Raw genomic sequence first — 112,714 nt, 5'->3', positions numbered from 1 at the left:
GATGCCCATGGTGACGAAGCCCATATGCGCCACCGACGAGTAGGCGATCAGCTTCTTCATGTCCTCCTGCATCAGCGCCACCAGCGAGGTGTAGATGATGGCGATGGCCGAGAGCGTGAAGATCAGCGGCGCGAAGTCGTGCGAGGCCAGCGGGAACATCGGCAGCGAGAAGCGCAGGAAGCCGTAGCCGCCCATCTTCAGGAGGATCGCGGCGAGCACCACCGAGCCCGCGGTCGGCGCCTCGACGTGCGCGTCGGGCAGCCAGGTGTGCACCGGCCACATCGGCATCTTCACCGCGAACGAGGCGAAGAAGGCGAGCCACGCCCAGGTCTGCAGGGACCGCGGCACGGCGGTGTGCATCAGGGTCGGGATGTCGGTGGTGCCGCCGTTCCAGTACAGCGCCATGATGGCGAGCAGCATCAGGACCGAGCCGAGCAGCGTGTAGAGGAAGAACTTGAACGAAGCATAGACCCGGCGCGGGCCGCCCCATACGCCGATGATCAGGAACATCGGGATCAGGCCGCCCTCGAAGAACAGGTAGAACAGCACGAGATCGAGCGCCGAGAAGGTGCCGATCATCAGCGTTTCCAGGATCAGGAACGCCATCATGTATTCGCGGACGCGGCTCGTGATCGCCTTCCAGCTCGCGATGATGCAGAACGGCATCACGGCGGTGGTGAGGATCACCAGCGGCAGCGAGATGCCGTCGACGCCCATGTGGTAGGTGATGCCGGTGGCGAGCCAGTTCGCCTTCTCGACGAACTGGAAGTCGGGGTTGCTGGGGTCGAAACGCATGACCAGGATCACCGACACCGCGAAGGTGATCAGCGTGGTCCACAGCGCGATCCAGCGCGAATTGCGCCGGGCCGCCTCGTCATCGCCGCGGCTGAGATAGACGATCAGCGCGCCGACCAACGGCAGGAACGTCGTGACCGAAAGTATGGGCCAGGTTGTCATTTACTGGCCTCCAAAGCCGAACATGAACCAGGTGATCAGGCCGGCGGCGCCGATCAGCATGGCGAATGCGTAGTGATAGAGATAGCCGGTCTGGATCTTCACGACGTTGCGGGTGACGTCCAGCACGCGGGCGGAGACGCCGTCGGGGCCGAAGCCGTCGATGATGAAGCCGTCGCCCTTCTTCCAGAGCTGATAACCGATCCACTTCGCCGGACGGACGAAGATGAGGTCGTAAAGCTCGTCGAAGTACCATTTGTTGAGCAGGAACTGGTACAGCATCGGCTGCGTCTTCGCGAGCTCGACCGGCAGATAAGGCCGGCGGATGTAGAACAGGTACGACACCAGGAAGCCCAGCACCATCATCACCGTCGGCAGGAAGGCGATGGTCTGCGGGATGTGGTGCATCTCCTCGATGATGTGGGGGTTCATCTTCACGGATTCGCGGAAGAACTCCTCGACCCCGTGACCGGCGAACAGCTCCTTGAACGGCAGCCCCGCGACGAACGAGCCGACCGCGAGCACGCCGATCGGGATCAGGATCCAGAGCGGGGCCTCATGCGCGGCCTCGTAGTGATGCTCGTCATGCGGCTCGCCGTGGAAGGTCTTGAAGATCAGGCGCCAGGAATAGAACGAGGTCAGGCCGGCGGCGACGACCGTCATCAGGAAGCCGTACACCGCGAACGGATTGTGCGAGGCGTAGGCGGACTCGATGATCGCGTCCTTGGAGAAGTAGCCGGCCGTCAGCGGGAAGCCGGTGAGCGCCAGGGTGCCGACCACCATCACCGCATAGGTGTAGGGGATCTTCTTCCAGAGGCCGCCCATGTTGCGGATGTCCTGCTCGTGGTGCATCGCGTAGATCACCGAGCCGGAGCCCAAGAACAGCAGCGCTTTGAAGAAGGCGTGCGTGAACAGGTGGAACATGCCGACCGAGTAGGCCCCTGCTCCCATCGCCACGAACATGTAGCCGAGCTGCGAACAGGTCGAATAGGCGACGATGCGCTTGATGTCGTTCTGAACGAGGCCGATGGTTGCGGCGAAGAACGCGGTGGTGGCGCCGAAGAACATCACGACGGCCTGGGCGTTCGGGGCGAGCTCGAACAGCGGCGACAGGCGCGCCACCATGAACACGCCGGCGGTGACCATGGTCGCGGCATGGATCAGCGCCGAGACCGGGGTCGGGCCTTCCATCGCGTCCGGCAACCAGGTGTGCAGCAGGAACTGCGCCGACTTGCCCATCGCGCCCATGAACAAGAGGAGACAGGTCAGGGTCAGCGCGTCGGCGTGCCAGCCGAGGAAGTTGACGGTCTTGCCGGTGAGGCCGGGCGCCGCGTGGAAGATGGTCTCGAAATCGGTCGAGCCGACCAGCATGAAGATCGCGAAGATGCCGAGCGCGAAACCGAAATCGCCGACGCGGTTGACCACGAAGGCCTTGATCGCGGCCGCGTTCGCCGACGGCTTCTGGTACCAGAAGCCGATCAGCAGGTAGCTCGCCAGGCCCACGCCTTCCCAGCCGAAGAACAGCTGCACGAGGTTGTCCGCCGTCACCAGCATCAGCATGGCGAAGGTGAAGAGGCTGAGATAGCCGAAGAAGCGCGGCCGGTTCGGGTCCTCGTCCATGTAGCCGATGGAATAGAGGTGCACGAGCGAGGACACGGTGGTCACCACCACCAGCATCACGGCGGTGAGCGTGTCGACGCGCAGCGTCCACCAGACCTGGAGGTCGCCGGAGAAGATCCAGGGCAGCAGCTGAATCCTGTAGTCGTGGTGCATGAAGCCGACATCGACCAGCGTCATCCAGGACAACGCCGCCGAGACGAACAGCAGCGCCGTGGTGATCAGCTCGGCGGGGCGCGAGCCCGCCGCGGCGGGCTCGGTCGGACCGTGATCGTCGTGGGCATGGTCGTCATGGCCATGGTCGTCATGGGCCGCCGAGGCGTGAGCGTCGCCGTGGCCATGCCCGTGGTCGCCGTGATGCTCGACCTCGTCGCCCGAGGGGTTGCGGGCATGCGCGCCGAACAGCGCAATGAGGCCGGCCAGAATGGCGCCCAGCAGAGGCAGGAAAACGATTGCCTGAACCATTTGAGAGCTCAGCCCTTCATCAGATTGACGTCCTCAACCGCGATCGAGCCGCGGTTGCGGAAATAGACCACCAGGATGGCGAGACCGATCGCAGCTTCAGCAGCCGCAACCGTCAGCACCAGCAACGCGAAGACCTGGCCGACGATGTCGCCGAGGAAGGTCGAGAACGCCACGAGGTTGATGTTGACCGAGAGCAGGATCAGCTCGATCGACATCAGGATGACGATGATGTTCTTGCGGTTCAGGAAGATGCCGAGAATGCCGAGCGTGAACAGGATCGCGCCGACCGCCAGATAATGTCCGAGCCCGATCGTCATTTCACCCACTCCGCCGCATCGGCGTCCGAGAGCCCCTGCCCCGGCGCCACCTTGCGCATCGCCATCGCCATTTCGGGCGTCCGTGCGTTCTGAACGTTGATGTCCTGCCGCTTGACCTTCGCCTTATGGCGCAGGGTCAGCACGATGGCGCCGATCATAGCGACCAGCAGCACCATGCCCGAGAGCTGGAAGTAGTGGATGTACTTCGTATAGAGCACGAGCCCGAGCGCCTCGGTGTTGGAGACGTTGGCCGGGATCGCCGCCGTGATCGTCTTGGAGACGCCGGGATTGATGACCCAGAAGCCGACCGTGAGCAGCAACTCGAACAGGAAGATGCCGCCGATCACGAGGCCGACCGGCAGGTACTCGATGAAGCCCTCGCGCAGCTCGAGGAAGTCGACGTCGAGCATCATGATCACGAACAGGAACAGCACCGCGACCGCGCCGACATAGACGACGATCAGCATCATGCCGAGGAACTCGGCGCCCATCAGCACGAACAGGCCGGAGGCGTTGACGAAGGCAAGGATCAGGTACAGCACGGAATGCACGGGATTGCGCGAGACAATCACCATCACGGCCGAGGCGACGCAGACGCCGGCGAAGAGATAGAAGAACAGCGCGGGAAGGATCATCGAGAAACTCCCGTCATTCCGGGGCGCGCGCCAGCGCGAACCCAGAATCCAGAGGTTGTGGCGCGAGATTCCGGGTTCGCGCTTCGCGCGCCCCGGAATGACGAGGAGATGGCGGGAAGGATCATGCCCTCACCTCACCGGTACGGCGCGTCGAGCTCGATCGCTTTCGCGATCTCGCGTTCCCAGCGGTCGCCGTTGGCGAGCAGCTTGGCCTTGTCATAAAACAGTTCCTCGCGGGTCTCGGTCGCGAACTCGAAGTTCGGGCCTTCGACGATGGCGTCCACAGGACAGGCCTCCTGGCAGAGGCCGCAATAGATGCACTTCACCATGTCGATGTCGTAGCGCACGGTGCGGCGGGTGCCGTCGTTGCGGCGCGGCCCGGCCTCGATGGTGATGGCCTGCGCCGGGCAGACCGCTTCGCACAGCTTGCAGGCGATGCAGCGCTCCTCGCCGTTCGGATAGCGGCGCAGCGCGTGCTCGCCGCGGAAGCGCGGCGAGATCGGGCCCTTCTCGAACGGATAGTTCAGCGTCGGCTTCGGCTGGAAGAAATAGCGCATGGCGAGGAAGAACGCCGAGACGAACTCCGACAGCAGAAGCGAGCGTGCAGTGGCGTTGACGTTGATACCCATGACGGCCCTCACTTCGGCGCGATGCCGGCGAAATGCAGCACGCCGGCCACCACGATCACCATCACCAGCGACAGCGGCAGGAACACCTTCCAGCCGAGGCGCATCAGTTGATCGTAACGGTAGCGGGGCACGATCGCCTTCGCCATCGCGAACAGGAAGAACATGAAGAACAGTTTCAGCGAGAACCAGATGATCCCCGGCACCCAGTTGAAGGGCGGCAGGTCCACCGGCGGCAGCCAGCCTCCGAGGAACAGGATCGTCGCCAGCGCGCACATCGTGACGATCGCGACATACTCGCCGAGCATGAACAGCAGGTACGGAGTCGAGCCGTATTCGACCATGAAGCCGGCGACGAGCTCGGATTCGGCTTCGACGAGGTCGAAGGGCGGACGGTTGGTTTCCGCCAGCGCCGAGACGTAGAACACGACGAACATCGGGAACAGCGGCCAGACGTACCAGTTCAGGATGGTGAGCTGCGGCAGCCCGATCAGGCTGGCGAGGCCGCGCGCGTGCTGGGCCTCGACCACGGCCGACAGGTTCAGCGTGCCGGCGCAGAGCAGCACCGTGATGATGACGAAGCCGATCGAGACTTCGTACGACACCATCTGCGCCGCCGAGCGCAGCGCGGCCAGGAACGGATACTTCGAGTTCGACGACCAGCCGGCCATGATGATGCCGTAGATCGACAGCGACGAGATCGCGAAGATGAAGAGGACGCCGACATTGATGTCGGCGATCACCCAGCCGAGATTGGTCGGGATCACCGCCCAGGCGGCGAGCGCGAGCACGCAGGACACCAGCGGCGCCAGCAGGAACACGCCCTTGTTGGCGCCCGCCGGGATGATCGGCTCCTTCAGCACGAACTTCAAAAGGTCGGCGAAGGATTGCAGCAGGCCCCACGGGCCGACCACGTTCGGGCCGCGGCGGATCTGAACCGCCGCCCAGATCTTGCGGTCGGCGAGCAGGATGTAGGCGATCGCAACCAGGAGGACGACAAGCACCAGGACGCTCTGCGCGACCATGATGATCAGCGGCCAGAGGAACCCGGTCCAGAATGCGCTTTCGAAGAATTCCATCAGATCACGCTCACTCCGCTGCGGTCAGCATATGCCCGGAGGCGAGGCGCGAGCTTTCCGCCATCACGGCGGACGCACGCGCGATTGGATTGGTCAGGTAGAAGTCCTCGACCAGAGGCTTGAACGGCGCCTTCTCGGGCGAGCCGCCCTTCCCCGCCAGCTTCTTGATCTGGTCGGCGGTGCCGGCCTCGATCTGGTCGAGACGGATCAGATGCGGCACGGCCTTGAAGATCGCCTGGCGCAACTGCGCGAGCGAGTCATAGCCGAGCTTCTTGTCCAGCGCTTCCGACAGCGCGCGGATGATCGCCCAGTCCTCGCGGGCTTCGCCCGGCGGGAACGCGGCGCGGCCGGTCATCTGCACGCGGCCCTCGGTGTTGACGTAGATCGCGGACTTCTCGGTGTAGGCGGCCGCCGGCAGGATCACGTCGGCGCGATGCGCACCGCGGTCGCCATGGGTGCCGATATAGACGACGAAGGTGCCGTCCGGCGCCTTGATCTCGTCGGCCCCGAGCAGGAACAGCAAGTCGAGCGTGCCGAACGTCGTCATCTGCGCCGCGTTCAGGCCTCCGCTCGTTGCGGAGAAACCGATATCGAGCGCACCAACGCGCGAGGCGGTCTCGTGCAGCACGCCAAAACCGTTCCAGCCGTCCTTCACGGCCCCGACGTCGAGCGCGAGCTTGGCAGCGGCGGCGAGAATGGCGGCACCATCGTGACGGGCGGCCGCGCCCGCGCCGACCATGATGATCGGGTTCTTGGCGTTCTTCAGCACGTCCATGAAGGAGTGCTTGCCGGCCGCGAGCTCGGCCAGCGTTTCGGTGCCGGCACCGAGATGGTCGAAATCGTAGGTCAGGTCGACCTTGGCACCGATCACCCCGACCTTGAAGCCGCCGGCACGCCAGCGCTTGCGGATGCGGGCGTTGAACACGGCCGCCTCCTTCCGCGGGTTGGCGCCGATGATGAGCAGCGCATCCGCGTGCTCCACGCCCGCGAGCGTCGGGTTGAAGATGTAGGAGCCGCGGCCGAGTGCCGGATCGAACGCATCGCCGCCCTGCACCGCCAGATTGCTGGAGCCGAACCTGGCGAGTAGATCCTTCAGCGCGAACATCTCCTCGATACCGGCGAGGTCGCCGGCGATCGCGCCGATGCGCTTGCCGTCGGTGCGCGCCGCCTTGACGGCGATCGCGGCGAAGGCCTCGGTCCAGCTCGCCGCGCGCAGCTTGCCGGCTTCGCGGATATAGGGACGGTCAAGGCGCTGGGTGCGCAGGCCGTCGACCACGTGACGGGTCTTGTCGGAGATCCACTCCTCGTTCACGGCCTCGTTGATGCGCGGCAGAATACGCATCACCTCACGGCCGCGGGTGTCGACGCGGATCGCCGATCCCAGGCCGTCCATGACGTCGATCGACTGGGTCTTGCCGAGCTCCCACGGACGCGCCGCGAACGCATAGGGCTTCGAGGTCAGCGCGCCGACCGGGCAGATGTCGACGAGGTTGCCCTGCAATTCCGACGTCAGCGCGTGCTCGAGATAGGTCGTGATCTCCATGTCCTCGCCGCGGCCGGTCGCGCCCATCTCGGGGGCGCCGGCGACTTCCGCCGAGAAGCGAACGCAGCGCGTGCACTGGATGCAGCGGTTCATCGAGGTCTTGACCAGCGCGCCGAGATATTTGTCCTCGACCGCACGCTTGTTCTCGGCGAAGCGGCTGGTGTCGACACCATAGCCCATCGCCTGGTCCTGGAGGTCGCACTCACCGCCCTGATCGCAGATCGGGCAGTCCAGCGGATGGTTGATGAGAAGGAATTCCATCACGCCTTCGCGCGCCTTCTTCACCATCGGCGAACGGGTGGAAATCTCCGGCGGCTCGCCCTTGGGGCCCGGACGGCAGTCGCGCACGCCCCAGGCGCAGCTGGCAACCGGCTTCGGGCCGCCCTTCACCTCGACGAGGCACATCCGGCAGTTGCCGGCGATCGACAGCCGCTCGTGATAGCAGAAGCGCGGAATTTCGGCACCGGCCGCCTCGCACGCCTGGAGCAGCGTGTATTCGGCGGGGACATCGATCTCCTTGCCGTCGATGATGAGCTTGGTCATGTCTCTTACTCCGCCGCGACCATGTTCACGGGATCGCGGACGCCGATATCGTCGATGTCGGCCTTGTGCGAATACTGGTCGATGCGCGCTTCGATCTCGTGACGGAAATGCGTGATCAGGCCCTGGATCGGCCATGCCGCCGCGTCGCCGAGCGCACAGATGGTGTGGCCTTCGACCTGCTTCGTCACTTCAAGCAGCATGTCGATCTCGCGCTTGTGGGCGCGCCCCTCGGCCATGCGGGTCAGGACCCGCCACATCCACCCCGTACCCTCGCGGCACGGCGTGCACTGGCCGCAGCTCTCGTGCTTGTAGAAATAGGAGATGCGGGCAATGGCGCGGATCAGATCGGTGGACTTGTCCATCACGATCACGGCCGCGGTGCCGAGGCCCGAGCGCAGCTTGCTCAAGGAATCGAAATCCATCGGCGTGTCGATGATCTGCTCGGCCGGCACCATGCGCACCGACGAGCCGCCGGGGATCACGGCCTTGAGGTTGTCCCAGCCACCGCGAATGCCGCCGCAATGCTTGTCGATCAGCTCGCGGAACGGGATGCCCATGGCCTCTTCGACGTTGCAGGGCCGCTCGACATGGCCGGAAATGCAGAAGAGCTTGGTGCCGACGTTGTTCGGGCGGCCGATGCCGGCGAACCACGCCGCGCCGCGGCGCAGGATATCCGGCGCAACGGCGATCGACTCGACGTTGTTGACGGTGGTCGGGCAGCCGAACAGACCGACGTTCGCCGGGAACGGCGGCTTCAGGCGCGGCTGGCCCTTCTTGCCTTCGAGGCTTTCGAGCAGCGCGGTCTCCTCGCCGCAGATATAGGCGCCGGCGCCGTGGGCGACGTAGATGTCGAACGGCCAGCCGTTGACGTTGTCCTTGCCGACCAGCTTGGCGTCGTACGCCTGGTCGATCGCGGCCTGGAGGTGCTCACGCTCGCGGATGAACTCGCCGCGGACATAGATGTAGCACGTGTGCGCGTTCATCGCGCAGCTCGCGATCAGGCAGCCCTCGATCAGGAGATGCGGATCGTGCCGCATGATCTCGCGATCCTTGCATGTGCCGGGCTCGGACTCGTCGGCGTTGACGACGAGATAGCTCGGCCGGCCGTCGGTCGATTCCTTCGGCATGAAGGACCATTTCAGACCGGTCGGGAAGCCTGCGCCGCCGCGGCCGCGGAGCCCCGAGGCCTTCATCTCGTTGATGATCCAGTCGCGGCCCTTGTCGATGATGTTCTTCGTGCCGTCCCAGGCGCCGCGGCGCCGCGCGCCCTCGAGCCCCCAATCGTGGAGGCCGTAGAGGTTCTTGAAGATGCGGTCCTTGTCCTCGAGCATATCAGTGCTTTCCGATCAACGATTGGACTGCTTGTAGGCAAGTCCGGCGGCGCAGATGCCAAACGTCAGCGCCCAGAGCGAAGCCGATTCCAGCGATGCGTTCAGGGCGAAGCGCTGCAACAGGAAGATGAAGGCGGCCGCCACCACGGCGTGCATCGCGATGAAGCCCCACTTCTTCATGCCACCGCTCCCCTGCGCTATCGACGAAGCGAGATCACGCATCAGGTGGTCTCCTTCAGCGTGGTCGGTCCGGTGATCGGCGCCGAGAACTGGCGGCCGTTCTGCGGACCCGGCTTGGGCGGGTTGCCCGAAGCAAAACCGTCGAGCACCTTGCCGAAGCTTTCCTTGGTCAGGTCCTCGTAAGTATCCTTGCCGATCAGCACCATCGGCGCATTCACGCAGGCGCCGAGGCACTCCACCTCTTCCCAGCTGAAATTGCCGTCCTTGGAGAGATGGAAGGGCTCGTGATGGATGCGGTGCTCGCAGACGTGGATCAGATCCTCGGCGCCGCGCAGGCGGCACGGCGTGGTGCCGCAGACCTGGACATGGGCCTTCTTGCCGACCGGGGCGAGCTGGAACATGGTGTAGAAGGTCGCGACCTCCAGCACGCGGATATAGGGCATGTCGAGCATGTCGGCGATGACGCGGATCGCGGCTTCCGAAACCCAACCGTCGTTCTGCTCCTGCGCGCGCCAGAGGATGGCGATGACCGCGGAGGCCTGGCGGCCGGCGGGATATTTCGCGATCTGCTGCCTGGCGAATGCGAGGTTCTCCTCCGTGAACGCGAAGCTCGCGGGTTGGACTTCCTTCGGTGCTAATCGGCGAACGGACATCTCTAATCTCTCACTGCATACGGCGCGCGGACTTCGCACTCAAGTTCTTGGCATTCATGGCTTCGATCCTGTCCTGCCAGAATGCGCTTGCGGTGCCGAAAACGTTGTAGCCGACGTGGGTCGAGACCTTGATGCGGTCGAGGATCGACAGCTCGGTCACGGTCTCCATCCGGTTGCTGCGCGGATCGAACACGATCAGCTTCAGCGGGGTCTGTTCGAGGATGTAGCGCGACACGGAGTGATTGCGGTCGCTGCCGTGCTCCTCGCACATGACGACGCTGTCGGCCTCGAGCAGCCGGGCGCCGCCCTTGATCGCCTCGATCTCGACGCCCTCGACGTCGAGCTTGATCAGGTATTTGCCGGTGGCCGCGACCTTGCCGTCGTCGATGAGGTTGTCGAGCGCGATCACGGACACTTCTTCACCGCCCGCCGACGGATCGCCGGCGATGCTGAAGGCTTCGTGCTTGGTGCCCGACAGCCGCGCGGTGCCGCGGGCCGCGCCGATGGCGCATTTCATGGTCTCGAAGCGATTGCCGTTGACGCGGGCGTTGTTGGCGAGCTTCGGATAGTTCTGCCCCGACGGCTCGATCGCGATCGCCTTGTGCGAACCAAACGGCTTGCTCGACACCAGCACCGACCAGTAGCCGTAATTGGCGCCGCAATCGAGCAGCGTGTAGTCGACGTCGATGGAATCGGCGAACAGCAGCTCGAGCTCGTCCTCGTAATTGTAGGAGCGGTTGAGCAGCTTGCTCCAATAGCCGTCGCCGTAGGGGAATTCGAACACGGCGTCGGGATTGAGCCTGATCGCGATGTTGCGCTCCGGCAGCGTCCTGCGCAGCAAATTCGCGCAGGCGATATAGCCCATGTGCGAGAAATGCGAGGAGATCTTCGATCCCGTCACCAGCGCCAAGGCAGCCGTCCGCTCCCACAGGTTGGCCCCTTCCAGGGCCCCCGAGGCGCGGTCAAACTGGATTGGCGCCTGCTGGCCCATCACCGATCGACCTCTCCGAACACGATGTCGAGCGAGCCGAGGATTGCCGAGACGTCGGCGAGCAGATGGCCGCGGCAGATGTGATCCATCGCCTGGAGATGCGCAAAGCCCGGCGCGCGGATCTTGCACTTATAGGGCTTGTTGGTGCCGTCGGAGACGAGATAGACGCCGAACTCGCCCTTGGGCGCTTCGACCGCGGCGTAGACTTCGCCGGCCGGGACGTGGACGCCCTCGGTGTAGAGCTTGAAGTGGTGGATCAGCGCTTCCATCGAGCGCTTCATCTCGCCACGGCGCGGCGGTGCGACCTTGTTGTCCTCGACGACGACGGGGCCCCTGCCCTCAGGCGCGTTCAGCTTCTGGATGCACTGCTTCATGATGCGCACGGACTGGCGCATCTCCTCCATGCGGATCAGATAGCGGTCGTAGCAATCGCCGTTCTTGCCGATCGGAATGTCGAAATCCATCTCGGCGTAGCATTCGTAGGGCTGCGACTTGCGCAGATCCCAGGCCGCGCCCGAGCCGCGCACCATCACGCCGGAGAAGCCCCACTCCCAGGCCTCCTTGAGCGGCACCACGCCGATGTCGACGTTGCGCTGCTTGAAGATGCGGTTGGCGGTGAGCAGCCGGTCGAGGTCGTCCACGACCTTGAGGAACGGATCGCACCAGGCCTCGATGTCGTCGACCAGCTTCTGCGGCAGGTCCTGGTGCACACCGCCGACGCGGAAGAAGGCTGCGTGCATGCGGCTGCCCGAGGCACGCTCGTAGAACACCATCAGCTTCTCGCGCTCCTCGAAGCCCCATAGCGGCGGGGTCAGCGCGCCAACGTCCATCGCCTGCGTGGTGACGTTGAGCAGATGCGACAGGATGCGGCCGATCTCGCAATAGAGCACGCGGATCAGCTGGCCGCGGCGCGGCACCTCGATGCCGAGCAGCTTTTCGGCCGCGAGGCAGAAGGCGTGCTCCTGATTCATCGGCGCGACGTAGTCGAGCCGGTCGAAATACGGGATCGCCTGGAGATAGGTCTTCTGCTCGATCAGCTTCTCGGTGCCGCGGTGAAGCAGCCCGATATGCGGATCGACGCGCTCGACCACTTCGCCGTCGAGCTCCAGCACCAGGCGCAACACGCCGTGCGCAGCCGGATGCTGGGGGCCGAAATTGATGGTGAAGTTACGGAGATTCTCGGGTTGCTCGTTCATGATCAGACCTTCGGCCCCGCCTTCTCGTCACCGGGCAGCGGATAGTCCGCCCCTTCCCACGGCGAGAGGAAATCGAACTTGCGGAATTCCTGATTGAGCCGGACTGGCTCGTACACCACCCGCTTCTCCTGGTCGTCGTAGCGGACCTCGACGAAACCGGTCGTCGGGAAATCCTTGCGCAGCGGATGGCCCTCGAAGCCGTAGTCGGTGAGGAGGCGGCGCATGTCGGGATGACCGACGAAGAAGACGCCATAGAGGTCGTAGGCCTCGCGTTCGAACCAGTCCGCACCCGGGAATACGTCGATCAGCGATGGCACCTGCGTGGTCTCGTCCGCCTGGGCACGGAGCCGGATCCGCGTGTTCAGCGTCGGCGACAGGAAGTGATAGATCACGTCGAAACGCTTCTCACGATCGGGATAGTCCACTGCCGTGATGTCAGTGATGTTGACGAAACGGCAGTTCGGATCGTCGCGGAGGTACTTGACCACCTCGACGATCTTGACGGCCTCGACATCAACCGTGAGCTGGTTGAAGGCCACCGTATGACCGGTGGCGGCGCCCGGAAGCGCGCTAACGATCGTCTGCCCCAGGGCGTCGAGCTTGGCGTCGTCCATGACGTAAAACCTTAGCGTTCGATGGTGCCGGTGCGCCGGATCTTCTTCTGCAGCAGCAGCACGCCGTAGAGCAGCGCTTCCGCCGTGGGCGGGCAGCCCGGCACGTAGATGTCGATCGGCACGATGCGGTCGCAGCCGCGCACGACCGAGTAGGAATAGTGATAGTAGCCGCCGCCATTGGCGCAGGAGCCCATCGAGATGACGTAGCGCGGCTCGGGCATCTGGTCGTAGACCTTGCGCAGCGCCGGCGCCATCTTGTTGGTCAGGGTTCCCGCGACGATCATCACGTCGGACTGGCGCGGCGAGGCGCGCGGCGCGAAGCCGAAGCGCTCGACATCGTAGCGCGGCATCGACACCTGCATCATCTCGACCGCGCAGCAGGCGAGGCCGAAGGTCATCCACATCAGGGAGCCGGTGCGCGCCCAGGTGATGAGATCGTCGGTCGCTGCCACGAAGAAGCCCTTGTCGGACAGCTCGTGGTTGACCTCGAGGAAGAACGGATCGTTGGCGCCGACCGGCCTGCCGGTCGACGGATCCAGAATGCCCTTCGGGGCCGGCGCAATGACCGGACCGGCGGACGGTGCAGGGGTCAATCCCATTCCAGTGCTCCCTTCTTCCACTCATAGGCGAACCCGACCGTCAGCACGGCGAGGAACACCACCATGGACCAGAAGCCGGTCGCGCCAAGCTTGCCGAACGCCACCGCCCAGGGAAACAGGAACGTCACCTCGAGGTCGAAGATGATGAAGAGGATGGCGACCAGATAGAAGCGGACGTCGAACTTCATGCGGGCGTCGTCGAAGGCGTTGAAACCGCACTCATACGCCGACAGCTTTTCCGGGTCCGGCTGCTGAAACGCCACGATGAAGGGCGCGATCAGCAGCACCAGGCCAATGAGGCCCGCTACCCCTATAAAGACGACGAGTGGTAGATAGTTCTGAAGAATGCCGCTCATTGACGAGCCCTTTTTCCCGCAGCCTCAGGACAGCCACGGATTCGTCCGATTTGGAATTATTCTGAGCCTTAGCGCAGTGCACCAATGGGCGCAAGACACGCTCTTTTCAGGCCCTTTGCCGCTCTCAGAACGGTGAAAATCCCGGAATCACCCCGCGGCTGGTATGGAGCAGATCGCTTGACCCAGCAAGGGCAGTCACGGCTTCGCAGGTCAGCAGTTCTGAGATTGCGGCGCAGGGCCCAAGGCAGCTATCGGCTGCGCCTTGACCGAGCAAAATGTACGGTTTTTCCCGGTGCGGCGGAGCGTCCAACCCCGGCAACGACCGGCGCAGGCACCCTCCGCCGCTTCTTGACATAATTTGCCGAGGGTCGTTTTGCCAGGGGTCCCTAGAGCAGTGCAGCCAAGGAGTCATTGAGGGCGCCACCGCGATCAGGACAGGTGCAGCAAAGCACACCTATCCACAGCTGCGCACGATCACAGAGCCATGCGCCACGAAGGGGCCGGGGTTCGTCTGGCGAATGCGTCGGCGGTCAGCTGCAAACCGGCCGCGAGCGCGGCGACGGCGACTTGCTGGTTGGTCGCTCGCGCCGCGCTCGGATGAGCTTCGGGCCGGGGGGCATAGCCCATGAGCTCATCGATCTCCTGAGGGAAGATCAGTGGCGGTCCGGTCAGGCGAAGCAGATGATCGTCGCGATCGGCCGCCCCCAGAGCCGGCCCGCCACGAGGTCCTGCCCTCGCCTGTCCTCACCATTTGTAGGAGACGCTGGCGGTGACGCGCCGGCGGTCGCCGTAGAAGCAGGATGTGGCTGATGCGCAGCTCGCCACATAGATCTTGTCGGTCAGGTTGATCACGTTCAGGGCCGTGCGCCAGTTCTGCCATTCGTAGTGGACCGCGAGATCGCCGAGCACGACCGCGGGAACTTCGAGGGTGTTGGCCTGGTCGGCCCAGGACGAGCCGACATAGCGCACGCCGCCGCCGAAGCCGAAGCCAGTCAGCGGCCCTTCCTTGAAGGTGTAGTCCGCCCAGCCCGACACCAGCATCTCGGGCGTGTTGGTCGGCGTCTTGCCCACCAATGCCGGATTGAGATCCTTGCTGGTGAAGAGATGATAGGCCGTGAAGGCGCCGATGAACTTCAGCTCCTTCGTGGCGTTGGCCACTGCTTCGAGCTCGATGCCGCGCGAGGTCACCTCGCCGGTCTGGTTCTGCAGCGTGGAGATCACCGGATCGGTCGTCGGTATGTTCTGGCGCTTCAGGTCGAACACCGAGGCCGTGAAATAGCCGTCGAACCCCTTCGGCGCGACCTTCACACCGATTTCGGTCTGTTGGCCGGTCTCAGGCTGGAACAACCGGTTCTGCGCATTGAGGCCGATGATCGGATTGTAGCTGGTTGAATAGGAGACGTACGGCGCGATGCCGCTATCGAAATTGTAGATCAACCCGGCACGGCCGCTGAACCGGCTGTCGTTGATACTGGCCAACGTCGCCCCCGTGTCGCGCGCTTCCTGCGTGGTCTCCACCCAGTCATTGCGCCCGCTCAGGACCAGCGTGAAGTTACCGAGCTTCATCTGGTCCTGAAGGTAAGTGCCGGCCTGCTTCTGTGTGATCAGGAAGTTGCGGAACGGAGCGCCTGCGAGCGGAATGTTAATACCGTAGGCGGGATTGAAGACGTTGATCGGGGGAACGGTGCCGAAATTGAAAGCCTGATAGTCGTCGATCTGGTACCCTCTCAGGTCAACTCCAAACAGCATCGTGTGCCTGACTGCACCGGTGTTGAAGCGGTACTCGAGCTGGTTATCAAGATTGGCTTGGTTCGCGGTGTTCTTCGCATACCAGTTATAGCGGCCCATCGTGGCCGTATTGATGTCGTCCCAACCGTTGCCGATATAGCCGCGATAGCTGATATCGACATGCGCGAAGCGGGCGTTCTGACGAAACGTCAGATCGTCGGTGAGATTGCGTTCGAACTGATAGCCGAGCATCTCCTGCTCGCGCGTGAACTTGTCCACGCTGGGATCGCCGACGAAGAAGCTGGTCGGGATCTTGCCGAACGGCGCATTGGTCACCGTGCCCTGGTAAGGCAGGAAGTTGATGCCGCGGGTGTCCTGCTTCGAGGCCGAGGCCAGCACCGTGAACGTCGTGTCGGCATCCGGCTTCCAGGTGAACGACGGTGCGATGAAATAGTTGTTGTCGGGCGTAAAATTCACCTGGGTGGGGCCATTCTGGACTTGGCCGACGAAGCGGTAGAACAGCTTTCCGTCCTGGGGCTGCGTTGCAACCGGTCCACCGACATCGAAGCTGACATAGGCGTTGCCGAAATTGTTGACGCCGGTCTCGATGTAGCGGATCGGCTCGGCCGGCGGCATCTTGCTGATGACGTTGACGATGCCGCTCGGGCTCGATCCGCCATAGAGCACCGCTGACGGACCGCGCAGCACCTCGACGCGCTCCATGTTGGGCGTCTGCAGCTTCCAGCTCGCATAGGACGTGTAGAACAGCTGCATGCCGTCGAGAAACAGTCCGATGTCCTCGGACTTGAAGCCACGTATCAGCCACCAATCATTTCGTGTATCCGTGCCGAAGGTCCCTGCCCGCACGCCGGCGGTGTAGCGCAAGACCTCATCGAGCTTGTTCGGCTTCTGGTCGCGGATCTGCTCGGCGCCGATGACGGACACCGATTGCGGTGTTTCCATAATCGGCGTGTTGGTCTTGGTGCCCGAGGAGCTGCGGTTTGCGACATAGCCGTGCACTGGGCCGCGCGGCGTCTCGACGAAGCCGACGTCACGCTGCGGCTGGGGCCTGTTCCTGTCGGCGGTCTGCACCGACGATGACCGCGGCGCACGGCGCTGAGGGGTCGCGGCCGCGCGGCGGCGCACTTCCGGCGCGGTGACTGTCACCGCCGGCAGGTTCTGCGCGCCACTCTGCGTGGACGATTGTGCGAGCGATGCCTGCGGCATCAAGATGCAAGCGGATGCGGTCGCCAACACGGCCGACCGCAGCATTCCAACACTATTCAACGCGCCACCCCAAAACTGCATGTTTGATGCAACATGCCGCCTGTCCCAGAACGGCATGCGCTTGCGATGACGATTATGTGAGAGCGCGCGGAATTCCTAATTGAAAGCTTCTTAGAAAAACTCTTAGAAGCGCTCCAACATTTCCCGTTATTGCAGCGAGATCAGCGCGCATTCTCCTCGCTCTCGAGCATCCCGGCGGCGATCACCGCGAGCTCATCGACCTGTCGCAGCACTGCAGGGAGTTCGGTGCACTGAGGCCACCGCGATCAGGGAGGTCAGGTTCTCGCCGCAACTTCGGACTTCGGATTTCACGATCAGCTTGCGCGACAATGGATCTGCGAACTTGGGGCTGATCTGTTCCTGTCCTGGCCGACGGCCTAAACGCCGCTGTTCGTCCGGGCTCGCTTCCGGTCCCCGGACGAAACCGGCCGGGCGGAGAGATGAAACCATTTTGCGGAACCCGCGAAACGATCCGGAAACAGATCGTCCTTAAGACAGAGCCCATAGACGGCGGCAAAGCCCGTCGGGAGGCTCAGATGAACCACTCAATTCACTCCGCTGATCGTGCGACCCACCTGAAAATCGTGGTGGTGGCGCTGGTGGCCGGTATCGTCGTGGCCGGCTTCGGGATCGCAGCCCGCACCCATGCCGATTACGGCCAGACGGCCCAGTCGACGCCTGTGATCAAGGCCGGCAAGCCGGTGGCGGTGACGAGTGCGGGGACGTCGGAGATTCGCTGATACGTCCCTTGTCCGGGCTGACCAATGGCCGCCCCCGGGGCGGCCTTTTTGTTTTCCAGGGCAATGCTTAGCCGAGACAGACCGGTAAAGCGCAACGTCCTTGACTTCACCATGTCCCCCCTTTAAGTCCCCCCTCGTTCCGCGCGCGTCGAGCGAACCACGCGGGAGTAGCTCAGTTGGTTAGAGCGCCGGCCTGTCACGCCGGAGGTCGCGGGTTCGAGCCCCGTCTCTCGCGCCATTTTGGCAATCCCTTCATAGCCTTAGCCAGAATTTCTCCACGCCTGTCGCATCTGCCGGCGTCCGGCGGGAACTCTCGGCATAGTCAGCCCACGCCCGAATCGTCTACGCCTTCCGAGACTTAGAGGGATCCCCACGCGTTTCCGGCTTTTCCGGGGCTTCCTGTGGAATCGAGGAGGCCAGTCATGGCTAAGAAGGATTCGGCCAAGAAGGATTTGGCGAAGAAGGCAGCCGCTGCCGCGACCATCACCCTCAAGCACCTCGCCGCAGACATCGCGGAGCGCCAGGATCTATCGAAAAAGCACGCCGAAGCCGTCCTGACCGATATGGTCGAGCTGATCACCAAGCACCTCAAGAAGGGCGACCGTGTCCGTATCGTGGGCCTTGGCATCCTCCAGGTCCGCAAGCGCGCCGCCCGCACCGGCCGCAATCCCGCCACCGGCGAAGCGATCCACATCAAGGCCAGCCGGAAGGTCGCGTTCCGCCCGGTGAAGGAACTGAAAGAGGCGATCTAGTGCTTACGATTCATTAGGCCTGATCGGAGCTCGTTCGGCCGCATCGCGGCCGGCTTTTCTGGTATACCGCCTGCTTCCCTCAATCTCGGCGGTTCGACCAGAAATGTCCTCTCTCACCTTTTCGCACACCGTGACCGAGCGCTTCCTGCGCTATGTCACGATCGACACCCAGTCCGATCCGGAATCCCCCAGCTCCCCCTCGACCGAGAAGCAGAAGGATCTCGGCCGCGTGCTCGCCGCCGAGCTGAAGGCCATGGGCGTCGAGGACGCGCATCTCGACGATTACGGCTATGTCTACGGCACCATCCCGGCCAACACCGACAAGAAGGTGCCGACGATCTGCTTCTGCTCGCACATGGACACATCTCCCGACGTCACCGGCAAGGACGTCAAGCCGCAAATGGTGAAGAACTATCGCGGCGGCGACATCGTGCTGCCCGGCGACACCAGCCAGGTGATCCGCCTTGCCGAGCACCCGGCGCTGAAGAACCAGATCGGCAACGACATCATCACCACCGACGGCACCACGCTGCTCGGGGCCGACAACAAGGCCGGCGTCGCCGAGATCATGGATGCCGCACATTTCTTCCTCAACAACCCCGATGTGAAGCACGGCACCATCAAGATCCTGTTCACGCCGGACGAGGAGATCGGCCGCGGCGTCGACAATGTCGACATGAAGAAACTGGGCGCCGATTTCGGCTACACCATGGACGGCGAGAGCGCCGGCTGCGTCGAGGACGAGACCTTCTCGGCCGACGGCGCCACCATCACCATCAACGGCGTCAGCGCCCATCCCGGCTACGCCAAGGGCAAGATGGAGCACGCGATCAAGATCGCCGCCGCCATCGTCGAGCGGCTGCCGAAGGAAGGCTGCTCGCCGGAGACGACCTCAGGCAAGCAGGGTTTTCTGCATCCGATCGGCATCGAGGGCGCGTTGGAACAGGCGACGCTCTCCTTCATCGTCCGCGACTTCACCGAGGAAGGACTGAAGGAGAAGGAGGTTCTGCTCGAGGGCATCGTCAAGGACGTGATGAAGGACTATCCGCGCTCGACCTACACATTCGAGGTCAAGGAGCAGTACCGCAACATGAAGCAGGTGATCGATCGTCACCCGCACGTTGTCGAGTACGCCGTCGAAGCCATCCGACGCGCCGGCCTGCGTCCGATGCGCACCGCCATCCGCGGCGGCACCGACGGCTCCCGCCTGTCCTTCATGGGACTGCCCTGCCCTAACATCTTCGCCGGCGAGCACGCGTTTCATTCGCGGCTCGAATGGGTCAGCCGGCAGGACATGGAAAAGGCGGTGCAGACCATCGTCCACCTCGCCATGATCTGGGAGGAACGGGCCTAGCGCCCCTCACCATCGTAAATATTGAAACGGCCGGGCTCATGCCCGGCCATTTGCTTCGAGACTACGGCACCGGCATCGCGCGCGGAGTGCGGTGGAAGCGATTTGAACTCGCCATCCAGTTCGGCAGCGGTGCGCCGTCGCGGTGCCGCCCACCGGCGGCGGCCGCCGCCCAGGCCACCACCGCTCCGATCAGGGTCGCGGCTGCGACCGAGAACGCGACGATGATCGAGTTGCGCCGCGCCCGGTTGATGGCCGTCCTGGACTCCGCGATCAGCGCATCGACCCGTTTTTCGGAATCGGGCGCCGCAAGACCCGTGAGCGCGGCCACCTGCTGCACGAGATAGGCCCTGTCGTCGCTGGTGACGCCGCTGTGGCTGGACGACGTCATCAGGATGCGTCCCGCTTCGGCGCGCGGTTCGCGAAGGTCCGTGTTAGGCGGACGCCGCGGCGCACGGAACAGCTTGTCGAGCTCATAGCTCAACAGAGGTTCGGCCACGGACGTGTTGCCGGCCGAGCTGCGCAACGGCGAACGGTCAACCGCAGATGCGCCGAGCAGCGCGAGCAGAGCGGCTCCGAGCAGCACGGCGAGCGCCCAGGACGTCAGCCCATGCAGCCCGTCCCGCCGCTCGCCGTCGTCCTCGATGGTCGCCAGCGCGGGTGCCGGCCGCGTTGTTCGTCCAGCGATGTAGCCGCCGAAACCGAAGCTGATGACCGCCTGGATGATCAGATACAGCCCGGAGAGCAGCGCCAGCGCAGCCGAGGCATCGCGCCAGGTCGGCGAGGCCGAACTGACACCAAGGCCGATCGCAACACCAAAGCCCAGCAGAATGAACGACATTGCGCCCGCCGCAAGCGCGCCTGCGAACACCGAGCTCCACTGGATGGTTCGAGGAGTCTCGCCCTCGATGCCGCCTTCCATGATCTCTTCGCGCATCAGCGTTTCGATCGTCATCGCGGCGCTCTTAGCGCAGGCCGAAGAACGACAGGATCGCCATGATGACGACGATCAAGCCGATCAAATAAATCAGTCCGTCCATTGTTGATCCTCCTCGGTTTCTTCCGGTCCGCTAATCGCGAGGTGTGAGGAACGTTCCTAATTGGACGGAGCGGCGGGAACGAACTGCGGAATGGATGGTTATCGGCTCAAGTCCCAAGGATAGAGATTGTGAGCACACAAGGCCTCAGCCGGTTCGTTCGGGCTGGGGCCTTTTCGCGTTGCAACCAGCTGCCCGTGCCTGTCCTATGCATGCGCCGCGGCAATTGTTCCAGTGACGTAACAATGTTGCGGGTCGACACTGTTCCCGCGCTTATGCTAGGCCGGGCTCAGACCGCAACCAGAGAGACGTCGTGCTCGCAAACCGCCAGCCCTCAGGATCCTGCCGCCCGCGCAACTGGCGCGGGCTGCTGTCCGTGCTGATCGCGGCCGTCTATCTGCTCGCGAGCGCGCTGCACGGCTCGCATGACATCGACGTCACCACGCCCGGCGGCGGCTCCGAGATCGTGGCGGCCCTTGATGGCCCCGCAGGCCATGGCGACCACAAGGTCATCGGCAGCCATCACTGTCATGGCTGCTTCTCGCTCACGGTGACACAGCCGGCACCGTCGACCGCATCGGTCGCGCTTGTTTCCGCACCGAGCCCGCAACGTGCACCCCGGCTCGCCGGAATTGTCCCCGACACCGACTCGCCGCCTCCCAAACATATTGCCTGAACGGATTGGTCGGGCGTCCCGCGCCCTTTGGGTTCATCCTTCACAGGTCGGCTTGATGTTTTTCAGAGGAATGGCCGCGCGCCTGGCGTGCGCGGCGGCGTGTCTGATTGCCGGACTCGCGATTGCGCCGTCTCACGCCCAGACTTTGACGATGCGGAGCGCGTTGTCGCGCGCGCTGGCCACAAGCCCGCGGCTGACGGCGGCCGAGCGCGACGTCGGCATCGCCACGGGCCAGCGCATCCAGGCGGGCGCCCTCTTCAACCCGGAACTGTCCTACGAACAGGACGATTCCTTCGGCTCCGGCAAATATCGTGGGACGCGATCGGCCGAGACCACGCTGCAGATCAGCCAGGCCTTCGAGTTGTTCGGCAAGCGCGATGCGCGGATTGCCGCAGGCGTCGCCGGCGTCGAAGTGGCCGCGATCCAGCGCAAGGCCGTCAGGCTGGAGCTGCTGTCGGAGACCGCGATCGCCTTCCTCAGCGTGCTCGGCGCGCAGCGGCGCATTCAGATCCTCGACGAGCAGGTTGCCGCCATCGACCGCCTGACGCCGCTGCTGCGCCGGCGCGTCGAGGCCGGCGCCTCCTCGCCCGCCGAGACCGGCCGTGCCGAGGTCGCCTCCGCTCTGGTGAAAGCCGACCGCGAGCGCCTCAAGGCGATGCTGGCCAGCACCCGGCGCGAGCTTGCGGTGCTGATGGGCGATCCAGCCGCGAAATTCGGCGAAGTGTCCGGCCGGCTCGACACCACGGGACGCCCGCCTTCGTTTCAGGCGGTGGTTGCCGCCATCGATGCCAATCCGCAACTGGTGCGCTGGACCGCCGTTTACGCGCTGCGCAATGCCGAGCTGCTGCTGGCGCGGCTCAAACCCTATCCCGACGTGCGGATCGCCGCCGGCTGGCGCCACTTCAACGAAACGGGCGACGATGCGGCGCGCCTGACCGTCTCCGTGCCGATCCCCGTGTTCGACCAGAACCAGGGCAACATCCTCTCGGCGCAGGAAAGCCTCGCCAAGACCAGGGCCGAGCGCGAGGCCAACCGCAACACGCTGATCGTGATTGCCGGCCGCGCCTATGACTCGGTCCAGGGGTCGCTGCGCGAGCTCGCCGTGCTGCGTGAGACCGCGATCCCCAAGGCCGTCGAGGCGTCCGAGGCGATCTCGCAAGGCTACGGCCAGGGCCGCTTCACCCTGCTCGAGGTACTCGACGCCCAGGCCAGCGTCACCCAGGCGCGGCTGCGCGAGCAGGAGGCGCTGCAGAATTTCCACGCCGGCGTTGCGATCATCGAGGGCCTCGTCGGCAATCCCTTCACGCTGGCGCGGGAGAGCGCACGATGAGGACGTCCTCTGCCATCGTCGTTGCCATCGTTGCCGCCGCGCTCGGTGCTTACGGCTATTCCCTGCTCGCCCCGGCCAAGCTCGCACACACCGAGCATGCCGAGCATGCCGAAAAGAAGCCGAACGACCATGTCGAGCAGGACGAGCACGGCGCCGACCGCATCCGCATCTCCGACGTCAAGCTCGCGGCTGCGGGCGTCACGCTGGCCGAAGCCGCGGGCGCCACGCTGACCGACACGCTCGCCTTCAACGGCATCCTGCGCGCCAACCAGGAAGCCGTGGTGCAGGTGACGCCGCGCTTTCCGGGCGTCGTCAAATCCATCCTGAAGCGCATCGGCGACAAGGTCGCCAGGGACGATCTGCTCGCGGCGATCGAGAGCAACCAGAGTCTCACCGTCTACGAGCTCAAGGCGCCGATCGCCGGCACCGTCATCGAGCGGCAGATCTCGCTCGGCGAATACGCCTCCGAGCAGAAGCCGGCCTTCGTCGTCGCCGACCTCTCCACCATCTGGGTCGATCTGTCGATCTATCGGCAGGACTTGAGGCGCGTCCGCATCAACGACGAGGTGCTGATCGATCCCGACGACGGCCGCGGCGAGATCAAGGGCACGATCTCCTACATGGCGCCGATCGGCAGCAGCGAGACCCAGACCGCGCTGGCGCGCGTGGTGCTGGCAAATCCGGACGGACGCCTGCGTCCCGGTCTGTTCGTCACTGCGCGGCTGATCCTCGCCGCCCGCAACGTCGCGGTCGCCGTGCGCCGTAGCGCGATCCAGACGCTGGAGAACAGGACCATCGTGTTCGTGCGCGAGGACGGCGACAAGATCGAGGCGCGCCCGGTCGAAACAGGGGATTCCGATCCGAGGTTCGTCGAGATCAAGGCTGGGCTCGCGGCCGGCGAGCACTATGTCGCGGAGAACAGCTTCGTCGTGAAGGCGGAGATGGGCAAGGGCGAGGCCGAGCATGATTGAGCGTCTCATCGCCGCCTCGCTGCATCAGCGCTGGCTGGTCCTCCTGCTCGCGCTCGGCGCCGTCGCCTTCGGCGCCTGGAATTTCCAGCGCCTGCCGATCGACGCCGTTCCCGACATCACCAACGTCCAGGTCCAGATCAACACCCGCGCGCCCGGCTACTCGCCGCTCGAGACGGAGCAGCGCATCACCTTCCCGGTCGAGACCGCCATGAGCGGGCTGCCGAAGCTCGACTATACCCGCTCGCTGTCGCGCTACGGCCTCAGCCAGGTGACGATCGTCTTCAAGGACGGCACCGACATCTATTTCGCCCGCCAGCTCGTGGGCGAACGCATCCAGCAGGTGAAGGACCAGCTCCCGGCCGGCGTCGAGGTCGCGATGGGCCCGGTCTCGACCGGGCTCGGTGAAATCTTCATGTACACCGTCGAGGCCAAGGTGGGCGCAAAGACCCAGGGCGGACACGACTATTCGCTGACCGATTTGCGCACTGTGCAGGACTGGATCATCCGGCCGCAGCTCCGCAACGTGCCGGGCGTGGTCGAGGTCAACACCATCGGCGGCTTCGAGCGGCAATTCCACGTGCTGCCGGACCCCGGCAAGCTGATGGCCTACCGGCTCGGCTTTCGCGACGTCATGACGGCGCTGGCCGCCAATAACGCCAATGTCGGTGCCGGCTATATCGAGCGCAATGGCGAGCAATATCTGGTGCGCTCGCCGGGGCAGGTCGGCAACATCGCCGAAATCCAGGACATCGTGATCGGCTCGCGCGGCGGCAATCCCGTCAGGATCAGGGACGTCGCGACCGTCATCGAAGGCCGCGATCTGCGCACGGGCGCGGCGACGCGAGACGGCGAGGAAACCGTGCTCGGCACCGCCATGCTGCTGATCGGCGAGAACAGCCGCAGCGTCGCCCGCCGGGTCGCAGCCCGCATCGAGGACATCGCCAAATCGCTGCCCGAAGGCGTCGTGACGCGGACTGTCTACGATCGCACCGATCTGGTCGAGGCCACCATCCGCACGGTCAGGAACAATCTGCTGGAAGGCGCGGCGCTGGTGGTGGCCGTGCTGTTCCTGATCCTCGGAAACATCCGCGCCGCACTGGTCACCGCCTGTGTCATTCCGCTCTCGATGGCGATGACGATCACCGGCATGGTCGAGACCAAGGTCAGCGCGAACCTGATGAGCCTGGGTGCGATCGACTTCGGCATCATCGTCGACGGCGCCGTCATCATCGTCGAGAATTGCCTGCGCATGCTGGCCGAGGCCCAGCGCGAGAAGGGTCGCCTGCTCACGCTCCCGGAGCGGCTGCGGGCGATCCAGCGCGGGTCGAGCGAGGTCATCAAGCCGAGCCTGTTCGGAACACTGATCATCGCCGTGGTCTACCTGCCCGTGCTGACGCTGACCGGCGTCGAAGGCAAGATGTTCACGCCGATGGCGCTGACCGTGCTGATGGCGCTGGGCGCCGCCGTGCTGTTCTCCATCACCTTCGTGCCGGCGGCCGTTGCAATCTTCGTCACCGGCAAGGTGTCCGAGCACGAAAACCTGTTCATGCGGGTCGCCAAGCGCGCTTATCTCCCCCTGCTCCGTTTTGCCATCGACAATCGCGCCGCGGTCGCCATCATGGCCGTGGTCATCGTGGTTGCGAGCGGCATCGCCGCCGCGCGCATGGGTGGCGAGTTCATCCCGAGCCTCGACGAAGGCGACGTCGCGCTGGCCTCGATCCGGATTCCCGGCACCAGCCTCACCCAGTCGCTGGACCTGCAGAAGGCCTTGGAGAAGCGCATCAAGCAGATCCCGGAGGTGAAGGAGTTCTTCACCCGCATCGGCACCGCGGAGATCGCGACCGACCCGATGTCGCCGGCGCAAACCGACGGCTACATCATGCTCAAGCCGCGCGCCGAATGGCCCGACCCGGACAAGCCGAAAGCCGACGTGATCGAGGCGATCGATCATGCTGCTGACGAGATTCCGGGTAGCGCCTACGAGATCTCCCAGCCGATCCAGTTCCGTGTCAACGAGCTGATTTCCGGCGTGCGCAGCGATGTCGGCATCAAGGTCTTCGGTGATGACCTCGACATCCTCCAAGGCGCCGCAAGACAGGTGGAGGCCGCGATCCGGGGAATCCGCGGCGCCAGCGACGTCAAGATCGAGCAGGTCGCTGGCCTGCCGATCCTCACCGTGCGGCTCGACCGCCAGGCACTCGCCCGCTACGGCCTCAGCGTCGCCGAGGTGCAGGGCATCGTCGAGATCGCGGTCGGCGGCAAGTCGGCCGGCAAGCTGTTCGAGGGCGACCGCCGCTTCGACATCGTCGTGCGCCTGCCCGAGCATCTGCGCGGCAATCTCGAGGCGATCCGAGCGATCCCGATCCCATTGCCGCCCGGTGAGGAGGCCACGGCCAACACGCCGCTCCGAACAGCGTTGTCCGCCTCTTCCCTCACCCAGATGCGCTATGTGCCGCTGTCGTCGGTCGCAACCGTCGATGCGACGCCCGGGCCCAACCAGATCAGCCGCGAAAACGGCAAACGGCGCATCGTCGTCACCGCCAATGTCCGCGCGCGCGACCTCGGCTCCTTCGTGGCCGAGGCCGAGGCGGCCGTGGCCGAGAAGGTCAAGCTGCCGCCGGGCTACTTCATCGGCTGGGGCGGACAGTTCGAGCAGCTGGTCTCCGCGACCAAGCGGCTCACCATCGTCGTGCCGGTGGCGTTGCTGCTAGTGTTTCTGCTGCTTTTCATGGGCATGGGATCGGCGGCGGATGCGGCGCTGGTGTTTTCAGGGGTGCCGCTGGCGCTGACCGGCGGCGTCGCGGCGCTGCTGCTGCGCGACATTCCCTTGTCCATCAGCGCCGGCGTCGGCTTCATCGCGCTGTCGGGCGTCGCCGTGCTCAACGGGCTCGTGATCATCGCCTTCATCGAGCGTCTGCGCAGCGAGGGACGATCCGTTGCGGAGGCCGTTCGCGAAGGCGCACTGACGCGGCTGCGGCCGGTGCTGATGACGGCCCTCGTCGCCTCCCTCGGCTTCGTGCCGATGGCGCTCGCCACCGGTGCCGGCGCCGAGGTGCAGCGGCCACTCGCGACCGTGGTGATCGGCGGCATCATCTCCTCCACCATGCTCACCCTCTTGGTGCTGCCCGCGCTCTATGTGTTGTTCCGTCGTGACGTAGCGCGGGAAGCGCCTACAATGGGGCCCGACATGGCAGCTTCCGGGGAGCGCTAGAGGTGGGAAGCCACGACCATCACGGCCATCACCACCATGACCATGCCGGCCACGCCCAAGATCATGATCATGAACATGGCCTTGGCCTTGGCCATGCGCATGTCCACGCGCCCGCCAGCTTCGGCAAGGCGTTCGCGATCGGCATTTCGCTCAACATCGCGCTGGTCGTGGCCGAGGCGGTCTACGGCTATCTCGGCAACTCCACTGCCCTGCTCGCGGACGCCGGTCACAATCTGTCCGACGTGCTCGGCCTGGTCGTGGCCTGGGGCGCCTCGATCGCAGCGCGCCGCGCCCCGAGCGGCCGCTTCACCTACGGCCTGCGCGCCTCCACCATCCTCGCGGCCCTTGCGAACGCGGTGTTCCTGCTGGTCGCGACCGGCGCGATCGGCTGGGAGGCCATCCTGCGCCTGCAGCAGCCGGAGCCCGTCGCAGGCGTTACGGTGATGGTGGTCGCCGGCATCGGCATCCTCATCAACGGGTTTACCGCCATGCTGTTCGCAAGCGGACGCAAGGACGACATCAACATCGAAGGCGCCTACCTGCACATGGCGGCCGACGCCGCGGTCTCGCTCGGCGTCGTGGTCTCGGCGGCGCTGATCATCTGGACGGGCTGGCTCTGGCTCGATCCCATCACCAGCCTCGTCATCTGCGCGGTAATCCTCTGGAGCACGACGAGCCTCTTGCGCGGCTCGATCGACATGTCGATGGCGGCCGCGCCCAAAGGCACCGACCTCGCCGCGATCAGGGCCTTCCTGCTGGCGCGACCCGGCGTGTCAGGGATCCACGACCTCCACGTCTGGCCGATCTCGACCACCGAGACGGCATTGACCTGTCACCTCGTGATACCCGCTGGCACCGACGACGCATTCCTGATGCAGACGGCGCAACTGCTCAAGACATCCTTCCGCATCGGCCACACCACACTCCAGGTGGAAACGCATCCAGACAATGGCTGCGCGCTCGCGCCGGATGACGTGGTGTGAGGGGCACACAACGGCACGCCTGAATCTCCGCTGTCGTCCCGGACAAGCGCGCCTAAAGCGCGCGCTGATCCGGAACCCAACCACAGGGAATGGTTTGGCGAAGACTCGGAGTTACCAGCTTCGCGCCAAAGTTCTCCCTGTGGTATGGTTCCGCGCGTTCGCGGGGACGACACCGAGGGTGTGGCAACGACGTGTGCCACAATGCCCCTTAGTCGTGAACTTACGCCGCCTTCGCCGTCACGATCCAGATCGCGCCTTGCAACTCGACGGTCTGTCCCTTGAGGAACGGCGCGAGCGTTTCGCGGATCGAAGCCTTGGCGGCCTCGCAGGTCTCCGGCGGATGGCCCTGCAGGGCGCGGCTGGCTGGGCCGATCTGAAGCGAACCATCGACCGCAGCATCGAGGCCGCCGCCGATCGCGATGTCCATCGCCAGATTGTGCGGCTCCATCGCCACGTCCACGAAGCCTGCGCCTTTCAGGATGCGCATCACGCGCTCCTCCGAGGCGAAGGCGAACGGGCCCGGCTCTTCCGGCCCGACCGGCGGCATTTTCGGCACATGCTTGTAGACCGCCATCAGCGGCGCCATCATCCAGGGATTTTCCTTCGGCTCGCGCCAGCAGACGAAGGCGAGCCGCCCGGATGGCTTCAGCGCGCGGCGAAGATTGGTGAAGGACGCGGTGGGGTCGGCGAAGAACATCACGCCGAAGCGCGAGGCCAGCAGATCGAAGCTCGCCGGCTCGAACGGATAGACGGTCGCATCCGCCAGCACGAAATCGAGCGGCAGGCCCTTTGGCGCGAACGCGCGCGCCTGCGACAGCATCGGCTCGGACACGTCGAGGCCGAGCGCAAGGCCATCGGGAGCCACCGCCTTCGCGAACGCAAAGGTCGTCGCGCCGGAGCCGCAGCCGACGTCGATCACGCGCTCGCCCGGCTTCGGCCTGGCACGGTTGATCAGGAGATCGGCAATGGGCCCGAGCAGCTTCTCCTGCACCCCGTGGCGATCGGCCCAGCGCTGCCCGCTCGGGCCGTTCCAATAGGCGATCTGGTCGGCGTTGAGTTCGTGTCCGCTCGGCTGTTCCATCAGGTCTTTGATCCCTAGCATTGTCGATCCGCCGCTCCCGCAATTGCGGGGGTTCACCCTGCGTCGGGTCCCTGGCCGGATCGTAACGCAGTTTTCTGCAAGGACCACAGCCGCTGCTGCGAGAATTGGCTGCGGTTCCGGCGGGAGATGCTCGCATTGTGGCCGCATAGCTTTCACCGAACGGCCGCATCGGAAGCAGACGACAACCAGATTTCGTGGCTAGCGTTTTCAGGTTGCTCACCTTGGAAAGGCATGACCATGCGCAGCTTCATGGCACCCCTCATTATCGCAACCCTCTCCTTCGGGCCGCCGACTTTCGTGCAGGCGCAGGGAACATCGTCGCAACCGGGAGCAGAATCGCCGCCCGCTCAGAGCACCGTCATCCGACAGATCCAGGTTGTCGACATTAAGGACTTGCAGCCAGCGGTGCGCTCGAAGGTCGATGAGATCGTCGCACAGACAAGCGATGACGATATTCAATCGCTCCGGAAGACGATTGACGCTACTCCCCAGGCAGCATCCGCGCTCAAGGCGAAGGGTCTGACCTCGTCGCAGGTCGTTGCGATCAACATTGCCGAAGGCGTGCTGACACTATTCACCAAGACGGCCTGATACGTCCATCAGGAATGACGACGCGCCACTGTGGGGCAGGTGACCGCTCCACGGTGACTGTCGGCATGCCCGGCCGAGGGTTTGCAGGGTGATGTGCCCTTCGAACGAACCAGCCAGCCCCGACCGAATGGAGGCTTTGCGATGATGCCATGCACCAATTGGTCTCCCAGGCATGGCAGCCTGCTTGGCCCCGCAAAGCGAAAAGTGGTGGGCGGTCACGGATTCGAACCGCGGACCCTCTCGGTGTAAACGAGATGCTCTAACCAGCTGAGCTAACCGCCCCTCGCCGCCTGTTTATCCCTACCCGCCCTTGATGAGCAAGCCCGACCTCAATCCCCCGGCCTTCCCGGCAGCAGCGGCACGGCGTCGATCCACACCGCCGCCGATTGGCACCAGATCTGCCGAACCGGCCGCAATTGGTCGCGCTCGCGGATGCTGCCCCAGCGGACGCCCCAATCGTCGGCCTGGTCGCCCTCGCCGCTGGTGAACAGCGGGGAACCGCAGTCGGCGCAGAAGTGCTGGAAGCGCATCCGGCCGTTGTCGCCGCGCTTGCCGTAGATCTTTGGCGTGCCGGCGGTCAGGCGGACATCGGCCGCGGAACAGATCGCGGTGACCCGGAACGGCGAGCCCGTCAGCGTCTGACAGTCCCGGCAATGGCAGACCGAGACGGCCTCGGGGTCGATCTCGGCTTCAAAGGTGATCTGCCCGCAATGGCATTGCCCGTCGATGTGCATTGCCTCCTCCCCTTCCCCCAAACAAAAAACGGCGCCCGAAGGCGCCGTTTTATCATCTTTCGCCTGATCTCAGTGAGCGGTCAGGCCGCCGGCGGCCTCGTCGCCATCAGGCTTCACCGTGACCTTGGTGTCCTCTTCCCAGACGATCGGCACCGGCTTCCTCACCAGCGCCTTGGCGATGACATCGTCGAGGCGCGAGACCGGGATGATCTCCATTCCGCCCTTGATCGCATCGGAAATCTCCGTGAGATCCTTGGCGTTGTCCTCGGGGATCAGCACCGTCTTGATGCCGCCGCGGGCCGCCGCCAGCAGCTTCTCCTTCAGGCCGCCGATCGGCAGCACGCGGCCGCGCAGCGTGATCTCGCCGGTCATCGCGACATCGTGGCGGACCGGGATGCCGGTCATGACCGAGATGATCGCGGTGGCCATCGCGACACCCGCGGACGGGCCGTCCTTCGGCGTCGCGCCCTCCGGCACGTGCACGTGGATGTCGCGCCGGTCGAACAGCGGCGGCTCGACGCCGTAGTTGATCGCGCGCGAGCGGACGTAGGACGCCGCGGCCGAGATCGACTCTTTCATCACGTCACGCAGATTGCCGGTGACCGTCATCTTGCCCTTGCCGGGCATCATGACGCCTTCGATCGTCAGCAGCTCGCCGCCGACATCGGTCCAGGCAAGGCCGGTGACGATGCCGACCTGCGGCTCGCTCTCGATCTCGCCGAAGCGGTACTTCGGCACGCCGAGCAGCTCTTCCAGAGTCTTCTCGGTGACCTTGACCGACTTCTTCTTGGAGATCATCAGCTCCTTCACCGCCTTGCGGGCGAGTGTCGAGAGCTCACGCTCCAGATTACGCACGCCCGCTTCGCGGGTGTAGCGGCGGATCAGAAGCAGCAGCGCGTCGTCGTCGATCGAGAACTCCTTGGAGTCCAGGCCGTGCTTGGACACCGCGTTCGGGATCAGGTGCTTGCGCGCGATCTCGACCTTCTCGTTCTCGGTGTAGCCCGCGATCCGGATGATCTCCATGCGGTCCATCAGCGGGCCGGGAATATTCAGCGTATTCGCGGTCGTGATGAACATCACGTTGGACAGATCGTAGTCGACCTCGAGATAGTGGTCGTTGAACGTCGCATTCTGCTCGGGGTCGAGGACCTCGAGCAAGGCCGAGGACGGATCGCCGCGGAAATCGGCGCCCATTTTGTCGATCTCGTCCAGCAGGAACAGCGGATTGGACGACTTCGCCTTGCGCATCGACTGGATGATCTTGCCGGGCATCGAGCCGATATAGGTGCGGCGGTGACCGCGGATCTCGGCCTCGTCGCGCACGCCGCCGAGCGAGACGCGCACGAATTCGCGCCCCGTCGCCTTCGCGATCGACTTGCCGAGCGAGGTCTTGCCGACGCCGGGAGGTCCGACGAGGCACAGGATCGGGCCCGTCAGCTTGTTGGCGCGCGACTGCACCGCGAGATACTCGACGATGCGTTCCTTGACCTTCTCGAGCCCATAGTGATCCGAATCCAGGATGGCCTGCGCAGCCTCCAGATCCTTCTTCACCTTGGACTTCTTGTTCCACGGAATCGACAGCAGCCAATCCAGATAGTTGCGCACGACGGTCGCTTCTGCGGACATCGGCGACATCTGGCGCAGCTTCTTCAATTCATGCTGCGCCCGCTCGCGCGCTTCCTTGGAGAGCTTGGTCTTGGAGATCTTCTCTTCGAGATCGGCGAGCTCGTCGCGACCATCGTCGTCGCCGAGTTCCTTCTGGATCGCCTTCATCTGCTCGTTGAGATAATACTCGCGCTGGGTCTTCTCCATTTGTCGTTTGACACGAGAACGAATCCGCTTCTCAACCTGCAGCACCGAGATCTCGCTCTCCATCAGGCCCAGCACCTTCTCCAGGCGCGTGGTGACGGACAGCGTCTCCAGGATACCCTGGCGGTCGGCGATCTTGACTGCGAGATGCGAGGCAACGGTGTCGGCGAGCTTGGCGAAGTCGGTGATCGCCTGCACGACGCCGACGACCTCGGCCGAGATCTTCTTGTTGAGCTTCACATAGCTCTCGAAATCGGACACGACCGAGCGCGCCAGCGCTTCCGCCTCGACCGACTTCGCATCGGTGTCGGCGAGCGCGACCGCGGTCGCCTCGTAATAGTCGGCGCGATCGGTGTACTTCGCCACACGCGCACGCTCGAGCCCTTCGACCAGCACCTTCACGGTGCCGTCCGGAAGCTTCAAGAGCTGGAGCACGCTGGCAAGCGTCCCGGTCTCGTAGATGGCATCGGGCGCCGGATCATCGTCGGACGCGTTCTTCTGCGTCGCGAGCATGATCAGCGCATCGTTCTTCATCACCTCTTCGAGCGCGCGGATCGACTTCTCGCGGCCGACGAAGAGCGGCACGATCATGTGCGGGAAGACGACGATGTCGCGCAACGGCAGCACGGGATAAGCGTGCGTTTCGCCATGGACGATGGTTGGCCGGGGTTTGGGATTGGTCATGGCCTTTTCCTTTTGCTTTGCCCCCTTGCACGCAGCCCGCTGATCATGCGCAACCGCCACAAGGTGCCGAGGTGATCCGCAGAACCGATCGGTCCTCTACGAGTTGGACCGGCTCGCCGGATGGACTGAGGCGAATCTTGAAGAGAATTTTCGCTCGCCGCCGACATTAGGTGGCTATCGACCCGGGGGGTGTCAAGTCATTGAAAAACGCGCGCCATCAGGCGCTTACGCACGCAAACACGCGACGCAACACCGGCTGCGGAGATACAGTTCCGCAGCCCATCTTGAGAAGAGGATTGGAGCGCTCCAGCGCCGCCAGATCAGGCGCTGGCGTTCTCGACGGCGCGATCGGATCGATCGGCATAGATGTAGAGCGGACGCGCCGTTCCTTCCACCACTTCGCGGGAAATCACGACTTCTTCCACACCTTCCAGGCCCGGCAGGTCGAACATGGTCTCGAGCAGGATCGCCTCGAGGATCGAGCGCAACCCACGCGCGCCGGTCTTGCGCTCGATCGCCTTGCGGGCGACCGCACCAAGCGCCTCGTCGGCGAAGGTCAGCTCGATGTTCTCCATCTCGAACAGCCGCTGGTATTGTTTCACCAGCGCGTTCTTCGGCTCGGTCAGGATCTTCTTCAGCGAGGTCTCGTCGAGGTCCTCGAGCGTCGCCACGACCGGCAGACGGCCGACGAACTCGGGGATGAGGCCGTACTTCAGGAGATCCTCAGGCTCGACGTGACGGAAGATCTCGCCGGTACGGCGGTCCTCCGGGGCGAGCACCTGGGCGCCGAAGCCGATCGAAGTCGACCGCCCGCGCGCCGAGATGATCTTCTCGAGGCCGGCGAAAGCGCCGCCGCAGATGAAGAGGATGTTGGTGGTATCCACTTGCAGGAACTCCTGCTGCGGATGCTTGCGGCCGCCCTGCGGCGGGACCGAAGCCACCGTGCCTTCCATGATCTTGAGCAGCGCCTGCTGCACGCCCTCACCCGACACATCGCGCGTGATCGAGGGATTGTCGGACTTGCGGCTGATCTTGTCGATTTCGTCGATATAGACGATGCCGCGCTGGGCGCGCTCGACATTGTAGTCGGCGGCCTGGAGCAGCTTCAGGATGATATTCTCGACGTCCTCGCCGACATAGCCGGCTTCGGTCAATGTCGTCGCATCCGCCATCGTGAACGGCACGTCCAGGATCCGGGCGAGCGTCTGCGCGAGCAGCGTCTTGCCCGAGCCGGTCGGACCGATCAGCAGGATGTTCGACTTCGCGAGCTCGACGTCGTTGTGCTTGGTCTGATGGTTGAGGCGCTTGTAGTGGTTGTGCACCGCGACCGACAGGACCTTCTTCGCATGGCTCTGGCCGATCACGTAATCGTCCAGCACCTTGCAGATTTCCTTCGGCGTCGGAATCCCGTCGCGCGACTTGACCAGCGAGGATTTATTCTCCTCGCGGATGATGTCCATGCAGAGCTCGACGCACTCGTCGCAGATGAAGACCGTGGGACCCGCGATCAGTTTGCGGACTTCGTGCTGGCTCTTGCCGCAGAACGAGCAATATAGCGTGTTCTTGGAGTCGCTCGTGCCGACCTTACTCATTCCTGTCTCCGTCCGCGGTTCGATCCCGTTCCGCTCGATCGCTCCATTCCGACACGATGGCCGGCATGAAGCTTAAGTAGAGCAAATTCCGTACCAAAAAAGACCCTACGCATTACATCCCGTGCGAATCACGGTCACTCGATTCTCCCGCGATCATAGCCGATCAGTCGTAGCCAACCATGCTGTCACCCGACTATCAAGAATTCGCTAATCGGACGCCGCCGGCTACCCGTGACAATACCGTGATTTCCGGTCTTGGCACGGACGAAGTGATCGAAATCACCCCGGCGTTGCTGGATTGCCACGAAAAGAGCACGAAAGCGGAACTTTCTGCGTGTCGCAGCGCGCAAAACCGCGTTTTGCGACGCGTGCACCCGCACCTAGCGTGGGGGCACCCCGACGGGTCCACGGCGATCTGAGGGACCGCCGTGACGAGCCCGTAGTGCTACGGAGCCTTCGCCTGCGCCGGCTCCTCGGCGCGCTTGTCGATGACCTTGTCGACCAGGCCGAACTCCTTGGCGTCGTTCGCGGTCAGGAACTTGTCGCGTTCCAGCGCATCCTCGATCGACTTGTAGGTCTGGCCGGTGTGCTTCACGTAGATTTCGTTGAGCCGCTTCTTCAGGTTCAGGATTTCCTGGGCGTGCAGCATGATGTCGGTGGCCTGGCCCTGAAAGCCGCCGGAGGGCTGGTGCACCATGATGCGTGCATTCGGCAGCGAAAAGCGCATGTCCTTCTCGCCGGCGCAGAGCAGCAGCGAGCCCATCGAAGCCGCCTGCCCGGTGCACAGCGTCGAGACCGGCGGGCGGATGAACTGCATGGTGTCGTAGATCGCAAGGCCCGACGTCACCACGCCGCCCGGCGAATTGATGTACATCGAGATTTCCTTCTTCGGATTTTCCGCCTCGAGGAACAGGAGCTGCGCGACGATCAGCGTCGACATGCCGTCCTCGACCGGACCGGTCACGAAGATGATGCGCTCCTTCAGGAGGCGCGAGAAGATGTCGTAGGCGCGCTCGCCACGGTTGGTCTGCTCGACCACCATGGGCACGAGGTTCATGTAGGTTTCAACCGGATCGCGCATGAGTCACCTAGTGTTTCGGAGACGGACATCGCCGGGCAGGCTTGCCAAAGTTTGGCTAGATTTGCCGGGAGGCGAATGGACGTCCTGTGATGCAGGAACTTGGTAAGAAGTAGAAGGCGTACCGACAGATATAGCCCATTTCGCTTCTGACAAGTACGCAGCGCATTAAGGCTTAATCCGTAGGGGCAGTTGAAGCTGATTCGCACAAAGAGGCCCAGCCGGCCACCTGGCTAGCTGGGCCTCTTTGTTGATCATCATTAATAGATGGCTGCCTCAAACCCCTCAGGCTGCGGTCTTTTCCGCGTCGTCGTCCTTGTAGAGGTCCTCGCGCGAGACCTTCTTCTCGGTCACGTTGGCGAGTTCGAGGATGAAGTCGACGACCTTGTCCTCGTAGATCGGTGCGCGAAGCTGGGCCAGCGCCTGGGCGTTGTTGCGGTAATAGTCCCAGACCTCCTTCTCGCGGCCGGGCATCGAGCGCGCGCGCTCGATCACGGCGCGGCCGACCTCGTCGTCGGTCACGGTGATCTTGTTCTTCTCGCCGATCTCCGAGAGCACGAGGCCGAGCCGCACGCGGCGGTCGGCGATCTTGCGGTACTCTTCCTTCGCCTTGTCCTCGGTGGTGTCCTCGTCGGCAAAGGTCTTGCCTGCGGAATCCATCTCGGCCTTGACCGAGTTCCACATCAGATTGAACTCCTCGTCGATCAGCGAGGGCGGCGCCTCGAAGCGATGCGCCTCGTCGAGGCGGTCGAGCAGCGCGCGCTTGACGCGCTGGCGCGTCGCGGTCGCGAACTCGGCGGAAAGGCGCTCGCGTGCGGCTTCCTTGAGCTTGTCCAGCGATTCCAGGCCGAGCGACTTGGCGAACTCGTCGTCGATCGCAAGGTCCTGCGGCGCCTCGATCAGGGTCGCGGTGGTCTCGAACTCGGCCGGCTGGCCGGCGAGTTTGTCGTTCATGTAGTTCTTCGGGAACGACACCTTCAGCGTACGCATCTCACCCGCGCCGATGTCGATGAGTTGCTCCTCGAAGCCCGGAATGAAGGTGTTGGAGCCGATCAGGACCTGGATGCCCTCGCCGGTCCCGCCTTCGAAGACTTCGCCGTTGATGCGGCCCGTGAAGTTGATGGTGACGCGGTCGCCCGAGGCAGCCTTGGCACCCTCGCCCTTGTCGGCAAAGGTGCGGTTGGTATCGGCGATGCGCTTGATCGCTTCGTCGACGTCGGTGTCGGTGACGTCGGCGACGGGCTTCTCGACCTGGAAGGTCTTGAAGTCGGCGAGCGCGATCGCCGGCACGACTTCGATCGCGACCGTGTAGGTCAGATCGGTCTTGCCGCTCAGCAGCTCCTCGACATCCTTCTGCTCCGTCGGCATGGTGATCTTCGGCTCGGTCGCGAGACGGAAGCCGCGTTCGGAGAACAGCTGCGTGTTGGTGTCGCGAATGGTCTGGTCGATGGTTTCGGCCATCACGGAGCGGCCATAGACCTTCTTCAGGTGCGCGACCGGCACCTTGCCCGGACGGAAGCCGTTGATGCGGACCTTGTCCTTGAGGTCGACGAGCTTGGCGCCGGCCTTGGCATCGAGATCAGACGCGGGAACGCTGATCTTGAACTCGTGCTTCAAGCCTTCCGAGAGGGTTTCTGTGACCTGCATGGCGTCCAATCTTCTTCTCGTTCGGTCCCGGCACGTCGCGCGTCGGGACGCTGTCATTAATCGATCCGGCGCGAGGCAAACGCCTCACCACCGGTGTTCATCGGACCGGCTCCAGACGGACGATCATCCGCGAGGAGCAGGTCTCGTAATCCGTGCAAACGCGATAAGCGCTTGGTGCGGGCGGAGGGACTCGAACCCCCACAACTTTCGTCACTGGAACCTAAATCCAGCGCGTCTACCAGTTCCGCCACGCCCGCGTAAATTTGCATCAAGACCGGCCGCGATGCCGCGGGCGGCCGGGCTTATAGCATGTGCCTGACTGTTCGCAGCAAAAAAATGGCTGGTTGGAGGCATGCTTCAAGTAGGCACGATGGCTGGACTTATCCAGCGCGTCATGATCCGGATCGCCCCATGAAACCGCGGAATCTCGACCCGACCCGACGTGAGGTTTTGACCGGTCTCGGGGCCTCGGCGGCCGGGTTGATGTCCGGCGGCGCAGGGCCGCTCGTGACCGCCCAGCTTGCGCTTCAGGCAAGGCCGGCAACGCTGGCTTCGAAGGCGGGGCAACCAGCTACAGCAATCTGGGAGCTGGCCGCCGTAAGCCATCTCGGGACCGTCCGCCTCAAGCGCGGCGACCGCTGCGAAGTGGTGTTTCGCAACGACCTGCCTGTGCCACTTGCGCCGGTCTGGTACGGCCTCAATGGCGCGACTGCCCCAGACCCGCTGCGAGGGCGCGCGCCCGCCGCGCCGGACACGACCGAAACATCAATTATTTCAATGCCAAACGCGGGAACCCTGCTGGCGGACTTCCGCCTCTTCGAGGGCAGCCTGAAGCAGCCTGCGCGCCCGCTCCCGATCATCGTGGCCGAGACCGGCCGGGTTGCCGCCGACCGTGACGAGGTCCTGTTGATCGAGGAATGGCGTCTGCGGCCGGATGGCACCGCGGTCCCGCCGGGCCAGGACCCCAAGGACGCGACACCGCTCTACACGGTCAATGGCAGAACTTCATTCGAACTCTCAGCCGCGGCCAAAGAGCGGCTGCGGCTACGCTTCATCAATGGCTCCCAACGTACTGTTCTGGCGATCAAATTGGGAAGCCACGAGGTCCGCGTGATGGCCCTGGACGGCCAGCCGGCCGAGCCGTTCCCCGCCCGCAATGGCGCCCTGGTGCTGGCCCCGGGGGCGCGAGCCGACGCATTTGTGGATGCGGCGACATCGGCCCCATTCCTGCTCCATGACGGCAAGGAGGCGCGCCAGGTCGGAAGCCTCGCCATCTCCGGGAAGCTAGAGCGCGCGCCGCTGCTGCCGCCGCAGCCGCTCCCTTCGAACGACCTTCCCGAGAAGCTCGATCTGAGAGGCGCCCTGCGGTTCGATGTCGCGCTTGGCGCAGCCGACGCCGCCTGGACGCGGCCCGCGAACTTCTCCACCGCCTCCGCCCCCGTCTTCCGCGCCAAGCCCGGCCGCACCGTCGTGCTGACGCTGAAGAACTCCGGTCCGATCGCCACCATCTTCAATCTGCACGGCCACCATTTCCGCCTGCTCGACACGCTCGACGATGGCTGGAAGCCCTATTGGCTCGACACGCTCGCGATCGAGCCCGGCCAGACCCAGCGCATCGCATTCGCGGCAATCTCACCCGGACGCTGGCTGATCGAATCCGTCGCAACCGACTGGGCCGCACCACGTCTGGTGCGCTGGTATGGGGTGGAGTGAACGTTCAGTATTCGATGCCGAGCGCATCATAGACCCGCCGGTGCACGGCCGGCAGCGTCTCGGTCAGGTCCTCCGCGATCAGGCCCGGCCCGGCTTCGCTCGCCGCCTCGCCGTGCATCCAGACGCCGATGCTGGCGGCTTCGAACGCCGGGACGCCTTGCGCCAGGAGCCCTGCGATGATGCCGGAGAGCACGTCGCCGGCGCCTGCGGTGGCGAGCCAGGGCGGCGCGTTGGCGGCGATGGTGGCGCGACCGTCGGGGGCGGCGATGGTGGTGTCCGGGCCTTTCAGGAGCACGACGGCGCCGGAGCGCTCGGCGGCAGCGCGGACGCGCTCGAGCTTGGAGCGGCCCGGATGCTTGTTACTGAGGTCGGAGAACAGGCGCGGAAACTCGCCCTCGTGCGGGGTCAGCACCACCGCACTGTCCTGCGAGGACTTGATTGATTCGAACAGGCGCTCGGGGGTCGCGGCGAAGCTCGTCAGCGCATCCGCATCGAGCACCAGATGCCGCTGCGCGTTGAGAGCGGTGTGAACGAGGTCGCAGGTGCGCTCACCGATGCCCGCGCCGGGACCGATGATGCAGGTATTGTAGCGCTTGTCGCCGAGCAGCTCGCCGAACTCGATGGCGGTGTCGACGGGGCGAACCATCACCGCAGTCAGCGCGCCCGCATTGATCGCGAGCGCGTCGCGCGGGCTCGCCAGCGTCACGAGGCCCGCGCCGGCCCGCAGCGCTCCGCGCGCGGCAAGCCGGGCAGCGCCTGTCGCTGCCGCATCGCCGGACACCGCCAGCACGTGACCCCGCGCGTATTTGTGGCCATCGATGCGCGGCACCGGAAAGGCGGCGCCCCAGAGGTCCGGATCGTTCTCGAAGGTCTGCGGCGCGATCTCGTCCAGCACCTGCGCATCGATGCCGATGTCGGCGACGCGCACGCGGCCGCAATGCATGCGCCCGGGCAGAAGCAGATGCGCCGGCTTCTTGCGGAAGAAGGTGACGGTCTCGGTGGCGTTCACCGCCGCCCCCATCACGGCCGCGCTGGTGCCGTTGATGCCGCTCGGCAGGTCGACCGCGAGCACCGGGGCACCGTTGGCGTTGATCGCCTCGATCATTTCGCGGGCCTCGCCGTCGACGGGACGGCTGAGACCGGCACCGAACAGCGCATCGACGATCAGCGCAGGCTTTCCGATTGCCTGGGGGTTGAACGGAAGCACCGGATGCTTCCAGCCGCGCGCCGCGGAGGCCGCATCGCCCTGGAGCTGGTCGCGCTCGCACATCGGGATCACCGAGACCTCCCGCCCCTGGGCGGCGAGCTCGGCGGCCGCGACAAAGCCGTCGCCGCCATTGTTGCCCGGGCCGGCCACGATCAGGATCGGCCCCTCCTCCGCCAGCGCATGGGCGGCCTTGGCGACCGCCTGGCCCGCGCTCAGCATCAGCTTGAAACCGGGCGTACCGGCCGCAATGGCAAGCTGGTCGGCGCGCTGCATTTCGGCGTTGGTCAGAACTTCCATGCCACTTCCTAGTACAATCGCCTCTTCAACAGGCACCTTCCGTGCCGATCCGACGACGAAAACATTGATTTGCACATATATTGCACCATTTGCCTATTTCGTAGTCTTCGGTATTTTGTGCAGATCGGCGCCACCACCCAGGATGCTCGTTAAAAGGCTGATAACGCTCCAATAACCAGGGCATTTGCAACTTGGCATAGACCCTGCTTTCGAGGAAGCCGCTTCGGTTCGTCGTGCTCACTGGCATCTTACAGAGTGTGGCCGACCGTTGTTGCCGGACTGGTCAGGGATCCCGGCATAGAGAGGACAAGATCGTGCGTTGAGAAATGCGCATCCTGACGAAGACGTTGCTATTTGATCGAGAGGCCGGGAGTCGCGCAGTGAAGAAAATCGAAGCCATCATCAAGCCATTCAAGCTCGACGAGGTGAAGGAAGCGCTTCAGGAAGTTGGTCTTCAAGGCATCACCGTCACCGAAGCCAAGGGCTTCGGCCGGCAGAAGGGTCACGCCGAACTTTACCGCGGCGCAGAATACATCGTCGACTTCCTGCCGAAGGTAAAAATCGAGATCGTGATCGGCGACGATCTGGTCGAGCGCGCCATCGACGCGATCCGCCGCGCCGCGCAGACCGGCCGCATCGGCGACGGCAAGATCTTCGTCTCCAACATCGAAGAGGCGATCCGCATCAGGACCGGCGAATCCGGGCTGGACGCTATCTGAGCCGGGTGCTATCCCGCGTTTTGCGACACTCCGACAAGAAATAAGGCTGCTTCGGCGGCCTGATTTCGTTTGTGCGGTCGCGCAAAACTCGCCCAAAGCGAGAACGAGTTTGCTCATCTGGAAACCGATCCGCAGAGCCAAAAGGGGTATGCATGAAGACCGCCAAAGACGTCCTGAAATCGATCAAGGACAACGACGTCAAGTACGTCGACCTGCGCTTCACCGATCCGCGCGGCAAGTGGCAGCACGTCACGTTCGACGTCAGCATGATCGATGAAGACATCTTCGCCGAAGGGACGATGTTCGACGGGTCCTCGATCGCCGGCTGGAAGGCGATCAACGAGTCCGACATGTGCCTGATGCCCGATCCGGTGACCGCGACGATCGATCCGTTCTTCGCCGAGACCACCATGGTCATCACCTGCGACGTGCTCGAGCCGACCACCGGCGAGCCCTACAACCGCGACCCCCGCGGCATCGCCAAGAAGGCCGAGGCGATGGTGAAGTCGATGGGCGTGGGCGACGCCGTGTTCGTCGGCCCCGAGGCCGAGTTCTTCGTGTTCGACGACGTGCGCTTCTCGTCCACCCCCTACAACACCGGCTTCCGCCTCGACTCCTCGGAGCTGCCGACCAATTCCGACACCGAATATGAGGGCGGCAATCTCGGCCACCGCGTCCGCACCAAGGGCGGCTATTTCCCGGTGCCGCCGCAGGACTCCGTGCAGGACATGCGCTCGGAGATGCTCGGGGCCATGGCCAAGATGGGCGTCAAGGTCGAGAAGCATCACCACGAGGTCGCTTCCGCCCAGCACGAGCTCGGCATGAAGTTCGACACGCTGACGCTGATGGCCGACCACCTCCAGATCTACAAGTACTGCATCCACCAGGTCGCGCACATCTACGGAAAGACCGCCACCTTCATGCCGAAGCCGGTCTATGGCGACAACGGCTCGGGCATGCATGTGCACCAGTCGATCTGGAAAGACGGCAAGCCGGTGTTCGCCGGCAACAAATATGCCGACCTGTCGGAGACCTGCCTCCACTACATCGGCGGCATCATCAAGCACGCCAAGGCGATCAACGCCTTCACCAACCCCTCGACCAACTCCTACAAGCGTCTGGTCCCGGGCTATGAGGCCCCCGTGCTGCTCGCCTATTCCGCGCGCAACCGCTCGGCCTCCTGCCGCATCCCCTACACCGCTTCGCCGAAGGCCAAGCGCGTCGAGGTGCGCTTCCCCGATCCGCTCGCCAACCCCTATCTCGGCTTCGCCGCGATGTTGATGGCCGGCCTCGACGGCATCAAGAACAAGATGGATCCGGGTCCGGCGATGGACAAGGACCTCTACGACCTGCCGAAGGAAGAGCTGAAGCAGATCCCGACGGTATGCGGCAGCTTGCGCGAGGCGCTCGAAAACCTCGACAAGGACCGCGCCTTCCTCAAGGCCGGTGGCGTGTTCGACGACGACTTCATCGACGCATATATCGAGCTGAAGATGACCGAGGTCGAGCGCTTCGAGATGACGCCTCACCCGATCGAGTTCGACATGTACTATTCGGGCTGATCGGCTCGAACGCTTTTCGACAGGCAAGAGGCGCTCCGAAAGGGGCGCCTTTTCGTTTTGGACGTTGCGGCAAGCCTATCGCTACGGGTTATTTGGCCGCGGCATAAAGTGGTCGAGCAGGCCCGTCGGCAGCGGAAACACGACCGTCGACGACCGCTCGCCGGCGATGTCGTGCAGGGCCGCGAAGTAACGCAGCTGCATCGCCTGGGGCTCCTGCGCGAGGATCCTGCCGGCTTCGACCAGCTTTTCGGCCGCCTGCTGCTCGCCCATCGCGTTGATCACCTTGGCCCGCCGCAAGCGTTCCGCCTCGGCCTGTTTGGCAATCGCGCGAACCATGGTTTCGTTGATATCGACGTCCTTGATCTCGATGCCGGTGACCTTGATGCCCCAGACGTCGGTCTGCTTGTCGAGGATCTCCTGGATGTCGGCGTTCAGCCTGTCCCGCTCGGCAAGCATCTCGTCGAGCTCGTGCTTGCCGAGCACCGAGCGCAGCGTGGTCTGGGCGAGCTGGCTGGTCGCCGCCATGTAGTCGCCGACCTTGATGATTGCCCGCTCGGGATCGACGATGCGGAAGTACAGAACGGCATTGACCTTGACGGACACGTTGTCCCGCGAAATCACGTCCTGCGGCGGCACGACCTGCACCATGACCCGCAGATCAACCTTTACGAGCTGCTGCACGATCGGCACGAGGATGATGAGACCCGGGCCCTTCACGCCGGTAAAGCGGCCGAGCGTAAAGATCACGCCACGCTCGTATTCGCGCAGGATTCGAATAGCCTGGGACAGAAACACGACGACGAGCAGCGCAAGCGCCGCATATGTCAGATATTCGAGCATCATGACGTACCTCCCTCGCCTGTTCGGGCGGGTGTGCGGCGTATCAGCAGCGTCAGGTCGATGATGTTGGCGACTTCGACGATCTCTCCGGGCCTGAACGTCTCGGCGCCGCGCGCCTGCCAGCGCTCACCATGGGCGAAGACATGACCTTCGTTCCCGTTCCAGTCGAGAATCTCGGCAGGCAAGCCGCGCATGGCCTGTGCGCCGACCAGCGCAGGAGCTTTGCGGACGCGCCGAAGCGAACCAAGCACGATCAGCGCAAAGCCGCTGAACACTGCCGCAGTGGCGCCGATCACCCACCACGACACTTGGTAGCCAGGCGCCTCGCTCCTGAAAAGCATCATCGCTCCCAGCACGAAGGCGATGATCCCTCCGAAGCCGACCACCACGGTCGGGTTGAAGGCTTCGACGGTGAGAAGCACCAGTCCGACCAACATCAAGGCGAGACCGGCATAATTGATCGGCAGCAAATTGAGTGCGTAGAGGCCGGTCAGCAGGCAGATCGTGCCGACGACTCCCGGCGCGACCGCACCGGGAGATACGAACTCGAAGATCAGGCCGTAAATGCCGACCATCAGGAGAATGAATGCCACGTTCGGATTGGTGATGACTGCCAGGAAGCGGGATATCCATCCCGGCTCGATGGCTTCGACGACAGCATCCTTCGTCGCGAGGCGTTGCGTCCTGCCGCCGGCAACCTCCACCACACGGCCATCGAGCTGCCGCAGCAATTCAGCCTGATCGCGCGCGACGAGATCGATGGCATGTGCCTCCAGCGCGCCGTTGGCAGTGAGTGTTGCAGCCTCACGGACCGCCTTCTCCGCCCAGTCCGCATTGCGGTTACGCAGCTCGGCGAGGCTGCGGATGAAGGCGACGGCATCGTTCGTGGCCTTCGCCGTCATCGCGTCCTTCGGCTCATCCTTCTTGTCCTTGCCATCCTTGTCCGGTGTACCGCTTGGCAGGCCCGGCAGCGGCCCGCCGATCTGGACCGGCGTCGCCGCACCGATATTGGTGCCTGGTGCCATCACCGCGATGTGGGTCGCATAGAGAATATAGGTCCCGGCACTCGCCGCGTGGGCGCCGGAAGGAGCGACGTAGCCGACAACAGGAACGGGCGACGCGAGCACATCAGCGATGATCTCGCGCATGCTGGAATTGAGACCGCCGGGAGTGTTCATCCTCAGAAGCACGACCTCGGCGCGCCGTTCGCTCGCCTTGGCCAAAGCCTCCCGCACGTAGCTGGCCGATGCAGGGCCAATCGCCCCGTCGATCGTAACAACAACTGCAACACGGCTGCTCTCCTCCGCTGAGCTGGGAAGGAGGCAGCAGATCAAAGCCACGACGGTGATCGCCGCAACGAGGGCCGCCTTCATGGTCTGCACGGCAAGGGCTCCCTTTCAGGACATATGGTATTCTTCTTATGAACCTCAATGCTGCGCGTGGAGATCAACGTTGCGATTGTGCATCGCAACGGGAATGTCCATGCAGGATTGCCGACGCGCTCGGTCTCAGCGAGCGTACGCTGAGCCGCAAATTCCAGGAGCTCACGCACGAGCCGCCGCAATCCTTCATCATGCGCCGCCATGTCGAGCACGCGCGCACCCTGCTGGAATCGACGCTGCAGCCGATCAAGACCATTGCGCGCGCTGCCGGCTATGAGTATGAGAGCAGCTTCCGCGAGGCGTTCCGCAAGCTGACGCTGATGTCACCGCAAGCCTATCGCGCACGACGGATGGAGCGGGCGGTGTGAGGCTGGTGCCGGTGGCATGACCGATGGACGCAGTCTGGTCGCGACGCTCTCGCTGAGCACAGCCTGAGTGCATCTACGATTCAACACGGTAGAGAAACCCTGCGCCACGGAGTCGCCATCAGCTTTCGTTCCGCATCTGACTCCAGTTCGTTCTCGGAGAACAAATCAGAGCCGAAAAAATCTGAGCGGACCAATTCCTACCGATCAGTTTATTCCGTCGGAAATTTGGGATGCACCTTGGATAGCCAGTCCTCGTAGGGCGGATTAGCCGAAGGCGTAATCCGCCAACTGCGTGCGACGCTCACGCACGTTCGCCAAAGTTACCATCCGCGTTGCTATCTCCCGCCCAATCCGCCGGAAACAGTCCGGCCTCGACATCTCGGTGAAATGACGAATGCGGCCAATCCAACACGCGGGTCACATATCCGTGCTTGACTGGGTTGATGTAGCAATACTCGACATGGCGTGCGTAGTCGGTTTCGTCGCGGATGAGGTGCTCCCAGAACCGGTTCTGCCATACGCCACGCTCCCGTCTTGCGATCTGTACAGCGGTTAAAGGCTCTGTCTTCGGCAGGGACTTCGCGAAGCGCGTTTTGATCGATCTCCACCGCATCGAAAAGTCGGCATCGCCGCCGGGAAGCGTCCAGACCGCATGAAGGTGGTCCGGAAGAACGACAAACGCATCGATAGTGAACGAATAGTCCCGACGCGTCGCTGCAACGGCCGCGCGCAGCGCTGCGATGTGCTCGACGAGCAGCCGCTGCCTACGATCAAGAAGATTGACCGTGAAGAACCAGCAGCCACCTGGAACAAGTGCACGGCGGTAGTTCGGCATTTGCGGCCGCCCCATGAAGTAAAGATGGCGGATTACGCCTTCGGCTAATCCGCCCTACTCAGTCCAGGCCGAGTGTGCAACGTGGCAGAAGCTGGCTTCCCGGCTCTGCGCCGCAACGCTCCCGCGTTGCAGCGCGTCCGGGACACGAGCGCGAGCTACGCCGCCGCCTTCTGCCGCTCGACCAAGGCTTCGCCAAAGGCCTCGAACAGCTTGCGGTTGATCGGGTTGTGCTGCGGATCGTACTCCGCATGCCATTGCACGCCGAGCGCAAAGGCCGGGGCTTCGGCGATGCGGATCGCCTCGATCGTGCCGTCCTCGGCGACGCCCTCGATCAGGACGCGCTTGCCGGGTTCGAGAATGCCCTGGCCGTGCAGCGAATTCACCCGGATCTTCTCGCAGCCGAGGATTCTCGCGAACGCCCCGCCCGGCGTCAGGTCGACGTCATGGCGATCGGCGAACACCACCGTCGGATCGGGATGGATCTCGCCGTTCTCGAGCCGGGGCATGCGATGGTTCATGCGACCCGGGATCTCGCGGATCTCGGGATGCAGCGAGCCGCCGAAGGCGACGTTCATCTCCTGGAGACCGCGGCAGATGCCGAACAGGGGGATGCCGCGGGAGACGCAGGCGACGGAGAGCGCCAGCGCCACCTCGTCGCGGTGGATGTCGTAGGGCTCGTGCTTCTCGCAAGGATCGACGTTGAAACGGGTCGGGTGCACGTTCGCGCGGGCGCCGGTGAGAATGATGCCGTCCACGGTATCGAGCAGCGCCGCGATATCCGTGATGTCGGGCGAGCCCGCGAACATCACCGGCAAGCCGCCGGAGACCTCAGCCACGGCGCGCAGGTTTCGCTCGCCGACCATCTGGACCTGAAATCGATTTTCGACGCGATGGGAATTCCCGATCACGCCGACGACCGGCTTTCTCATCTGTCGTTCCGCGCCTCCAGGTAAGAAGATTCCGTCAACATGCCCCTCCGATGGAACAAATTCAACAGAAGGGATCGCGGGACGGCAATGCTATTTTCGCGCAAATACCCGGACTGGAGCGCCGTGGCAGGCCGGGCGGCGGCGAGTCCGATCGCTCGGAGGGGACTTACAGCCCCGCGTTGGCGACCAGCGCGCCGATCCGGCCCGTGTCCCGCTTGATCCGCGCCAGGATTTCGCGAAAGAGTGCGCAAGCGCCGCCGCCCTCGAAAAGGATCCAATGTGACGATTCCCAGAGATGAACGCCTCCGGACCCGCACCGACCTGGCTCGGGATCAGGCCTGGGCGATTTCGATCGGAGGCATCGGCGTCGTGCTGTTCACCGCACTGCTCGCCTTCACATGGTATTTTGCAGCCACCCTGCTGCTGATCTTCACGGGCATGCTGCTCGGACTCGGCCTCAACGCGCTGGTCCATGCGCTCGGCCGCCGGGTTCACCTGCCTCATACGGTCCGACTTGCGATCGTCTGCGTCGCGCTCGCCCTGCTTCTGGCGGGCATCGCCTATCTGGGCGGCGCCACCATTGCCGAACAGGCCTCGCTGCTGAGCAAGACCATCAAGTCGCAGATCGTGAATGTCAGGTCCTTCCTGGAAACCCACGGCATCGACACCAGCTTCTTCGATCTCGGCAACGCTGCGTCGGACGCCTCGGCCATGACGTCGCCGGACGCAACGCCCGCGCCAGCGGCGCCATCGCGCGGTCCCTTGCCCGGTGCCGGCGCGCTCGCCTCCAGCGGCGGGGCGATCGTGAGCCAGACCTTCAAGCTGCTGCTCGGCACCATTCACGGCGTCGGCAACATCTTCATCGTGCTGTTCCTGGGCCTTGCCTTCGCCGCCCAGCCGGGCGTCTATCATGACGGCCTGCTGTTCCTGGCACCGGCGAGGCACCGCACGCGTGTCGCCCTCGTCATCGACCGTATCAGCGAAACGCTGGAGCGCTGGCTGATCGCCCAGATCGTCGTCATGATCGCGGTCGGTGTCGTGACCTGGATTGGCCTCGCGATCATCGGCATCCCCGGCGCGTTCATCTTAGGGATCCAGGCGGGTCTGCTCGCCTTCATCCCCACCGTCGGAGCCATCATCGCCGGCGTCATCGTGGTGCTGGCAAGCCTCGCCTCGGGCTGGATCCCGGCCTTGTCGGCCTTTCTCCTCTTCATGGGCGTTCACGCCATGGAGAGCTACGTGCTGACGCCGATCCTGCAGCGGCAGGCGCTCGACATCCCGCCGGCCACGCTGTTCGCGTTCCAGATCCTGCTCGGCGTCGTGTTCGGCATCTGGGGCCTCGCGCTGGCGCTGCCGCTGGTCGCCATCGCCAAGGTCATGATCGACCACTTCAAGACCTATGAGGCGCCGCCTCTCGCTGAGGCGGCGTAGAGCATGATCCGGAAACGTGCGCAGCGGTTTTCCTTCGCGACAAACGCGGAACGCGTTTTCGCGGAGATCATGCTCCAGAAATAGAGCCGCTCAGGTCGTCAGCACGGTCTCGGTGTGCTCGACCTCGGGGGGCGAGGCAAAATACTGGCCGACGAGGCCGCGCCATTCGGTGAAATTCTCCGAGCCGCGGAAGTCGACGGTGTGGTTCTCCAGCGTCGCCCACTTCACCATCAGCCGGTAGCGCTGCGGCTTCTCGATGGATTTGTGCAATTCGAAGCCGTGAAACCCCTTGGAGCCGCCGAAGGCGGCCTTGGCCTTGGCGACGGCCGCCTCGAAATCCTTCTCGCTGCCCGGCTTGACGTCGATTTGCGCGATCTCGGTGATCATCGGTTTCCACCTTTTCGTTCGATCGGCGTGTCTACCGCAGACGGCGACAAAGAAAAAGGCGCCGAAAACGGCGCCTGGCTCCCTGGAATATGCAGGTCTCTTGAATGCAGGCCTGTCAGGCGAGCAGCAAAACGGTGCCCGCAACGATGAACACGCAACCGGCGAACATTGCGAACGGCCAATAGCTGCGGTGCTGGCCATAGCGCCCCTGCGCGCGACGCTCGGCGATCAGCGCCGTCTCGTATTCATCGGCGGTCGAGAACAGACAGGCGAAGCCTCCGCGTGCGGAGGCCGCGGCTGCTTCGAGCGACATCAGGGTGATTTGCGGATTCTGTCGACGGATCGATTCCATGCCCGCGATGGTAGGAATCGAACGGTAAACAGAGGATTACCGCAAGGCCCCTGCGATCAGGCGGTGGCCGGCCGCGCCCGCGGCGCGCCGATCCGTGCCGCGCTCTGGCGGCGCCAGTTCTCCAGCGACAGTGGCAGCTCCTCGGCCGCCTCGACGCGGTTACGGCCGCCGCGCTTGGCCTGGTAGAGCGCGGTGTCGGCCGAGGCCAGCAGCACTTCGAGTTCGGTGCCGGCCGGACCGCCGGCGACGCCGATGCTGACCGTGGTGTCGACCGGGCCCTCGTCGACCACGACGCCGGAGGTCTCGAACGCTTCGCGCACGCGCTCGGCGACCAGCACGCCCTCCTCCAGCGAACACGGCAGGAGCGCGGCGAACTCCTCGCCGCCGATGCGGCCCGAGAGGTCGGAGATGCGCAAATTGCTGACGACGACGGTGGAGAAAAGCTTCAGCATCTCGTCGCCGGCAGGATGGCCGAAGCGGTCGTTGATCGACTTGAAGTGGTCGATGTCGAAGATCATCACGGTCACGGGACGCCCGGCCTTGGCCTCGCGCTCGATCACGCGCGCGCAGGCCTCCGAGAAGCCGCGGCGGTTGAGCATGCCGGTCAAAGGATCGGTGGACGCCGCGGTCCGATGCGCGGTGACGGTGCGTTCCGACACCAGCATGAAGATCACGAACACGGTGCCGACGGAATAGAGTATGAGCTCGACCGCGAACACGGTGACCCAGATGCTCGAGGAGAAGCCGGCATCATGCGGGCGCAGGAAGCTGCCGATCAGGATCGGCAGCATCAACACGCAGCCGTGCATCACCGGAATCACGAAGGCGGGCCAGCGCCGTTGCACGCTCTTGCGCCGTTCGGTCCAGAGCTCGCTCGCGGTCAGCGCCGCATAGATCGAGACGATACCGGCACCGAGGAGCATGCGCAGCATGGACGCGGCGGGATCGAGCAGCGTCGCAGCAGTGACCCAGGCGAGCGCACCAAGCACGAGACCGGGCCAGTTCGGCTTGCGGCCGTGGAAGACGCGCGCCGCATTCCACACCATGCCGCAGGCGACGAAACCGACGGCGTTCAGCGCAAGATAAATATGGGGACCCAGCCTGTCGCCCGCCGCCGTCCACAGCGCGACCGAGGCGGCACCGAGCAGATAGGCGGTGCCCCACCATTTCAGCGCGGGGCTGTTCTCCTGCTTGCCGAAAAACACCATCATGGCGCCGAGCAGTGCGGCAACCATGGTGGCGACCAAATAGAGCGTGATGCTATCGAGCGACATCATGTCGGCCCCCTCTAGAACATAGCAGTTACGCGATCGGAACATCCGATTTGCGCGCCCTTCCGAAAGGCGACGCTAGGTCCGGCGAGTTCCATTCAGGTTTTCGCGGATCCCTAAGTTTTCGGGAAACACGCCATCAATTTGCATACAAACGAACAGCAAAAAGGGCGCTGAAATCAGCGCCCTTTTGCATCTCATTGAAGCCGCTTTCGCGGCGAATGCGACAAAAGCGATTAACGCTTCGAGAACTGGAAGGAGCGGCGGGCCTTGGCCTTGCCGTACTTCTTGCGTTCGACCACGCGCGAGTCGCGGGTGAGGAAGCCGCCCTTCTTGAGCACGCCGCGCAGCTCCGGCTCGAAATAGGTGAGCGCCTTGGAGATGCCGTGACGGACCGCGCCGGCCTGGCCGGACAGGCCGCCGCCGGCGACGGTGCAGATCACGTCGTACTGGCCCGAACGCTGCGCCACCGAGAACGGCTGTTCGATCATCATGCGCAGCACGGGACGGGCGAAATAGACCTCGACCTCGCGCGAGTTGACGGTGACCTTGCCGGCGCCCGGCTTGATCCAGACGCGGGCGACCGCGTCCTTGCGCTTGCCGGTGGCATAGGCGCGGTTGAACTTGTCGACCTTCTTCTCGTGCTTGGGCGCCTCGGGCGCTGCCGCCGTCTTGAGCTGCGAGAGCTGGTCGAGCGACTGGATGGATTCGGCCATGTTATGCGGCCCTCGTGTTCTTGCGGTTCAACTTGGCGATATCGATCTTCTCGGGCTGCTGCGCCTCGTGCGGATGATCGGCCCCGCCGTAGACGCGAAGGTTGCCCATCTGCACGCGGCCGAGCGGACCACGCGGGATCATGCGCTCGACGGCCTTCTCGAGCACGCGCTCGGGATGACGGCCCTCGAGGATCTGGCGCGCGGTGCGCTCCTTGACGTGGCCGACATAGCCGGTGTGCTTGTAGTAGGTCTTCTGCTCGCGCTTGCGACCGGTGAGGACCGCATGCTGCGCGTTGATGATGATGACGTTGTCGCCGCAATCGACGTGCGGGGTGTAGGTCGGGAGGTGCTTGCCGCGGAGCCGCATGGCGACGATGGTGGCGAGACGGCCGACGACCAGACCCTTGGCGTCGATCAGCACCCACTTCTTCGTCACCTCGGCCGGCTTTGCCGAAAAGGTTTTCATGTCAGAATTTCCGTGAGGGAGACATCGGCGCGAACACCGCACCGGACTGCGCGGTTTTCTAGAGAAGAGACGCGCAACGGTCAATGCCCAAGGACGGAAATTACATTCGTAAAATCAGTCACTTACAAATATGGTGCCATATTACCTGCAAAAACATCAAACATTTGGAATGGAATAGGTGGAGGTGACATGGGCAATCGGGTCGGGTGAGGTTCCCGACAGCAGGTTCACTTCCCCGACCGCGAGGCGCTTGCCGAGCTTGAGCAGCCGCGCCTCCGCCAGCACATCCTGCCCGGGTTGGCCCTTGCGCAGGAAATTGATGTTGAGATTGGTGGTGACCGCGAGCCCGATCGGCCCGATCGCCGACAAAAGCACCACGTACATCGCGAAATCGGCCAGCGCCATCAGCGTCGGGCCGGACACGGTTCCACCCGGCCGCAGCATCCGTTCGCTGTAGCGCTGGCGCAGGAGGCAGGTCTGGCCGTCCGCGCTCTCGATCGTGATGTCGTCACCGCTGAAGGCCTGGGGAAATTCATCACGGAGGAACAGCTCAAGCTCCGCCACGCTCATCCTCGCTACCGCCATGCCGTTCCCCACCCTCGCTTCGCTTGCTCTGTTACATTAAGTTATCTGTGTCATCCAATTGCAATCATTTAGCGGAAATCGCGTCAATGTCCGTCCAGGCCGCCCGCACCCCCTCCCCGCAACCACAGATCCTGATGCGCGAGACGATCGGCAGCATCGCGGTCCTGACGCTCAACCGCCCGGCCGCGCGCAACAGCCTGTCGGAGGCGATGATCGCGGGCCTGCATGCCGAGCTCAATGATATCAGCAGCGACAAGGCCGTCCGCGGCGTGGTGATCGCGGCCCACGGCCCCGCCTTCTCCGCCGGCCACGACATGAAGGAACTCACCGCGCGCCGCGCCGATCCGGATCGCGGCCGCGCCTTCTTCGCCGAGATGATGAACGCCTGTAGTGCGATGATGCAGGCGATCGTGCACCTGCCGAAGCCGGTGGTCGCCGCTGTCCAGGGCATCGCGACCGCGGCCGGCTGCCAGCTCGTCGCGAGCTGCGATCTCGCGATCGCCTCCGAGGCAGCGAGCTTTGCGACGCCCGGCGTCGACATCGGCCTGTTCTGCTCGACGCCGATGGTGGCGCTGTCGCGCAACGTCCCGCGCAAGCAGGCGATGGAGATGCTGCTGACGGGCGAGCCGATTCCGGCCGCGCGTGCCCGCGAGATCGGGCTCGTCAATCGCGTCGTTCCCGCCGGCACCGAGCGCGACGCCGCGATTGCATTGGCGCAGAAGGTCGCGTTGAAATCCGCCTACACGATCAAGCTCGGCAAGGAGGCGTTCTACCGCCAGGCCGAGATGAGCCTTGCAGACGCCTATCGCTATGCGGCAGAGGTGATGACCGAGAACATGATGGCGCGCGACGCCGAGGAAGGCATCGGCGCCTTCATCGAGAAGCGCACGCCGACATGGCGGGATGAGTGAAATCGTCATTGCGAGCCAACGGGTCCGCGCGAAGTGCGGCCCGATGACAGGCTCCGCGAAGCAATCCAGAAATCCCTCCTCTGCGACAGACTGGATTGCTTCGTCGCTTCGCTCCTCGCAATGACAAGGAAAAAGACGAGCCATGAACCACGACGCCTATCCCGACAACTATATCCGCGGCATCCTCAACAGCGTGAAATCGATCGCGATGGTCGGTGCCTCGCCGGTCAACGTGCGGCCTAGCTATTTCGCGTTCAAATATCTGGCGCAGCGTGGTTACGACATGATCCCGATCAACCCCGGCCATGTCGGCAAGGAGCTGCTCGGAAAGCCGTTCGTCGCCTCGCTCTCCGATCTCGGGCGTCCCGTCGACATGATCGACATCTTTCGCAACTCCAGCCACATCATGCCTGTCATCGAAGAGGCGCTCACGCTCGATCCGCTGCCGAAGGTGATCTGGATGCAACTCGGCGCGCGCGACGATGCCGCGGCGGCAAAGGCGGAGTCGGTCGGCATCAAGGTGGTCATGAACCGCTGCCCGAAGATCGAGTATGGCCGACTGTCGTCCGAAATCTCCTGGATGGGCGTGAATTCGCGCACGCTCAGTTCGAAGCGGGCGCCGGTACCGACGCAGGGCATGCGGCTATCTCTCAATCGGACGAGTGTCGGCGGCGGCGATACCGCAGCATCGGATCGCGCCGCGAAAAACAAGAGCGAACAGAGCTGACGCACTTGCGAAGGATTTCTTTCGCGAACGCGACAATGCGCAGCACGATCATTCCGATGTGAAGCCGCGCCTTGACGGCGAGCGCGGCGCCGATCAGCATGCCGCGCGATTTCAGACAACGAGAAACAGGACGCCCCAAATGAGCGATCGCCTTCCGGGATTTTCGACTCTTGCCGTGCATGCCGGTGCGCAGCCCGACCCCACCACCGGTGCGCGCGCAACGCCGATCTATCAGACGACGTCCTTCGTCTTCAACGACGCCGACCATGCCGCCTCGCTGTTCGGGCTGCAGGCGTTCGGCAACATCTATACCCGCATCGGTAACCCGACCAATGCCGTGCTCGAAGAGCGCGTCGCCGCGCTTGAAGGCGGCACGGCCGCGCTTGCAGTGGCCTCGGGCCATGCCGCGCAGGTCGTGGTATTGCAGCAATTGCTGCAGCCCGGCGACGAGTTCATCGCCGCGCGAAAGCTCTATGGCGGCTCGATCAACCAGTTCACGCACGCCTTCAAGAGTTTCGGCTGGAACGTGGTGTGGGCCGATCCCGACGACATCGCGAGCTTCGAGCGCGCGGTGACGCCGCGCACGAAAGCCATCTTCATCGAGTCCATCGCCAATCCCGCCGGCAGCATTACCGACATCGAGGCGATCTCGACGGTCGCACGCAAGGCGGGCGTACCGCTGATCGTCGACAACACGCTGGCTTCCCCCTATTTGATCCGCCCGATCGACCACGGCGCCGACATCGTCGTGCACTCGCTGACGAAATTCCTGGGCGGCCACGGCAACTCGCTCGGCGGCATCATCGTCGATGCCGGCACCTTCGACTGGTCCGCGGGCGGCAAATACCCCATGCTCTCGGAGCCGCGCCCGGAATATCACGGCATCCGCCTCCAGGAGACCTTCGGCAATTTCGCCTTCGCGATCGCCTGCCGCGTGCTCGGCCTGCGCGACCTCGGCCCGGCGCTGTCGCCCTTCAACGCATTCATGATCCTCACCGGAATCGAGACGCTGCCGCTGCGCATGCAGAAACACTGCGACAACGCCAAGGCGGTTGCCGAATTTCTCGCCGGCCACCCCGCGGTGGCCTCGGTGAGCTATGCCGGCCTTCCGAGCGACAAGTACAACCAGCTCGCCCGCAAATATGCGCCGAAGGGCGCCGGCGCGGTGTTCACCTTCAGCTTGAAGGGCGGCTATGACGCCGGAGTCAACCTGGTGTCGAAGCTGCAGCTGTTCTCGCACCTCGCCAATGTCGGCGACACCCGCTCGCTCGTGATCCATCCGGCCTCGACCACGCACAGCCAGCTCGACGACGCCGCCAAAGTGAAGTCCGGCGCCGGCCCCGACGTGGTGCGGCTCTCGGTCGGCATCGAAGACAAGGAAGACCTGATCGCGGATCTGGAACAGGCGCTGGGGGCTTGAACTTGGGGTCGTTCCGGGGCGGTGCAAAGCACCGAACCCGGAACCTCGAGATTCTCAGGTGCGCAATTGCGCACCATAGTTCGGTGCTTCGCACCGCCCCGGAATGACGGCGGCCGTCTTGGCTGCCGTCAGTTAACAGTCATTAACCACATCTGCCCCATACATCGTCTTTGGATCGCCCCTTTTGATTCGGAGCCGACGATGCTGCGCTGGATGGTGCCTGCCCTTGCGGCGATGCTGATGGTTTCAGGCGCGCTGGCCGCCGATCTGCCGGCGACGCCGAAGCGGCGCGCCGCCGTGCCGCCGCCGCAGGATCCGCCGCAGGTCTATGTCGAAACCGATCCGGATGCGCTGATCTCGCCGGCCTATGGCATCGGCAGCTACATCCGCAACCTGCCGGGCACGCCGCTGCTGCCGGGCTCACACGCGCTGCCGGGCTATTACGGCCGCCCCTGGAGCTACGATTATCAGGGCGCGTATTACGGCGGGAAGCAGGTCGATTATTTCTGGCGTCTGCCCTACGCGTGCGGCGTCTACGGCTATTGCTGATCTCCGATCAGCCGGGCTGACTGACCGGAACCGCGCGCGGCTGGGCCTGCGCTGATTGCCGCGGCGCCAGCCGTTCGACCTGCATCACCGCAAGCGTCAACACCACGATCGCGACCGCCTGGTGGGCGAGCGCGAGATCGATCGGCACCTGGTTGAGCAGCGTGAGGATGCCGAGCACCGCCTGCAGGCTCACCGCTGCAAGCAGCCACAGCGCGCCGCTCGCCGCCGACCCTGCGCGCGAGCGCACCGCATCGATTGCGTGCAGCGCCGCCAGGACGAACAGCAGGTAGGCGGTCATGCGGTGCTCGAACTGCACCGTCAGCACGTTGTCGAACATGTTGCGCCACCACGGCGTCTCGAACCACAACCGCTCCGCCGACGGGATGAACGCGCCGTCGATCTGCGGCCAGGTGTTGTAGGCGCGTCCGGCGCGCAGGCCCGCGACCAGCGCGCCGAAATAGATCTGCACGAAGGTCACGGCGAGAAGCTGCGCGCTCGTGAGCCGAAGCCGTGCCGGCGCCGAGATCTGCGGCCGCTCCTTGAGCCGCCGCACCGTCCAGACGATCCCGGCGAAGATCAGAAGCGCCAGCACCAGATGTGTCGCCAGCCGGTATTGCGAGACCTCGACCCGCCCGGTCAGGCCCGAGGCGACCATCCACCAGCCGACCGCACCCTGCAGACCGCCGAGCGCGAACAACAGCCACAGCCGCCGCTTCAACTCGCCCGACAGGCCGCCGCGCCAGAGGAAGAACAGGAACGGCAAGAGATAAGCGAGACCGATGAAGCGCCCGAGCAGCCGGTGGCTCCACTCCCACCAGAAGATCTCCTTGAACTCGGACAGGCTCATCCCGGCGTTGAGCTCGCGATATTGCGGGATCTTCTTGTAGGCCTCGAATGCTTCGGTCCACTGCGCCTCCGAGAGCGGCGGAACACTGCCCGTGACCGGCTTCCATTCGACGATCGACAGGCCGGATTCCGTCAGCCGCGTCGCGCCGCCGACCAGCACCATCAGTGCGATCAGCGCGGCCACGGCGATCAGCCACCAGCGCACGGCGCGATGCGGCTCGGACGGAGTGGACATCGTCGTCATCAGGAGCAAAAACCAGGCTTGAACCGGACTGCGTGCCCCTTATAGTCCCCCGCTCCCGCAGCGCAAGTTACGCCAAGACCGCGACATTCCGCCATGACGATCCGCACCCGCAAGTTCCTCGGCGCCATCCTGCTCCTGGTGCTGGCCACGGTCTGGTCCCTGCTCGGCATGGCGGCCGCGCAGATGCCGTGGATCGCCGAGTCCGGCTGGCGGCAGGCGATCTACTATGTCGTGGTCGGCATGGGCTGGGTGCTGCCCGCGATGCCGATCGTGAGCTGGATGCAGCGGCCCGACCGCGTCAAGTCCACGCGTTAAGTCTGGCCCGTCGCGCTGCCCGTCGGTTTCACCGGCGCAAAGGCGACACCCGACGCCAGCACGCGCATCATCCGCAGCGAACGCACTCGTCCGTCCCAGGAAATCCGCGGCAGCGCGCGCAGATTGGTGCGCCCCTCTGCGTCCACGATGCCCGGGATCGTCGACACTGCGCTGGCAAATCCGGCCTCCTCCGCCATCACGACGTGGCTGCGCCGAAACGAAGAGCGATCGCCGAACGGGAAAGCGAAATGCCTGATCTCGCGGCCAAAAGCCGCTTCCGCGACGGCCTTGCCCATCGTCATCTCGCGCAGCGCGCCGGCATCCCTCATGTTGGCGAGAACAGGATAGTTGACGGTGGCGCTGCCGATCGTCACGAGCGGATCGGCGGCCAGCTGCGCCAGGTCCTCCCAATCCATCGACGCCTCGCGCGAGACCGCGGCGAGATCGATCCTGTAGCGCGTGCAGAGATCGGCAATCGCGGCCGACAGCTCCGCGGGCGGCAACGAGCGCAGCCAGCTCTCGAGATACGAAAACAGTGCCTGCTTCTCGGCATTGCCGGTGACGGTGAAACGCTGCTCCCGGTCGCCCACCATCAAGCTGATCCGGCTCTCGCGCGCGATCACCTGTTCGAGACCGAGCCACCAGGCTTCACCGACGCCGTCGGGAAAGGCGGTGGGCACATAGATCGTGAAGGGCACGGCATGGCGCGTCAGCACCGGATAGGCGAAGTTGATGAAATCCTTGGGCGCGCCATCGAAGGTCAGCGCCACGAAACGACGCTTCTCCGGCAGCGTCACCGCGCGCCGGCAGACCTCGTCCATGCCGAGGAAATCGTACCTCCACCGCTTCAGCGCGCGAATCGCGCGGTCAAGAAATTGCGGCGTGATCTCGTTGGCGCGCAGCGGCTGAAATCCGCGCCGCCGCGGCCGCACATGCGCAAAGCGCAGGATGACGCCGGCACCGCGACTGTGCAGCATGGCCCGGCCAGTGAACCAGGCCAGTTCAAGGCGCAGCCGTTCCAGCCATCTGTCGTCGGATGCCAAGTTCCCGCCCTTCGCGCTCGCCCGCGCCCGTTTCCTCTCCCATCGTCATTACCCTTTGTTGACCTTTGTTTGCAAAGGTCGGCCACAGGCCGAAATACGTATTCTGGATTTCTCGACAGGTTTCGCGAATGACCATGGCTGCGGCGATGCAAAGCCGGACGGCAGAAGTGCCAGCGCGGTCGAGAGCGAGCCGTATCGCGCAGGTCGATATCGTCACCGATCTCGCCGAGGTTGAGGCGATCTGGCGTGCCTTCGAGGCGAACGGCCATCTCTTCACGCCCTACCAACGCTTCGACCTGCTCAGCCCGTGGCAACGCCTGGTGGGCGCCCATGAAGGCGCCCGGCCGTTCATCGTGATCGCCCGCGACGCCGAGCGCCACCCGCTGCTGCTGCTGCCGCTCTCGCAACGCCAAAGCCACGGCGTGCGCACGGCCTGCTTCATGGGCGGCAAGCATACGACCTTCAACATGGCCCTGTGGAATGCCGAGTTCGCGGCACAGGTCGCCATCGCCGATCTCGATGCACTGCTTGCGCCGCTGCGAGAGCATCTCGACGTGCTCGTGCTGACGCAGCAGCCGCAGAGCTGGCATGACCAGCAGAACCCGTTTGCGCTACTGCCGCGACAGAGCGCGATCAACGGCTGTCCGCGGCTGGTGATGGAGCCCGGCGGCCCGCCGGCATCGCGGATCAGCAATTCGCTCCGCCGCCGCCTCAAGAGCAAGGAAAAGAAGCTTCAGTCGCTCGCCGGCTACCGCTATCACCAGGCAACGTCGGACGCGGACATCACCCGGCTGCTCGACTGGTTCTTCCGCGTCAAGCCGGTACGGATGGCGGAACAGAAGCTCCCGAACGTCTTCGCCGAGCCCGGCGTCGAACAGTTCGTCCGCAGCGCCTGCCTTGCGCCGCGCAGCGAAGGCCGCGTCATCGACATCCACGCGCTGGAATGCGACGAGGAGGTGATCGCGATCTTCGCCGGCGTCGCCGACGGCGAGCGCTTCTCGATGATGTTCAACACCTACACGATGTCCGAGCACGCCCGCTACAGCCCCGGCCTGATCCTGATGCGCTACATCATCGATCGCTGTGCCGAATTCGGCTACCGATCGCTCGACCTCGGCATCGGCTCGGATGAGTACAAGCGAATGTTCTGCAAGGACGACGAGGAGATCTTCGACAGCTTCGTGCCCCTGTCCTCCCGCGGCAAGCTCGCGGCGATGGCCATGTCCTCGCTCAGCCACGGCAAGCGGCTGGTGAAGCAGAACCAGATGCTGTTCGACATGGCCCGACGGCTGCGGCAGGCGTTCGGGTAGGTATTGCCATTTACATGACTGCTGCCCTGCCCTTCTCCCCTTGTGGAGAAGGTGGCATAGGCGGCCTTCGGCCGCCGTCTACTAGGGACGCCGATGCTTCGCATCGGCTATGGCGCCGGATGAGGGGTGTCTATCCGCGCGCTCGATGAACAGATGGACTCTCGGAGAGAGACCCCTCACCCGTCTCGCCGCTCCGCGGCGAGCCACCCTCTCCCACAAGGGGCCCACAAGGGGAGAGGGAAAAAGATCTACGCCGCAACGACGCGCGGCGCTTCGACCGCATCCGAAGCCTGCACCGGCTTGCTCAGCATCGTCACCTCGCTGAAGCCGACCGCCCTCAGTTGATCGCACATCAGCGTGCGGGCATCAGCGGCCATCGACGCATCGGGCACCACGACGGCGCGGGCATGCGCCGTCAGCAGTTCGGCCGGAAGATCGGAGGCGCTGCCGGCATCGATCAGCACGTGGTCATAGGCGCGCAGCAGCGCGTCGATCGCGAGCGCCACGCGCGGCGATTGCAGCAGGCTGCGGTCGAATCCGGGACGGCCGGCCATGACCAGATGCAGCCGCGAGAGCTTGTCGCGGGTGATGATTTGGGTGAACGAGGCCTCGCCCTGCATCAATTCGGCAAGGCCCGGAGCCGACGCGTCGACGGACACCGCGGCAATGATCGGCGAGGCTGCGGCGAGATCGACGACGACGACGCGGGCATCGCGCGCCAGGTGCCGGGCGAGCGTCAACGTCGACAGCGTGATGGCTTCGCCGGGCGCAGTGCCGAGCACCGTGACCTTCTTCGCCGCCGCGCCCGCGGCACGCAGGCGGTCGGCGAGGTGCTCGATCTCGGCAAACTCCGTCACAGCGGCATCGACCGGGATCTCCGGCTGAAGCGGCGCCGGCTCTTTGACGGGTTTGACGACTGGCTCCACCACCAAGTCTTGCCGAGCCACCGCCGGCTCCCGCCGAACCGCCGCCGGCGTGAACACGGCTGCCGCGCGCGGCGCGGTCTGGCGCAAGAGTTCACCGGTGACGACGACACCGGACGACAGCAGCAGCGTCGCGATGGTCGCGATCAGCACGATCGGCAGCTTCTTCGGATAAGCCGGCGTGTTCGAGACGATGGCGCGCGAGATGATGCGGCCGTCCGTCGGCGCGGTGTCGATGGTCTCGCGGGTGTTGGCTTCGCGATACTTGGCAAGGTAAGTCTCCAGCAGGTCGCGCTGCGCCTTGGCTTCGCGCTCGAGGGCGCGGAGCTGGACATCCTGGCCGTTGGTCGAGGCCGCCTGCTTCTTGAGCTGCTCGAGGCTCACGGTCAGGCCATCGACCCGGCCGCTGGCGATCCGGGCGTCGTTTTCGAGCGAGCGCGAGATCTTGGCCGCTTCGTCGCGGATTTGATTATCGAGGTCGCCAAGCTGCGCCTTCAGCTCCTTGATCCGCGGATGATTGCCGAGCAACGTGGATGACTGTTCGGCGAGCTGCGCGCGCAGGGTCACCCTCTGCTCCGACAGCCGGCGCATCAATTCGGAGTTCACGACCTCGGATGCCTCGATCGGCTTGCCGGTCTGAAGCATCTCCTTGATCAGCCGGGCCTTGGATTCCGCATCCGCCTTCATCGAGCGCGCATTGTTGAGCTGGGTGTTCACCTCGCCCATCTGCTGGTTCGACAGCGTGGTGTTGTTGGTTCCGACGAACAGGCTCGACTTGGAACGGAAGTCCTCGACCCTCGCCTCGGCGTCAGAGACCTTCTTGCGCAGGCTCTCGATCTCGCCGGCCAGCCACTGGCTGGCGTTCTTGGCCTGCTCCTGGCGCACGCTCTGCTGGAGCACGAGATAGCCGTCGGCGATCGAATTGGCGACGCGGGCGGCAAGCTCGGGATCGGCGGACTGGAATTCGATCACGATCACGCGCGACTTGTCGACCGCGTAGGCCTGGAGGCGTTCGTAATAGGCATCGAGCACGCGCTCTTCCGGCGTCATCGAGAACGGATCGCGGGCGATACCGATGAGCGCGGCAAGCGACTTCAGCGGCGAGATGCCTTGCAGCACCGGGTCGAATTCGGGGCGTTCCGCGAGCTTGTTCTTCCTGATGATCTCCCGCGCGAGATCGCGCGACAACACCAGCTGCACCTGGCTGGTGACGGCCTCGGCGTCGAGCGCCTGCCGCTCCTCGGTGCGGTCGCTGTTCGGGCGCAGGAACACGTTCTCGCGGCCGTCGATCAGGATGCGGGCTTCAGACTTGTAGCGCGGCGTGACGAGATTGACGACAGCAAGGGACGCAACGAGCGCCAGTACCGTCGGCACGATGATCCAGCTGCGCTTGCGTGCCAATGCCGCTCCAAGCGCGCGCAGGTCGATGTCGCCGGCTTCGACTTGGGCCTGCTTCGCGACGACGGGCGCAGGGCCCGCTTCAACCTCGGCCTCGATCTTAGGGCCGACCTTGGGCGCAGGCTTGGGTCTGGACTTCGAGACTGCGCGCTCGATCACCGCCTTGGCCTTGCTGTCACGCCAGAACGCTAAACGCATCGAACACTCCCGCAGGGCAACGCTGCGACTCTACCTCAACCGGGGCGATTACACTCCATTAAGGTTGCCGCTGGGTTAATCGCGACGGACGGCGGCCGGCCACGCGCGCTCGTCACCGTTTGTTAACCACGAGGACCCTTAATCCCTCACGATTATTTCGTGAGAATTGTTCGGCAGTCGCCGGCGAGCTGGTTTCTAACATGTCCCCTTCTCCCGACCGGCCACTTCGCATCCTGCACGCCGTGCGTGCTCCGGTCGGGGGCATCTTCCGCCACATCCTCGACGTCGCCAACGGCCAGGTCGACCGCGGCCATCATGTCGGCATTCTCGCCGATAGCCTCACCGGCGGGGAGCGCGCCGACAAGGCGCTCGCCGAGCTCGCGCCTCGGCTGAAGCTCGGCGTGCACCGGCTCGCGATCCGCCGCGAGCCGTCGCCCGACGATGTCCTGGTATGGCTTCGCATGCGGCGCCTGATCGCCACGCTCAAGCCCGACGTGATGCACGGCCATGGCGCCAAGGCCGGCGCCTTCATCCGCATGCGGCGGCGCTCCGACGACACCATCCGCATCTACACCCCGCATGGCGGTTCGCTGCACTATCCCCTCAACACCCTCAAGGGCGAGTTCTACGCACGGCTCGAGCGCGCGCTGATGGATTCGACCGACCTGTTCCTGTTCGAGAGCGCATTTGCCCGCGACACCTATCAACGCATCGTCGGCACGCCCAAGGGCGTGGTGCGCTGCGTCTTCAATGGCGTCACCCCCGAGGAGTTCGAGCCTGTCGTAACGGCCGACGATGCCACCGACCTCGCCTATGTCGGCGAGTTCAGGCACATCAAGGGCGCGGATCTGCTGGTCGATGCCGTGGCGCAGCTGCATGCGGGCGGCAGGAAGGTCACGCTGACGCTCGGCGGCGACGGCGAGGAAACGGCGACGCTGAAAGCGCAGGTCGAGAGGCTGGGCCTCTCCGACGCCATCCGCTTCATCGGCCACGTCAAGCCGCGCTACGGCTTCTCCAAGGGGCGGCTGCTGGTCGTCCCCTCGCGCGGCGATTCCATGCCCTACGTCGTCATCGAGGCCGGTGCCGCCGGAATTCCGATGATCGCGTCCCGCATCGGCGGCATCCCCGAAATCTTCGGCTCCGACAGCCCCGCTTTGTTTGCACCGAGCAATCCCGAGGCCATGGCAGAGGCGATCGCCGCGGCGCTGGACGATCCGCAAACGACCGCACAGCGCGCGACGTCCTTGCGCGAGCGCATCTCGGCACATTTCTCGCAAGCCGCGATGGTTGAGGGCGTGCTCGCCGGCTATCGCGATGCATTTACCAAACACTAACCATTCTTAAGTCCCGCTTTAGAGAATCTTCCGATTTGTTCGATAGTCCAAGGTCCAGGGGATGCTCGCCCGGGCGCTCAACGCCGTGCCGCGGGCTTTGGAATGGACGTGGACGCCCGTGGAACCGCTCAACGCACGCTCGATGCTCGATGCCGCGACCAGTGCCGCGGCAAAACCTGCTGACCAGCCCTTCGTGGAGCGCCGTCGCCGGCTCTCGCCTGCCGCGCTCGACGTGGTCAACCAGAAGGTCGCCCGCGCCTATTCGCCGGTCGTGATTGCCGGATTCGTCCGTCTGGCCGACTTCGTGCTGCTGAGCCTCGTCGGCATTGCGCTCTATGTCGGCTATGTCATGCCGCTCTCCGGCGCCTTCAGCTGGATTTATCCCGCCGAGGTCGTCGCCGTCGCGGTCGCCGCCGTGGTCTGCTTCCAGGCCGCCGACATCTACCAGGTGCAGCTGTTCCGTGGTCAGCTCAGGCAGATGACGCGGATGATCTCGTCCTGGTCCTTCGTCTTCCTGCTGTTCATCGGCATCTCCTTTTTCGCCAAGTACGGCAGCGAAATCTCGCGGCTCTGGCTTGCCGCCTTCTACTTCCTCGGGCTAGCCGCGCTGATGGCTGAGCGTCTGGTGCTGCGCGCGCTGGTGCGTGGCTGGGCGCGCCAGGGCCGGCTCGACCGCCGGACCATCATCGTCGGCTCCGACAGCAACGGCGAGCAGTTGGTCGAGGCGTTGAAGGCGCAGGAAGACTCCGACATCCACGTGCTCGGCGTGTTCGACGACCGCAACGACAGCCGCGCGCTCGACACCTGCGCCGGCGCGCGCAAGCTCGGCAAGGTCGACGACATCGTCGAGTTCGCCCGCCGCACCCGCGTCGACCTCGTGCTGTTCGCGCTGCCGATCTCGGCGGAAACGCGCATCCTGGAGATGCTGAAGAAGCTCTGGGTGCTGCCGGTCGACATTCGCCTCTCCGCGCACAACAACAAGCTGCGCTTCCGTCCCCGCTCCTATTCCTATCTCGGCGAGGTGCCGACGCTGGACGTGTTCGAGGCGCCGATCACCGACTGGGATCTGGTGATGAAGTGGCTGTTCGACCGCGTCGTCGGCGGCCTCGCGCTGCTCGCAGCGCTGCCGGTGATGGGACTGGTGGCGCTGGCGGTGAAGCTCGACAGCCCCGGCCCGGTGCTGTTCCGCCAGAAGCGTTTCGGCTTCAACAACGAGCGCATCGACGTCTACAAATTCCGCTCGATGTACCACCATCAGGCCGACCCGACCGCATCGAAGGTCGTGACCAAGAACGATCCGCGCGTCACCCGCGTCGGCCGCTTCATCCGCAAGACCAGCCTCGACGAGCTGCCGCAGCTCTTCAATGTGGTGTTCGCCGGCAACCTCTCGCTGGTCGGCCCGCGACCGCATGCGGTGCAGGGCAAGCTCCAGAGCCGTCTGTTCGACGAAGCCGTCGACGGCTATTTCGCCCGCCACCGCGTCAAGCCCGGCATTACCGGCTGGGCCCAGATCAACGGCTGGCGCGGCGAAATCGACAACGAAGAGAAGATCCAGAAGCGCGTCGAGTTCGATCTGTATTACATCGAGAACTGGTCGGTGCTGTTCGACCTCGTCATTCTCCTGAAGACGCCGATCTCGCTGCTGACCAAGAACGAGAACGCGTATTGAATTTCTTCGTCCTGCCCCGCCTTGTGCACAATTGCGCACTGGGGCGGGGCATCCAGTACGCCGCAGCGCCAGCCGTTTTTCACGATAGGCGCCGCAGAGTACTGGATCGCCCGGTCAAGCCGGGCGATGACAGCCGTGTTTGTAGCGTACGGGTAGCGTGAGCGTAATGGCATATGCGGCGACAGCCGGTGAAGTGAACGTTGCCACACCGGCTGCCCCCGGCGTGCTGGCGCTGCAGCGCGCGCTGGTGTGGCTGGTCGGCGCCTCCGGCGCGATCGTCTTCATCGAGCCGAGCCCCTACGAGATCGCGACGCTGCTCGCGACCGTCACCTTCTTCGCCACTGGCCTGCGCCTGCGGCTCGCGCTGATGCCGCTCGTGCTGATGCTGGTCCTTCTCAATGTCGGCTATACGATCAGCGCGATCCCGCTGTTCGAGCAGTCCGCGGTGGTGACCTGGATCGCGACCTCCTGGTACATGGCGGTGACCGTGGTGTTCTTCGCGATGGTCATTTCGGAAGACACGGCGGCCCGGCTCGACATGCTCCGCCGCGGGCTCGTGGTCGGTGCGATGGTGGCCTCGCTGTTGGCGGTCGCCGGCTACTTCCACCTGGTTCCCGGCGGCAACGACCTCCTGACGCTCTACGGACGCGCGCGGGGCACGTTCAAGGACCCCAACGTGCTCGGCGCCTTCCTGATCCTGCCGGCGCTGTTCGCGCTTCAGAGCGTGGTCTCGGACAGGCTGGCCAAGGCGTTGCGCAACGTCATCGCCTTCGGCCTCATGTCGCTGGCGATCCTGCTCGCCTTCTCCCGCGCCGCCTGGGGCGGATTGGTGCTGACCTCCGCCTTCATGCTGGCGCTGATGGTGCTGACCAGCCGCACCAATGCGCAGCGCTCGCGCATCATCGTCATGGCGATCGTCGCCGCGGTGCTGGGCCTCGCGCTGATCGCGGTGCTGCTGTCGTTCGATTCCACCGCCGAGATGTTCAAGCAGCGCGCGAGCTTCGATCAGAGCTATGACGAAGGCCGCTTCGGCCGCTTCGGCCGGCACATCCTAGGTGCAGAGATGGCGCTCGACCTGCCGTTCGGCATCGGCCCCCTGCAATTCCACCGCTTCTTCCCCGAGGACACCCACAACTCCTACCTGAACGCCTTCATGTCCGGCGGCTGGCTTTCCGGCGTGTGCTATCCCGCGCTGGTCTTCACCACCGTCATCATGGGCTTCAGGCACATCTTCGTGCGTGTACCCTGGCAGCGCGCCTATCTCGCGGTCTTCTCCGCCTTCCTCGGCACCGTCGGCGAAAGCTTCGTGATCGACACCGATCACTGGCGGCACTTCTGGATGATGCTGGGCGCGATGTGGGGCATGATCGCGGCCGCGCAGGCCTACAAGATCAAGGCCGACGGCGAAGCGCCTTCAGCTTGAGATAGGGACGCTCTCTCGAGGCTGACAGCTTCTGGAGCGTCGCGGTTCGGCGCCGCATTGTCGTCCAGGATATTCAAATGGACGCTGCGCAAAGGTCTGGTCAGGCATCTGCAATGCTCACTTCCTGTTCGAGCTTCTTGCGCAGCGCCTTGATGAGGCGGCCGGCGGTCTTGATCTCTTCAATCGGGAGTCCTTGTACCAGCGAGTTGATCTTGGGGTCATACAGGCGGATGGCAGCATCGTAGGTCTTCAGTCCCTTGTCGGTCATGACCACGAGATGGGCGCGGCGATGATGTGGATTGGGTTCAAAGGTGACGAGCCCTTCATGGGCCAGGTCATTGACGATACGCTGAACGTTCTGGCGGTTAGCGCCGAGGTCGCGGGCGAGCCAGGCGACCGGCCGCGCACGGTCCGCGCCAACGATCGCCCCCAGAATCTGCCAGCGGGCGCTGGTCAGTCCGAGTGGGGCGACCAAGCGATCGCCCCACGTCAAGGTCAGGTTATTGACCCTGAATAGGTCGAGAACGAGATCGGTCATGGCGTCACCCGCCGGAGATCGCTTGATAGCGCGCATAATGACTCCATAAATCCATATTGACATGATAATGTCAATCAGGCTATCGCTGGCGCCGACTTTCGACACCATGATGTCATATTGGACCAAACGCGAGAGTTTGTCATGCCCGTGATGCGCCACGCGATCCAGCCTACCCCACCGAATGCCGTTCTGAGGCCGCCGCTTCTCCGAGGGGCGGGCCCGATTTCTGCGTCGCACGAAGCGGTAGCAGCGGAAATCTTACGTCATGAAACGCGCCCCGCAGAGGGCCGGGTCACGTTCGCGGCGGTCGCATCGCGCCCACCAGGGTCGCCTCGGGGCTCGAACGATAACCATCATCCGGAGAAGGGAAACAGGCCGTGATCAAGATGATTCATCCCATTGCAGGCGGGACCGCGCTTCTCACGATCTCGACTTTCTGGCTCTCTACTGCGTTCAGCGAGCTCTTCGCGTCCCAATCCGCCATCACTGCCGTCAAGACTGCCATACCATGGGGCTTTCTCGTGCTGATCCCTGCGCTTGCGGCGACGACCGGATCAGGCCTTGCGCTGTCACAGGGGCGGCGAGCCGGCCTGATCGGCGCGAAGATCAAGCGAATGCCGCTGATCGCGGCCAACGGCCTTCTCGTGCTTGTCCCCGCCGCTTTCTTTCTCGCACACAAGGCCAAGGCCGCCGAGCTCGATGCAGTCTTCTATGCGGTCCAGGCTCTTGAGCTTGTCGCTGGAGCTGCGAACATCACCCTGCTCCTGCTCAACGCGCGAGACGGCTTGAGAATGAAAGCCCGGTCCTGCAACAGGTGAGAAAGGCGACGGCTCACTTCTCCACCCTGAACGTCAACCCAGCGTGATCGACCAGCCGCTTGATCAGCTTGTGCTGCATCGCTGCGCCCGGCGTCCAGAAGCCGCCCGGAACATCCGTCGCATCACGCAGCAGGCAGATGGCGCATTCGGAGATCATCTTGGAAGTCGAGCCGTAGCCGGGATCGCGGTCGCCGGTGACGCCGGCGCAGACCTGGCGTCCGTCCGGCGCGATCGCGACGTAGAGCAGATCGAACAAGCCGTTCTCGCGCTCCTCCTTCGACGGCCCTTCGCCCGGCTTCGGCGCGTTAGGACCGGTCTTCTCGGCGTTGACCGCCATCACGCGCTTGGCGTTGGCCTCGCCCTTCTCGCCTGGACCGGTCAGGACCATCTCGTCGTAGACGAACTCGCGGCCGTAGGGAAAGCCCATCAGCATGTTGGAACGATGGACGTTGCGGGTGTTGATCAACGCCATCATGAACGGGGCGGCCCAGGATTGCAGATCCTCCTCGTAAGCCGCCCTGTTGCCTTTCGGCTGCTTCGGGCCGGTGAAATCAGGCGTCAGCGCAAAATGGTCGTTGAGAATGGCGACGAGGCTGAGGTCCTTGGCGACCGCATCGAAGGTCGCCTTCGCACTCGCCGCGGTGCCGCCTGACAGCGTGCCGCGCATGTCGCGCACACGGCCCTTCACGCGCGCGGCCGGCGCGCCGAACACGCGCCTGGCCTCTTCCTGCACGAAGAACGTGCCGAGCTCGAACGGCACGGAGTCGTAGCCGCAGGAGAACACGATGCGCGCGCCGCTCGCCTTGGCCGCCGCCTCGTACTTGTCGATCATCTGCCGCATCCAGACCGGCTCGCCGCAGAGATCGAAATAATCCGCACCCGCAGCGACGCAGGCCGCGAGCAGGTCCTCGCCATAGAACTGATACGGCCCCACCGTCGTGATCACCGATCTCGTCTGAGCGACCATCGCCTTCAGCGACGCCGCATCCGACGCATCCGCCACGATCAGCGGCGTGTCCGCCGGCGCGCCGATCGCGTCGCGCACCGATTTCAGCTTGTCGAGGCGGCGGCCCGCCATCGCCCATTTCAGGGACTTGTCGTCCTTGTAGTGCGTCGTCAGATATTCGGCGACGAGCTGGCCGGTGAAGCCGGTCGCGCCGTAGACGACGATGTCGAATTTCGCAGAGCTCATGGTCGGCCTTTACTTCTTCGCATAACTCACGCCCATGCCGGCACGGACGTCGCTTTGAATGCCATAGGGCGGGATCGGATAGCGCAGGCCGTTCCTGGCCAGCGCCTTCATGCCTTCGACTGCCTTGGCGAGATGCGACGGCTTCAAGGCCATCAGCATCTCCTCGTCCGGCACGCCGCCATAGCGCCGTTCGGCATAGCATGGCAAGGACAGGCTGGGCTCCCCGGTCTTGAGCGCCCGCCCCCAGGAATCCGCGCACGCGGTCTCGCCGACCACGCCCCATTCGAACTTCTTGTAGCCGGTATATTGCAGCCCGTTGATCAGGATGATCATCTGCCCCGGCGTCGCATAGACCAGGCAGATGTCGGGCGGATCGAGCCGGCCGCTCGCCAGCGGACTGACGGCGAGCGCCTGATATTGCCCGAACGGAACCACGTCCAGCGCCTCCTGGCGCCTGCGCGCATCCTCTGCGGTGCAGTGCCAGACCCCGACATAGTTTTCGCCGGCGAGCCATTTCTCGTCCTGCGGCGCAAGGCCGATCACCGCACGGCATTGCGCGCCGACGAGGTCGTCGGCGGTAATGCCGACGGTCCATCCGAGGCGCGCGGCCATGCTGACGATCTGATCGGTGGTGTGAATTGCGTTCGGACGCCGGATCTTCGGGATCGCCTCCATCTCCGCGGCCGTTGCGAACAGCCTCATGCCGATCACCGTCGTCTTCAGCCGCAGCAGGCTGTTGAGGTCGGCGACGAGGCCGGCAAGATCGATCCTCTCTGCGCTCTGCTCCTGCATGGCGGTCCTCCCGGCCGGCGATCGCGCGCCGTGTGTTGTTGTTTTGCGACCCTCGTTCTAGTCCTTGCCCGGTCCCGGAAGCAACTCGCCGGTCCGGCCCATCAGACGGTAGGCGACGAGGCCGATCCACTCGCGGACGGCGACTTCGGTTCGGCCCAGCCCGTCCGCTCCGACATTGGTGAAGGAAAACAGATCGTCTCGTCCCCCCATCCGCCAGTCCACGGGATAGGCCTCGACGTCAAATCCGGCCTTGCGGAAGATCCCCATCGAGCGCGGCATGTGGAATGCCGACGTCACCAGGAGCCAGCGCTCGCCCGGCTTTGGCGATACCAATTTCTTGGTGAAGATCGCATTCTCCCAGGTGTTGCGGGAGTCGCGTTCGAGGATCAGGCGCTGCTTCGGTATGCCGAGATTCTCCAGGATCGGCGCAGAGTAGTCGGCCTCCTTCGCGTCGGTCGAAACCAGGTTCGCTGAGCCTCCGGTGAAGACGATACGCGCGTTCGGATAGCGCCGCGCGAGCTCGGCCGGCGCGAACAGACGATCGGCCGCGTGCGCGACGACCGGCGTGCGGTGCGCCGCCGACAGATCGGTGTCGACGGAGCCGCCGAGCACGATGATGCCGTCCGGCGCGCCGCGCGAGGCATCCCACGCCGGAAAGCGCGACTCCAGCGGATAGATCAGGAGATTGCCGAGCGGCGAGAACGCAGCGAGCCCCAGCACCACCAGCGTGATCACAGCAAGCCTGCGGCCGAGCGCGGCAAAGCGCGTCGCCATCAGCACGACGGACAGGATCCCGAGCTCGACCAGGAGATTGATCGGCAGCAGCGCAACGCCGAGGGTCTTGGAAAGCACAAAAAACAGGGGAGCCTCGCTGAAATCATCGTGCCTGTCTGTGCAGGGCTTGACCGGCCCCGCCATCTTCAGAAATCTTCTTGAAAGAGGATCGATCGTTGGGTCAAGCCCACGGCCGATGAAACCGAGCGGACGCGACAAATGACCCATCATCACATGCATTCCAGCCCCGAAACCTGCCATTGGGGCTTCTTCGAAGCCGCGCTTCAGCCCGTCCTCACCATTGCCAGCGGCGACGAGGTGACGGTCGACACCATCAGCGGCGGCCCCGACATGCTGCCCGACCGGGACAAATTTCACATTCCGCCCGAGATGCACGAGGTTCATGCGAAGAACGAGCGCATGCTGCCCGGCCACATCCTCACCGGTCCGATCGCGGTCAAGGGGGCCGAGCCCGGCGACGTGCTCGCGGTCGAGATCCTCGACGTCCAGCTCCGGCAGGATTGGGGCTGGAACATGATCAAACCGCTGTCCGGGACCCTGCCCGACGATTTCCACGAGACGCGCATCCTCAACATCCCGCTCGACCGGTCGCGGATGACCGGCCGCATGCCGTGGGGCCTCGACCTGCCTCTCAAGCCGTTCTTCGGCGTGATGGGCGTTTCGCCGCCACCGGCCTGGGGCCGCATCTCCTCGCTGATCCCGCGCGCGATGGGCGGCAATCTCGACAACAAGGAGCTCGGCGCCGGCGCGACGCTGTATCTGCCGGTGTTCGTTCCGGGCGCGATGTTCTCCTGCGGTGACGGCCATGGCGTGCAGGGCGACGGCGAGGTCTGCGTCACCGCGATCGAGACCGCGCTCCAGGGCCGCTTCCGCCTGACGCTGCGCAAGGACCTCAGGCTCGACTACCCCCGCGCCGAGACGGCGACGCACTACATGACCATGGCCATGGACCCCGACCTCGACCAGTGCGTGGTGCGCGCGCTGCGCGACATGATCGCGCTGCTCGGCGAGACGCGAAATCTGTCGCGCGAGGACGCCTACACGCTGTGCAGCCTGGCCGCCGATCTCAGGGTGACCCAGACCGTCAACGGCGCCAAGGGCATCCATTGCATGATCGAAAAGGCGATCGTGCACGGCTGAGCCCGCCGGGCCCTTCCCCGACCTGCCGACATCAAGCCGCCGCCCGGTCTTCCCCGCGGCGCGCCGCGGCGTGTTCGATTCCCAAGCGATTCCAACAAGGTGAGCCGCTGCCCCGGCGCTGATTTGACTTCCACCCCCGAACCTAAATAGAGTCTTAATCGTTACTTTTATGTACCCGAGTAAGAGGCTAGCGTTCGGGCCATGGCCACCGAAAAAGCCGAGACTGACCGCATTCCCGTTACCTTGGCGCTCTCGACCATCGCCTATCTGGAGAAGCTGGTGAGACAGGGCACCCACGGCACCAGCGTTCCCGGCGTCGCACGGACATTGATCGAGGAAGGCATCCGTCTCGCCATCAAGGACGGGCTCTTGTCGATCCGCGACAATGGCAGGACGTGAGTGCGCTCGGTGCGTGAGGCGGACGGATCTCGAGAGGGCGGATGGCCGACATCTGCAACCTGGGATCGTTACACATGCCTGTTCTCTCACCGACCACTTCGCCCACCTGGACCGACGATCGCATTGAACTGCTGAAGCGGCACTTCGAGGCCGGCCTCTCCTGCCGCGAGATCGCCGCCGACATCGGCGTCAGCCGCAACGCCGTGATCGGCAAGCTGTCCCGGCTGAATCTGACGCGCGGCCGGGCGGCCGACGACCGCAAGGACCAGGACAGGGGCTTTGCGCCGGCGCGCACGCGGAGGGCCGTGCCGCGGCTGCAATATGAGATGCTCGCCACGATTTATGGCGAGAGCGATGGCCCCGCAGCCGCGGGCCCCATCGACGAGGCCAATCGCTGCTCGCTGCTGGAGCTGTCCGAGAACCGCTGCCGATGGCCGATCTCGACGCCGGGCGAAGACGATTTCTGCTTCTGCGGCAACACGGCTCCCGACGGCCAGCCCTATTGCGCCGGTCACAGCCGCCTCGCCTACCGGCCGAACACGCGCGCTCGCGTGATGCGCGGCTGATGCAGCGCCGTGCTCCAGACAACAAAAAACCTCCGGCGGGGCATCACCGGAGGTTTCTGGAGGCTTAGCGTGAAGCTAAGAGCCGCAACTTTCGTATTTGGCTGGTCGGTATATAGCTTAGTAACTCAGGTAAGTAAATAAGTTTGAGGCGATCGGATCGCATGGCTCGTCTTCGTCCTCTGCAAAGGCCAGCCGATTTTCCGAATGCCCGTCCTTGCGAAAAAGCCCCGGCGGTTTTCCCGCCGGGGCTTCATCAAGTTCGAAAGCTTCGAGCTTACCAGTTGCGCTGGGCGCGCAGCAGGAGGCTGTAGGTGTCCTGGTCCTTCAGCTCGTAGGCCGCCGCCGGCTTGGCGACGCTCGTCAGCGCTGGGGTCGTGATCACGCCCGAATACTTCTGGTCGAGATGGCTGTAGACGAAGTCGGCCGAGAAGGTCAGGTTCTTCACCGGCGTCCAGCGGGTGATGACGCCCACCTGGCCGATGTTGAAGTCCGGATTGCAGGTGCCGGTCAGGGTCGCGAACGCGGCGCTGCCGCAGATCAGGCCCTTCGCCGTGCTGTTGTAGTTGACCGCAGCCCACGCGCCGTAGAGCGCCGTATTCCAGTACGGGCTCCAGTTGTGGGTGTAGGCACCACGGAAGCCGTAGGTCTTGGTCAGCTCGAGGTTGCCGCCGGGGCCGAACACCGCGTCAGAGACGCCGGCGAAGCCGATGCTCTGGTAGGCGGCGTTCGAGCTGCCGAACATCGAGTAGCTGGTCGCGGCCAGCTCCTGGAAGTTGTAGCGGCTCGCGCCTTCGGTGTAGACGCCCGAGACGTTGATCACGTCGCCGGCGCCGGTCGGAATGTTCTTGATCGAGAGAGCGAGCTGAACCGCCCAGCCCCACTTGTCTTCGGGATGACCGGTGACTTCGGTCGCACCGTAATAGCCGGTATGGTTGTCGTGCGCAGCGACCGACGCCTGGAACAGGCCCCAGGCCTGGTCGACCCGGACCGCGCCGACGATGTCGGGAGAGCGGGTGCCGCCGAAATCGCTCGAGCCGTAGGCGCCGCCGAGAACGCCCGAGGTCGTCATGCCCGCGGTATTCCAGATGTTGGTCTGGAAGATCTGCGTCTGATCCTGCACCGAGAACGTCGCCGTCACGCCCTGGCCGAAATCGGCCGTGTAGGTGATCTGCGGTACGCCGTTGGTGGTGCCGCTGCCGCCGACGAGCTGGTCGAAGTTGTTGCCGGGATAGTTGATCCAGGGCGCGTCGAACTGCGACACCGACTTGCCCAGGGTGAAGCCGGCGAACTGGATGAAGGCGTAGTAGACGCCGAGCGAACCGCCCGAGATGCCGCCATCAGTCGGGTTGAGGTTGGATGTGCCGGCCGTCGTGGCACTATAGGCGGTCGCGCCCGTGCCAGAGCCGGTGCCGACATAGCTGCCGGTCGTCCAGGTGAAGACCGCATCGAAATAGGTGCGGACCACGCCGTACTCGGTCGCGGTGCGCGTGTCGATGTTGAGATCTTCACGAGCGCGCATCGAGTAGTAGTTGGTCAGGCGGTTGTTGGCCGCGAACACGCCGTTGTACTGGGCGCTGTAATTGCCGCCGGCGTTCAGCGCCACTTCGGCACGCAGATAGCCGCCCAGCTTGATGCAGGTGTCGCTGCCCGGGATGTAGTAGAAGCCCGCGCCGTACAGCGAGCAGATCTTGACGTACTCGACCGCCTTGGCCTTGACCGGAAGATCGGCCGCCTGGGCTCCACCGACGGCGATCAGACCCGCCGCAGTGCCGAGCAAAAGGCTCTTCACCACTTTCATTTAAAACCTCCAAGTTGCTCATTTTGCGGAGACCGGACCGTGAGGCCCCCCAGATCTCCGTCTCTCTCAAATCCGCTCGGCCGCTTTGCGCTTTCGGACACCCGCTTTCGAGGCGAGGGACGTGAGCGAACCACCTGCAACGGGACGATCGAGTACCCCCCACCGTCGCGGTCAATATGCCTGCGCTGTTCCGCTAATTAAAATAGTTTATTAGATCAGGTTACTGGTTTCGCTAAACCTGTGCCCCGGCCGCAACACCCGGGCCGGGCAAATCTGCTGAGCCGGTCATCTTTGTGGTTTTGGTGACAAAATTACCCTGCTCTGCACTTGCGTCAGAGCAGGCTTGCGTGGACTATGACATTCCACGAACACTGATCTGAACAACCGGTTCACGGAGTGACGCTGTGTCCGCGACGAGGAAAGAGGGAGCGCGCCTGCGCACCATCGGCAACCTGGATATCATCAGGCGCTTCACCTGGGAGATATCGTCGATCAACCTGTATCTCGAGGAGCTGCGTCAGTTCTGGGCGAGGACGCTCGGCATCAGCGGCCCGCAATGGCTGATCCTGATGGCCATCTCCGACCTCGACAAGGACGACGGCATCCCGGTCAACGTCGTGTCCAAGCTCCTCCACGTCGATCCGTCCTTCGTCACCACCCAGTCCAAGCTGCTCGAAAAGAAGGGCCTGTTGCGCCGCCGCCCCTCGCCGACCGACGCCAGGGTGGTCCGGCTGTCCCTGACCGACAAGACGCAGAAGCACCTGGCGAGCCTCAACGAGCAGTACAAGACCATCAGGGAATTCGTCTTCCAGGAATTCGACGAGGCCGAGCTCACCGAATTCACCACCAAGCTCGCGACGCTGAAGAGCCGTCTCGAAAAGGCCTGCGTCCGTCTGAGCCTGGACTTCTGACACCCGGCCCAATCCGGGCCACCGCCGCTAGATGCGCGCGGCGGCACCGAGCCGCGATTCGAGCCAGTCGAAGATGTATTCGTTGGCAAGGCTGGGATTGTCCGCATGGCTCTGTGCCGCGCCGGTCTCGGCCGCAGTGAACACCTTCAGCATGACGTCCGAACCGCCGAGCCTGGAGTTCCGGACGATCTGACGCGCCCGATCGGCCTTGAGCCAACCGTCCTCGCCGAGCGTGATCAGCACCGGGCACTCGGCGCTGGAGGCCATGAGCGGCGCATGCGGCACCGGGACGATGCTGACGTCGCTCATCGCGAACCGGCTGGCAAAGAAGGCCCGCTCGTGCAGGTCCCACAGGCCGCCGTCGCAGACGGCGGCGGCAAGCCGCGGCTCCTGCAACACCGCGCGCGAGACGAACGACGAGCCCCAGCCATCGGCGATGATCCCGACGCGCGCGAAGTCGACGTCACCGCGCGTCTCCAGATAGTCCATGACGCCAGGGATCGCGCTCTCGAGATCCCGGCGCCGCAACAGCGCGTCGAGAAAATCGTCGCGCTGGTCGCCGAAGAGGTCGATGGCCAGCATCGAGAAGCCACGCTCGCGCGCGTGCGGCACGAGCTTGATCAGGAACTCTTCCTTGCGGTGACCGGGCTCGCCGATGCAGATCACGGTCGGAGCCCGCCCGCCGGCTGACGGCGCAGGAACGAAGTAGCCCTGCAGCGAATGCCCGTCGAGCCAGGGTATCGTCACGACTTCGCCGGCCGGGCTGCGCGCGGCGAGGTAGCGCCGGGCGCAATCCTGCATCGCCAGCACCGCGACCCAGCGGCGCTCATCCGCCAGATCGAGCGGCATCGCCGCGGCACCATAGTAGTTCATCGCGCGCAGCCAATTGCGCTGCGCGCTCGCCCTGTGGCCCTCCGCGAACGCGGCTTCGGCGCGCTGCCGATTGGTTTGCGCCAGCTTCTTCCACTCGCGATGCCAGGACCGGTCGTCGCCCCGCTTCAGCTGGCGCGCGATCATGAGGCATTCCGCGATCGTGGCGCCGCCCTCCTGGGCCGCAGTGAGCAGCCGCGTGAACTCAGCGGAAATGTCCTCTCGTTCCGGGCAAAGGGTCCAGTCGTCGGAGAGGCATGCTGGTATCATCTGGAGCTACGCTCGATCGTCGCGTTACCCCCATCAATTAAACGATTTCAGTCCGCCAACCAAGCGGCCGTGCGCCCGATGAGAGGCGTTTCAGATCACCATCGCTTGAACATCGTCATGTCGCATGCGTGACATACCGACAGGTCATGGAGCGGGCGAACATTGGCAAGAGGTGGCACGCACGATTGCCCTGCGCATCTCTTGCCATGATGATCATCATGCTTACATTCGTACCCGCTCGGAGACCGTCTCAACCAAGCCGCCAGCCCACCTCCTGCACGAGACTTTCGTAGAAGGCGCGGTCGTAAGCCTGCTCCGGCGTGGCGCGCACGCGCTCGTCGAGACGTTTTGCGTCCTCGCCGACGAGGATGCGCCAGCGCTCCGCCTTGACGCCGTCGAGAATGATCTTCGCCGCCTGCGTGGCCGTCGTCGGCGCATCCTCCAGAAAGCTGCGAGCGCGCTCGGCGAACACCGCCTGGATGTCCTCGTCCGACATCTTGTCCGCATCCGGCACGCCGGCCGCCACCATGCGCTTGCGGGTCAGCGCCACCTCGTCGTCGCTAAGCCGTTCCGATCCATCGGCGCTCTGCACCTTGCGCGAATTGGAGACGATCGAGGTGCCGATGTGACCGGGCATCACCACCGAGCATTTGACGTGCGGCGCGTGCAGGCGGAGGTCGTTGATCAGCGCCTCGGTGAATCCCTTCACCGCGAACTTGGCCGAGCTGTAGGCGGTGTGCGCCTGGTTCATGCCGATCGAGGCCCAGAAGCCGTTGACGCTCGCGGTGTTGACGATGTGGGCCTCGTCCGCCGCGACCAGCATCGGCAGGAAGGTGCGCACGCCGAGATAGACGCCGCCCCAGCAGATGTTGAAGGTGCGCTCCCATTGCTCGCGCGTGTTGGTGAACAGGCTGCCGCCCCCGCCGATGCCGGCATTGTTGAACAGCAGATGGATCTTATCCGTCTTCTGCTGCTCGGCGATCTCGTCACGAAAACGCTTCAGATGATCCTCGATCGCGACGTCGGCGACATGCGTCGTGACGCGCAGGCCCTGCGGCAGCTTCTCGGTCTCGCACAGCCGCCTAGTCTCGGCCATCGCGGCCTCCGAGACGTCGCACATCGCGACGTTGCAGCCTTCGGCGACGAGCTGCCGCGCGAGCTCGCGCCCCATTCCCGTGCCGCCGCCGGTGATGACCGCAATCTTTCCAGCAAAATCCTTCATGGGACTTCGGTCCCTCCCCTTGTCGGTATGTTTCTTCGTCACGGCGCCGCTGACCGAGGCGCGCGCAAAACTGTAGCAGCGCGACATCCGCAAAAGAAAGCGGATCGGCGATGCAATCTTCGGCGTTATTTCGGCGCGCGGATTATCGTGATTCCAGGTACGGCCAGTGCACGGCTGTAGCTTTGTGACAGAGTCGCTTGCGGCGCATCCTTCGAGACGCCCGCCTGAGGCGGGCCCTCAGGATGAGGGCTGAGCATGGGGCCGCAATTTCAACGAGCACCACCGTTCCTTAGCCTCACCCTGAGGGACCGCTGGAAGCGGTCGTCTCGAAGGGCGAGGCGCTTGCTCCGTCGTCCCTCGAAGCCCCCGCTCGGAGCACGGGCAGCACCGAGCAGTACTGCGCCCGTCCCGTATTTGTCCGGCTTCGGTTTAGGGGCAATCTTTTTACAATCCGAATCGTCGAATGGACCCCGGACGCTGTGTCGAGTCGGCTAGGCCAGCGTGTTGTTTGCGTGTCACAGGCTCTGGCACTCCGCTTGCATCCTCCTCGTGGTCAGAAACAACCGATGAGGTGACAGGAATGTTCGTGACCGTCGTTGCCGTACTTTGCCGGCTTGGCGCAGCCAGCTCAGGCAGTTGCGTCGAGGAAATCGTGACCGACAGCAACATGACGCCCGAGATTTCGATGATGCAGTGCGCGGTCGGCGCACAGGCACCGCTCGCGAAATGGATGGGCGAACATCCGATCTATCACGCCAATTGGCGCCTCGAGCGCTACAAGTGCGTGCCGGGTCACTACGAGATCAAGGGCCACGCCTGAAGGCCCCGCAAAACTACTGATCCGAACACGACGGATCGAGGAAACGCCCGGGGGCGCCTTTTCCCTGAGCGGCTTGCAGCCCCAGCCCTATTGCGGCTGCGCTCTGTGACAACGGTCACGCCTTTCCTTCAAGCCACCGCTCGCAAGATGATCGCACGCGCCCGCCGCCCTTCCGGTGTCGGCATCAGCGCGAAGTTGTGCGGCTGCTCGCGCAAAAGATGCAGCTCGACCGGCACGCCCACCGCCCTCGCCTTTTCGGCGAGATCGATGCTGTCGGGATAGAGAAGATCGCGCGTCCCCGCGAAGATCGTCATCGGCGCGAGGGCGCGGAAGGCGCCGTTGAGCGGGCTGACAAAGGGATGGCCGACGTCGAGCTCGCCGGCATAGAGGCGTCCTGCCTCGACGATCCCCGGAATGTCCTGGATCGGATCGCGTGCGGCGATCGCCACCTGCTCTGGACGGCTGACCGAGGCATCGGCCGCCGGCGAGATCAGCACCATCCGGCTCGGCTGCGGATGGCCGTGATCGCGCAGCCACTGACACGCAGCGAGCGCGAGCCCCGCGCCGGCGGAATTGCCGACCACCGTCACCTTCGCGTCGCCTGCGTCTTCCAGCAGCATCCTGAGCAGCTCGGCCGTCGCCGGCACCACGTCCTTCGCAGTCGCCCGCGGCGCCAATGGATAGATCGGCACGACGCAACAGACGTGCGCCTTGCGCGTCATCTCGCCGACGAAGCGCCAATGCGCCGGCACGATCTCGTTGATGTAGCCGCCGCCATGCAGGAACATGACGTAGTTGCAGCCTTCATGGCCCGACGACGGCGCGGTGTAGTACACCGGCCATCCGCCCATCTTGGTCAGGATCACCTCGACGCCGCCGCCGAGATCTGGCGGCTCGAACGAGGCCGGCTCCAAGGCGAGCTTCTGCACATGCGCCTGCACGGCTTCGACTGAGGCCAACCGCTCCTTGTGCGGAAGCAGCCCGAGCAGCAGGTTGAAGGCGCGGCTCTGCAGGCTCGGCGCGGGATCGCGCGAGGCTCGCGCACCGAACACGCAGCCGCCCGGGCAGAACTGCAAGGCCGACACAAGTCTCGCAACGCTCATCGCCACATCCCTATCCGGCTGTTTCGACCCGGCGACGAAGAGGCTTGCCGACCCGCCGCCACTTGCCGATATAATGCGAGCATTCACTCGCTTTTCCTACTCGCATTCAGATCACAAAGCCGTGGCCCGCAAACCGCCCACAACACCCCGAAAAAATGCCTCGCAGGAGCGATCCCGCGCCACGGTGGACGCGCTGGTCGAGGCAACCGCTCGCATTCTGGTCAAGGAAGGCTTCGAGAAGGCCAGCACCAATCACATCGCCGAGATCGCCGGCGTCAGCGTCGGCTCGCTCTACCAATATTTTCCAAGCAAGGAGGCCCTCGTCGCCGCCGTGATCGAGCGTCACAACGAGGAGATCATGAATGTCGTCCGCGCCGCCTTCGCGGAGGTCGCCGATCTGCCGATCGAGAAAGCCGTGCGCCGCCTCGTCACGGTCGCGATCGAGGCCCATCACATCGACCCGAACCTGCACCGCGTCCTCGCCGAGCAGATTCCCCGCTCCGGTCACCTCGCCGAGGTCGAAGCCTACAGCCACGAAATCCACGCCCTCGTGCGCACCTATCTCGAACGCCACCGCAAGGAGATGCGCAAGCTCGACCCCGCGCTCGCAGCGTTCATGTGCGTGAGCACGATCGAAGCCATCGCGCACAACACGGTACTGAACGGAGAGATGCTGTCGGAGAAGATGGTGAAGGTGCTGGTGGACGAGACGACGCGGTTGGTGGTGGGGTATTTGAAGTAGGGAGTGGCCGAAGGATTGCCGGCTAGCGGCCGCACCATCATTGCTTCAACATCGTGATCGGATGATCGAGTGCGATATCCAGCGAATTGCTCACCCCTCTCGTGAGAACATCCTGAATGCGTTGCCGGCCGAGATCGGCGTGCGAACGTCCCAGGGCATCCGCCTTGTCGGCATCCCCGTCCCTGATCGCCGCGACCATTGCGATGTGCTCGGTCAGGATCGTGTTCATGTGCTTCTGATATGCGGCCTTCGAAGCAAAATGCTGGGCATCGTAGGCCAGATAGGCAATCCGCAGCCCGAGCGTGAGGAGGTGGAGATAGTTGCGTTCGATCAGCTTGTTGCCGCAGGCGGCGGCGATCAGGGCATGAAACCGCCAGTTGCTCTCGTTCATCTCCTCCGCGCGACCCGCCGCTTCATGCTGTTCGAATGCAACCCGCTCGGCATCGATCTCGGCGAGCTGCGCATCGGTTCGGCGTAGCGCCGCCCACCTGGTGACGAGCCGCTGGGTGATATCGAGCGCCTCGAGCATCTCGCGGAGGTCATCCCAGTTGAGACTTGCGACGCTCGCGCCGCGGTTGGGCAGCAGCACCACCAGCGATTCCGAGGCTAGCCTGACGAGCGCTTCGTGCACAGGGGTTCGCGACAGCCCGAGCCTGGCAGCGAGGGCCGCCTCATCAAGCGGCGAGCCCGGTCGCAGGGTGAGCGACACGATCTCGCGCCGGAGCGCCGTGTACGCGAACTCGACGCCCTTCCCTTTGCCCGGCGGCGGAGGTGGTCTGCTGGCCATCATGAAATATCTTGCCTTGCTTTATTCATCGTGCATAAACTGTGCATGCACGGCCAATCCTATCACAGGTGCCGTGCGATGCGAGGGCGACTGCCGGGCCGTTTTCGCGCATGCAAAGGATCTCGTCCATGAGCATCACTGCCCAAGGGCTCGTTGCCCGAATCGACCGGCTACCTCCCTCCCGTTTCCACATTCAAGTCCTTATCATTGCTGGGCTTTCACTGTTCTTCGATACGCTGGACACGGCCGTCACCGGCTTTGCCTTCGCAGCTTTTCGGACCGAATGGAACCTCGGCCCGCTCGCGCTCGGCGTCACCTCGGCGATCGGGCTGAGCGGCTACCTGCTCGGTTCCGTGCTCGTCGGCTTCGTCGCCGACCGGTTCGGCCGCAAAGCCGTCATGACCTGGAGCCTCGGCCTCTACTCGCTGTTCTCGGCCTCCCGCGCGCTGGCCCCCGGCATCGAGGTCTTTTGCCTGCTGAACTTCTTCACGTGGATCTTCGTGGGGATGGAGAGCTGCGTGGTGCCGCCTTATCTGGCGGAGCTGTGGCCCTCGCGGCTTCGCGGCCGCTTCAACGGCTGGATGATGGCGTTCTTCGCGATCGGCATCGCCCTGTCCCCCGTTTGGGCCCTCCTCCTCATCCCGACCGTCGGCTGGCGCTGGACGCTCGCGCTCACCTTCCCGTTCGCGCTCCTGATCGGCCTGATGCGGACCTTCCTTCCCGAGAGCCCGCGATGGCTGGTGAGCCAGGGCCGAACCGAGGAAGCCGAGCGAATCGTCGCGTCCATCGAAGCGCAGGTGGCCCGGTCGAACGGTGGCACTCTGCCACCGATCGTTCCGATCCCGGCGCCCGTCACCCGTCCGGTCAGCAGGCGCGAGATTGTCGCCCCCGCCATCCTGCCTGTCACCCTCATGCTCTGGCTTGTCTGGTTCACCGAGTACGGCGTTCTCTATACCTTCCAATCCGTGCTTCCGACGTTGCTCGCCATGGATGGTTTCTCCATCGTGCGATCGACCGAGTTCACCGTGGTGATCTTCTCGGGCTTCATCCCCGGCTATATCGGCGCGGGCTACTTCCTCGATCTCGTCGGGCGGAAATACTGGCTGATGATCTGCTTCGCCGGGATCGGGATCTCCAGCACGCTGTTTGGCCTTGCGAATACGCCCGTGACGATCATGGCCTGTGCATGGTTCACCGCCTTCTTCCTCGGCAACGGTTCGACCTGCATCTACACCTACACGCCCGAACTCTATCCGACCGAGATTCGGACGACGGCGATGGGAATGGCCTCGGCCTGGGGACGCGTCGGTGGCATCCTCCTGCTGCTTGCGTTCGGAATCTTCGCCGTGCTGCACGGACGGCTCGCGCTCTTCCTGGTGAGCGACGGCCTGCTGATCGTCAGCATCATCGTGGTGGCGCTGGTTGGCCCCAATACGAAAGGCAAGACCCTCGAGGCGACGTCGTCGGCGCGCGACGTTGCAGCGCGGGCAAACGCCGTTGAGGCACCGGCCGAATGACGCGGACAGCAGTGATTGCCGGGGCCGGCTACGCCGGCCTCGCAGCGGCGGCCGTGCTCGCGCGCGCGGGATGGCGCGTCTCCGTGTACGAGGCCGATCCCGAGCCAAGAAGCGTCGGCGCCGGTCTCTATGTGCACGGTTTCGTCCATGACGCCCTTCGCAAGACCGGCGCCTACGACGATTTCATGCGTGGGGCATTCAAACCTGCCGCGCATTGCGTCTACATCGACGGCGCGCGGCAATCGAATGCGTCCACGGAAGGAAACATCGTCACCACGACCCGGGCGCTGCTTCATGTTGCACTGATCGATGCAGCAAGGCGCGCCGGCGTCAGCATCGTCGGCGGATCGCGGGCTGTTGCGGCTGACCCGAGCGGCGTCCTGATCCTCGCAGACGGCACGCGGCTCGAAGCCGATCTGGTCGTTGCCGCCGACGGCGTGCGATCGACCATCGCGAAAGCGCTGGATATTCCGATCACGCGCGTCGCGCACCAGGACGGCATCACGCGGATCCTTCTCGATCGCGACGGGCTGCGTGACGACAAATGGAGCAGCATTCACGACTACTATGATTACCGGGGACGTCCGTTGCGGGTGCTCTACACGCCGTGTGGCCCGGATGCCTTCTATTTCTGCCTGATGGCGCCCATCACCGATCTCGAGGCGACGTCCGTTCCGATCGCCGTCGTGCTTTGGACCGCGCGATTTCCGGATCTCGCACCGACATTGCAACGGGTCGGCAAAGCCGGCCGTCACGACCGCTACGCAACGACGACGCTCTCGACCTGGTCGAAGGGACGTGCAGCGATCGTCGGCGATGCGGCACATGCGATGCCATCGAGCCTGGGGCAAGGCGCCGGCGTCAGCATCGTCAACGCGGTCGCGCTCGCGGAGACCGTTGCGCACGCCGGCGACATCGAAGCCGCGCTCGGTACCTGGGAAGCTGCGATGCGTCCGATGGTCGAGGGCTGGCAGCGCCGGGTCGAAGATGTCGCAAGCCAACGCAGCCTTACTCGCGCCGTTCGCCCGTCCGAGCAGCGGCTCGTCGAGCTCTCGTCCGAGGATTCGGATCGCAAACACGCAAGACAAGAAGGGACCAACGCATGACGCTCGTTCCAAGCGCATCCTGGTACACTGACATCATCGCCGCCGTGGACCAGCAGCAGGCCGGCATCAAGGATCATCTCGGCCGACCCTGGGCGCAGCATTTTGAGCGCGTGGCGCTCCGTCTCATCTTCCGCAAGCCGGACGCGACCCGCGCCCATATCGAAGCTGCCCTCCTGCACGACGCGATGATGGAGCGCGGCGGCGGACGCAAGATGCTCGATGCTCTCGGGGTCAGCCGGGAAGCCCGCGAGATCATCGAGATCCAGACCCCTCCTCCGAACGCGGATTACTACCGCCGCTTCCAGGATGTCGGCCCCGCCGAATGCGCGATCTATCTCGACTACATCCGCAAACTCTGCGCCTCCGGCAATCAGCCCGCGATCCAGATGAAGCTCGCCGACATCACCGATACCATCGAAGCCTGCCGTACTGGGCGAACGCCCCTGCTGATCGATCAGTTCATCAATCGCTACGAGCCGAGCCGGAAGCTGCTCGAGCAGGCGTTGGGATCGGAGCTGGGTTAGCGGGGTGATGCGGCTGGCAGGATGACATCATGCCACTGTTTTGCCCGACGCGTCAAATTTTTTCGGAAAAACATTAACCGTCAATGACTTCGCTACTGTGCATGGGGTTGTTTTCGAAATTCTTGTCGTAGTCGGTCACCGAAGTAGCCGGCATGCGCTGATCACGCGCACGCCTCACCGGCGGGAGGAGACTCCACGCCGACGATCAATCCACCCGACAGATGATTTGAGAAAATGGTCGGAGCGAGAGGATTTGAACCTCCGACCCCTAGTCTCCCAGACTAGTGCGCTAACCGGGCTGCGCCACGCTCCGAATGCCGTTCCATTAGCTAGGATCGCTGCTTCGCGCAAGGCGAGGCAGACACCATTTTGGGCCTCTCCTCAATCAGCAGCCCAAAGCGCCCGGAATTGCCCACAAAGCCGGCTAAAAGGCCCTACCCGTCCTTCAGCGCCTGATCCAGCATCTCCCTCGCTGCGACGAGGTCGGCGAGCGCCCGACCCAGGCGCTCCCGGTCCAGTGCGCTGGGGCCGGCGGGTGCGGCGGCGACGCCGCCCTTGCGGAAGGTGGTGAGGATCTCCTCGTCGTCGATCTCGCTGAAGCGGAAGTCGATGCCTTCCTCTTCGTTGCCCTGGTAGTCGTCATCGTCGGTGTCGGTGTCGCCCTTGATGGGCGCCTCGTCCTCGGGCTCCATCAGGCTGGCGCCGATGGCGTCCTCGATGGCGCCGAACGAGACCGCGGCCGCGCTGTCGGCGAGGCCCTGCACCGATTTGACGCCGTGCTCCTTCAGGATGCGCTGCACCCCGCGGATGGTGTAGCCCTCGCCGTAGAGCAGCCGGCGGATGCCCTTGAGCAGGTCGACGTCGTCGGGGCGGTAATAGCGGCGGCCGCCGCTGCGCTTCATCGGCTTGATCTGGGAGAACCGGGTCTCCCAGAACCGCAGCACGTGCTGCGGAATGTCGAGTTCCTGCGCTACTTCGCTGATGGTTCGGAACGCATCCGGCGCCTTGTCCAAATGCCAAATCCTTTGCGAAAGGGTTACGCCTCTTGCTGAGCCTTGCTGGTGGCGTCGCCATTGGCGCGGTGCTGGCCGTTGATCCGCTGCTTCAGGATCGCCGACGGCTTGAACACCATGACGCGGCGCGGCGAGATCGGCACCTCGGTACCGGTCTTCGGATTACGGCCGATGCGCTGCCCCTTCTTGCGCACCATGAAGGACCCGAACGAGGACAATTTCACCGTCTCGCCCTTTTCGAGGCAATCGGTGATCTCCTTCAGCACGAGTTCCACGAAAGCGGACGATTCCGTGCGCGATAGCCCTACCTTCTGGTAGACGGCTTCGCAGAGATCGACACGCGTTACGGTTTTACTTTGATCGGTCATCGCCCTGCCCCACATCACGGCGAACAATTGTTGTCTGAAATTATGAGGTTACGATACGGCGGTCAACAGCGCTCATCAATGCAGACGCATCGATAATCGGCACTGATTCCGGCAAAATTTTATCGACTGCGGCTTACCAGCGCAGCAGCGCGGAGCCCCAGGTGAAGCCGCCGCCCATCGCCTCCAGGAGAACAACGTCACCCTTCTTGATGCGGCCGTCCTTGCGCGCCTCCGACAGCGCCAGCGGGATCGAGGCGGCGGAGGTGTTGCCGTGGCGGTCCACCGTCAGCACCACCTTTTCCGGCGCGATGTGCAGCTTGTGGGCGGAGGCGTCGATGATTCGCTTGTTGGCCTGGTGCGGCACGAACCAGTCGATGCTGTCGGCATTGAGCCCGGTCGCCTCGAAGGCGTCGACGATGACGTCGGTGATCATGCCGACCGCATGCTTGAAGACCTCGCGGCCTTCCATGCGCAGATGGCCGACGGTCTGGGTCGAGGACGGGCCGCCGTCGACGAACAGCTTTGCCTTGTGGCGGCCGTCGGAGCGCAGATGCGTGGTCACGACGCCGCGGTCGGTCGCGGCATTGCCGGGCTGCTCCTGCGCCTCCAGCACCACCGCCCCGGCGCCGTCGCCGAACAGCACGCAGGTGCCGCGGTCGTTCCAGTCGAGGATGCGCGAGAAGGTCTCGGCGCCGATCACCAGCGCCCGCTTGAAGGCGCCGGTGCGCAGGAAATTGTCGGCGGTGGCCAGCGCGAACACGAAGCCCGAGCACACCGCCTGAAGGTCGAAGGCAGCGCCATGGTTGATGCCGAGCCCGTGCTGCACGGCGACAGCCGTCGCGGGGAAGGTGTTGTCCGGGGTCGAGGTCGCCAGCACGATAAGGTCGATCGACTGCGCGTCCATGCCGGCATCGCTGAGCGCGGCCTGCGCCGCCTTGATCGCCAGGTGCGAGGTGAACTCGCCCTCGGCCGCGATGTGCCGCTCGCGAATGCCCGTGCGCTGAACGATCCACTCGTCGGAGGTGTCGATGCGGGCCGCCAATTGGGCGTTGGTCACCACCTGCTCCGGCAGATATGAGCCGCAGCCGAGCACGACCGAACGAATTTGAGTCACGAAACATCCTCCGGCGCGGGCTGCACGAAACTGAGTGCACCACCCTCGCGGTTGAGCATCTGATTGATCTTGTTCAGGAGATCGTAGTGAGCCATCTCATAGCCAACATCGATCGCATAGGCAAAGCCTTCGGCGTTGGTTCCGCCGTGGCTCTTGACCACCACCCCCCTCAGTCCCAGCAGCACGCCGCCATTGGACTTGTTGGGGTCCATCTTGTCGCGCAGGGCCTGGAAGGCGCTGCGGGCGAAGACATAGCCGAGCTTGGAGAGCCAGCTCCGCTGCATCTCGTTACGGAGCAATTCCGCCATCTGCCGGGCGGTTCCCTCGGCGGCCTTGAGCGCGATGTTGCCGCTGAAGCCCTCGGTCACGATGACGTCGGCCAGCCCCTTGCCGATGCCGTCACCCTCGACGAAGCCGATATAGTCGAGTTCCGGCAGGTTCCTTGCCCGCAGGATCTCGCTGGCCTCGCGGATCTCCTCGTGGCCCTTGATCTCTTCGGCGCCGATGTTGAGCAGCCCGACCGTCGGCCGCTTCTTGTTGAACAGCACGCTCGCCTTGGCTGCACCCATGACCGCCATCGACACCAGATGGTGCGCATCGCCGCCGAGGGTGGCGCCGAGGTCGAGCACGACGGATTCACCGCGCATGGTCGGCCATATCGCGGAGATGGCCGGGCGGTCGATGCCCGGCAGCGTCCGCAGGTGGAAGCGCGCCATCGCCATCAGTGCGCCGGTATTGCCGGCGGAGATCGCGACATCCGCCTCGCCCTTCTTGACTGCATCGATCGCGAGCCACATCGAGGAGGACTTGCGGCCGCGCCGCAGCGCCTGGCTCGGCTTGTCCTCCATGCTGACGGCGACGTCGGTATGGACGATCCTGGAGGCGGCTTTCAGCTTCGGGTGCTTGTCGAGCTCGGGCTCGATCCTGGCGCGGTCGCCGACCAGCAGGAACTCGGTATCGCTATGCCTGCCTAGCGAGATGGCGGCGCCCGGAATGACCACGGCGGGGCCGACGTCGCCCCCCATGGCGTCCAGCGCGATGCGAACCTTGCTTGGCATGAAAGTCCTGGAAACCTGGTCTCGTGCGGTCTTGATCTAGCGGGGCCGCGAAATGGGTTCGCCACGGACATGGCGATCGGTCAGGCGCCTCGCCGCACCCGGACCGGGGCGCGACAATAGCGTTTTGTTACCCCGAAACAACCTCTTGCCCCCAGCCTTTTGCATTTGGGGCGATGCGGCCACGCCCCCCGGATTGAGCAGGAAAGACATTGAAATCAGAAGGATAAATGCTTCTTTCAAACCATCAAGGGAAATGCCTCGCGTCCCCTCGCAAGGCGGGCACAAGCGGAAATGCCCTATTGCCCCTTCTTCTTGTCGTGAAGCGCCTTCAGTGCCGCGAAGGGATGGTCCTCGGGATCGGGGGCGGCGACCTCCGCCTCGAACACGGCCCCCTCCTTGCGCGGATAGGGATCGATCGCCAGGAACAGGGCGTCGGTGGCGAGCCGGCCGAGGTCGATGATGCCGCCAGCGATCGGCTCGGGAGGATCGGCGACCGCCGGCGGCCCCTCATCGTCCTGCCCCTCCTCGATCAGATCGGCCAGGCGCCGTGCCTCTGCCTCCGGGGCGAACATCAGGTCGACCTCCTCCTCGATCTCGCTCTCGATCGGATCCAGCGTGACGACGCAGGTCTGGCCGATCCGGCCGCGAACAAGTCCCGTGACCTGGACCCGCCCACCGCTTTTCGGCACGACATCGAAGCTGGCATGCGCGGAGAGGATCTCCCGCACGCCCGCGAGCGCCGCCATGGCCTGCCGCTCGGCCGCTGAGGTCTCGAGCTCGCGATGCAGGCCTGCTTCAGGGATCTGCGCAACGATGACGGGCGCCCGCCAGGGATCGGGCTCGGATCCGGCATTCGGTCGACTCATGGCGTGACATCCTCAGGAAGCGCTGGAGGAAACTTGAAGGAGGCGCGCAGCAGCGCGGCATCGTCGGTCCGGCCAAGCTCCGCCTCACTGGCCCGGGCATAGGCCGCGAGCTGCTGCGCCTGGTCGAAGCCGGTCCCATTCAAGATATTCTTGCAGATCGCCGATGCCAGCGCCTCGCCGCCGCCTTCCATGGCCTGATCATAGGCCTGGACGCGACCGTAGAACGCCTCGCCGAAGGCCCGCATCCGCTTCGGCACGGTCTGGTCGCCCACACCCATCTCGCGCAGATTGTCGTCCATGTCCTCGCAGAAGCGGTCGAACAGCGCCTGGGACAGCTCCGTGGCGCCGCCAGTGCCGCCTTGGACCGCGCGCAGGCGGCGCAGCAGCAGCCAGAGATGCAACAGCAACAGATCGAAACGCCCGTTAACCGTATCGGGCACGCCCAAGTCACGGTAAAATATGGGTTCTCGCGCCTGCGTCACGATCATGCCATAGATCGCTTCAATGGTGCTCGGCGGGGTCAGTCGGGGTTTCCTGAAGTGATTGAACGGCCAAAGCATTGTGGTTTCCGCAAGCGGGCGCGCGCGTGTTGCATTAAGACGCCCAGCCCGGTACTTCAGCGCCTCGCGCGACGCAAGGGGACGGAATCAGTTCCGCTATGACGACAACGAACAAGACCAGCCTGCGCGCGGATCAGCGGCGCGGCCTCCACGCATGCTGGCGCGGCTTGCGCATGCTCGCAGCTGCCGCCGTGGTCGGCGCGGCTCTTGCGGGCTGTACGGGCGAGCAGTTCCAGAAGGGTTACATCCTGCCGCCCGGCGCGCTCGAGCAGATTCCGATCGGCGCAAGCCAGGACCAGGTGCTGATCGTGATGGGCACCCCCTCCACGGTCGCGACCCTCGACGGCGAAGTGTTTTACTACATCTCGCAACGCTCGGAGCGCCCGGTCGCTTTCATGAACCAGAAGGTGGTCGACCAGCGCGTCATCGCCATCTATTTCGACAAGAACCGCCGCGTGCGCCGGCTTGCGAATTACGGTCTGCAGGACGGCAAGATCTTCGACTTCATCAGCCGGACGACGCCGACGTCGGGCCAGGAGATGAGCTACCTCACGCCGCTATTCAAGCTGCTCAGCTTCAACTGAGACTCCGGCGCGCTTTCGCGTGGAGTCGATAACGGCTCGCGCGGAAAAAAATGCGTCCAACACGCAGCCAGAGGCCTTCCAATTCCGTCGGGAGGTAAATCGCTCTGAGCTGCGGCGTCGTGCCGCTCTGCGCGCGCCACATGCCGTCGCACGCGACTTGCGGTCGCACGAGCGGTTCCGTACGGTCCCTGCAAAGTAAGAAGCAGGGAGTGGATTCGTGCCTAAGCCTTTATTGTCCCGCCGTCGCGTGCTCACCGGCGCTGCCGGCCTTTCAGCCGCAGCCATACTGCCGCGATCGAGCCTCGCCGACTGGAAGCCCACCGAAAACGTCCGCCTCGTCGTGCCGGCTGCGGCCGGCGGCTCGACCGACGTGATGGGCCGACTCCTGGCCGCGCATCTGCAAACCGCCTGGGGCCAGTCGGCGGTCGTGGAAAACCGCTCGGGCGGCGGCGGCACCATCGGAACCGCCGAGGTGGTCCGCGCCAAGCCTGATGGTCACACCATCCTGGTCGGCAATCCCGGTCCGAACGCGATCGCCTACAGCATCTTCAAGAATCTCACCTACAAGCCCGACCAGCTGCAGCCGGTCTCGAACATGATCCGGATCCCGAACATCGTCTCGGCGCATCCGAAGACCGGCATCAAGTCGGTCCCCGAGCTGATCGCCTACCTCAAGGCCAATCCGGACAAGCTCAGCTACGCCTCTTCGGGCGTCGGCCAGAGCCCTCACCTCACCGGCGCCTGGTTCCTCCAGCTCACCGGCCTGAAGATGACGCACATCCCGTTCCGCGGCGCCGGACCCGCGCTGCAAGCGGCCCTCGCCGGCGACATCCAGATCCTGTTCGACAACCTTTATCCGAGCCTGCCTCAGGTGCAGAACGGCACGCTCAACGGTCTGTGCGTCACCACGACCGAGCGCAGCGACCTCGCGCCGAACCTGCCGACGATGCGGGAGAGCGCGCCGGAGCTGGCGAGTTTCGACATCTCGTCCTGGTTCTCGGTGTTTCTGCCGAAGGGCGTCTCACCCGATGTGCTCAACGCGCTCAATCTCCAGGTCAAGGCGATGCTGGAGCGCGACGACATCAAGAAGCAGATCGCCGGCATGGGTGCCCGCGCCGATTACGGCACCCCGCAGCAGTTCGCCGCCTTCGTGGAGGCCGAGACGAAGAAGTTCGCCGGCATCATCCAGAAGGAAGGCCTGCAGATGGACGTGCAGTAGGTCTCTCTTTCGTCATTGCCAGCGTAGCGAAGCAATCTTCGCAATGACGTGGTGAGAGGGTCCGGCCACCAAAACAAAACCCCGCGGCTCGCACCGCGGGGTTCTGTTTTGCAGAGTTGGCGCCGCTCAGTGCGCCAGGATCGCCAGCAGCAGCAGGGCCACGATGTTGGTGATCTTGATCATCGGATTCACCGCGGGGCCCGCCGTGTCCTTGTAGGGATCGCCGACGGTGTCACCGGTGACGGCCGACTTGTGGGCGTCAGAGCCCTTGCCGCCGAAATGGCCGTCCTCGATGTACTTCTTGGCGTTGTCCCAGGCGCCGCCGCCCGAGGTCATCGAGATCGCGACGAACAGGCCCGTCACGATCACGCCGAGCAGCATCGCGCCCACGGCCGAGAAAGCCGCCGACTTGCCGGCCGCGCCGCCGCCCGCGATCGCGTAGATCACGAAGTAGACGAAGATCGGTGACAGCACGGGCAGCAGCGAGGGGATGATCATCTCCTTGATCGCCGCCTTCGTCAGCAGGTCGACCGCCTTGCCGTAGTCAGGCTTGTCGGTGCCCTGCATGATGCCCGGCTTCTCGCGGAACTGGCGTCGTACCTCCTCGACGATCGCGCTCGCCGCACGGCCCACGGCCGTCATGCCCATCGCGCCGAACAGATACGGCAAGAGGCCGCCGAACAAGAGGCCCACCACCACGTAGGGGTTGTTGAGCGAGAAGTCCGGATTGACGCCGGCGAAGTAGGGATGCTGCGCGGAGCCGGCAACGAAGAACTTGAGGTCCTGGTTGTAGGCCGCGAACAGCACCAGGGCGCCGAGACCGGCGGAGCCGATCGCGTAGCCCTTGGTCACCGCCTTGGTGGTGTTGCCGACCGCGTCGAGCGCGTCGGTCGATTTGCGCACCTCCTTCGGCAGGCCCGCCATCTCGGCGATGCCGCCGGCGTTGTCGGTGACGGGGCCGAAGGCGTCGAGCGCGACGATCATGCCGGCGAGCGCCAGCATGGTGGCGGTCGCGATCGCGATGCCGAACAGGCCGGCGAGGCTGTAGGTGACCAGGATGCCGGCGATGATCACGATCGCGGGCAGCGCGGTCGCTTCCATCGAGACGGCAAGGCCCTGGATCACGTTGGTGCCGTGACCGGTCACCGAGGCCTGGGCGATCGACTTCACCGGACGGTAGTCGGTGCCCGTGTAATATTCGGTGATCCAGATGATCAGCGCGGTGACGATGAGGCCGACCACGCCGCATTCGAACAGCGCCATGCCGGTGTAGTCGACGCCCTCGAGCTTGCCGAAGCCGATCAGGTAGTAGATCACCAGCGCGATGCCGATCAGGGACAGGATGCCGGTCGCGATCAGGCCCTTGTAGAGCGCGCCCATGATCGACTGGCTCGGCCCGAGCTTCACGAAGAAAGTGCCGATGATCGAGGTGATGATGCAGATGCCGCCGATCGCGAGCGGCAGCGTCATCATGTTGGCGAGGATCGCCGTCTTGGCGAAGAAGATCGCCGCCAGGACCATGGTGGCAACCGCGGTCACCGCATAGGTCTCGAACAGGTCGGCAGCCATGCCGGCGCAGTCGCCGACATTGTCACCGACGTTGTCGGCGATCGTCGCCGGGTTGCGCGGATCGTCCTCGGGAATTCCGGCCTCGACCTTGCCGACGAGGTCGCCGCCGACATCCGCACCCTTGGTGAAGATGCCGCCGCCGAGACGGGCGAAGATCGAGATCAGCGAGGCGCCGAAGCCGAGCGCCACCAGGGCATCGACCACGACGCGGCTATCGGGCGCGAGCTTCAGCGAGTGGACCAAAAAGCCGAAATAGAGGGTCACACCCAGCAGCGCGAGACCCGCCACCAGCATTCCGGTGATCGCTCCCGCCTTGAAAGCGAGCTCGAGCCCGCCGGCGAGCGACTTCGTCGCGGCCTGGGCCGTGCGCACATTGGCGCGGACCGAGACGTTCATGCCGATGAAGCCGGCAGCGCCGGACAGGATCGCGCCGATGGCAAAACCGATCGCGACATAGAGCCCGAGGAAATAGACAAGCAGCACGAAGATGACGATGCCGACGAGACCGATCGTGGTGTATTGGCGCCGCAGGTACGCCTGTGCGCCTTCGCGCACGGCTCCTGCGATCTCCTGCATGCGCGGCGACCCCGCATCCGCACTCAACACCGAAGACGTCGCCCAAATCGCGTAGACGACGGAAAGCACTCCGCAGAGCACTATCAACCATAATGCTGTCATGTGATTTTTGCCTCAGATCCTTGATGTACCCCCGGCGCCTTTTGTTGTCCGTCGTGCGGTGCGGCGCCTTGATTTCGAACAAGGCCGCCCCCTTGCCAAAAAAAAGAGGCGGCCTCAGTCGGTCGCGAGCTTGCCAAAATCAAATTGAGGGTGCAACGCCGGATAAGGCCGAAACCGTCGATCTCGGCAGGTATTTAGGACCAAGTGCTGAGAACTAAGATGCCGGTTTGGAGCAATTCCTAGAAGTGGCTGTAGGACAGTCGCGTCAAGAGCAGTTCCTGGCCCTGCCCATCCAGGAAGCGCGGCCGCTCCTGCCCCTCCACGATCGTGCCGATCATGGTCACCGCAACGCCCCTGGCCCGCCCAGCGGCCATCAGCGCCTCGCTTTGCGCCTGCGGAACGGTGCATAGCACCTCGTAGTCGTCGCCCCCGGCAAGCAGCGTCTCGACGCAAACGACGTTGCGGGCGAGCAGTCCGGCCGCCGCGGCCGAGAGCGGCACGCTTGTCACGTCGACCGAAGCCGAAACCCCGGATGCTGCACAAAGCTTGGCCAGATCGCCAGCGAGACCGTCGGAGACGTCCATTGCTGCGGTCGCATGATCGCGCACCGCCCGCGCCAGCACGTTGCGGGGCTGCGGCACCCGATAGCGTGAGACCAGGGCTTCCCTCGCGGCAGGATCGGACGCGACCGCTGCGGCAGCGGCACCGCCTTTGAGCACGTCGAGGCCGAGTGCGGCATCGCCGATCGTACCCGTCACGAGGATGCAATCCCCTGGCTTTGCGCCGGTGCGCCCGACCATCCGCCCCTGCGGCACGCGGCCAAAGGCAGTGATCGAGATCATCTGAGGCCCTGGCGTCGACACCGTATCGCCGCCGAGCAGCGGGCATGCGAATGTGCTGGCGTCCTCGCCCAGCGCGTCCGCAAACGGACGGAGCCAGGCATCCTCCTGGCTGCGCAGCGCCAGCGTCAGCACGAAGCCGGCCGGCACCGCGCCCTTGGCGGCGAGATCGGACAGGTTCACCCGCAGCGCCTTGCGCGCGATGGTGTCGGGCGGATCGTCGGCAAGATAATGCACGCCCTCGACGACGGCGTCAGTGGTGACGACGATGTCCTCGCCGGATGAGGACAGGACTGCGGCGTCATCGACGAGCCCGAATGCGCCGGGATCAGTCGCCAGCGGCTTGAAATAGTGCGCGATGAGGGAATCTTCGCCGGAGGGCTGTGTTCTGTCCTGTGTCACGATAGCCGACCCGTCATCCCTGCGCGACGGCGAAGCCATCGTCGCTGGAGGTGCGAGCCCTTGCGAGCCTCGAAGGATGGACGGCCGAGGTGCGACCTCAGCGGCACGCCGCCGTCCTTCGAGGCCTTCGCTTCGCTACGGCACCTCAGGTGCCGACCCGTCATCCCTGCGCGACGGCGAAGCCATCGTCGCTGGAGGTGCGAGCCCTTGCGAGCCTCGAAGGATGGACGGCCGAGGTGCGACCTCAGCGGCACGCCGCCGTCCTTCGAGGCCTTCGCTTCGCTACGGCACCTCAGGATGACGGCTACTGCAAGGGCCATCGACTGATCCTACCCTCGCCCGAACTCGTCGCCGCGAAACTGCCGACCGATCTGGTCGAGCACGGCGTTCACCATGCCGGTCTCCTCGCGGTCGACGAAGGCATTGGCGACGTCGACATATTCGGAGACCACCACCCGCCCCGGAACGTCCTTGCGATGCTGGAGCTCATAGGCCCCGGCCCGCAGCACCGCGCGCAGGATGGCCTCGATCCGCTTCAAGGGCCAGCCCTTCGACAGCGCCTCGTCGATCAGCGGATCGAGCTTCTTCTGGTCCCGCACCACACCCGAAACCACGTCGCGGAAGAACGCCGCCTCGGCCGGCAGATACGTCTCGCCCTCGACCTCGTTGCCGAGCCAGTGGCTCTCGAACTCGGCAAAGATGTCGTTGATGCCGGCACCGGCGATATCCATCTGGTACAGCGCCTGCACGGCTGCGAGCCGTGCCGCACCGCGCCGGTTCGCTTTCTTCTCGGTGCCGAGCGGCGGCTTTCTGGTGTTGTCGGCCATGGCTTCAGGCCTGCGCCAGGCGGCGTTTGATGCGCAGCATCGCCAGCGCGGCGCGCGCGGCATCGCCGCCCTTGTCGAGCTCGCTGGCGCGCGCCCGCGCCCAGGCCTGCGCCTCGGTGTTGACGGTGAGGATGCCGTTGCCGAGCGGCAGCTTTCGCGCCACGGCAAGGTCCATCAGCGCGCGCGAGGATTCCTGCGACACGATCTCGAAATGAATGGTGTCGCCGCGGATCACGCAGCCGAGCGCGATCACCACGTCATAGGGCTTGCCGTTCGCCGCCGCGGCATCGACCGCGATGGCGACAGCCGCCGGGATTTCCAGCGCACCGGGAACCGTGATCACGTCATGGGTCAGGCCGGCCGCCTTCAGTTCAGTCACCGCGCCATCCAGAAGCGCGTCCTGGAGATCGTCATAGAACCGCGCCTCGACGATCAGCGCGCGCGCGCCGGAAATGTCGGTCTGGTCCTTCAGGGGTGCGCGCCGCGCGTCTGCCATCGTTCAATCCGTTTCGAAAGGGGTCGGCGCTATGTAGTCGCCGGAAGCATGTAAGCCAAGTTAGAAACCGTCATTCCGGGGCGGCTCGAAGAGCCGAACCCGGAATCTCGCGATTCTCTGGTGCGCAATTGCGCACCAGAGTTCGCTTCGCGCCCCGGAATGACCGGCTTTGCCGGTCACTTCATCTCCGTCAGCCGGGCCGCGTAGCGAGCCATCAGGTCGACCTCGATGTTGACCTCGTCCCCCGCCTTCCAGTCGCCGATCGTCGTGACCGTCAGCGTGTGCGGGATGATCAGCACCGAAAAGCTCACGTCCTTGACCGTATTGACCGTGAGCGACACGCCGTCGAGCGTGATCGAGCCCTTGGTGGCGATGAACCGCGCCAGCTCCCGCGTGGTGGAGAGCTCGAACCGCGCCATGTCGGGCAGATCCTCGCGGCTGAGAAGCGTCGCGATGCCGTCGGCATGGCCGGCGACGATATGGCCGCCAAGCTCGTCACCGATCTTGAGCGCGCGCTCGAGATTGAGCCTCGTGCCCAGCTTCCAGTGCTTTGCCGTCGTCAGCGCCAGTGTCTCGGCGGCCGCATCGACGTCGAACCAGGTCCTTTGAGCAGAGCCCTTGCCGCCTTCCACGCCCGAGGCAACCACAGTCAGGCAGACGCCGTTGCAGGCGATCGAGGCGCCGTCGGCAATCGTGCCCTGATCGTAGCGGCAGGCGATGCGCAGGCGATGCAGCTGCCCCTGCGCCGTAGGCGTGAAGCTGACGATCTCGCCGATATCGGTGACAATGCCGGTGAACATTAGGCGCGCTCGTAGATGGTGAGAGTATCCTTGCCGAAGGTCTCGCTAGCATGAACCTTGTAGGCCGGCGAATGCGTGATTTTCGACAGGGGCAATGCATCGAGCGCATCGACACCGCCGGGGCCCACCGTTTCCGCCCCGCGGAACAGCCAGATCTCGTCGACGAAATCGGCCGCAACGAAGGACGCGGCGACACGGCTGCCGCCCTCGACCATCAGCCGCGTGATCCCTTTCTCGGCCAGTGCGTGCAGCACGGCCGCAAGATCGAGCCCGGACGTGCCCTTCGGCGACACGCGAATGAGCTGCGCACCGGCCGCGCCGAGCCGCATGGCGGCGGCAGCCTCGGCGAGCTCGGACCCCACCACCCAGAGCGGCGTCTCGCGCGCGGATCGCACGAGCTGGCTCGATGCGGGAATGCGCAGGCTCTGGTCGAGCACCACGCGCACCGGCGAGCGCGCCGCCATGCCCGGCAGGCGGCAGGTGAGGAGCGGATCGTCCGCCAGCACCGTTCCGATGCCGACAAGGATCGCGTCACTGCGCGCGCGGAGGAGATGTACGCGGTCGCGCGCGGCTTCACCCGTGATCGCGAGCGGCTTGCCGCCGGCCGCGCCGATCTTGCCGTCGGGCGAAACCGCGAGCTTGAGGATCACATGAGGGCGGTGATCCCTGATACGGCGGAAATGGCCGGCATGGTCGAAGGCAGCCTCCGCCGCGCAAAGACCCACATCCACATCGATGCCGGCAGCGCGCAGACGCGCATGTCCCTGGCCTGCGACCTCAGGATTGGGATCCTCGATCGCCGCCACCACCCGCTTGATGCCGGCAGCGATCACCGCATCTGCACAGGGCGGCGACTTGCCGAAATGCGAGCATGGCTCCAGGGTGACATAGAGCGTGGCGCCCCGCGCCGCCTCGCCCGCGCGCCGCAACGCTTCAGGCTCGCCATGCGGCCGTCCTCCCGGCTGCGTCCAGCCGCGGCCGATGATGACGCCGTCCTTGACGATGACGGCGCCCACGGCCGGATTGGGCCAGGTCCGCCCCTGCCCGCGCCTGCCCAGCGCCAGCGCAAGCTCCATGAAGCGGCGATCGGCCTCCTTGGCCTCGCGGGCCTTCTGCGCGAACTGGTCTTCCAGGATGCGGAAGATCATTTGCGGATCGCGGCGAGCCGCGCTTCCTCCTCGCCGGAGAGCTCGCCGAGCACGTCGGCGAAATCCTTGGCCTCGCGGAAATTACGGTAGACCGAGGCGAAGCGCACATAGGCAACGTCGTCGAGCGTGCGCAGATGCTCCATCACGGTCTCGCCGATCACCTCCGAGGAGATCTCGGCCTCGCCCCCGGTCTCGAGCTCGCGCACGATGGTAGAAACCATCTTCTCCACCCGCTCCGGCTCGACCTGCCGCTTGCGAAGTGAGATCTGCACCGAGCGCATCAGCTTGTCGCGATCGAACGGCACGCGGCGGCCGTTGCGCTTGATCACCGTGAGCTCGCGCAGCTGCACGCGCTCGAAGGTGGTGAATCGGAAATTGCAGGCGACGCACACGCGCCGCCTGCGGATCACGGCCGAGTCCTCGGTCGGACGCGAGTCCTTTACCTGCGTATCGAGACTGTTGCAGTTCGGGCAGCGCATCCGTTTGCCTTGATCAGCTTTCTTGGCCTTACTGGTAGATCGGGAACCGGTCGGTGAGCGCCTTGACCCGTTCCTTGATCGCAGCTTCCACCAGCGGCGCCTTGCCGTCGGAGGATTGCGCGATCGCGTTGAGAACCTCGGCGATCATGCCGCCGACCTGCTGGAATTCGGCCACCCCGAACCCGCGGCTGGTCGCGGCCGGCGTGCCGAGCCTAATCCCTGACGTGACGAAGGGCGCTTCCGGGTCGAACGGAATGCCGTTCTTGTTGCAGGTGATGGCGGCGCGGACCAGCGCCTTCTCCGAGACGTTGCCCTTCAGACCCTTCGGCCTGAGATCAACCAGCATCAGATGGTTGTCGGTGCCGCCCGAGACGATGTCGAAGCCGTGGCTCTTCATCGCTTCGGCCAGCGCCTTGGCGTTCTCGACGACATTCTTGGCGTAGACCTTGAAGTCCGGCCGCAGCGCCTCGCCGAGAGCGACCGCCTTCGCCGCGATCACATGCATCAGCGGACCGCCCTGCAAGCCCGGGAAGATCGCCGAGTTGAGCTTCTTGGTCAGCGTCTCGTCATTCCACAGCATCAGGCCGCCGCGCGGACCGCGCAGAGACTTGTGCGTCGTCGTCGTGGTGACGTGCGCATACGGCACCGGCGAGGCATGCACGCCGCCGGCGACGAGGCCGGCGAAATGCGCCATGTCGACCAGCAGATACGCACCGACGCTGTCGGCGATCTCGCGGAAGCGCTTAAAGTCCCAGGCGCGCGAATAGGCCGAGCCGCCGGCGATGATCAGCTTCGGCTTGACCTCTTCGGCCTGCTTGGCCACCGCATCCATGTCGATGATCTGGTCCTCGCGGCGCACGGTGTAGTGCGCGGCCTTGAACCACTTGCCGCTCATGTTGACGGGCGAGCCGTGGGTGAGATGGCCGCCGGCGGCGAGATCGAGCCCCATGAAGGTGTCGCCGGGCTGCAGCAGCGCCAGGAACACTGCCTGGTTCATCTGGCTGCCGGAGTTCGGCTGCACATTGGCAAAGCCGGCGCCGAACAGCTTCTTGGCGCGATCGATCGCAAGGTTCTCGGCGACGTCGACCCACTCACAACCGCCGTAATAGCGCGCGCCCGGATAGCCTTCCGCGTATTTGTTGGTCATCACCGAGCCCTGCGCTTCCAGCACGGCCCGGCTGACGATGTTCTCGGAAGCGATCAGCTCGACTTCATGGCGCTGCCGGCCGAGCTCGCCCTTGATGGCGGCGGCGATTTCCGGATCGGCCTGCTCGAGCGAGGCGGTGAAAAACGAATCGGGCGCGGAGGCGGTTTTGGGTGCGGTCATCTTGCGAATATCTCCACCCCCGCAGCCTTTTGGCGGGCTACGGACGGGTCTGGTGTGGCGATCGGAAGCGGCGAGCGCGATCTACCACATCGCCCGCAACAGGCCAAGTAGTTGCGGGTCGAGCCTGATATTTATGCAAGATGTGGTGGGGGATTGGAGGTTTTCGGCGCAGGAGCGGTTCTATGGAACCATTCCTCTGCACTATCTCGACAGGGCCGCTGGGGGCCTCATCTCACGCCAAGAGCCACCGGCCCGACCGAGTGCCGTCTCACAGCCCCGTATAGCCCGCCTTTACCGGATCCACGCTGCCGTCGAGCTGGCGCAAGTATGTTAGGCCGCAAACCGTCAACCTGTGAGGGTCCTTCTCGCCGGCTTCCATCAACGTATTGAGGTAGTTCGTGACCTTGGCCCGAGCCTCCTCGCTGGCCGCGGCGGTGCGGTTGGCGAGCAGGTCGTAGGTCTGCATGATGCGGTCGATGGCGGCTTCCATGGCATCCTCTGGTTGGTCGCGATTTTGGGAGTTTCGATCAGGCAACCGCCCTGGCCTCGATCTGCGCCTGGAACCGGGCAATCGCCTTGTTGGCCAGCCTGATCTTGTTGAATTCGCCTTGCTGGAGCAGCTTGACGATGACGCCGAGCAGGCGTTCGTCAGTGACGAGCGTGTCGGGGATCGCGCCGGAACGGCGAAGGTAATTCGCGGCGATGCCATAGGCCTCGCTGACGAGTTCCACGTTCATCGCCCGAAGCCCGCGCTCGACCAGCATCGACATCTCTCCGATCCGAAGGAGATAAGCGCCCGGCCCGGAACTGGTTCCTCAGGGGCCGGCACATTTTTTCGCAGGTGCGAGAACACAAAACGCACCGGTCCGGAAGATCCGGGCCGGCGCGCTTGGGGAGGTCAGGCACGTTCGGGAAGGCTGCCGGTCTTGTTGCGGGCCGGCTTGGCCTTGATCCCTTTGAAAAACTCAGAGGCGATAGAGGATCTGGTCGGTCCAGAACCGCTCGAGGCGGTGCAGCGACTTGTTGAGGGTCGCAAACTCGTCGCCGGAGATGCCGCCGACCTGCTCCACCGTCTTGACGTGCTTCTGGTAGAGCGCGTCGACGATGCGGCGGACTTCCTGGCCCTGCGGGGTCAGGCGGATGCGCACCGAGCGGCGGTCAACGCGCGAGCGCTGATGATCGAGGAAGCCGAGCTCGACGAGCTTCTTCAGATTGTAGGAGACGTTGGAGCCGAGATAGTAACCGCGCGTGCGCAGCTCGCCCGCGGTGAGCTCCTTGTCGCCGATGTTGTAAAGCAAGAGCGCCTGGACCGAGTTGATGTCCGCACGGCCGCGGCGATCGAATTCATCCTTGATCACGTCGAGGAGCCGGCGATGCAGCCGCTCCACCAGAGTCAAAGCTTCCAGATAGAGCGACTGCACCGAACCCTGCTGGCCGGAGACGCGCTCTGCGGTATCTGCCGCAGTTGCGACGGCTTTCATCATGACACTTCCCCTGTTGTCGTTTTTATCGACACTTATTCGACGAAACTTGTGTCCCGCCTGATAGGTGCAACTTAAGGGGGCCGTTTGAAGATCGGCTTAAATAAGAGAATAAAGAGATCATGAATTTAAGACAGTGAATTGCGGATTAAGCCTGTGCCACAAGGGCTTTTCGCAACCGTCTGTTGACCTTCGCAAGGTCCTGTTCACCCTCCGTCCGCGCCCATTGTCGCATTCCAGAACAGCCCCGCCCCGTTTCGAAACGGGCGCGTAACAGCTGTGGCGGAACCGGCTGGTTAGCGAAAACTTACGTCGAATTTTACGCAACCAACGGTCAACCAAACGCGCACAACTCCGCAAGCGCCACTCCCGTGTCCCGGACAAGCGAAGCGAAGATCCGGGATCCAGAGCTGCAAGCGAGATGTTGGAGAGATGGGCCCCGGCTCTGCAACGCATCACCCCGCAAGTGCGGCGCGCTGCATTGCGTCCGGGGCACGGGAGAAATTTGCGCGCGACGCGACGCCTACGGTGGCCGTTCGCGCGCGGCCATCCAGGCGAGCGCGAGATAGGCGGCGAGCATGAAGACCTCGACGCCGACCACGACGAGGCTGCCGCCGTAGATGCCGGGGAACATCAGCTCGATCACGGCCATCGACACCACGGTCGTGAGCCACACCACCGCGCCCCAGGGCGTGGCGAGCCAGAGGCCGACCGCGGCCACGAGCTCGATCACGGCGAAGTAGACGGTCGCGGCCTGCCAGGCCATCGACTGGTTCTCGAACGCCTCGTCCTCGCCGCCGACGAAGCCCGTCACTTGGGCCCAGTGATAGAGACCCTTCAGGATCGAGAGCAGCGCCATCACCCGCAGGAACAGCACCAGCCGGCGCGTCCAGACATTATCATCGGACTGGGTGCGCTCCGAGGAGATCGCCGCCACCGACAACGCGCTCTCTCTGGCATTGTCTCGGGCGGCGTCCCTGGCCTGGGCGCCGTCGCGGGCCGCATCGCGGGTGGAGATCACGGACATGGCCCCTTCTGGCTGCTTCGCCCCGCAAAATCAATCGGCTGCCAAGTCAGTTCAATTCTGCCTTGCGGCAGGTCAAGCCGCGGTGACGGGAACCGTGCGAGCTGGTATAAGAATAATTCCAGCCGGAGGAAGAGTGATGGCGATCAAATACGGACGTCCGATCGAATTGCGCGAGGTTTCGCGCCGGGATAGCACGGCAGTGCCCCATGCCCTCGATCTGACCGTCCGTCCGCGCCGTAACCGCAAGGCCGAGTGGGCCCGGCGCATGGTGCGCGAGAACGTCCTCACCACCGACGATCTGATCTGGCCGCTGTTCCTGATCGACGGCCACAACAAGCGTGAGCAGGTCGCCTCGATGCCGGGCGTCGACCGCCTCAGCGTCGACCAGGCCGTGCGGGAGGCCGAGCGCGCGATGAAGCTGACCATCCCCTGCATCGCACTGTTTCCCTACACCGACCCCTCCTTGCGCGACGAGGAAGGCTCGGAAGCCACCAACCCGGACAACCTGGTCTGCCAGGCGGTGCGCGCGATCAAGAAGGAGTTTCCGGAGATCGGCATCCTCTGCGACGTCGCGCTCGATCCCTTCACCAGCCACGGCCATGACGGCCTGATTTCCGACGGCAAGATCCTGAACGACGAGACGGTGGCGGTGCTTGTGCGCCAGGCGCTGGTGCAGGCCGAAGCCGGCTGCGACATCATCGCGCCCTCCGACATGATGGACGGCCGCGTCGCCGCGATCCGCGAGGGGCTGGATCGCTCAGGTCTGCTCGATGTGCAGATCATGGCCTATGCAGCCAAATATGCCTCCGCCTTCTACGGCCCGTTCCGCGACGCCATCGGCTCGGCCAAGACGCTGACCGGCGACAAGCGCACCTATCAGATGGACAGCGCCAACACCGACGAGGCGCTGCGCGAGGTCGAGCTCGATATCGCCGAGGGCGCTGACATGGTGATGGTGAAGCCCGGCATGCCCTATCTCGACGTGGTCCGCCGCGTGAAGGATACATTCGCGATGCCGACCTTCGTCTATCAGGTCTCAGGCGAATACGCGATGATCGCGGCCGCCGCGAACAACGGCTGGCTCGACGGCGAACGTGCCATGATGGAGAGCCTGCTCGCCTTCAAGCGCGCCGGCGCCGACGGCGTGCTGAGCTATTTCGCGCCGAAGGCAGCGGAGAAGCTGCGGACACAGGGGTAAGCTCAAGCTCCATCTTCGGTGTCGTCCCTGCGGAACGCAGGGACCCATACCGCGTGATCCATCTATGGTACACGCTGGTCGTACAGACGAAGGATGAACTGCGAGTCTTCGCCAAACTCCTCCCTGTGGTTATGGATTCCCGCGTTTCGCGGGGACGACACCGAGGATGTGGCGCCGATGTCGGCCCCCGACCATCAGGCCTCCCCGCCCCCGAATCGCCGGAATATTTCGGTTTGCTGGCGCCCGCGCGCCCTTGGCACGGACATGGTCTGCTCCCATGTCGTGAGACGAGGGGTTTTCCTCCCGGGAGGACGGACGATGTCGTATGACTCAAGCGATTCAGGCGTCTGGCGCAATGACGGCGGGGTGCAGCCGCACGCCTACGACCCCTACCTGCATCCGGAACTGTTCCGCGGCGTGGCGACGCGGCGGGTGTTCGCGTTCCTGATCGACATGGTCGTGATCTCGGTGCCCGTGATCCTCGGCTACGTCTTCATCGCATTGTTCGGCGTGGTCACCCTCGGCATCGGCTGGGCCCTGTTCTGGATCGCCTGGCCGGCCTCCGTCATCTGGGCCATCGTCTATTACGGCGCCTGCATCGGCGGTCCGTCGTCGGCGACGATCGGGATGCGGGTCATGGACCTCGAATTGCGCACCTGGTACGGCGCGCCCGGCTACTTCGTGCTCGGCGCCACTCATGCCGTGCTGTTCTGGGTCACGGTCTCGTTCCTGTCGCCCCTCGTGGTGCTGGTCGGCCTGTTCAACGGCCGCCGTCGCCTGCTGCACGATTTCGTGCTGGGCACGGTCGTGATCAACAATTCCGTCCGCGCGCCCGTGCCTCAAGCGGCAAGACCGTATTGATCAAGAACCTGTCAACCAGGACCGACTAAGCTGAGTGATCTGACCTGCCGAGCAGACCGATTGACCAGGGGCTTCCGTAGCGCGATGCTGATGCTCAGTTCGGAGGCCCACGACGTCCCTTGACCCAGCACTCGCGCGACACCCCCCAATTTTACCTCACGGCGCCCTCGCCCTGCCCCTATTTGCCCGGCCGGCACGAGCGCAAGGTGTTTACGCACCTCGTCGGTGACCGCGCCGGCGACCTCAACGACCTCCTGACCCATGGCGGCTTCCGCCGCAGCCAGTCGATCGCCTACCGGCCGGCCTGCGACCAGTGCCGCGCCTGCGTCTCGGTCCGGGTGATCGCCAACGAGTTCCGGCCCTCCCGCAGCTTCCGGAAGGTGATGGCGCGCAACGCCGATATCATCGGCGAGCAGCGCAGCGCGGTGCCCACCTCCGAGCAATATTCGGTGTTCCGCGCCTATCTCGACGCCCGCCACCGCCACGGCGGCATGGCCGACATGACCGTGCTCGACTACGCCATGATGGTCGAGGACAGCCATGTCGAGACCCGCATCATCGAGTACCGCAAGCGCGGCCCCGACAGCGGCATCACCGGCCGCGGCGAGGAGCTGATCGCGGTCGCCCTGACCGACGTGCTCAGCGATGGTCTGTCGATGGTCTATTCGTTCTTCGAGCCGAGCCAGGTCGGCCGCTCGATGGGTACCTTCATGATCCTCGACCACATCGCGCGCGCCCGCCGGCAAGGCCTGCCTTACGTCTATCTCGGCTACTGGATCGAAGGCTCCAAGAAGATGGACTACAAGGCCCGCTTCCTGCCGCAGCAGCGCCTCGCCCCCTCAGGCTGGCTGCGCATCGACGCGCAGGGCGATGCCGCGTCCGAACCGCAGGATTGAAAAGGCGAATGGTGAGTGGCGAATAGGGATTAGAACTCCATTCGCTATTCGCCAATCACCATTCGCGCTCCTCACCCGAACAGCGTATCGGCGAGCAGCTTCAGATTCAAAACCACAATGACACCCGCCACGATCCACGCGATCGCCGCGACCGATCTCGGTATCGCGAACTGACCCATCTTGCGGCGGTCGGAGACGAAGCGCACCAAAGGAATCACGGCGAAAGGCAGCTGCATCGACAGCACGACCTGGCTGAACACCAGCAGATCCGCCGTGCCGCGCTCGCCATAGATCGCCGTGACGATGATCACGGGAATGATGGCGATGCCACGCGTCAGCAGGCGGCGCGCCCAGCTCGGCAGGCGCAGGTCGAGGAAACCTTCCATCACGATCTGGCCGGCGAGCGTCGCCGTCACCGTCGAGTTCAGGCCGGAGGCGAGCAGCGCCACCGCGAACAGCGTCGAGGCGATGCCGAGGCCGAGCAGCGGCGACAAGAGCTCGAAGGCCTGACCGATCTCGGCGACATCGGAATGGCCGCTCTTGTGGAAGGTCGCAGCGGCCACGACGAGGATCGCGGCGTTGATGAACAGCGCCAGCATCAGGGCGATGGTGGAATCCGTCGTCGCCCATTTGATCGCCTCGCGCCGGCCGGTGTCGTTGCGCTCGTAGGCACGCGTCTGCACGATCGAGGAGTGCAGGTAGAGGTTATGCGGCATCACGGTCGCGCCGATGATGCCGATCGCGATGTAGAGCATGTCGGAATTGGTGAAGATCTCGGTCTTCGGCACGAAGCCGCGCAGGACCTCCGCCACCGGCGGGGCCGCAGCCACGATCTGGACCGCGAAGCAGACCGCGATCACCGCCAGCAGCGCGATGACGAAGGCTTCCAGGAAGCGGAATCCGCGGTTCATCAGGAGCAGCAGCAGGAAGGCGTCGAGCGCGGCGAGCAATGCGCCGCCGATCAGGGGAATGCCGAACAGGAGTTTCAGCGCGATCGCGGTGCCGATCACCTCGGCGAGATCGCAGGCGATGATCGCCGCCTCGCAGGCGATCCAGAGCAGGAAGTTCACCGCCGGCGAATAGGTCGCGCGGCACGCCTGCGCGAGGTCGCGGTCGGTGACGATGCCGAGCCGCGCGGCCAGCGACTGCAGCAGGATCGCCATCAGGTTCGAGAGCAGGATGACCGAGAGCAGCGTGTAGCCGAACTTCGACCCGCCGGCGAGGTCGGTCGCCCAATTGCCGGGGTCCATGTAGCCGACCGAGACGAGATAGCCCGGACCGACAAAGGCGAGCAGCCGCAGCGACCAGTGGCCGGCTCGCGGAACCGCGACCGTGGCATTGACCTCGGCGAGGCTCTTGGTGGTGGGCGCGTCGGCACGCCAGCCGGCGGATTCGGAGTTCAGGTGGGGCGATAGGGCATCCATGCCGGCACAATACCCAAGTTCTTTCTTATTGCAACTCATTTGCAACTGCATCTAGCCGCACCGTTCACGCCCAGGCCTGTTGCCGGTCGCGCCTGTTGTCGGGAAGCGGGTGGGCCCGGTGGTCGTCAGGGTGAACATTGGTGCCAATTCGCCTTTGCAGGATATGAGCCATGTCAACGCCCCCTCGCCTCCCTGACACCTTCAGTCGCCTCGCTTGGTCGAATCTCGCGGCGCAATCGGCCGAGCAGATCGCGCTCGCCGCTGCGCCCATCGTCGCCGTGCTGACGCTCGGGGTGGCCGAAGGCCAAACCGGCCTGCTGCAGACCGCGCTCACCTTGCCCTTCGTCCTGTTCGCCATCCCTGCCGGCGTGCTCGCCGACCGCATCTCCCGCCGCAGGCTGATGGCGGGCGCCGAGGCGTTGCGGGCCGCAGCGCTCGCCGCCATCGTGCTCCTGCTGGCGCTGGGGGCCCTCGACCTGCCGCTGCTGGCCCTGCTCGGCTTCGCTGCCGTGTGCGGCACCGTCGTCTACAGCGTCGCCGCGCCGGCGCTGGTGCCCTCGCTGGTGAGCTCGGAGCTGTTGCCCGCGGCGAATGCGCGGATCGAGCTCGCGCGCACCATCGCCTTCGCCAGCGGCCCTGCGCTCGGCGGCGCGCTGGTGGGATGGTGGGGCGCGAGCCCGGCCTTCGGCTTTGCCGCAGCGCTCTCGGCCATGGCCGTCGTGCTGCTCTCCGGCATCTACGAGCCCGCGCGCGGGCCGGCGCCGCGACGCCATCCGCTCCACGAAATCCGCGAAGGCGCAGCCTTCGTGTTCCACCATCCGCTGCTGCGGCCGGTGTTCATCACCCAGTTCATCTTCAACACCGGCTGGTTCCTGCAGATCGCGGTGTTCGTGCCCTATGCCGTGCGCCATCTCGGATTGACGGCGGCCGGTGTCGGCGCGGTACTGACGATGTACGGTGTCGGCATGGTGATCGGCGCGCTCCTCGCCACGCGCGTGATGCAGCGCATTGCCTTCGGCACCGTGGTCGGACTCGGCCCGGTCACCGGCTTCGTCGCCGCCTTGGTGATGGCGCTGACGGTGCCGCTGCCCTCGCCGTGGCTTGCGGCCTTGAGCTTCTTCCTGCTCGGCGTCGGTCCGATCCTGTGGGTGATCTCGACCACGACGCTGCGCCAGTCGGTGACGCCGCCGCGCCTCCTGGGACGCGTCTCAGCCATCAACATCATGAGCTATGGCGCCCGTCCGCTCGGCTCGGCGCTGGGCGCGATCGTCGGCGGCCTCTGGAGCGCGGAAGCGTGCCTCTATCTCGCCGCCGCCGTCTTCGGCCTGCAGGCGCTGGTGATCCTGCTGTCACCGGCGGTGGCGCTGGACCGGCGGCCGGACATGGTGGGGGACGAAGCTGCGGCGCAATGCTAGCTAGATCGTCGCCGCGAGTTCAATTCGCCAGGTAGCGCTCGTAGCTCCCCGTCACCGGCTCGTTCGCGTCGACCTCCGGATCCAGCGTGTACAGATCCTGCGCGCGTCCGATGCCGCGCAGGGCGTAGCGGCCGGTGGAGACGAGATAGCGCCGGCCGGCGGCATCGAGGCCACCATAGAACTCGGATGAGGCCAGCAGTTCGCGGTCGACCGAGCGGCTCATCGAGGCGATGCGGCTGACCTCGTTGACGGTCGGGCCGACCACGGTGAAATCAAGCCGGTCCTCGCTGCCGATATTGCCGTAAAAGACCTCGCCGACATGCAGGCCGACATAGGCCGACGTGGTCGGACGGCCCTCCGCCGCCCGCCGCTTGTTCAGCGCAGCGACATTCTTGCGGAACAGGTGCTCGGCCCGCAGCGCGGCCCGCCGCGCATCCGCCATATCCTCGCCCCAGAACATCGCCAGCACGCCATCGCCGATCAGCTTCAGCACGTCGCCGCCGGCGTGGTGGATCGCGTCGATCACGGTCTGCGCATAGTCGTTCAGGAACGGAATGATCTCGTCGGGGCCGATGCTCTCGCTGATCCCGGTCGAGCCGCGCAGGTCCGAATACCACAGCACCGCGTTGATGCGCTCGGTGACGCCGCGGGAGATGCGCCCGCGCAGCACCTGCTCGGAGGCATCACGACCGAGATAGACCCGGCCGAGCGTGCGCACGATGTCGACCTGCTGGGCCGACTTGATCGCGAGCCCCAGCACCGGCACGAGATCGCGCAGAGCCTCCAGCTCCAGTCCGGAGAACCCGCTCTCGCGGCGGGTGGTCCAGCAGGAGTAGAGGCAATCCATCAGGCCGAGCGCACCATTCTCGCCGAAGCGGTGGACGAAGGCGAGATAGTGCTTGTGGCCCTTTTCGGCGAGCTCGCTGATCTGCGAGAAATCCATCGACGGCGCATCGGCGAGATCGATCACCATCTCGTCGTGGCCATTCTCTAGCATGTGGAAGAACACCGAGCGGCGCCAGCTCCTGGCCGCGTCGCCGTCTGCGGTCGAGCCGTATTCGAACGCATCGCTCTCGTTGCTGGGACGATCGCTCCAGCGGAAACCCCGGCCCTCATAGATCGGATGCAGCGTGTCGATGACGACGAGGCCACGCGACAGTTCCAGCCCCTCGGCGCAGCAGCGCTCGCAGAAGCCGCGGAGCAGCTCGTTTTCAGGCAAGCCCGTGAGCCCCTGGCCGGTCAGCCAGTTCATCAGCGCAAGGCGCGAGGTCAATTGCATGCGCCATTATGGCGTGCATTCGTGACGAGCGAAAGGCGCAGGCCCGCGTGTGCCCAGGCTCCCGTCCCCTGCAGGTCGAATATGTCGCAGCGCCGGTTGACGCCCTCGCCGCCCGAACGGCAAATGTCGGCGATGATGACTTCGTCGGCCGAAATCGGAAGCCCGCGCGGATGACCCGGCGCCAGCTTCCGATCATCCTGGCGCTCGGCACCACGCAGACCCTGGCCTGGGCTTCGAGCTATTATGTGCCGGCGCTGCTCGCCGATCCCATGGCACACGACCTCGGCGTCTCCTCCAACTGGATCTTCGGCGCATTTTCGGCCGCGCTGGTGATCTCGGCCATGCTCGGCCCGCGTATCGGACGGCAGATCGATCTCGTCGGCGGCCGTCAGGTGCTGTCGGCTTCGAACCTGATCATCGCCGCCGGCCTCGTGCTCCTTGGGTTCTCGCAATCGATCGCGGTGATGGCGATCGCCTGGCTCGTGCTCGGCATCGGCATGGCGATGGGACTCTATGACGCCGCCTTCGCAGCTTTGGGGCGCATCTACGGCACCGAGGCACGTCGGCCCATCACCGGCATCACGCTGATGGCGGGCTTCGCTTCCACCGTCGGCTGGCCGCTTACCGCCTGGGGCATCGCCCATATCGGCTGGCGCGACACCTGTTTTGCATGGGCCGCCGCCAACGTCCTGATCGGCCTGCCGCTCAATTTCTTCATGCTGCCGGCGATCAAGGGCGCGAAGCAGGCCGCGGCCGCGACCGCGAAGCCGCATTTGCCGCTCGACCGCACCATGTTCCTGCTGGCCTTCATCTTCGCGGCGGTCTGGACCGTCACCGGCGCGATGGCCGCGCATTTCCCGCGCATCCTGGAGGCGACGGGGGCCACGCCGGCCGAAGCCATCGCGGCCGGCGCACTGATCGGCCCGGCCCAGGTCGGGGCGCGCATGCTCGAGGCCGGCTTCCTCAGCCGCTTCCATCCGCTGTGGTCGACGCGCCTCGCCTGCCTCACCCACCCGCTCGGAGCCGTGATCGTTGCGATCTTCGGCGGCGCTGCGGCGAGCGCGTTCGCGCTGTTCCACGGTTCCGGCAACGGCATCCTGACGATCGCGCGCGGCACGTTACCGCTGTCGATCTTCGGCCCGAAGGATTTCGGCTATCGTCTCGGCATCATCGGCGCCCCGGCACGGATGGCGCAGGCGGTGGCGCCGCTCGCCTTCGGCCTGCTGATCGACCTCATGGGCGCCAAGGTGCTGATCGTCTCGTCTGCGCTCAGCCTCTCGGCACTCGTGGCGCTGTTCCTGATCCGCCCGGAGCGGCCGCCGGATTGACGGCGCAGCCGCTTTCGCGCAGAAGCGAGCCATGAGCGATGATGCCGGCCCGCCCCGCACATTCAAAGGCCTCCTGCGCTGGGCGACCACGCCGCCGCAGGCCTGGGGCGTCTACCTCCTCGCCCTCCTTCTGGTCTGGCTGCTGTCGTTCTATGCCGGCACGCTGAAGCCGAAGAAGACGCCGGAGGCGAGCCCGCCGACGGCGACCGCGCCGCGGAGCTAAGCCGCCTTTGCCTCGCTGGTCGCAATCCAGATACCGGCGAACACCGCGACCAGCCCGACCAGAAGATTTCCCGTGATCGGTTCGCCGATCAGCAGCGCCGCCAGCAGAGCCGCGGCGATCGGATTGACCGTCATCGTATTGGCGACCCGGGTCGGCGTCGCCCGCGCCAGCGCCATGACCCATAGGATGAAGGCGAGCGCGCCGCCGCCAATGCCCAGATAGACGCCGGCAATCCACTGCGCCGCCGTGAAGTGCGAGAGCGCCGCAAAGCTGCCGTTCGCCAGGCCCACAAGCACCAGCATCCCGGCACCCGCACCCATGCCGACGGTGAGAAAGCTAAGCGCGCTGGAGCGCTGCATCAGCGGACGCGACAACACGTTGTAGAACGCCATGCAAAACACGGCGCCGGTCATAATCAACTCGCCGCGCCAGGCGCCGGGCGGGCTCTCCGCGAGGCCCGCGGCAAGCGCCGCCGCCACGCCGAGCACGGCGATGCCGACGCCCGTGACCTTGCGCGTGGACAGGCGCTCCACGCCGAGCAGCGCGCCGACCATCATGGTGTGGAGCGGCAACGTCGCCAGCGCGAGACTGGCGCGCGCGGCGGTCGTGTAGGAGACCGCGATGTTATAGAGGATGAAGAACAGGCCGAAGAAGCAGATGCCGAGCAGCATCACCACAGGCCAGTCGGGCCGCTGCGGCCACCGCACGCCGAGCAGAAGCGCGCAAGGCAACAAGCAGAGAAAGCCGATCCCCCAGCGCAGGATCGCGAGCAGGACGGGATCGGCGCCATCGACAAGATAGCGCGTAATGGCCGCAGCGGTCCCACCGAAGCTGCTCGACGCCAGCGCGATCGCAACTCCGGCCCACTCGCCCACCGCCATCTCCCGTCACGGAGTTCCTCCGAGGCGTTAGCACGTCGCTGCTGCCAGCCTGGTGGCAGCAGCACAACGCGGCGGGTCCGTTCGCGCGGCCCGTCAATGCGGGCAGGTCTCGACCTCGACCGTGACGTGGCTGAGGCCCTTCAGCCCCGCGAGCCGCCGCTTGTAGACGGCCGGCGGCTTCGGCTTGTCCGACACCACCGAGAGCAGCACGGCACAATGGCCGGGGCCGACCTGCCAGAGATGGAGGTCGGTCACGCGATCGTCGCCCACCTCCATGCGGGCCCGGATCACCCGCTCCACCTTCTCGTCGGGACGCTTACCCCGAAGGGAGTGCGCTTCCCGTTGGCGCGCTCTTCGCCCACACATCACGGCGAATCGAGATCGCCATCGCCTCGCTTCTCGTCCGGAGGATTGGTTGGCGGATCGTGTGCCGTTAATGACATCCCGTCCGCAACCAGTCGCGCGAGTTGGGGCGCGGCGGCGCTGGTGCCGACGAGGCGAAACACGGCGCCGCTTCGATTGCCTCCGGCGCGTACGCCCTGGAGAGCATCCGACTCGTCGCAGAACAGCGCGTAGTCGGGACCGACTCGCAGTGGGTAGGGCCCGGGTCGTGCAGGACCCGCCGACGAATAGGGCGACTTGCGTTTTGGCGCCGAAAGAATGTAGCCGCCGGCCACGTGCACACCCGCGACGCTGTCCGTCGCAATCCCGTTAAGGGTGCCCAGGCGAGAAACAAGCGATCCGCTCTTGTCGAACTCCCCACCGGCATACATGCAGCCGGCCTCGGCCGCGCGGCCCGCCTCCCATCCGGCATCGACAAAATACGAGCGCTTGGCGCCGGTGCGCATGTTCATGTTCGGATCGGTACGTGCCACATAGGCATGAACCTCGTGCCCCACCTCGATGCCCTCGACCTTGATTTTCCAATTCCCATGTTCGGGCACCATGCCGGCTCCCGCGATGGTGGGCTCGACCGCAATCAGCCACACCCTGTTGTCACCCCAGTCAACCGGGGCATACGCGCCGGTGTAGGGCGGAAGCGCTGGTACAGCGGGCGGCGGGGGTGGTGGGC

The 112,714-nt window shown here is 64.7% G+C and carries 109 protein-coding genes, 4 tRNA genes and 1 pseudogene (1 of these 114 cut by a window edge); 42 read left to right on the top strand and 72 right to left on the bottom strand.

Translation table 11 applies throughout. The features are described 5' to 3' along the window. The 16 genes from H1B27_RS17060 to H1B27_RS16985 all read right to left on the bottom strand — a co-directional run. A protein-coding gene (locus H1B27_RS17060; RefSeq protein ID WP_061877845.1) for an NADH-quinone oxidoreductase subunit M crosses the window boundary here: on the bottom strand, nt 1-957 show its 5' portion. It extends 552 nt beyond the left edge of the window; the window shows 957 of its 1,509 coding nt (coding positions 1-957); the start codon lies at nt 955-957; its stop codon lies off the left edge, out of view. Then, entirely contained in the window at nt 958-3,036 is a 2,079-nt protein-coding gene (gene nuoL, locus H1B27_RS17055) for an NADH-quinone oxidoreductase subunit L (RefSeq protein ID WP_197966825.1), read from the bottom strand. It lies immediately after the preceding gene. A gap of 8 nt (nt 3,037-3,044) precedes the next feature. Next, nucleotides 3,045-3,353 carry an NADH-quinone oxidoreductase subunit NuoK gene (gene nuoK, locus H1B27_RS17050; RefSeq protein ID WP_008547737.1) on the bottom strand — a complete coding sequence of 103 codons (309 nt, stop codon included), beginning with the start codon at nt 3,351-3,353 and terminating at the stop codon, nt 3,045-3,047. Next, nucleotides 3,350-3,988, bottom strand: a complete 639-nt coding sequence (locus tag H1B27_RS17045) for an NADH-quinone oxidoreductase subunit J (RefSeq protein WP_061877843.1) — start codon at nt 3,986-3,988, stop codon at nt 3,350-3,352. Before H1B27_RS17045 ends, nuoK begins: the two co-directional genes overlap by 4 nt. Before the next feature lie 134 nt (nt 3,989-4,122). After that, complete coding sequence (gene nuoI, locus H1B27_RS17040) at nt 4,123-4,617, bottom strand: NADH-quinone oxidoreductase subunit NuoI (RefSeq protein WP_191093171.1); 495 nt, start codon at nt 4,615-4,617, stop codon at nt 4,123-4,125. Between the two features lie 8 nt (nt 4,618-4,625). Continuing rightward, the gene (gene nuoH, locus H1B27_RS17035; protein WP_131868155.1) at nt 4,626-5,693 is read right to left on the bottom strand and encodes an NADH-quinone oxidoreductase subunit NuoH; all 1,068 of its coding nucleotides are present in this window, start codon (nt 5,691-5,693) and stop codon (nt 4,626-4,628) included. Between the two features lie 10 nt (nt 5,694-5,703). Then, on the bottom strand, nt 5,704-7,779 hold the full coding sequence (gene nuoG / locus H1B27_RS17030; protein WP_197966824.1) for an NADH-quinone oxidoreductase subunit NuoG: 2,076 nt from the start codon (nt 7,777-7,779) through the stop codon (nt 5,704-5,706). A 5-nt stretch (nt 7,780-7,784) separates the two neighbouring features. Then, the gene (nuoF, locus tag H1B27_RS17025) at nt 7,785-9,110 is read right to left on the bottom strand and encodes an NADH-quinone oxidoreductase subunit NuoF (protein ID WP_061877841.1); all 1,326 of its coding nucleotides are present in this window, start codon (nt 9,108-9,110) and stop codon (nt 7,785-7,787) included. A 15-nt stretch (nt 9,111-9,125) separates the two neighbouring features. Next, a complete protein-coding gene (locus tag H1B27_RS17020; RefSeq protein WP_061877840.1) occupies nt 9,126-9,332 on the bottom strand; it encodes a hypothetical protein in 207 nt (68 codons plus the stop codon). Next, nucleotides 9,332-9,943 (bottom strand): NADH-quinone oxidoreductase subunit NuoE, encoded by a 612-nt coding sequence (nuoE, locus tag H1B27_RS17015; protein WP_197966823.1) that lies wholly within the window; start codon nt 9,941-9,943, stop codon nt 9,332-9,334. Before nuoE ends, H1B27_RS17020 begins: the two co-directional genes overlap by 1 nt. Nucleotides 9,944-9,953: 10 nt before the next feature. Then, nucleotides 9,954-10,934: an FkbM family methyltransferase gene (locus H1B27_RS17010; protein WP_061877838.1), complete on the bottom strand. Its 981-nt coding sequence runs from the start codon at nt 10,932-10,934 to the stop codon at nt 9,954-9,956. After that, nucleotides 10,934-12,130, bottom strand: coding sequence for an NADH-quinone oxidoreductase subunit D (locus H1B27_RS17005; protein WP_061877837.1), 1,197 nt, complete (start codon nt 12,128-12,130; stop codon nt 10,934-10,936). The genes H1B27_RS17010 and H1B27_RS17005 overlap by 1 nt, the downstream gene beginning before the upstream one ends. Nucleotides 12,131-12,132: 2 nt before the next feature. Then, on the bottom strand, nt 12,133-12,744 hold the full coding sequence (locus H1B27_RS17000; RefSeq protein ID WP_061877836.1) for an NADH-quinone oxidoreductase subunit C: 612 nt from the start codon (nt 12,742-12,744) through the stop codon (nt 12,133-12,135). Between the two features lie 11 nt (nt 12,745-12,755). After that, complete coding sequence (locus H1B27_RS16995) at nt 12,756-13,337, bottom strand: NuoB/complex I 20 kDa subunit family protein (protein ID WP_197966852.1); 582 nt, start codon at nt 13,335-13,337, stop codon at nt 12,756-12,758. Beyond that, the gene (locus H1B27_RS16990) at nt 13,334-13,699 is read right to left on the bottom strand and encodes an NADH-quinone oxidoreductase subunit A (protein ID WP_197966822.1); all 366 of its coding nucleotides are present in this window, start codon (nt 13,697-13,699) and stop codon (nt 13,334-13,336) included. Before H1B27_RS16990 ends, H1B27_RS16995 begins: the two co-directional genes overlap by 4 nt. A gap of 744 nt (nt 13,700-14,443) precedes the next feature. Then, nucleotides 14,444-16,699, bottom strand: coding sequence for a TonB-dependent siderophore receptor (locus H1B27_RS16985; RefSeq protein WP_197966821.1), 2,256 nt, complete (start codon nt 16,697-16,699; stop codon nt 14,444-14,446). A gap of 551 nt (nt 16,700-17,250) precedes the next feature. On the opposite strand from H1B27_RS16985, the gene H1B27_RS16980 reads away from it, so the two are divergent. The 4 genes from H1B27_RS16980 to pepT all read left to right on the top strand — a co-directional run bounded on the left by H1B27_RS16980 (nt 17,251) and on the right by pepT (nt 19,560). After that, the gene (locus H1B27_RS16980) at nt 17,251-17,454 is read left to right on the top strand and encodes a hypothetical protein (RefSeq protein ID WP_061877859.1); all 204 of its coding nucleotides are present in this window, start codon (nt 17,251-17,253) and stop codon (nt 17,452-17,454) included. Nucleotides 17,455-17,615: 161 nt separating this feature from the next. Next, nucleotides 17,616-17,692 (top strand) — tRNA-Asp (locus H1B27_RS16975). 184 nt (nt 17,693-17,876) lie between these two features. Continuing rightward, on the top strand, nt 17,877-18,206 hold the full coding sequence (locus tag H1B27_RS16970; RefSeq protein WP_197966820.1) for an HU family DNA-binding protein: 330 nt from the start codon (nt 17,877-17,879) through the stop codon (nt 18,204-18,206). A gap of 103 nt (nt 18,207-18,309) precedes the next feature. After that, nucleotides 18,310-19,560 carry a peptidase T gene (pepT, locus tag H1B27_RS16965; protein ID WP_061877832.1) on the top strand — a complete coding sequence of 417 codons (1,251 nt, stop codon included), beginning with the start codon at nt 18,310-18,312 and terminating at the stop codon, nt 19,558-19,560. Nucleotides 19,561-19,621: 61 nt separating this feature from the next. Here pepT and H1B27_RS16960 read toward each other — a convergent pair whose 3' ends face one another. Next, complete coding sequence (locus H1B27_RS16960; RefSeq protein ID WP_197966819.1) at nt 19,622-20,512, bottom strand: hypothetical protein; 891 nt, start codon at nt 20,510-20,512, stop codon at nt 19,622-19,624. Nucleotides 20,513-20,907: 395 nt separating this feature from the next. Between H1B27_RS16960 and H1B27_RS16955 the strand changes: the two genes are divergently transcribed. The 5 genes from H1B27_RS16955 to H1B27_RS16935 are packed head-to-tail and all read left to right on the top strand — an operon-like array spanning nt 20,908 to nt 27,765. Further along, entirely contained in the window at nt 20,908-21,270 is a 363-nt protein-coding gene (locus tag H1B27_RS16955) for a hypothetical protein (RefSeq protein WP_197966818.1), read from the top strand. A gap of 55 nt (nt 21,271-21,325) precedes the next feature. Continuing rightward, entirely contained in the window at nt 21,326-22,600 is a 1,275-nt protein-coding gene (gene ihpA, locus H1B27_RS16950) for a divalent metal ion exporter subunit IhpA (RefSeq protein ID WP_197966817.1), read from the top strand. Further along, nucleotides 22,597-23,571, top strand: coding sequence for a divalent metal ion exporter adaptor subunit IhpB (ihpB, locus tag H1B27_RS16945; RefSeq protein ID WP_197966816.1), 975 nt, complete (start codon nt 22,597-22,599; stop codon nt 23,569-23,571). Before ihpA ends, ihpB begins: the two co-directional genes overlap by 4 nt. Continuing rightward, the gene (locus H1B27_RS16940) at nt 23,564-26,782 is read left to right on the top strand and encodes an efflux RND transporter permease subunit (RefSeq protein ID WP_061877827.1); all 3,219 of its coding nucleotides are present in this window, start codon (nt 23,564-23,566) and stop codon (nt 26,780-26,782) included. The genes ihpB and H1B27_RS16940 overlap by 8 nt, the downstream gene beginning before the upstream one ends. Before the next feature lie 2 nt (nt 26,783-26,784). Then, complete coding sequence (locus tag H1B27_RS16935; protein WP_197966815.1) at nt 26,785-27,765, top strand: cation diffusion facilitator family transporter; 981 nt, start codon at nt 26,785-26,787, stop codon at nt 27,763-27,765. 220 nt (nt 27,766-27,985) lie between these two features. Here H1B27_RS16935 and H1B27_RS16930 read toward each other — a convergent pair whose 3' ends face one another. Then, nucleotides 27,986-28,846 (bottom strand): class I SAM-dependent methyltransferase, encoded by an 861-nt coding sequence (locus H1B27_RS16930; protein WP_061877825.1) that lies wholly within the window; start codon nt 28,844-28,846, stop codon nt 27,986-27,988. 252 nt (nt 28,847-29,098) lie between these two features. On the opposite strand from H1B27_RS16930, the gene H1B27_RS16925 reads away from it, so the two are divergent. Further along, nucleotides 29,099-29,458 carry a hypothetical protein gene (locus tag H1B27_RS16925; RefSeq protein ID WP_061877824.1) on the top strand — a complete coding sequence of 120 codons (360 nt, stop codon included), beginning with the start codon at nt 29,099-29,101 and terminating at the stop codon, nt 29,456-29,458. A 205-nt stretch (nt 29,459-29,663) separates the two neighbouring features. Here H1B27_RS16925 and H1B27_RS16920 read toward each other — a convergent pair. The 7 genes from H1B27_RS16920 to H1B27_RS16890 form a co-directional block, all read right to left on the bottom strand. After that, nucleotides 29,664-29,740: transfer RNA gene (locus H1B27_RS16920), tRNA-Val, on the bottom strand. Nucleotides 29,741-29,787: 47 nt separating this feature from the next. Then, entirely contained in the window at nt 29,788-30,192 is a 405-nt protein-coding gene (locus H1B27_RS16915) for a GFA family protein (RefSeq protein ID WP_061877823.1), read from the bottom strand. Nucleotides 30,193-30,261: 69 nt separating this feature from the next. Continuing rightward, nucleotides 30,262-32,685: an endopeptidase La gene (lon, locus tag H1B27_RS16910; RefSeq protein WP_028181341.1), complete on the bottom strand. Its 2,424-nt coding sequence runs from the start codon at nt 32,683-32,685 to the stop codon at nt 30,262-30,264. Nucleotides 32,686-33,005: 320 nt separating this feature from the next. Beyond that, entirely contained in the window at nt 33,006-34,277 is a 1,272-nt protein-coding gene (gene clpX / locus H1B27_RS16905) for an ATP-dependent Clp protease ATP-binding subunit ClpX (protein ID WP_008547851.1), read from the bottom strand. Nucleotides 34,278-34,722: 445 nt separating this feature from the next. Then, nucleotides 34,723-35,358 carry an ATP-dependent Clp protease proteolytic subunit gene (locus tag H1B27_RS16900; RefSeq protein WP_061877822.1) on the bottom strand — a complete coding sequence of 212 codons (636 nt, stop codon included), beginning with the start codon at nt 35,356-35,358 and terminating at the stop codon, nt 34,723-34,725. A gap of 282 nt (nt 35,359-35,640) precedes the next feature. Further along, complete coding sequence (tig, locus tag H1B27_RS16895) at nt 35,641-37,002, bottom strand: trigger factor (protein WP_061877821.1); 1,362 nt, start codon at nt 37,000-37,002, stop codon at nt 35,641-35,643. A gap of 172 nt (nt 37,003-37,174) precedes the next feature. Continuing rightward, a tRNA-Leu gene (locus H1B27_RS16890) sits at nt 37,175-37,259 on the bottom strand. 154 nt (nt 37,260-37,413) lie between these two features. Between H1B27_RS16890 and H1B27_RS16885 the strand changes: the two genes are divergently transcribed. Continuing rightward, nucleotides 37,414-38,715, top strand: coding sequence for a multicopper oxidase family protein (locus H1B27_RS16885; RefSeq protein ID WP_197966814.1), 1,302 nt, complete (start codon nt 37,414-37,416; stop codon nt 38,713-38,715). 4 nt (nt 38,716-38,719) lie between these two features. On the opposite strand, the gene H1B27_RS16880 is transcribed toward H1B27_RS16885, so the two are convergent. Continuing rightward, nucleotides 38,720-40,219: a bifunctional ADP-dependent NAD(P)H-hydrate dehydratase/NAD(P)H-hydrate epimerase gene (locus tag H1B27_RS16880; RefSeq protein WP_061877819.1), complete on the bottom strand. Its 1,500-nt coding sequence runs from the start codon at nt 40,217-40,219 to the stop codon at nt 38,720-38,722. 380 nt (nt 40,220-40,599) lie between these two features. On the opposite strand from H1B27_RS16880, the gene H1B27_RS16875 reads away from it, so the two are divergent. Beyond that, entirely contained in the window at nt 40,600-40,938 is a 339-nt protein-coding gene (locus tag H1B27_RS16875) for a P-II family nitrogen regulator (RefSeq protein WP_007603495.1), read from the top strand. Between the two features lie 152 nt (nt 40,939-41,090). Beyond that, on the top strand, nt 41,091-42,500 hold the full coding sequence (gene glnA / locus H1B27_RS16870; protein ID WP_197966813.1) for a type I glutamate--ammonia ligase: 1,410 nt from the start codon (nt 41,091-41,093) through the stop codon (nt 42,498-42,500). Nucleotides 42,501-42,581: 81 nt separating this feature from the next. On the opposite strand, the gene H1B27_RS16865 is transcribed toward glnA, so the two are convergent. Next, on the bottom strand, nt 42,582-43,343 hold the full coding sequence (locus H1B27_RS16865; protein WP_061877817.1) for a slipin family protein: 762 nt from the start codon (nt 43,341-43,343) through the stop codon (nt 42,582-42,584). After that, complete coding sequence (locus H1B27_RS16860) at nt 43,340-44,722, bottom strand: NfeD family protein (protein WP_197966812.1); 1,383 nt, start codon at nt 44,720-44,722, stop codon at nt 43,340-43,342. The genes H1B27_RS16865 and H1B27_RS16860 overlap by 4 nt, the downstream gene beginning before the upstream one ends. A gap of 38 nt (nt 44,723-44,760) precedes the next feature. Here H1B27_RS16860 and H1B27_RS16855 point away from each other — a divergent pair, with 38 nt between their 5' ends. Further along, the gene (locus H1B27_RS16855; RefSeq protein ID WP_246515482.1) at nt 44,761-45,090 is read left to right on the top strand and encodes a helix-turn-helix domain-containing protein; all 330 of its coding nucleotides are present in this window, start codon (nt 44,761-44,763) and stop codon (nt 45,088-45,090) included. A 301-nt stretch (nt 45,091-45,391) separates the two neighbouring features. Here the strand turns inward: H1B27_RS16855 and H1B27_RS16850 are convergent, their stop codons facing one another. After that, nucleotides 45,392-45,925, bottom strand: coding sequence for an REP-associated tyrosine transposase (locus H1B27_RS16850; protein WP_197966811.1), 534 nt, complete (start codon nt 45,923-45,925; stop codon nt 45,392-45,394). A gap of 155 nt (nt 45,926-46,080) precedes the next feature. Beyond that, the gene (locus tag H1B27_RS16845) at nt 46,081-46,854 is read right to left on the bottom strand and encodes a gamma-glutamyl-gamma-aminobutyrate hydrolase family protein (RefSeq protein ID WP_061877814.1); all 774 of its coding nucleotides are present in this window, start codon (nt 46,852-46,854) and stop codon (nt 46,081-46,083) included. A gap of 279 nt (nt 46,855-47,133) precedes the next feature. Here H1B27_RS16845 and H1B27_RS16840 point away from each other — a divergent pair, with 279 nt between their 5' ends. Further along, nucleotides 47,134-48,285, top strand: a complete 1,152-nt coding sequence (locus H1B27_RS16840; RefSeq protein ID WP_197966810.1) for an AI-2E family transporter — start codon at nt 47,134-47,136, stop codon at nt 48,283-48,285. Nucleotides 48,286-48,375: 90 nt separating this feature from the next. Here the strand turns inward: H1B27_RS16840 and H1B27_RS16835 are convergent, their stop codons facing one another. The 6 genes from H1B27_RS16835 to H1B27_RS16810 all read right to left on the bottom strand — a co-directional run bounded on the left by H1B27_RS16835 (nt 48,376) and on the right by H1B27_RS16810 (nt 52,062). Next, complete coding sequence (locus H1B27_RS16835; protein ID WP_028155908.1) at nt 48,376-48,672, bottom strand: antibiotic biosynthesis monooxygenase family protein; 297 nt, start codon at nt 48,670-48,672, stop codon at nt 48,376-48,378. Between the two features lie 115 nt (nt 48,673-48,787). After that, nucleotides 48,788-49,024, bottom strand: coding sequence for a hypothetical protein (locus H1B27_RS16830; RefSeq protein ID WP_197966809.1), 237 nt, complete (start codon nt 49,022-49,024; stop codon nt 48,788-48,790). Nucleotides 49,025-49,080: 56 nt separating this feature from the next. Next, the gene (locus tag H1B27_RS16825; RefSeq protein ID WP_061877811.1) at nt 49,081-50,301 is read right to left on the bottom strand and encodes a GGDEF domain-containing protein; all 1,221 of its coding nucleotides are present in this window, start codon (nt 50,299-50,301) and stop codon (nt 49,081-49,083) included. A 230-nt stretch (nt 50,302-50,531) separates the two neighbouring features. Then, nucleotides 50,532-51,011, bottom strand: a complete 480-nt coding sequence (gene rpsI, locus H1B27_RS16820) for a 30S ribosomal protein S9 (RefSeq protein ID WP_028178828.1) — start codon at nt 51,009-51,011, stop codon at nt 50,532-50,534. A gap of 1 nt (nt 51,012) precedes the next feature. Then, entirely contained in the window at nt 51,013-51,477 is a 465-nt protein-coding gene (gene rplM, locus H1B27_RS16815; protein ID WP_018642440.1) for a 50S ribosomal protein L13, read from the bottom strand. A gap of 156 nt (nt 51,478-51,633) precedes the next feature. Continuing rightward, complete coding sequence (locus H1B27_RS16810; RefSeq protein ID WP_061877809.1) at nt 51,634-52,062, bottom strand: PaaI family thioesterase; 429 nt, start codon at nt 52,060-52,062, stop codon at nt 51,634-51,636. A gap of 86 nt (nt 52,063-52,148) precedes the next feature. Here H1B27_RS16810 and H1B27_RS16805 point away from each other — a divergent pair, with 86 nt between their 5' ends. From H1B27_RS16805 to H1B27_RS16790, 4 genes are all read left to right on the top strand, one after another. After that, nucleotides 52,149-52,973: an enoyl-CoA hydratase gene (locus H1B27_RS16805; RefSeq protein ID WP_197966808.1), complete on the top strand. Its 825-nt coding sequence runs from the start codon at nt 52,149-52,151 to the stop codon at nt 52,971-52,973. 142 nt (nt 52,974-53,115) lie between these two features. Next, on the top strand, nt 53,116-53,700 hold the full coding sequence (locus H1B27_RS16800) for a CoA-binding protein (protein WP_197966807.1): 585 nt from the start codon (nt 53,116-53,118) through the stop codon (nt 53,698-53,700). Between the two features lie 139 nt (nt 53,701-53,839). Next, nucleotides 53,840-55,120: an O-acetylhomoserine aminocarboxypropyltransferase gene (locus tag H1B27_RS16795; RefSeq protein WP_061877806.1), complete on the top strand. Its 1,281-nt coding sequence runs from the start codon at nt 53,840-53,842 to the stop codon at nt 55,118-55,120. Between the two features lie 201 nt (nt 55,121-55,321). Then, nucleotides 55,322-55,669: a hypothetical protein gene (locus H1B27_RS16790; protein ID WP_197966806.1), complete on the top strand. Its 348-nt coding sequence runs from the start codon at nt 55,322-55,324 to the stop codon at nt 55,667-55,669. 7 nt (nt 55,670-55,676) lie between these two features. On the opposite strand, the gene H1B27_RS16785 is transcribed toward H1B27_RS16790, so the two are convergent. Next, nucleotides 55,677-56,759 carry a COX15/CtaA family protein gene (locus tag H1B27_RS16785; RefSeq protein ID WP_197966805.1) on the bottom strand — a complete coding sequence of 361 codons (1,083 nt, stop codon included), beginning with the start codon at nt 56,757-56,759 and terminating at the stop codon, nt 55,677-55,679. A gap of 93 nt (nt 56,760-56,852) precedes the next feature. Here H1B27_RS16785 and H1B27_RS16780 point away from each other — a divergent pair, with 93 nt between their 5' ends. Further along, nucleotides 56,853-57,074, top strand: a complete 222-nt coding sequence (locus H1B27_RS16780) for a DUF2842 domain-containing protein (RefSeq protein ID WP_061877803.1) — start codon at nt 56,853-56,855, stop codon at nt 57,072-57,074. Here H1B27_RS16780 and H1B27_RS16775 read toward each other — a convergent pair. Beyond that, on the bottom strand, nt 57,071-58,117 hold the full coding sequence (locus H1B27_RS16775) for a polysaccharide deacetylase family protein (protein ID WP_197966804.1): 1,047 nt from the start codon (nt 58,115-58,117) through the stop codon (nt 57,071-57,073). The genes H1B27_RS16780 and H1B27_RS16775 overlap by 4 nt on opposite strands. 128 nt (nt 58,118-58,245) lie before the next feature. Between H1B27_RS16775 and H1B27_RS16770 the strand changes: the two genes are divergently transcribed. Beyond that, nucleotides 58,246-59,427, top strand: coding sequence for a GNAT family N-acetyltransferase (locus tag H1B27_RS16770; RefSeq protein WP_197966803.1), 1,182 nt, complete (start codon nt 58,246-58,248; stop codon nt 59,425-59,427). A 248-nt stretch (nt 59,428-59,675) separates the two neighbouring features. Here the strand turns inward: H1B27_RS16770 and H1B27_RS16765 are convergent, their stop codons facing one another. Continuing rightward, a complete protein-coding gene (locus H1B27_RS16765; RefSeq protein WP_197966802.1) occupies nt 59,676-61,946 on the bottom strand; it encodes a GumC family protein in 2,271 nt (756 codons plus the stop codon). Between the two features lie 200 nt (nt 61,947-62,146). Here H1B27_RS16765 and H1B27_RS16760 point away from each other — a divergent pair, with 200 nt between their 5' ends. The 3 genes from H1B27_RS16760 to H1B27_RS16750 all read left to right on the top strand — a co-directional run bounded on the left by H1B27_RS16760 (nt 62,147) and on the right by H1B27_RS16750 (nt 66,372). After that, nucleotides 62,147-63,280 carry a glycosyltransferase family 4 protein gene (locus H1B27_RS16760; protein ID WP_197966801.1) on the top strand — a complete coding sequence of 378 codons (1,134 nt, stop codon included), beginning with the start codon at nt 62,147-62,149 and terminating at the stop codon, nt 63,278-63,280. 118 nt (nt 63,281-63,398) lie between these two features. Continuing rightward, nucleotides 63,399-64,949 (top strand): undecaprenyl-phosphate glucose phosphotransferase, encoded by a 1,551-nt coding sequence (locus H1B27_RS16755; protein ID WP_197966800.1) that lies wholly within the window; start codon nt 63,399-63,401, stop codon nt 64,947-64,949. A gap of 166 nt (nt 64,950-65,115) precedes the next feature. After that, nucleotides 65,116-66,372 carry an O-antigen ligase family protein gene (locus H1B27_RS16750; protein ID WP_197966799.1) on the top strand — a complete coding sequence of 419 codons (1,257 nt, stop codon included), beginning with the start codon at nt 65,116-65,118 and terminating at the stop codon, nt 66,370-66,372. A 100-nt stretch (nt 66,373-66,472) separates the two neighbouring features. On the opposite strand, the gene H1B27_RS16745 is transcribed toward H1B27_RS16750, so the two are convergent. Next, nucleotides 66,473-66,946, bottom strand: coding sequence for a MarR family winged helix-turn-helix transcriptional regulator (locus tag H1B27_RS16745; protein WP_197966798.1), 474 nt, complete (start codon nt 66,944-66,946; stop codon nt 66,473-66,475). 341 nt (nt 66,947-67,287) lie between these two features. Between H1B27_RS16745 and H1B27_RS16740 the strand changes: the two genes are divergently transcribed. Continuing rightward, on the top strand, nt 67,288-67,728 hold the full coding sequence (locus tag H1B27_RS16740) for a hypothetical protein (protein WP_197966797.1): 441 nt from the start codon (nt 67,288-67,290) through the stop codon (nt 67,726-67,728). A 13-nt stretch (nt 67,729-67,741) separates the two neighbouring features. On the opposite strand, the gene H1B27_RS16735 is transcribed toward H1B27_RS16740, so the two are convergent. Genes H1B27_RS16735 through H1B27_RS16725 form a run of 3 tightly spaced genes read right to left on the bottom strand, consistent with a single transcriptional unit; the run spans nt 67,742 to nt 70,537 of the window. Then, nucleotides 67,742-68,920 carry a saccharopine dehydrogenase family protein gene (locus H1B27_RS16735; protein ID WP_197966796.1) on the bottom strand — a complete coding sequence of 393 codons (1,179 nt, stop codon included), beginning with the start codon at nt 68,918-68,920 and terminating at the stop codon, nt 67,742-67,744. A 9-nt stretch (nt 68,921-68,929) separates the two neighbouring features. Continuing rightward, complete coding sequence (locus H1B27_RS16730; RefSeq protein ID WP_197966795.1) at nt 68,930-69,712, bottom strand: DUF169 domain-containing protein; 783 nt, start codon at nt 69,710-69,712, stop codon at nt 68,930-68,932. A 57-nt stretch (nt 69,713-69,769) separates the two neighbouring features. Continuing rightward, nucleotides 69,770-70,537, bottom strand: coding sequence for a YdcF family protein (locus H1B27_RS16725; RefSeq protein WP_246515483.1), 768 nt, complete (start codon nt 70,535-70,537; stop codon nt 69,770-69,772). 168 nt (nt 70,538-70,705) lie between these two features. Here H1B27_RS16725 and H1B27_RS16720 point away from each other — a divergent pair, with 168 nt between their 5' ends. From H1B27_RS16720 to H1B27_RS16710, 3 genes are all read left to right on the top strand, one after another. Further along, nucleotides 70,706-71,647 (top strand): acetamidase/formamidase family protein, encoded by a 942-nt coding sequence (locus tag H1B27_RS16720; protein WP_197966794.1) that lies wholly within the window; start codon nt 70,706-70,708, stop codon nt 71,645-71,647. Nucleotides 71,648-71,848: 201 nt separating this feature from the next. Then, on the top strand, nt 71,849-72,046 hold the full coding sequence (locus H1B27_RS16715) for a hypothetical protein (RefSeq protein ID WP_024341172.1): 198 nt from the start codon (nt 71,849-71,851) through the stop codon (nt 72,044-72,046). A 74-nt stretch (nt 72,047-72,120) separates the two neighbouring features. Next, a complete protein-coding gene (locus H1B27_RS16710) occupies nt 72,121-72,612 on the top strand; it encodes a GcrA family cell cycle regulator (protein WP_197966793.1) in 492 nt (163 codons plus the stop codon). A gap of 274 nt (nt 72,613-72,886) precedes the next feature. Here the strand turns inward: H1B27_RS16710 and H1B27_RS16705 are convergent, their stop codons facing one another. Beyond that, complete coding sequence (locus H1B27_RS16705) at nt 72,887-74,410, bottom strand: porin (protein ID WP_197966792.1); 1,524 nt, start codon at nt 74,408-74,410, stop codon at nt 72,887-72,889. Nucleotides 74,411-74,814: 404 nt separating this feature from the next. Between H1B27_RS16705 and H1B27_RS16700 the strand changes: the two genes are divergently transcribed. Continuing rightward, complete coding sequence (locus tag H1B27_RS16700; protein ID WP_028178807.1) at nt 74,815-75,321, top strand: MarR family winged helix-turn-helix transcriptional regulator; 507 nt, start codon at nt 74,815-74,817, stop codon at nt 75,319-75,321. A 27-nt stretch (nt 75,322-75,348) separates the two neighbouring features. On the opposite strand, the gene H1B27_RS16695 is transcribed toward H1B27_RS16700, so the two are convergent. Continuing rightward, complete coding sequence (locus tag H1B27_RS16695) at nt 75,349-76,461, bottom strand: alpha/beta hydrolase family protein (protein ID WP_061877790.1); 1,113 nt, start codon at nt 76,459-76,461, stop codon at nt 75,349-75,351. 250 nt (nt 76,462-76,711) lie between these two features. Next, nucleotides 76,712-77,683, bottom strand: a complete 972-nt coding sequence (locus tag H1B27_RS16690; protein WP_197966791.1) for an SDR family NAD(P)-dependent oxidoreductase — start codon at nt 77,681-77,683, stop codon at nt 76,712-76,714. Between the two features lie 580 nt (nt 77,684-78,263). Here H1B27_RS16690 and H1B27_RS16685 point away from each other — a divergent pair. Next, nucleotides 78,264-78,503: a hypothetical protein gene (locus H1B27_RS16685; RefSeq protein ID WP_028178804.1), complete on the top strand. Its 240-nt coding sequence runs from the start codon at nt 78,264-78,266 to the stop codon at nt 78,501-78,503. Nucleotides 78,504-78,631: 128 nt separating this feature from the next. On the opposite strand, the gene H1B27_RS16680 is transcribed toward H1B27_RS16685, so the two are convergent. Beyond that, complete coding sequence (locus H1B27_RS16680; protein WP_061877788.1) at nt 78,632-79,606, bottom strand: alpha/beta fold hydrolase; 975 nt, start codon at nt 79,604-79,606, stop codon at nt 78,632-78,634. Nucleotides 79,607-79,790: 184 nt separating this feature from the next. Here H1B27_RS16680 and H1B27_RS16675 point away from each other — a divergent pair, with 184 nt between their 5' ends. Then, nucleotides 79,791-80,348 carry a TetR/AcrR family transcriptional regulator gene (locus tag H1B27_RS16675; RefSeq protein ID WP_311976952.1) on the top strand — a complete coding sequence of 186 codons (558 nt, stop codon included), beginning with the start codon at nt 79,791-79,793 and terminating at the stop codon, nt 80,346-80,348. Nucleotides 80,349-80,385: 37 nt separating this feature from the next. Here H1B27_RS16675 and H1B27_RS16670 read toward each other — a convergent pair whose 3' ends face one another. Further along, on the bottom strand, nt 80,386-81,138 hold the full coding sequence (locus H1B27_RS16670) for a GntR family transcriptional regulator (RefSeq protein ID WP_082821959.1): 753 nt from the start codon (nt 81,136-81,138) through the stop codon (nt 80,386-80,388). A gap of 125 nt (nt 81,139-81,263) precedes the next feature. Between H1B27_RS16670 and H1B27_RS16665 the strand changes: the two genes are divergently transcribed. The 3 genes from H1B27_RS16665 to H1B27_RS16655 are packed head-to-tail and all read left to right on the top strand — an operon-like array spanning nt 81,264 to nt 84,282. Next, complete coding sequence (locus H1B27_RS16665) at nt 81,264-82,652, top strand: MFS transporter (RefSeq protein ID WP_197966789.1); 1,389 nt, start codon at nt 81,264-81,266, stop codon at nt 82,650-82,652. Beyond that, entirely contained in the window at nt 82,649-83,758 is a 1,110-nt protein-coding gene (locus H1B27_RS16660; RefSeq protein WP_197966788.1) for an FAD-dependent oxidoreductase, read from the top strand. Before H1B27_RS16665 ends, H1B27_RS16660 begins: the two co-directional genes overlap by 4 nt. Then, complete coding sequence (locus H1B27_RS16655) at nt 83,755-84,282, top strand: hypothetical protein (RefSeq protein WP_061877783.1); 528 nt, start codon at nt 83,755-83,757, stop codon at nt 84,280-84,282. The genes H1B27_RS16660 and H1B27_RS16655 overlap by 4 nt, the downstream gene beginning before the upstream one ends. Nucleotides 84,283-84,517: 235 nt before the next feature. Here H1B27_RS16655 and H1B27_RS16650 read toward each other — a convergent pair. The 7 genes from H1B27_RS16650 to H1B27_RS16620 form a co-directional block, all read right to left on the bottom strand. Next, nucleotides 84,518-84,595, bottom strand: a tRNA-Pro gene (locus tag H1B27_RS16650). Between the two features lie 121 nt (nt 84,596-84,716). Then, nucleotides 84,717-85,295: a MerR family transcriptional regulator gene (locus tag H1B27_RS16645; RefSeq protein WP_197966787.1), complete on the bottom strand. Its 579-nt coding sequence runs from the start codon at nt 85,293-85,295 to the stop codon at nt 84,717-84,719. A 23-nt stretch (nt 85,296-85,318) separates the two neighbouring features. Continuing rightward, nucleotides 85,319-85,663 carry an integration host factor subunit alpha gene (locus H1B27_RS16640; protein ID WP_028136003.1) on the bottom strand — a complete coding sequence of 115 codons (345 nt, stop codon included), beginning with the start codon at nt 85,661-85,663 and terminating at the stop codon, nt 85,319-85,321. Between the two features lie 133 nt (nt 85,664-85,796). Further along, nucleotides 85,797-86,777: a beta-ketoacyl-ACP synthase III gene (locus tag H1B27_RS16635; protein WP_197966786.1), complete on the bottom strand. Its 981-nt coding sequence runs from the start codon at nt 86,775-86,777 to the stop codon at nt 85,797-85,799. Next, a complete protein-coding gene (gene plsX / locus H1B27_RS16630) occupies nt 86,774-87,835 on the bottom strand; it encodes a phosphate acyltransferase PlsX (RefSeq protein ID WP_061877780.1) in 1,062 nt (353 codons plus the stop codon). The genes H1B27_RS16635 and plsX overlap by 4 nt, the downstream gene beginning before the upstream one ends. A 296-nt stretch (nt 87,836-88,131) precedes the next feature. Continuing rightward, nucleotides 88,132-88,701, bottom strand: a complete 570-nt coding sequence (locus H1B27_RS16625) for a YceD family protein (protein WP_197966785.1) — start codon at nt 88,699-88,701, stop codon at nt 88,132-88,134. After that, nucleotides 88,698-89,261, bottom strand: coding sequence for a ubiquinol-cytochrome C chaperone family protein (locus tag H1B27_RS16620; protein WP_197966784.1), 564 nt, complete (start codon nt 89,259-89,261; stop codon nt 88,698-88,700). Before H1B27_RS16620 ends, H1B27_RS16625 begins: the two co-directional genes overlap by 4 nt. A gap of 98 nt (nt 89,262-89,359) precedes the next feature. On the opposite strand from H1B27_RS16620, the gene H1B27_RS16615 reads away from it, so the two are divergent. Further along, a complete protein-coding gene (locus H1B27_RS16615; protein ID WP_061877777.1) occupies nt 89,360-89,845 on the top strand; it encodes an outer membrane protein assembly factor BamE in 486 nt (161 codons plus the stop codon). A gap of 217 nt (nt 89,846-90,062) precedes the next feature. Beyond that, nucleotides 90,063-91,064, top strand: a complete 1,002-nt coding sequence (locus H1B27_RS16610) for a Bug family tripartite tricarboxylate transporter substrate binding protein (protein ID WP_061877776.1) — start codon at nt 90,063-90,065, stop codon at nt 91,062-91,064. Nucleotides 91,065-91,190: 126 nt separating this feature from the next. Here the strand turns inward: H1B27_RS16610 and H1B27_RS16605 are convergent, their stop codons facing one another. The 12 genes from H1B27_RS16605 to H1B27_RS16550 form a co-directional block, all read right to left on the bottom strand. Beyond that, the gene (locus H1B27_RS16605) at nt 91,191-93,311 is read right to left on the bottom strand and encodes a sodium-translocating pyrophosphatase (RefSeq protein WP_061877775.1); all 2,121 of its coding nucleotides are present in this window, start codon (nt 93,309-93,311) and stop codon (nt 91,191-91,193) included. A 239-nt stretch (nt 93,312-93,550) separates the two neighbouring features. After that, nucleotides 93,551-94,591: a thiamine-phosphate kinase gene (gene thiL / locus H1B27_RS16600; protein WP_061877774.1), complete on the bottom strand. Its 1,041-nt coding sequence runs from the start codon at nt 94,589-94,591 to the stop codon at nt 93,551-93,553. Between the two features lie 290 nt (nt 94,592-94,881). Beyond that, nucleotides 94,882-95,379, bottom strand: coding sequence for a transcription antitermination factor NusB (nusB, locus tag H1B27_RS16595; protein ID WP_061877773.1), 498 nt, complete (start codon nt 95,377-95,379; stop codon nt 94,882-94,884). Nucleotides 95,380-95,383: 4 nt separating this feature from the next. Beyond that, complete coding sequence (ribH, locus tag H1B27_RS16590; RefSeq protein ID WP_061877772.1) at nt 95,384-95,875, bottom strand: 6,7-dimethyl-8-ribityllumazine synthase; 492 nt, start codon at nt 95,873-95,875, stop codon at nt 95,384-95,386. 176 nt (nt 95,876-96,051) lie between these two features. Continuing rightward, nucleotides 96,052-96,675 carry a riboflavin synthase gene (locus H1B27_RS16585; RefSeq protein ID WP_061877771.1) on the bottom strand — a complete coding sequence of 208 codons (624 nt, stop codon included), beginning with the start codon at nt 96,673-96,675 and terminating at the stop codon, nt 96,052-96,054. After that, nucleotides 96,675-97,823, bottom strand: coding sequence for a bifunctional diaminohydroxyphosphoribosylaminopyrimidine deaminase/5-amino-6-(5-phosphoribosylamino)uracil reductase RibD (gene ribD / locus H1B27_RS16580; protein ID WP_061877770.1), 1,149 nt, complete (start codon nt 97,821-97,823; stop codon nt 96,675-96,677). Before ribD ends, H1B27_RS16585 begins: the two co-directional genes overlap by 1 nt. After that, nucleotides 97,820-98,302: a transcriptional regulator NrdR gene (nrdR, locus tag H1B27_RS16575; RefSeq protein WP_061877769.1), complete on the bottom strand. Its 483-nt coding sequence runs from the start codon at nt 98,300-98,302 to the stop codon at nt 97,820-97,822. The genes ribD and nrdR overlap by 4 nt, the downstream gene beginning before the upstream one ends. A 28-nt stretch (nt 98,303-98,330) precedes the next feature. Further along, nucleotides 98,331-99,629 carry a serine hydroxymethyltransferase gene (gene glyA / locus H1B27_RS16570; protein ID WP_197966783.1) on the bottom strand — a complete coding sequence of 433 codons (1,299 nt, stop codon included), beginning with the start codon at nt 99,627-99,629 and terminating at the stop codon, nt 98,331-98,333. Between the two features lie 268 nt (nt 99,630-99,897). Beyond that, nucleotides 99,898-100,119, bottom strand: a complete 222-nt coding sequence (locus tag H1B27_RS16565) for a hypothetical protein (protein ID WP_014494771.1) — start codon at nt 100,117-100,119, stop codon at nt 99,898-99,900. Between the two features lie 37 nt (nt 100,120-100,156). Further along, nucleotides 100,157-100,393, bottom strand: coding sequence for a hypothetical protein (locus tag H1B27_RS16560; protein ID WP_061877855.1), 237 nt, complete (start codon nt 100,391-100,393; stop codon nt 100,157-100,159). Nucleotides 100,394-100,594: 201 nt separating this feature from the next. Further along, a complete protein-coding gene (gene ldtR / locus H1B27_RS16555; RefSeq protein WP_025036696.1) occupies nt 100,595-101,113 on the bottom strand; it encodes a transcriptional regulator LdtR in 519 nt (172 codons plus the stop codon). Nucleotides 101,114-101,633: 520 nt separating this feature from the next. Next, nucleotides 101,634-102,137 (bottom strand): DUF6163 family protein, encoded by a 504-nt coding sequence (locus H1B27_RS16550; RefSeq protein ID WP_197966782.1) that lies wholly within the window; start codon nt 102,135-102,137, stop codon nt 101,634-101,636. A 136-nt stretch (nt 102,138-102,273) separates the two neighbouring features. Between H1B27_RS16550 and hemB the strand changes: the two genes are divergently transcribed. The 3 genes from hemB (at nt 102,274) to H1B27_RS16535 (ending at nt 105,092) form a co-directional block, all read left to right on the top strand. Further along, on the top strand, nt 102,274-103,335 hold the full coding sequence (gene hemB, locus H1B27_RS16545; RefSeq protein WP_197966781.1) for a porphobilinogen synthase: 1,062 nt from the start codon (nt 102,274-102,276) through the stop codon (nt 103,333-103,335). A 318-nt stretch (nt 103,336-103,653) separates the two neighbouring features. Next, a complete protein-coding gene (locus H1B27_RS16540) occupies nt 103,654-104,196 on the top strand; it encodes an RDD family protein (protein ID WP_197966780.1) in 543 nt (180 codons plus the stop codon). A gap of 119 nt (nt 104,197-104,315) precedes the next feature. Further along, nucleotides 104,316-105,092, top strand: coding sequence for an arginyltransferase (locus H1B27_RS16535; protein ID WP_061877765.1), 777 nt, complete (start codon nt 104,316-104,318; stop codon nt 105,090-105,092). A 71-nt stretch (nt 105,093-105,163) separates the two neighbouring features. On the opposite strand, the gene H1B27_RS16530 is transcribed toward H1B27_RS16535, so the two are convergent. Next, the gene (locus tag H1B27_RS16530; protein ID WP_197966779.1) at nt 105,164-106,516 is read right to left on the bottom strand and encodes an Nramp family divalent metal transporter; all 1,353 of its coding nucleotides are present in this window, start codon (nt 106,514-106,516) and stop codon (nt 105,164-105,166) included. Between the two features lie 170 nt (nt 106,517-106,686). On the opposite strand from H1B27_RS16530, the gene H1B27_RS16525 reads away from it, so the two are divergent. Next, complete coding sequence (locus H1B27_RS16525; protein WP_197966778.1) at nt 106,687-107,931, top strand: MFS transporter; 1,245 nt, start codon at nt 106,687-106,689, stop codon at nt 107,929-107,931. Between the two features lie 19 nt (nt 107,932-107,950). On the opposite strand, the gene H1B27_RS16520 is transcribed toward H1B27_RS16525, so the two are convergent. Next, entirely contained in the window at nt 107,951-109,210 is a 1,260-nt protein-coding gene (locus H1B27_RS16520; RefSeq protein ID WP_197966777.1) for an adenylate/guanylate cyclase domain-containing protein, read from the bottom strand. A gap of 170 nt (nt 109,211-109,380) precedes the next feature. On the opposite strand from H1B27_RS16520, the gene H1B27_RS16515 reads away from it, so the two are divergent. Together H1B27_RS16515 and H1B27_RS16510 are read left to right on the top strand one after the other, a co-directional pair. Continuing rightward, entirely contained in the window at nt 109,381-110,538 is a 1,158-nt protein-coding gene (locus H1B27_RS16515; RefSeq protein ID WP_061877854.1) for an MFS transporter, read from the top strand. A 31-nt stretch (nt 110,539-110,569) separates the two neighbouring features. Further along, complete coding sequence (locus tag H1B27_RS16510; RefSeq protein ID WP_061877761.1) at nt 110,570-110,761, top strand: hypothetical protein; 192 nt, start codon at nt 110,570-110,572, stop codon at nt 110,759-110,761. Here H1B27_RS16510 and H1B27_RS16505 read toward each other — a convergent pair. The 3 genes and pseudogenes from H1B27_RS16505 to H1B27_RS16495 form a co-directional block, all read right to left on the bottom strand. Beyond that, entirely contained in the window at nt 110,758-111,636 is an 879-nt protein-coding gene (locus H1B27_RS16505) for a DMT family transporter (protein ID WP_197966776.1), read from the bottom strand. The two genes, H1B27_RS16510 and H1B27_RS16505, sit on opposite strands and share 4 nt — an antisense overlap. 99 nt (nt 111,637-111,735) lie before the next feature. Further along, a pseudogene (locus tag H1B27_RS16500) lies at nt 111,736-111,957 on the bottom strand (cation transporter); the annotation flags it as partial. Nucleotides 111,958-112,007: 50 nt separating this feature from the next. Beyond that, nucleotides 112,008-112,714, bottom strand: a 707-nt coding sequence (locus tag H1B27_RS16495) for a hypothetical protein (RefSeq protein WP_210343374.1), incomplete at its 5' end; no start/stop codon positions are given.

The organism is Bradyrhizobium diversitatis (assembly GCF_016031635.1).
Classification (GTDB): domain Bacteria; phylum Pseudomonadota; class Alphaproteobacteria; order Rhizobiales; family Xanthobacteraceae; genus Bradyrhizobium; species Bradyrhizobium diversitatis.
The sequence above is the reverse complement of the archived record's forward strand: the minus strand, read 5'-3'. Positions and strand labels throughout refer to the sequence as shown.

Bases quoted from the DNA above. Each gene is read 5' to 3' on its own strand.
- H1B27_RS16540 (WP_197966780.1), top strand. From the start codon at position 103,654: ATGTCGTATGACTCAAGCGATTCAGGCGTCTGGCGCAATGACGGCGGG.
- H1B27_RS16830 (WP_197966809.1), bottom strand. From the start codon at position 49,024: ATGGAATCGATCCGTCGACAGAATCCGCAAATCACCCTGATGTCGCTC.
- H1B27_RS16835 (WP_028155908.1), bottom strand. From the start codon at position 48,672: ATGATCACCGAGATCGCGCAAATCGACGTCAAGCCGGGCAGCGAGAAG.
- H1B27_RS16900 (WP_061877822.1), bottom strand. From the start codon at position 35,358: ATGCGCGATCCGGTTGAAACCTACATGAACCTCGTGCCCATGGTGGTC.
- H1B27_RS16765 (WP_197966802.1), bottom strand. From the start codon at position 61,946: ATGCGTTTAGCGTTCTGGCGTGACAGCAAGGCCAAGGCGGTGATCGAG.
- H1B27_RS16715 (WP_024341172.1), top strand. From the start codon at position 71,849: ATGGCCACCGAAAAAGCCGAGACTGACCGCATTCCCGTTACCTTGGCG.
- H1B27_RS16915 (WP_061877823.1), bottom strand. From the start codon at position 30,192: ATGCACATCGACGGGCAATGCCATTGCGGGCAGATCACCTTTGAAGCC.
- H1B27_RS16585 (WP_061877771.1), bottom strand. From the start codon at position 96,675: ATGTTCACCGGCATTGTCACCGATATCGGCGAGATCGTCAGCTTCACG.
- H1B27_RS17000 (WP_061877836.1), bottom strand. From the start codon at position 12,744: ATGGACGACGCCAAGCTCGACGCCCTGGGGCAGACGATCGTTAGCGCG.
- H1B27_RS16515 (WP_061877854.1), top strand. From the start codon at position 109,381: ATGACCCGGCGCCAGCTTCCGATCATCCTGGCGCTCGGCACCACGCAG.
- H1B27_RS16730 (WP_197966795.1), bottom strand. From the start codon at position 69,712: ATGCAGGAGCAGAGCGCAGAGAGGATCGATCTTGCCGGCCTCGTCGCC.
- H1B27_RS16660 (WP_197966788.1), top strand. From the start codon at position 82,649: ATGACGCGGACAGCAGTGATTGCCGGGGCCGGCTACGCCGGCCTCGCA.
- H1B27_RS16665 (WP_197966789.1), top strand. From the start codon at position 81,264: ATGAGCATCACTGCCCAAGGGCTCGTTGCCCGAATCGACCGGCTACCT.
- H1B27_RS16690 (WP_197966791.1), bottom strand. From the start codon at position 77,683: ATGAAGGATTTTGCTGGAAAGATTGCGGTCATCACCGGCGGCGGCACG.
- H1B27_RS16745 (WP_197966798.1), bottom strand. From the start codon at position 66,946: ATGCGCGCTATCAAGCGATCTCCGGCGGGTGACGCCATGACCGATCTC.
- rpsI (WP_028178828.1), bottom strand. From the start codon at position 51,011: ATGGCCGAATCCATCCAGTCGCTCGACCAGCTCTCGCAGCTCAAGACG.
- thiL (WP_061877774.1), bottom strand. From the start codon at position 94,591: ATGGCTTCGCCGTCGCGCAGGGATGACGGGTCGGCTATCGTGACACAG.
- H1B27_RS16880 (WP_061877819.1), bottom strand. From the start codon at position 40,219: ATGGAAGTTCTGACCAACGCCGAAATGCAGCGCGCCGACCAGCTTGCC.
- pepT (WP_061877832.1), top strand. From the start codon at position 18,310: ATGTCCTCTCTCACCTTTTCGCACACCGTGACCGAGCGCTTCCTGCGC.
- nrdR (WP_061877769.1), bottom strand. From the start codon at position 98,302: ATGCGCTGCCCGAACTGCAACAGTCTCGATACGCAGGTAAAGGACTCG.
- nusB (WP_061877773.1), bottom strand. From the start codon at position 95,379: ATGGCCGACAACACCAGAAAGCCGCCGCTCGGCACCGAGAAGAAAGCG.
- H1B27_RS16720 (WP_197966794.1), top strand. From the start codon at position 70,706: ATGACCCATCATCACATGCATTCCAGCCCCGAAACCTGCCATTGGGGC.
- H1B27_RS16655 (WP_061877783.1), top strand. From the start codon at position 83,755: ATGACGCTCGTTCCAAGCGCATCCTGGTACACTGACATCATCGCCGCC.
- H1B27_RS17005 (WP_061877837.1), bottom strand. From the start codon at position 12,130: ATGAACGAGCAACCCGAGAATCTCCGTAACTTCACCATCAATTTCGGC.
- H1B27_RS16510 (WP_061877761.1), top strand. From the start codon at position 110,570: ATGAGCGATGATGCCGGCCCGCCCCGCACATTCAAAGGCCTCCTGCGC.
- H1B27_RS16855 (WP_246515482.1), top strand. From the start codon at position 44,761: ATGAACCTCAATGCTGCGCGTGGAGATCAACGTTGCGATTGTGCATCG.
- H1B27_RS16825 (WP_061877811.1), bottom strand. From the start codon at position 50,301: ATGATGTCGCTCGATAGCATCACGCTCTATTTGGTCGCCACCATGGTT.
- H1B27_RS16845 (WP_061877814.1), bottom strand. From the start codon at position 46,854: ATGAGAAAGCCGGTCGTCGGCGTGATCGGGAATTCCCATCGCGTCGAA.
- H1B27_RS16790 (WP_197966806.1), top strand. From the start codon at position 55,322: ATGCTGCGCTGGATGGTGCCTGCCCTTGCGGCGATGCTGATGGTTTCA.
- H1B27_RS16670 (WP_082821959.1), bottom strand. From the start codon at position 81,138: ATGATGGCCAGCAGACCACCTCCGCCGCCGGGCAAAGGGAAGGGCGTC.
- H1B27_RS16930 (WP_061877825.1), bottom strand. From the start codon at position 28,846: ATGGAACAGCCGAGCGGACACGAACTCAACGCCGACCAGATCGCCTAT.
- H1B27_RS16710 (WP_197966793.1), top strand. From the start codon at position 72,121: ATGCCTGTTCTCTCACCGACCACTTCGCCCACCTGGACCGACGATCGC.
- ldtR (WP_025036696.1), bottom strand. From the start codon at position 101,113: ATGATGAAAGCCGTCGCAACTGCGGCAGATACCGCAGAGCGCGTCTCC.
- nuoE (WP_197966823.1), bottom strand. From the start codon at position 9,943: ATGTCCGTTCGCCGATTAGCACCGAAGGAAGTCCAACCCGCGAGCTTC.
- H1B27_RS16985 (WP_197966821.1), bottom strand. From the start codon at position 16,699: ATGCTGCGGTCGGCCGTGTTGGCGACCGCATCCGCTTGCATCTTGATG.
- ribD (WP_061877770.1), bottom strand. From the start codon at position 97,823: ATGATCTTCCGCATCCTGGAAGACCAGTTCGCGCAGAAGGCCCGCGAG.
- glnA (WP_197966813.1), top strand. From the start codon at position 41,091: ATGAAGACCGCCAAAGACGTCCTGAAATCGATCAAGGACAACGACGTC.
- H1B27_RS16565 (WP_014494771.1), bottom strand. From the start codon at position 100,119: ATGGAAGCCGCCATCGACCGCATCATGCAGACCTACGACCTGCTCGCC.
- H1B27_RS16770 (WP_197966803.1), top strand. From the start codon at position 58,246: ATGACCATGGCTGCGGCGATGCAAAGCCGGACGGCAGAAGTGCCAGCG.
- H1B27_RS16520 (WP_197966777.1), bottom strand. From the start codon at position 109,210: ATGCAATTGACCTCGCGCCTTGCGCTGATGAACTGGCTGACCGGCCAG.
- H1B27_RS16605 (WP_061877775.1), bottom strand. From the start codon at position 93,311: ATGACAGCATTATGGTTGATAGTGCTCTGCGGAGTGCTTTCCGTCGTC.
- H1B27_RS17045 (WP_061877843.1), bottom strand. From the start codon at position 3,988: ATGATCCTTCCCGCGCTGTTCTTCTATCTCTTCGCCGGCGTCTGCGTC.
- H1B27_RS16680 (WP_061877788.1), bottom strand. From the start codon at position 79,606: ATGAGCGTTGCGAGACTTGTGTCGGCCTTGCAGTTCTGCCCGGGCGGC.
- tig (WP_061877821.1), bottom strand. From the start codon at position 37,002: ATGCAGGTCACAGAAACCCTCTCGGAAGGCTTGAAGCACGAGTTCAAG.
- H1B27_RS16970 (WP_197966820.1), top strand. From the start codon at position 17,877: ATGGCTAAGAAGGATTCGGCCAAGAAGGATTTGGCGAAGAAGGCAGCC.
- H1B27_RS16925 (WP_061877824.1), top strand. From the start codon at position 29,099: ATGACCATGCGCAGCTTCATGGCACCCCTCATTATCGCAACCCTCTCC.
- H1B27_RS16620 (WP_197966784.1), bottom strand. From the start codon at position 89,261: ATGCTTTGGCCGTTCAATCACTTCAGGAAACCCCGACTGACCCCGCCG.
- nuoH (WP_131868155.1), bottom strand. From the start codon at position 5,693: ATGGAATTCTTCGAAAGCGCATTCTGGACCGGGTTCCTCTGGCCGCTG.
- H1B27_RS16785 (WP_197966805.1), bottom strand. From the start codon at position 56,759: ATGACGACGATGTCCACTCCGTCCGAGCCGCATCGCGCCGTGCGCTGG.
- H1B27_RS16525 (WP_197966778.1), top strand. From the start codon at position 106,687: ATGTCAACGCCCCCTCGCCTCCCTGACACCTTCAGTCGCCTCGCTTGG.
- hemB (WP_197966781.1), top strand. From the start codon at position 102,274: ATGGCGATCAAATACGGACGTCCGATCGAATTGCGCGAGGTTTCGCGC.
- H1B27_RS16990 (WP_197966822.1), bottom strand. From the start codon at position 13,699: ATGAGCGGCATTCTTCAGAACTATCTACCACTCGTCGTCTTTATAGGG.
- H1B27_RS16800 (WP_197966807.1), top strand. From the start codon at position 53,116: ATGAACCACGACGCCTATCCCGACAACTATATCCGCGGCATCCTCAAC.
- H1B27_RS16780 (WP_061877803.1), top strand. From the start codon at position 56,853: ATGACGATCCGCACCCGCAAGTTCCTCGGCGCCATCCTGCTCCTGGTG.
- rplM (WP_018642440.1), bottom strand. From the start codon at position 51,477: ATGAAAACCTTTTCGGCAAAGCCGGCCGAGGTGACGAAGAAGTGGGTG.
- nuoI (WP_191093171.1), bottom strand. From the start codon at position 4,617: ATGGGTATCAACGTCAACGCCACTGCACGCTCGCTTCTGCTGTCGGAG.
- H1B27_RS16625 (WP_197966785.1), bottom strand. From the start codon at position 88,701: ATGAGTCGACCGAATGCCGGATCCGAGCCCGATCCCTGGCGGGCGCCC.
- nuoG (WP_197966824.1), bottom strand. From the start codon at position 7,779: ATGACCAAGCTCATCATCGACGGCAAGGAGATCGATGTCCCCGCCGAA.
- nuoL (WP_197966825.1), bottom strand. From the start codon at position 3,036: ATGGTTCAGGCAATCGTTTTCCTGCCTCTGCTGGGCGCCATTCTGGCC.
- H1B27_RS16810 (WP_061877809.1), bottom strand. From the start codon at position 52,062: ATGGCGGTAGCGAGGATGAGCGTGGCGGAGCTTGAGCTGTTCCTCCGT.
- plsX (WP_061877780.1), bottom strand. From the start codon at position 87,835: ATGCCAAGCAAGGTTCGCATCGCGCTGGACGCCATGGGGGGCGACGTC.
- H1B27_RS16760 (WP_197966801.1), top strand. From the start codon at position 62,147: ATGTCCCCTTCTCCCGACCGGCCACTTCGCATCCTGCACGCCGTGCGT.
- nuoK (WP_008547737.1), bottom strand. From the start codon at position 3,353: ATGACGATCGGGCTCGGACATTATCTGGCGGTCGGCGCGATCCTGTTC.
- H1B27_RS16940 (WP_061877827.1), top strand. From the start codon at position 23,564: ATGATTGAGCGTCTCATCGCCGCCTCGCTGCATCAGCGCTGGCTGGTC.
- nuoF (WP_061877841.1), bottom strand. From the start codon at position 9,110: ATGCTCGAGGACAAGGACCGCATCTTCAAGAACCTCTACGGCCTCCAC.
- H1B27_RS16960 (WP_197966819.1), bottom strand. From the start codon at position 20,512: ATGACGATCGAAACGCTGATGCGCGAAGAGATCATGGAAGGCGGCATC.
- H1B27_RS17020 (WP_061877840.1), bottom strand. From the start codon at position 9,332: ATGCGTGATCTCGCTTCGTCGATAGCGCAGGGGAGCGGTGGCATGAAG.
- H1B27_RS16640 (WP_028136003.1), bottom strand. From the start codon at position 85,663: ATGACCGATCAAAGTAAAACCGTAACGCGTGTCGATCTCTGCGAAGCC.
- lon (WP_028181341.1), bottom strand. From the start codon at position 32,685: ATGACCAATCCCAAACCCCGGCCAACCATCGTCCATGGCGAAACGCAC.
- H1B27_RS16615 (WP_061877777.1), top strand. From the start codon at position 89,360: ATGACGACAACGAACAAGACCAGCCTGCGCGCGGATCAGCGGCGCGGC.
- H1B27_RS16865 (WP_061877817.1), bottom strand. From the start codon at position 43,343: ATGATGCTCGAATATCTGACATATGCGGCGCTTGCGCTGCTCGTCGTC.
- H1B27_RS16805 (WP_197966808.1), top strand. From the start codon at position 52,149: ATGTCCGTCCAGGCCGCCCGCACCCCCTCCCCGCAACCACAGATCCTG.
- H1B27_RS16530 (WP_197966779.1), bottom strand. From the start codon at position 106,516: ATGGATGCCCTATCGCCCCACCTGAACTCCGAATCCGCCGGCTGGCGT.
- H1B27_RS16685 (WP_028178804.1), top strand. From the start codon at position 78,264: ATGTTCGTGACCGTCGTTGCCGTACTTTGCCGGCTTGGCGCAGCCAGC.
- H1B27_RS16885 (WP_197966814.1), top strand. From the start codon at position 37,414: ATGAAACCGCGGAATCTCGACCCGACCCGACGTGAGGTTTTGACCGGT.
- H1B27_RS16735 (WP_197966796.1), bottom strand. From the start codon at position 68,920: ATGAGCTCTGCGAAATTCGACATCGTCGTCTACGGCGCGACCGGCTTC.
- ribH (WP_061877772.1), bottom strand. From the start codon at position 95,875: ATGGCAGACGCGCGGCGCGCACCCCTGAAGGACCAGACCGACATTTCC.
- H1B27_RS17010 (WP_061877838.1), bottom strand. From the start codon at position 10,934: ATGGGCCAGCAGGCGCCAATCCAGTTTGACCGCGCCTCGGGGGCCCTG.
- H1B27_RS16560 (WP_061877855.1), bottom strand. From the start codon at position 100,393: ATGCTGGTCGAGCGCGGGCTTCGGGCGATGAACGTGGAACTCGTCAGC.
- H1B27_RS16705 (WP_197966792.1), bottom strand. From the start codon at position 74,410: ATGAAAGTGGTGAAGAGCCTTTTGCTCGGCACTGCGGCGGGTCTGATC.
- H1B27_RS16750 (WP_197966799.1), top strand. From the start codon at position 65,116: ATGGCATATGCGGCGACAGCCGGTGAAGTGAACGTTGCCACACCGGCT.
- ihpB (WP_197966816.1), top strand. From the start codon at position 22,597: ATGAGGACGTCCTCTGCCATCGTCGTTGCCATCGTTGCCGCCGCGCTC.
- H1B27_RS16695 (WP_061877790.1), bottom strand. From the start codon at position 76,461: ATGATACCAGCATGCCTCTCCGACGACTGGACCCTTTGCCCGGAACGA.
- ihpA (WP_197966817.1), top strand. From the start codon at position 21,326: ATGTTTTTCAGAGGAATGGCCGCGCGCCTGGCGTGCGCGGCGGCGTGT.
- H1B27_RS16980 (WP_061877859.1), top strand. From the start codon at position 17,251: ATGAACCACTCAATTCACTCCGCTGATCGTGCGACCCACCTGAAAATC.
- H1B27_RS16850 (WP_197966811.1), bottom strand. From the start codon at position 45,925: ATGCCGAACTACCGCCGTGCACTTGTTCCAGGTGGCTGCTGGTTCTTC.
- clpX (WP_008547851.1), bottom strand. From the start codon at position 34,277: ATGAGTAAGGTCGGCACGAGCGACTCCAAGAACACGCTATATTGCTCG.
- H1B27_RS16795 (WP_061877806.1), top strand. From the start codon at position 53,840: ATGAGCGATCGCCTTCCGGGATTTTCGACTCTTGCCGTGCATGCCGGT.
- H1B27_RS16550 (WP_197966782.1), bottom strand. From the start codon at position 102,137: ATGTCCGTGATCTCCACCCGCGATGCGGCCCGCGACGGCGCCCAGGCC.
- glyA (WP_197966783.1), bottom strand. From the start codon at position 99,629: ATGACCGCACCCAAAACCGCCTCCGCGCCCGATTCGTTTTTCACCGCC.